Below are 115,343 nucleotides of genomic sequence, written 5' to 3'. Positions count from 1 at the left end.
ACGGTGCATGGCATGGGGTATCGTTTAGTGAGTAGCTAGGGCAAGCGCATTTAAGGTTTATACCTTTGCTCTAGCCGCAAGGGCTTTTCATTTTTGGCAACAGCCCCAAAAACGGAAACAAAAAAGGCCGCGACTGGACCACTCGCTTACCCAAAAACTCAACGCTTCGGGAAAAATTTAAAGATTTGCAGCTTCGAGCCAAATTTTTCTACCCTCCACTTATGAGATTGGGTCCCAAGCTGCGTTGCTGAGGTCGGTTGATTTACAGCTTTGTTTTAAATGTTTGCCGTGTTTGAGTAGCTAGTCGGCAAAAATGATCTACAGCTTGCTTAGTACCTTATACTGATGTCATCTTTATGTACCTATTGCAAAAAAGATGACATCAATTACATTACCCACATCTCGACTCACGGCAATCGGATTTAAGAGATTATTTTTTTCAACTCAAGCCGTTGAGGCTTCCCCTTTTTGCCTTCAGCCCAAAAAGGGGAGAAAAAGGCCGCCGACTAAAGCACTCGTTTACCCATTATGACATCACTACGGGAAAAATTTAATAATTGACAGCTTGGTATCAAATTTTTCTCTCCTACGTTTATGTCAATGGGTCCCAAACTGCGTTGCTTATGTCGGTATAACGCAAGATAAAACAATATTAAAAGTTAAATGCAATTGCCATACACATCCTCTATCACACTCTACACAAACCACTTATCTCAACTCAACTCTTCAATAAATCAACACCTCCTCCTTTTTCGTGACAATTAAATGACAATTAATGACAACAGATGACATGGCTGTGATGAAGCGGTGTTATTGCCCCCCTACATTTGCTTTTGTAATTAAGTTAATAACCACAAACAATTAAGTTATGAAAGCAAGAAATCTTTTTTCAGTAGTAGTCCTTTTAGTAGCATTAAGTACAAGCGGTATGGCACGCACTCCAGAAGAAGTAGCCATTAAAAAATGTTGCAAGCAGTTAAACAAAGAACTTAGAAAAAGTTTAAGAGGTCCTAGTTTTGATTACCTAAAGCCTGATTGCTGCGAGAGTGTAATCGTTAAGTTTATTGTTGGTAAAGACAACAAGTTGAACTTTCACAAAGTAGTGGGCGAAGATGAGCAATTAATGGCGTACGTAAAAGCTGTGTTTGCAGAAAAAGAATTTTACGCTGTCAACTCATCTTTACAAGGTAAAATGGTTCGATTCCCAGTTAATTTCCAACACGAAGAATAGGCTAATAAACTCGCCAAGTATTACATATTATTTGGAATAACACTGATAATAGTTACTTTTAATCGTCAACAAATACAATGATAGCCAAAACACTAAAATACATCGTACTTCTTATTTGCCTGCTTATGGCAAATGGCCCAAAGGTCAACTCCCAAATACTTCAGGAAGAACAATCCCTTGAGGGTATTTGGAGGTTCTCCATAGGTGACGATGAACAATGGAAAGAAGCACATTTTGACGATAGTAATTGGGAAACAATACGCGTACCTGGCGCATGGGAATCCAGAGGCTATAATGATTACAACGGTTTTGCATGGTACCGAAAAACTATTCGCTTAGATGTAGTGCCTCAGCACGATCTGATACTTCGCATAGGTAGTATTGATGATGCTGATGAAGTATTTGTAAATGGTCGCTTTGTAGGCCGTACAGGAGGTCTCCCGCCTCATCCGCAAACGGAATATAACACACAACGAAATTATACCATACCACAGAGTTACTGGAAAAGCGGAAATAACACCATTGCCATTCGTGTGTATGATTTGTACAATCACGGTGGTATAACAGGTGGACCAGTCACTCTCTATTCCAACCTGGCTGATAATTTACTGGCCCTTAACCTTTCGGGCCAATGGAAATTTGCCGTGCACAACCAAAATAATGCCGAGCAGATAAATTATAACGACGAGCATTGGAGCTCCATTGAAGTACCAGCTAAATGGGAAGAAGCAGGCTGGCCCGATTACGATGGTGTAGCCTGGTACCGCAAATCATTTGCTTTACCCGAACATCTATTGCATCAAGAACTCATTCTTTTACTTGGTAAAATTGATGATGAAGACAAAACATGGTTTAATGGCACCCGCATTGGAGGTGTATCTCCAGGTAACCTAAGGTCATCATTGGCTCGTGGCATTGATGGGCACTATCAAGCATACAGCACATTGCGAGCCTATAAAATACCCGCCAGCCTCGTTAAAAAAGATAACACCATAGCGATACGCGTTTTCGACAGCGGCATTGATGGAGGGATATACGAAGGACCTGTTGGCATTATGACCCAGGATCAATTCGAACGATTTAAGAAGATGGCAAAGCAAGAGCCTGATTTTATTGACACTATTTGGGAATGGTTAAATAACTAATAATGAAACAGTCACTACATCATATCATTGCAACGCTGTTTCTGCTATTAACCATTGCAGGTAACAACAAGGCTCAGGAACTGAGCGATTACCAATCGCTTAATGGCCAATGGTACTTCTCCATTGGCGACAATAGCGACTGGGCCCGCTATCATTACAACCATTTCGAATGGGAGCAAATACATGTTCCGTCGGCATGGGAACAGCAGGGCTTTAACGGTTACGATGGTTTTGCCTGGTACCGACGTGAAGTGAAAATTACCAGTGACGCCAAAAATAAACGATTGTGGCTCGACCTGGGATACATCGATGATGCCGATCAAGTGTATTTGAATGGAGAGCTAATCGATGGATCTGGTACTTTTCCACCGCACTTTAACACCGCCTACAACGCACACCGACTTTATGAATTACCAGCTCAGCATATAAAATACGATGACACCAACGTGATAGCCGTGCGAGTGTACGACGCTTATAACGAAGGTGGCATTATATCTGGCAACATTCGTATACGGGCAGAGTTAAATCCTTTGATTACCGACCTGCCTTTAGAAGGCTACTGGAAATTTAAAACAGGGGATAAAAACTATTACAAAGAAGCTGCCTATAACGATGCCAACTGGGATGAGATAAAAGTACCAAGTCCGTGGGAAGAACAAGGCTACGACGATTACGATGGCATGGCCTGGTACCGTTTAACCACAACGTTGCCTAGCGAACTAAAGCAGGATAAACTAGTACTATTGCTGGGTAAAATTGATGATGTGGACGAGGTGTATGTTAATGGGGAACTGATAGGCCAAACGGGTGAAATAAGTAACAGCCACTTTTTTGTGTATGGCGATGCCTGGAAAGCTGAAAGAGGCTATACCATACCTCCCCACCTATATCAAAACACCAAAACCATTACCATTGCTGTGAGGGTGCAGGACCGAACACAAACAGGTGGTATCTACCAAGGACCTGTTGGTATTATTACAATGGATAAGTTTATCAGGCATTGGAATGAGAAGAGGAATAAGTAGTAATCTCATCATTCCCTCTTTCCTTGGGCTATTCGCCCAAACCCAACTTACTTTTTTAGCTTGAACTAAAAAACTAAGGAAAAAAGTTCAAGGCTACTTTTATAATTGCATCCTTATTTACCTCTAGCTTAAGTGCAAGCGCGTGATTTTCGAGCAAGCTCTCAACTTCGCGTTTTTACTAAAGCTATCGTTAAAACGTATACAATTATTAAAAGAGGCCAAGTCGGTATTGATAAAATTAAAACCGTTTTTACGGATTGCACCTCTATTAGCAAAATCCAAGTAAAGATGCGATCCTTACTAGCAAATAACCTCAAGCAGCGGCTTCAAGTAACAATCTGCTCTACCTTACCAGCAACTTCAAGCCCCACATTACGGCCTGTTTCGCGCAATAGCACATCGCCGTTTTTTGTTTTAAGGCAGATATCAACAGTGGAAGTCATGCTTTCGCTTATGCGCCCATCCATAAACCCATTGATGGGTGATGCCAGTTCGGTTGCTTCACTGCGCTGAGCTACAATTTGCAGCTGATACTTTTTGTTACGCAATTCAACTTGCACCACATTTTTATCCACAAGGCATTTTGTTAATACAGTGCTATTGTAAGTGGTAAACTGAATCAACCTATCCTCGTAATACAAACCTACAATAAAGCCCACAAAAGAACTTCGCAACCAGGGTATGTTGGCCATTGACATCTTTAAAGAAATGCCCGCTTGGCCAAAGTGGTTGCATTGCATCCATATATAAGCGCTGGGAAATGAACGCCCCCAGTCTTTTTCCGTGTAACCACGTCCACCAGTAAAATCAATTTCAGTACCATTAATTGTGAGCTGGCCGTATATACTATGGTCCATGCTTAGTATACCGTGATAACATTGCATAAAAGGCACAAACGCGTAGGGCCCCATAATACCAGGCGAACACCAGCTATTGGGCCAGGGCACGGTATTTGAAAATTGCAGCTGCCCTTTCACATTGGGTAGGTTCAAGCTTATTTGATCACCCTCAAAAACATTGTCTTCTATCTCGGTTTTGAAACGGTGGGCTTGCGAAACAAAATCCTCCGCTTTAAAGGTGATGTATTCAGCCTCACATGTTTTACCATTCAGCACCTGAATAAAAGCATGCTTATGCCCCTCATCATCCATGGCAATACCAGGTATAAAGGCCAGGGCATGTTGCTCATCGGCACTAATAATTTTATAATACCATCCTTCGAAATATTGACTTGACATACCCCAACCATGGTAGCGCTCGGGATGAAACAGGGCTTTGAGTTTTTTAAGAAGCATAAATACAAGGTAGTGAATATTTTATAGCTACTCATGCTTCACATTCAACTCATCAGGGGATTCGCTTTTAAGCATTTTAACCACCTCCCCACTTCGTGGTACTCCTCCTTGGCAAGGATGAGAGGGATGAAAAACCGTCCCCTCCTGAATTTTAGGGTGGGTGCCTACAGGCGGGGTGGTGTAATTAGTTTTAATAGCAATCTTCCTGTTCAACTCATAAATATAACAGCCAACTACTTGTAGGTGTAATGTCCAATAATCTTATAATCAAACAGGCAGTCTTGCAATACCTGTCCAGCCCCAATGTTATGAACAATCAGATGCCGACCGTCAGCCATTTTTTGTTTGACAACAATGCCAATGTGGGTAAGTCCGCTACCTAAATTCCAACACACGATATGACCTGGCTGATAGTCTTCTTTGTTTTGTGTAATAGCCAAAGACTTGCCAAAGCGAGTGAAGAATGTCATGAGGTTAGGCACACGACGATGGTCAATGTTGTTATCGGGACGCGATAAACCCCAATTTTTAGGGTAAACATCAAAGTGTGCTTTCATATCCTCGTGCACCAACTGTTGAAGGTCGATGCCTAGCTTGCGATAGGCCCGAATTACCACATCGGTGCATACACCGCGGTTGGCAGGTACATCTCCATTGGGGTAATCTAAACGGTAATAAGTGGGGTCGTAGGTAACCTTTTGTTTTGTTAGTGTTAGGGTTGAATCGGCCAATTGCCCTTGAAAAGAAGCTTGTGCCAACAAGCATTGGCCAATAAAAAAAAAGAATACAGCTATACTGATGCGAGTTAGATTCATGTATTCTGCTTGTTAGTAGTGATTAGGTTATTTTTGCTTATCAATGCCAGGTAAAACATCTCTTTATTGGCACTCGGCAACTAGTTGCTTTATAATATTGTACGAATCAATCATATCCTGGCGTTTGTATGACGTAGGGATTTTAAAACTAATAAAGTCCTTTTTTCCTTTTGTGTAAGTTGGCGAATGTCGTACAAAATGGCAGCTCCTCTTCTTTTTTAAAACGATTTCAATGCCACAGGCATCTTTGGTATTATCATTAATATCATTCAATTCTACCTTCTCAACATTAGAAAAATTCACCTTATATTGAATCGTTACATCTAAATTCGTTTCTTCATTGCTCGCGTATTTAAAATAGATAATCTCTTTATAACTCACTCCCTTGGTTCCAACAAACCCGCTTTGCCTATTTCCTTCATCCACATAGAGGGGGTCTAATTTATCAGATAGCTGCTGCTTTAAAGCTAGTATTCTTTGCTTCTTACTGGAAGTAGAAGCATCTGACATTGGCATTACATGGCTACCAGAACCTTGAGAAGAAGTAGAATATACTTTGCCGATACTATTACCTGACATTGTTAAAATCAATAAAGCAGTGATGAGTATTGTTGATACTTTCATGTGTTTAAATTTTGCTTTTATTGCCACTACTTGTCCCGGTTTATCGGGATGAAACTCTCAAATAAATTTAATCATTGCCCTCTGAGCAACTTAATTAATTGAATTTGCATGGTCGTTTCATATAGATATTTTGGTACACTTAAAGGCTTGTATTTTGAATAGACCTCTACGAATAAACCTATGCTATTGAGCCATTATTGGCACTTGTTTTTATCCATTTTTGGTTATGACTAGTGGAATCCAGAACATTCAAGTTTAAAGCTTCTCCTATTTTCAAAGCTTCACTAATCGCTTCGTCTTTCTCACTTGTCAATACTTTTACAACCCGATTTCGCCTGTCTTTTGTTGCCAAATTGACTCGATACTTAACTTTTGACGAAGGTGCTTGAACGTATATAGCCCCTGATGCCTGGTACTTCTTGCTTGTCATTTTCACTCTTACAATTGTCACATAGTCCAGCTCTGGTATTTCAATCCATTTGCCTGAGACATATCCAAGAATGCTGATATACCTTCTCATTCGGTTTTCTTGGGTTTCAATTTCTAGTCCGCTTTTAGCTAATACGAACCCCATTGTCAAAACAATCAGTAAAACCCCAAGTATGAAGCTTGCATATACCATAATTATTAATTGCAATGCAAAAACTATCAATAAACCCAAGTTAAATCGTGTTGGTATCTCTGAACTTTTATAATGCATATTGGGCGTAGTTATTTAAATAATTCAAGGTCAATTAATTCATTGTAAGAAAATAATTTATTTGATTCAAAATGTTCAATCTTAACTATTCCAACATTATTAGAAATATAGTAACGGTATACATTATCACCTGCATTCGGAGTTTGTTCAAATACTTTACAAGTATAATCCCCTTTTTTTGTAACAATAGTTGTGTCAGTGTTTAGACAATGAACCTGAATGGTTCTTTTTTCAAACGTTCCACCTTCATGGAGAATAACATCATCAAAATCCCAACTTTCACCTTTTTCAGCATAATTTTTAAACTGAATTGAAGAAACCAATAATGTATCATTGTCTGAGATTCCCCCAATTAAAACAAGATTTCCCTCTAAGTCATTTTTTGCAAAAAACTTTGCATTGAATGGTCTTTGCCCATAATCAAAAATATACCCTTCATAATCATTTACTGATAAAGAAGAACCTATTTTCATACGAACAGTATCTATGCTCTCCATTGAATTATTCTTTATGACCATTTTGTATGCCCACATATTACCAGTTTTAATAGGTATCAAGGCATTTGAATTGTCTAATTCAATGCTTTCCCTATCGCATGAAATAAGCATTATAATTATTATTCCAATAAAAGCTAAACTTTGTTTGTGTGAATTCATGATTTAATAATTATCTATTATTATATAATTGGGCAGTGTCGTTTAATTGCGTCAAACGTTTGTCTAATATAGCGTATGGCGATTTAACGAACCAAACCTACCAAAATTCCTCCGAGCCAAATCTTTTATTTGTTTTTATCTTTTCATATCAATGCTCAATTGAAAATCATAAATGCCTTAAAAACAAACAAAATATTCATAAATTAGTGACTTGGCGCCTGTTGCTAAAGCTCAAAACCAAGCTAATCACACAATGCCCTTTATGCTTTAATAACGGTTTGCTGTGGAGCGCTCTTATTTTATTTCAATCTTATTCCCCAGAAATTTTGGTTTTTTCCCAAATACCAAGTCCACAACCATTTTTACTCTAGCAAGTCGTTCCCTTAGTCTGGTTTTGAGTCCGTATTTAATGTTAACGTCTTTTGCATTAAATCCTATGGCATTAATATTCTTTTTGGTCGCTATATAAATTGCACGTTCGTTATGAAATTGTTGAGATACAACTGTAATCTTTTGTTGTCCAAATATTTCTTTGCAACGAACAACAGAATCTAGCGTTCTAAACCCTGCATAGTCTAAATATATTTTTTCAGCTGGTATTCCTTTTGCAATCAAGTCGTCTTTTATTGTTGATGGTTCATCGTAATCTTTTGTTGAATTATCTCCACTAACAAGAACATATTCTATTTTCCTATTCTTATATAATTTAGCAGCAGCGTCAATTCGATACCTGTAATATAAATTGATACGACCATTGGAAAGTATTTTTCCAGTGCCGAGTAATAAGCCTACCTTATTATATGGAACCTCCTTTACTGAATCGTATACTTTTTCCTTTGCTGCTTTTTCGACTAAGCTGTTGGCTACAATTATGCTGAGCAGACTAAGAAGTGTTAAAAAAAATCCAACTTTAAATATTAGTTTTATATATCTCATGTAGGTATTTTGAATGCTCCAACGGTAAATTGCATGGATAGTGGCAGATTGCGAGGTAGTTTCCTGTCAAACCGCTACGCCGTTTGAGCGGGTTACAAACCTCGATATTTTGCACTTTCCCTGCCATTATTTATACAAAATATTGTATGCTGGCTTTTATTGATTCCATTTAATTAAATCGGTTTCCAAAAACATTTTTCCATTTCAAAATAGCAGAATATTGATTATCGTATTCAAGTACAGCAGATGCACTCTCAATCATTTCTTTAAAGTCATTATAGAAATACTCCTTCTGATTATTGGATAATCTGCTTAACGTATCGTCGTATGGAGCAACAGGCATTTTTGCTTCCCACTCGGACTGATATTTATCGTTGAGATATTGAAGTATTTGGTCGCTTGTAAAAGTAAATGCCACGTCATCCCTTTCATCTTCGTAGTAGTGTTCGATTGCCCATAAGGTTAAAACTAATCCACTTGGATATTTTTTGTTGGTTTGATGCTTGCGATAATCTGCCCACGCCTTTAAATATCTTATTACTCGTACTAACTGAGGTTTGTCTTTTGTTTGAGTTTGAAACCATTTGATAAAATCTTTGGGATCTGACTTTTGCCATCCATCTTGCTTACAGCCAAAATAGGTATTGTTCCAATCTTTGTAATAGATAGGTAAGTCGATATGAAAATCTCTAACATAGTTAAGACGTACACACATCTTTTTAATCTCAACTCCCTTAGAAGTATGCCCAGTTAATGCTTCTTTGATGTGATACTGAATAGTACTAATAGCAATGCTCGGTTTTTCATTGAAATAGACACCTAAATCAACATCGCTAAAAGAGTCCATATTTTCGACCATCGTACCCATTTTGTAACTGCCTTGAATAAAGAAATCGATATAAGGAATATGATACCTATCTTCAAAGTAATTAATAAGTTTAGTACGAATGGTGTTGTGTGCACTTTGTAGGTTTTTTCTTTTCTCGTGACTGATAGATATTGTTCGATTAAATCCTAAAAACTGCTCATGACAATCTGATTCGTGAGTAACTTTTACTTCGTCGGACGAAAACAATTTATATAAAACATAACCTGCCCCTGCTATTGCTAATACTGGCCACATAATTAATCCTCCTTCTTGTTATTGTGTTTTACTTCCGGATGTAACCACTTACCACATAGTTTATACAATTCATAAAAAACAAACCACTCGTGAGTCCAAGGTACAATAGTGTCATAAAGATGATGTATAGTAGAGTTCCAAACTATATCGCTTTTGTGATATAAGCAAAGCGAATTATTATCGGGGAACATATGAATATCATCATTATACTCGATATCATGACTTGTGACAGTTGTAACAGGCGAACTGAAAGGCTTATACTTTATTCTATAGGTGTACACGTCAGATTCGGTAGTTGGTTGAAACGAACCATAACAATACAATACACCGCTCTTGATATCGCAGTTAATAAACTTATAATGCCTGTTTAATAAAGATCTTTCAGCTCCAATTATTGCAAGTGGATTTTGATTTTTTGAATTGTGATATGCCATTAGCCTCCGTAATTTTTGTGTGGTTTATGATCGACTCCTTCGTTTGATTGTATATGACCTAAACTGTTTAGTTTCGCATTCCCAGTTACCACACTTGTAGCTGTTGAAAACAGTTTCTTCATCTGTTTATCTACATCCTTATTTTCTCCCTCTGGGAAATATGAACCAAGGTGCTTAATCCATTTTTTGCTTGCATTGAGTTGATTTGCTTCAGCTATTGCTTTTGTGGCATCATCAATGAATTTTTCTGAGGCATCAAGAAATTTATCTTTGTCACCTTTGAAGTTGGCTAATAAATCATCGCCAGGAGTAGTAGGTATAACACAAGTCCAACTACTATTTAGTGTACTCTGGATGTTATCTAAAGTTTCTTTTAGACTAATATCATCCCTATCGTTATATGAGATATTATTAGCAGCAAGTACAGTCATTGTTATACCGCTTGGCATTTTAAATGAACGAGTATCGCCCCATGCTTTTAGGTAACGTACTATTCTCACAAGCTGACCTTTATCGTCCTTAATATCTTTAAACCAACGATTGAATTCTCGAGGATCGCTTTCTGACCAATCTTCCTTTTTAACAGCAAGGTGAGGGTGCTCCTCTTCATTATCTTTACCCGTTTTATAGTAAATTGGAAGATCAATATGGTATTCTGCTACATAGTTTACACGAACACAGCGTTTGCGATGCTCTGGTGTAGTTGACGCAGCTTCCTTTACAGCTTCCTTTACCCATTTTTGTAATGTTGTCCCTGTTTCTGTTGGTTTTGGAAAGAAGTAAACCCCATTATCTAAATCGCAAGTATCATCTTTAGTGCGAATCATTGTACCTAAAGAGTAAGAACCTTGCCCAGCAAAGTAAGGTGTGTATTCTGAATGATTCTCTTTGAAGTATTTGCGGATAAGGTCTCTGAGATTATCACGCGAAGTCATCAGTTTCTTCTTCTTAGACTTACTGATATTTAAGTCTGAGTTGAATGTTTGAAAAAGGTTGTGGCAATTCGACATTGTTAATTGGTTTTATAAGTTTTAGTTGTTTCATAAAATTTCATCACCTTGGCATTGTTGGTATAAGTGTAGCCATCTTGATCGCCCAAAGCTTTAAGAGTTTTAAGTGCCTTTTTATCTGTCCTGTCCATTTCGAGTACAGCCATTTGCTCGCATGATAGTTTGGGGGATTCGAGCCTGGTGTATTTTGAACGAACATCTATCTGTGGTAATGCTTTTGTGAGGAAGAAATGGGTAAAATAAGCTTGACCATCCATTGAGGTCTGTATTAGCTTAGATTTCCACCCCATAAAAGAACGGCGTTTACGAATACCGGAAGCCCAACCACTAGCCTGTGAAATACTTGCTACAGATAGGATTTCGACGTGAGTATAAGCTTTGCCTTCGCCCACAAAATAGTTGATAGCTTCTAGTAATCCACATTGTGTGGGGTTATTAGCCCACACTCCACCGTCAATATAAAGGATATTTTTGTAACTATGTATAGGTAGATAAGTAGGTGCAGCGGATGTGGCTAAAGCTGCATCGACCAATGGTATATCTTTATCCATATAAAAATCGCCCTCTTTGTGAGGATATTTGAACATACGTGGCATGCCTGAAATAAGATTAAAGCTAGGAATGCACACCAAATTACTAAGTTCTCCCAAAGTGGTACTACCAAAAGTATCTTTTAGAATGCGTGTGAGCGGTTTAGCAGAGAACTTTCCAAAGAATAGTACTTGCTTAGCTCCATTCCATATATTCTGAAAGAAACGACAGAAGCGATTATTGGCTGTAGGAAATATCTCATTACCCTTATTGTTGTATAAATCGACCAATTCGCTTGCGCCTTTCCCTGATGCTAATCCCAAAGCAATGAGTCCACCAGTTGAAGTGCCGCATATCATATCGAAACAGTCCCCCGACTTGCGTCCTGATTTTTCTTCTAATCGTTTGAGGATTGAAGCACTATATAAGCCTTTAATGCCTCCACCATCAATAGATAGTATTTTAAATGGTTTAGATTCTTTCATCTTAATAATTATATCTTGAGTTTCATAAGTCTTCATGTTTAAGTAATGCTCTGCCACTGTTTTTTAGCTTCCCGCCAACGGCCTGCCGCATGGAGTGTAAAAGAATTTAACCTACTATACCTTCCAAAAATGCTCTGAGCCAAATCTTTTATTTGTTTTTATCTTTTCACTTCTAAAGCCAAATCAAAGATTTGGCGGTGTACGATTACCCAACCTTTCTTACAATTTCTCACATACGCTAAATGCTTTATACTAGTGTGTTGGGGCTAGTTTATATTTAAGTGTTTTGTCGAGAAAGAATTTGCTTCAAGCCATATAACACATTCATTAATTAGGTCAAAATAATTTTCAAACAGTCTTTTAAGAGTCAGTTTTTCATTGTTCATTTCATCATATAATTTATCTAGATCGTTATTTTGTCCACTACCCCATGTCGCAATTGTAAAACTCTGATACTCTATAATTGTCCGAGAAGCACTGCTAAATTCTAAAAACTTTATTTTATTCGATACCTTTTGAGGAGTAAACAAACTATTTTTCAACTTAACTAGTTCTTTCGTTTGCTCAATGAAATTTTCAATATTCATTAGCACTGGATAGTCTAGGTATTCAGATGCAAAATCATCGGATAAGATAAATTCTAGATGTTTTTTTGTCATAGAATGTTGTGAGAACATCTTAGAATACTTTGAATCTGGATTTAAAAATTTTGTATCCGCCAGTATTCTTTGAGAAAATGTGTTTTCCAATATCTGTATTACATTTTCATGTTGCTTTGCTATATTACTTTTTCTGATTCCAAAAGGATCAAAATAAAATAACGCAAGTATTGATGCCGATAATATTGAAATTGTTTTTGAAATATCTAAGCTCCATTTCAATTTATCATCCAAACATAATAAAAATGGAAGCGCTATTCCCAATGCTACGGTAAAGATATATAGTACTAGTATTCTTTTATGAGCTCTTGTCATTCTATTCGATTTTAACTTTCATAAAATTTAAACGTCAGTTCTTCGGTAATTTATTATTATAAAATTTAAGCAGTCTATATGTCTTTGTGTTACGTTCTTATAGGCAAATATTCCTACGGCATTAGAGGTAATTAGCCCTAACTCTCTTGTACCCCAACCTATACGCCGATACATTTCTCATAAACCATGCTCATGAGTAGATACAACAGATATGATCAGCTATTAATAGGTGATACATCCGTATTTATATTTTCAATTTATACCACTCCAATTATGAAGTTCCCACACCTCTGTGTTGAGTGGCTTTATCCCGATAGTGCGTACTAAAGTAGCTTTTATAATTTAAATAACCTCAATAGGCTAAGGCAAAAACTCGTAGACTTGGCAGGTGGAGCTTAAGTGATTAGAATAGGTAATTGAGCTGAGGAATTGAAGTTGTACGGATGACAAATCCACACCAACTATTGAAGCTCTTAAAAGGTTAAACCTTTCCATCGCTTTCCTTAAACCTTTTAAGCAAAAAGCCTAAGCCTTTTGGGGCAAAAGGTCTAACCTTTTTGATGCAAAGCCTTAGGCTTTAAGGTACTTCCCCTAAGGGTTTATAAATTGTAGGTTAAACAAAAGGCACCCCACCAGTGAAATACCACTGGCAAGATGCCTTTAACCAATAATTTACGACCAAAACTATTCTTTTTCGAACTTTGTTTTAAGCACTTTTTCGCGTAACTCAACAGACGGACGAAAGCCCACGCTAACATTCTTAATGTTATTAACGGTGGCATCTGCTTCCAATACAACGCCTTCACTACTGACTCTTATGGATAGAGTCCCAATTTCGTTAAGAGCGATGTTGTAGCCTTCGGTTAAATAATCGGCGATAAAATCACTTAAGGTGGTTAATACCGAACGTACATCACCTTTACTAAGCGATGTTTCCCTTACTATTGCCTCTTCCATTTTACCTCTACTAATAGTGCCTTTTCGAATGGGTTGCACATAAAACTTCGATTCTTCGCGATTTTGAGGATTGGTTTTAGCAACCACTTTGCATTTAATGCTCATTTGATTCTTGATTAAAGTACTATATTGCAAAGGTCCGTCGGCCACTTCTTCCAATCTCTGCCTGCAAAGTGTGAGCGGTTGAAGACCTGCCGGCGGATTACCCTGCAATACTTATCATAAAACTACTCGCAATCACCCCATCAATAAAATGACATATATCAGCAGCGCCAGTTGCATGCGCTTGAGGGGCTATTTTCTTTGACGAATGATTTATTTTAATTGATGAACATAGCAAGGCATCGTGATTGATAATGGGCAGTTGTCTGGGCATACTACTTGTGGTTTAATTGGAAGTTATACAACTAAACAATTCTCATAATTGAAAGCATAAACCCTTTTTCTTGAGCTCATGCACACTGTTATCACATAAACATCAAAAACCTCAGCTCCCACCGCAATCCGCATTTAAACTTACAAGGTTCCATGTTACGCATCCGACATCAGCAACGTAGCTTGGGACCCACTTTTCTTTGATTTTGAATAGACAGAAAGCTGTATGACCGTAGGGAGTTCTTTCTGTCTCAAAACAAAGAAACTAGTGGGTAAGCGAGTGGTGCAGTCGGCGGGCTTCTTTGTTTACTTTCTTCGGCTGAAGGAAGAAAGTAAAAGCCCTTGCGGCTAGAGCAAAATCAAGTTCTTTTCTCTTTATTAGAGAAGAGTTTCGCGTAAAAGATTTTTAAATGCGATTACCGTGCCTCAGCTCCCAAATTCAATCTTTTCCTTATTTTTAAAGCACTAAAACACCTCATCAATTACAAAACACAACAACACCATGCTTCGACACATCCTCTTTATCGCTATGATCATCAGCCTAATGGCTTGCAACAAATCACCTCAGCTTACTTTCTCCATCGACGAAATTAATACGCCAAGCCAGGCATCCATACGCGGCTTAAGCGTTATCGATGCCAATACGGTGTGGGTATCGGGCTCAGGCGGAACCGTTATGCGAACAAGCGATGGTGGTAAAAACTGGATTGATTGCTCCATTAAAGAGGAACTGGAAAATGATTTCAGAAGCATCCACGCCTTTGACTCGCTGAGGGCATTTGTGTTGGGCATTAATAACCCAGCCCTTATTTATGCCACTACTAACGGTGGTGCCGACTGGCAAGTGATGGATTCATTATCGTCCAAAGGTCTCTTTTTTAATTCCCTGGTTTTTGCAGATGCAAACCGGGCTCTGGCTTTATCTGATCCCATCGATGAACGTTTTTTACTAATCAAAACCAATGATGGCGGGGCATCGTGGAAGCGCTGTGAAGCCATGCCTGTTAAATACAAGAACGAAGCGAATTTTGCCGCCTCCAACACCTGCATCGACTACCTGAGCAACGGTTATGCCTGGTTCGCTACCGGAGGCTCTAAAGCAAGGGTTTATACAACTAAAAACGACGGTGATGATTGGCACATTGTAGATACACCCATCAAGGTTAACAGTGACTACGATGGCATTTATTCCATCAAATTTAAAAATAGCCAACAAGGGATTGTTGTTGGTGGTAATTTTGATCAACCTCACCTGAACGACAGCATTGCTGCCTACACCAAGGATGGTGGTAAAACCTGGTTATTGGCCGAGCAGATGCCACGTGGTTTCCGCTCATGTGTGCAACATTTTAACAACGGAAGCACCAGCCTGTCGCTTGCCATGGGAAAAACAGGTTTTGACTACTCGCAGGATAACGGCCTAACTTGGCACAAAGGAGGTGACGAAGGCTACTACACCATTCGATCAATTGATGGTACGCTAATGGCTTATGCTGCTGGCTCCGATGGCAGGGTAGCGCGTATTTCAATACTGATGAAGTAAAAACTACACAACGGTAATCCTCTGCGCTCTTGGCGTCCTCGGCGGTAAAAAAGTAAAAAAACACTAACCGCAGAGTTAAAGGAGTACGCTGAGAAAGAGTTAAACAATAAAAATATCTTCATTCCTATATGGAAAACAATAAACCGTGAATTGAAAAAGAACGTTAAGACTACACAACGGTAATCCTCTGTGCTCTTTGCGTTCTCTGCGGTAAAAAGCAAAAACTCTAACCGCAGAGTTAAAGGAGTACGCTGAGAAAGAGTTAAACAATAAAAATATCTTCATTCCTATATGGAAAACAATAAACCGTGAATTGAAAAAGAACGTTAAGACTACACAACGGTAATCCTCTGTGCTCTTTGCGTTCTCTGCGGTAAAAAGCAAAAATATTTAACCGCAGAGTTAAAGAAGTACGCAAAGAAAGTGTTAAACAATAAAAATATCTTCACTTTTTTTTGAAATAACAATTAACCGTGATGTAAAAAAGAACATAAAGATTACGATACGGTAATCCTCTGCGCTCTTCGTGTGCTCTGCGGTAAATAGTAAAAATATTTAACCGCGAAGTTAAAGGAGTACGCAGAGAAAGAATTATTCAATGAAGACATCTTCATTCCTATATGGAAAAACAATAAACCGTGAATTGAAAAAGAACGTTAAGACTACACAACGGTAATCCTCTGCGCTCTTCGCGTCCTCTGCGGTAAAGAGTGAAAATATTTAACCGCGGAGTTAAAGGTGTACGCTGAGAAAGAATTATACAATGGAGGCAATACTTTACGCCCTCTGCGGTAAATACATTCGATTCTCATTCGTCGCTATAGCCGCGGGGCTTATACTTCTCTTGTCTTGATACAAGAAAGTATACAAAGAAAATCAAGGCTGCTTGCCAAAAAACTTTCTTATGCGCTTACAACATAAGTTCGGTCGGGTGATTTCCAAAACAAGTTTGGAACTTCCCGATCTCCCTAATGTCATAACAGCAACTAAAGTATTTTTTCAAGAGGCCACAGACGCAATGCATTGGAAAGATTGCTTCAGCGAGATTAAAAACAAAAAGAGCTTGTTGCTATGGCGTTATTTACGCGCTCTGCGCTCTTCGCGTCCTCTGCGGTAAAACAATCATTCATCGTTACAACAATGCGTGTTTGCGAAAGACTGATTTGTTCGTATATTTAGATCTACCTAAATAATATCACTATGAATACATTTTTAAAGAATTTTGGGATTATACTCATCCTTTTAGGAGTAATTGTACTAGCCTTTTACATGGCTAATACACCACCTAGCAATACACCATTAGTAATGGCGGCACTTTTATTTGTCGGCGGTACTGGGGCTCACATCGTTCTCAACCGTATAATTGACTAAAAAAACAAAAGCCACTGACTTAAAAAATCAGTGGCTTAATTTTTTCTATACATCCGCCTATTTATTAACCAACATCTCACCAGTCCATACCGGTATATTCGTGCAGGTATTACTTTTAAAGCAGTAGTCCAAATCTTTCTCGTATCCTTTGCCCTGCAATACCCCGTAGTGATACCCTTTGCTTGCCACCTCTTTTAGTTGAGCTTGACTTGACTCGTACAACAACTGTATCGACAAGGCAAAATCCGACAAGGTAAGACTTGCGGATTTCTTCTGTAACAAATGAATAATACGACCAGCACACAACGCATCTTCCAAGGTGTATAAGCCATTGTTGCCTGAACAAACCAACACCACATCGGTGTGCGATTGAATATGCTCGGCAACAGCCTGGTCGTTGGCAAATGAAGCCACTAACAGCTCACGGGCCGATAATGAATTATTGATAGCCAAAGTACCGTTAGTAGTGGTCATCACCAATACCTTGTTCTGCACCACCTCATTCGAATAGGAAAGGGGCGAATTACCATAATCAAACCCCTCAATTGGTTCAGCATGACGCTCGCCGCCCAATAACACTTCGTCTCCCAGCTTTTCTTTCACAGCAAAGGCTTCCTGGGGTGTTAAAACCGGAATAATACCTTTAGCACCCTTATTAAGCGCCGACACCATTACCGATGTAGCTCGCAAAACATCAATAACAACAACTGTTTTATTTTTTACCTGCTCCTCACTTACCTGCTGAGCAGTTGCTATAAGCTCTATATTCATTTTTCTACTATTATTAGTATCCTAACTATTTTCCATTGGGCTATCCGCCCAAACTGGACTTCATTTTTTGTCATGACACAAAAAACGGAAGCAAAAAAAGTCTAGGCTACACCCTGCTCCCTCAAAAAACTAGGTTTCATGACTGAAATTGTTTTAAACTCACCCTTTCTCGTTCCTCAAAAGGATTCAAACAGAAACCAATTTTTAACCGTCATATCAATCCTGTTTTTTGGCTCACAGGCTGAGGCCCATTCCCTCCTAGTCGTTCCGAATATTAATTAAAACCGTTTAAGACGCTATTTTTCTACTATTATTTTCCGTAGCGCTTTTTATACAAGGATCTGAAGCGCCACAATAAGAAGACACCTGCCGATGATAAGCCAGCCAGGTAACCGATCCATATACCCACAGGCCCGGCATCAAAAGTAAATGCTGTTAAATATCCTATTGGCAATGATATAACCCAGTATGCTATTCCAGCACCAATAACGGGCATTACCACATCCTCCAAGCCTCTTAATATACCCAAGGCCACCACCTGTATACCATCAAAAATTTGAAAGAGGCCTGCCACCAACATTAGCCCTGCAGCTGTTTCTATCACATCCAATTCATCCACAAATAAAGATGGTAAAAAGTAACGCAAGGAAACAAACAGAATGCCCATGATGGTCATGAATAAAACCACCAGGTGAAGTGAAGCAAATGCACTGTCTTTAATAGATGGGTACTCTTTTTTACCCCTGAAAATACTCACCTTAATAGTGGTTGCCGACCCCAAACCAGAGGACATCATATACGTTAAACTGGCCATGCTCAACACAATTTGATGGGCTGCCATACTAACAGCATTAATCCATCCCATCATAATACTACCCAGGCTAAAGGCAAACACTTCAATAACCGATTGCAGACCTATGGGCAAACCCAATTTCCAAATTCGCCTAAAGGCCGACATGGAAAATTTACTCAAATGGATACCTCTGTAATTATTAAACAAACTAATTTGTCGCGACACAATCATAAACGTTACAGCCATTAAAATGCGCGAAACAAGGGTGCCTATTCCGGCACCTACAACGCCCAAGGCCGGTGCCCCAAAATGCCCATATATAAACACATAGTTCAAGGCTATATTTAGCACATTACCGCCAATGGTAATAATCATGGCCACCTTAGTATTACTTAGCCCCTCGGCAAACTGCTTGTAATTATTAAACAGCTGCAAAGGTAAAATCGATAATACCAGGAGAATATAATAGGGAATGGCTTCTTCAACAACTGCCGTTTCCTGCCCCATGTACGGCATAATCAGCACAATAGCACCCGCCAGTAAGGACAATAACACACCTATTATGGCATTGGCATACAAGCCTTGCTGAAACCAGTAAGCACAATCCTCTTTGTTTTTAGCACCAAAGGCTTTACCTACCAAGGGCGTTAAGGCAAACGAGATGCCCATGCCCAACACCATTACATTAATAAAAATACTATTGGCAAGCGACGCGGCCGCCAGGGGTATGGTTCCCACCTGTCCAACCATCACGGTATCGGCCACATTAACAAGCATTTGACCAGCTTGTGCCAAAACAACCGGTGTAGCTAACTTAATATTTGGCCAATAATGGGCCGAGTATTTATTTTGCATGATGAATGACCATTTAGTGGCCACAAAAGTAAGTAAAGAAAGTGGTGCTGTGCACCTTTATGGCGATTAAGAATAGTGATGTTTCATCATTTCGGCGAAACGCCCATTCACATCGCGCTTAAGAGCTTCAATACTGCCCGATTGAATAATTTTCCCTTGCTCAAAGACAAATACCTGGTCGGCAATATCGATGACACTCAGGCGATGCGCCACCAGAATAATGGTTTTGCCCTGATCTTTTAAGCTTACAATCAGATCCTTCACAAGTGACTCGGAACGATCATCGAGAAAAGATGTGGCCTCATCAAAAACTATTACTTGTGGATTAAGGTATAATACCCGGGCAATGGCTAATTTCTGACGTTGTCCTCCCGATAACTGAGTGGCATTCTCACCCAACCAGGTATACAAGCCATCGGACAAATTATTGATGGTTTCCTCTAGCTTTAACTGATGAATAATATCAATAACCCGACGGGTATCTGGCTGAGGGTCACCTATGGCTATGTTATCAATAACATTACCGGCAAAAAGCTCAATGTTTTGCGGTACGATACCCACTACACGGCGTAAGTCACCCAAAACAACATTTTTCACATCGTATTGTCCAATGCATAACTGCCCTTTGTTAATCGGATACAAACCTTGGATTAATGAGCCAATGGTTGATTTACCGGAGCCGCTATCACCCAATAGAACAGATATTTTATTGGCCGGCATCAACATGTTAAGCTTGTTAAACAAACTTTGCTCAAGGGTATAGGAAAAGTCAACATCCTTAAACACAATGTCGCCCACATCTTCGGCCCGCATCTCAATGCTTCTGTGCTCATCTTGTTCGTGCTTCAGTTCTAATAACTCAAATAAACGATCCATGGCTATGAGTGCGCCGTGTACATTTTTATTAAGTGCTGCTAAACGCGATACTGGCCCTGTAAAATAGGCCGAGATGGCGAAGAATGACATTAACTCACCAGCCGTCAGTTGGGTATCCATAACAAAGTAAGCTCCCATCCAAAGTATAGCAAGTGTTAAAAGCCGATTAATCAACTGTAACATCGAAGAGGATATCACATCAAGCTTACCCGAACGATAAACTTTATCCAATACCTTAATTAAGCTTTGGTCTACTGCCTCGGCAAAGTGCTCTTCCGCCCCCATCTGCTTAATGGTTTTAACGGCTCGCAAAGATTCTACCAGCTGAATTTCCAGGCCGGCTGACTCTTCCATCTTCATGCGCTCCAGCTTTTTATTGAACGCATTGACAAGGCCAAAGAGAAGCATGTAAATGGGGATTACACTATACGTTAGCAAGGCTATTTTCCAATTAAAAAGCATCATTACTGCAAAGGCAATGACAATAATTAAAGCATCAACCACCGATTCAACCGCCACCTGATTAATAAAATTACGGATTTTAACAGCATCATTCACCCGTGATATGAGCTCACCAATGCGCATGCTGTCGTAAAACCGTTGTGGTAATTTTATCAAATGCCTGAAATAGCCCGATATGAGGCTTGTATCGATATTTTGGCTCACTCTTAACACAAACCACGATTGCAAAAAGCCAATGACAAACTGAACGGCTATTACAACTAAAAATATGACGCCAAGCAAATGAAGTAGGTTTCGGTTATGACCAACCAATACAAAATCACTTAGCTTTTGAATGTAAAATGCTGTAGATAAACCTAAAACTGAAAAAGCCAAAGCACCAAAAGTCGATTGTACAAAAACACTTCGATGTGGGCGCATAAGCTGCCAAAAGCGTTTATAATTAGAAACTTTACGATTTCCTGTTTGGAAATTAGCAGATGGAATCAGCAATATAAAAACACCCGACCACCGCTTTTCAAATTCCTCCAGACTAAGTTGGTACATCTGCCCTATAGCCGGATCCATCACTTTTACCTTTTTCTTGCCAACTTTATAAACAACCACAAAGTGCTTATTGCCCGACGGTAACTGAACATGAGCAATGGCCGGCAATGGTATCTCCTTTATGTCATCAATACTCACCTCAACACCTTTGGCATCGAAACCAATACTTTCTGCAGCCTTAACCAAGCCCAAAGCACTGGTTCCAACCTGGTTGGTTCCTGCTTGTTGTCGAATATCCCAAATCGGCAAACGCAGTTTGTAGTACCTGGCGACCGACACCAAACAAGCAGCACCACAGTCTGTTGCATCATATTGTTGTACTTTCACATTCATGCCGATGGTAAGTTTAGATCAATATCCGTTTGTATTTTGGGATTCATCCAATCATCTACCTTATCGAACAACAACTGGAATAAGGTGCGTTGGGTGATTATAAAGCGACCTGTTAGGCTCATTCCTTTTTTCATGGATCCTCTAACGCCATTTTTCAACTCTAAATAATCCTTTTTAAAACGGCACCTGACCAGATAACAATACTGACCATTATAGAGAGTCACATCATCGGCCACATCAAACACATGCGATTCCAACAAACCCCACTGGTTATAATCATAAGCATGCACCTGAAATCGCACCGTCATACCCTCTTTGATAAAAGCAATATCAGAAGGAGAGACATAGCAATCCACTACTAATTCTTCTTCGGGCGATAAATAGGCAATGGGTTCATTTTCGTTAACGAAATTTCCGACAGCAACACCATTAAAATTAATAATACTGCCACTTAAAGGTGCGACAATTAAATACTTGTTCTTTTCGTGCTTTAGGTTCTCAACACGGTTCTCCAATTCATTAATCGATAGCACATACTCTTTACGCTCTTCTTCCCAACGGGCTTTTGTAAGGGTCTGATACGACAATAATTCATCTTGTGCTTCATTAAGCAAAAAAGAATCCTCTTGAAATGTACTTAAGGGCAATACACCATCCTTATACAAATCAGATGTCCGCTGAAAGTCTACCCTTAATTTTTGAATTTTCCTATCCAACTTAACCAATGATCCGTCGTATTCGTCTAACTGCTTTTGATATAAGGGTGTAAGTTGATGCGTGTTGTGTTTACCGCTTAACAAGGCGTTTAAATCACCCACATAATTGCTTTGTATTTTCCTTTGCTGCAGGTTATTATCAATTCTCTTATCAAGTGCCTGTTGCTGAAGAACAAGCAAGGTATCGCCCGCTTGTACTTTGGAATTCTCGCTAATAAAAATCTGTTTCACTCGTTCGCTTAGCGGAGCTGAAATAGCCATCTTTTTGTTGAAGGATCGGATAACGCCACTACTCTGCACCGAAACATCGACTGAAATAAACGGCAGTGACAAAAGACTTAAGAATACAAATACAAGCACCACGGTATATAGCAAATATCCACGGTAGTTAACCTTAGTATAATGCTGATACTTACTCTTAAACGGCGTTTGCTTGGGGTTTATAACTGGCATATTTTAAAAGCTACATTTCGAAAATAGCATTTTTTATTGAAGACCAGCCCTAAACACAAGTTGTATGATAGTAATTTGCGTTTTATAAAAAATTATACCCTCTGATATTCAATCCAACGTATACCATCTTTAAAAAAACCTCCCTGTTGATATACGAAACTATTCAATTGCTTGGAAAAAATAATTCTTGCTCCCAAACAATCCATCATATCTAAATAGAAATAAAGCATACGTACAGACATATGCAGGCGCCCGGCTAACTCTATTGGTGAACCGGTTTCTTTCTGTCTGATTTCGTTATCAATCAGTGATATTGTTTTGTGCACTTCTTGCTGCGCCAAATCTCTCCTTGTTTAATACACAATTTGAGGGTGAAGAAGGTGAGTCATACGATATGAAACGGGGTGAGAAAAGGGATAATTCATATAGAAAACCAGCTCACCTTCTTTTCCTTCAAAAAGCCTGCTTTCAGGCACTCAAATCGGGTTAGTTATACATTAATCTACACTTTTACAATCGTAAAAGCTCTCGCACAAATTCGTTTTTTTTAGAGAACTGCTTAAAATGCAAATCTATTTCAAGCAACTCGTTCTCACTATCTATGTTTTCCACCTGCTTTCAGGCTAATTACTATACTTTAATCCTTAGTAGTTAAAGACAGGAGGTGGAAAGAGTAAGGTGGGGTGAAAATAAGAATTGGGAATCTTAAGGGAAACTTCTCCACCTCCTATGGTTCTTTAACAAGCCTACTTTTAGGCTTTCACTAATCGGGATCTTCAAATTCAATGATGCCAGTTAAACTACTAACTGGTATTTTATTCCTTAACTACCTTAGTTCTATTAAGGACTAAGAAAATGGAGTGTATGCATTTGCATAGTATAAGAATCGGGAATCTTAAGGGAAACACCTCCATCTTCTTTGGTCCTTTAATGGCCTGCGTTCAAGCCTTAACTATTGGGATAGTTATAAATTTTTAAAATGTTATACATCTGGCTCGTCCAAAACCCATTGATGATTAACATGAAAATCTTAAATCTTTATTGTGTTGTCTGTACCACTTTTTTCGTCTTTTGAACTGTCATCACCCCCAATTATCTTTTTCAGAAAGGCAGTATCTTTTGCATTAAACTTTTTAAATTGCCCCTGTTTTTTTGCTTTGCCTAAAAAAATCATATCATTATCGTATTAATGGTTTCTATAGGTTAATTGCAGAAATCAGAAAACGTAACACCTTTTTTTGAACTTTTTTTAAAGAAATGAAAATTCTTTTTTTTATAACACTGATTACCTGTCTCTTAGCGAGTCAAAAAAAGTGCTACGCGCAAGAAACGGACACTAACATAATATATTTTAATTCATTGTATTCTGAAGGTAAATACGAGGAAGCTACCCTATTAGGCCAGCAAATTTTAAAATTAGGAAACACTAAATTTTATAATAACGAAGAGTTTCGTCTTTTATACAAAACCATAAGGGCTTCCATTTTCTCTGGTGGGATGCATAAAACTTACCAATTTATAAATGAATTTGACGCTGAAATGTACTCACCACTATTCCGTCAATACATCTCGTTATACATAGGCAGTTTATCCATACCCATCAAAAAACACAATGAAGCAAAAGTTATTCTCACCTCTTTGCTAGAAGAAAATAATTCAGAGTTTCTACACGATTCGGTCAGGTCAAAAATCTACCACAACCTAAGTGTTGTATATGGAAATGAAGGCAATCAGCAAAAACGTTTAATATACGTGATTAAATCCTATGAATTAGAAAAGAATAACCTGTCAACAAATCACAATTACGCAAACTACAACATCTCTGTTAACGTCTACGCCACACAACTTTATAACAAGTTTAAACAAAATGAAAAAGCTTACCACCTATTTCAGGAAGCACTTTCACAACCTTTTAACCAAAGCGTTAACATCAACAACCATGGCCTAATAGGTAATTACGTCGATTTACTTTACCACATGGGCATGAATAACAAGGCAGAAAAATACATTGATGATCTGGAACATTTTTACCTCATTAAGAGCCAACACTTCATCAATGAATACGTAAGTCTACTCAATGGTCTTGCAAAACATGCGAGAAATCAGAAAAACTACACCAAAGCCATTCACCTGTCGACCAGAGTTCTATCCATAACAAAACTGAATCAGAGCTCCACATCTGTCCGAAGCTATGCTATCAACACTTTGGCCAATTGCTATTACGACCTGCAGCAATACGATAAAATGTGGTACTATGCCAAGCGAGATATAGAAGAAAGTAAAAATAATAACAAAAGATCACTTTTAACCGCCTATACTTTTATGGCAAAAATGTCAGCTAAATTACAGCTCGATGAAATGGCATACCTGTACATTGATTCAGCCAAATACACCTTCGACAAATATTCAAGCACCAAAGAAAGCAAACGCGTTTTTGAAAATACAATAGCTCTCTCCTACCTGGAGTTAGAGCAGTATACTCAAGCACTTTACCACCTCGAAAACATTGCAGATATTTTAAATAAGGACAAGAATTACACTCCATACCTAAAAATTGACAATCAATACGAACAAGCTATTTGCTATAGCCAAACCAAGAAATATAACAAAGCCTATCGTTTACTTACTGAGGCCAATTCCAATTTGAGAAACCTATACCCATACTTGTACGATAAAAACTCCAATATCCACGATACCAAAACTGGCATCTTGTATCGGAACATTAATATGAAGCTGGCCCAAAACCAATATCGCTGGTACAAACAAAATGGCGACTTAGAGCTACTTCAAGAATCTGAAAAGATTTTAGATATTGCAAATGCGAGCCTTCAAAGATTTAGAAACAAACAAACTTATGATCGTGACCGCCTAGTAAGTGGTGAGCAATTCTACGATTTTACACTCCTAAGCACCAGAATAAATATGGCGCTATATAATAAGCTGGGAGGCGATAAGTACATCCATAAAATTTATGAAAACATTCAATCGAGCAAAGCACATGCCCTTACACAAGGCGTAGCAGAGAAACAATACAAACTTAATTCCGGGGTTCCCATCGAACTCATTAATGCAATCAATCAATTTAAAGAGCAGTACGACAGATACGAAATTAGGTACAATGAAGCCGTATTTTCAAATAACGCAGATAGTAGTACCGTTAGCTATTTCAGTTCACAGATGAATGAAAATATGGCTAAAATAGATAGTTTGAATAAGCTAATTGAGGGCCAGTACCCGAGTTCGAAATACGACAATTCAATTAATCCATTTCCAACTATTGAGAAAATTCAGCAACGCCTAAAAGAGAACCAGGTTGTGATTGACTACTACCAAACTGAGGAAGAGTTGTTCAGATGTACGATCAATAAGTTTGACTATCAATTTGACATCATCCCAATCGGTGATGAATTTAACAAGGCGATGGAGCTTGTTACAGAAGAAATATCAACACCTTTTATTGGTCAACATGGTTTGGAGCACATGCAAGCATTTGCAAATGCATCTTACAAACTATACACACTTCTTTTTGATAAGACTGAACCTTTGACTGACGATAAAGAACTTATAATTGTGCCACATGGCGTTCTTTCTTATTTACCTTTTGAAGTTCTTTTAACCAAAGATTGCTCAAAACAGAAACCACGCTTTAAAAATTATCCCTGGCTAATAAAAAAGCAAGCTATTAGCTATTTGTACAACACTGCGCTTTTTAATGATGAAGCATCAGAGCCTGCCACCTTTTCAAAGGTAATTGCATTCGCCCCTCAATATTACGGTAAGCTATCAAGCGACTCCATCCAAACAAGCACATCTCTTCACTTAGATTCTTTGTTAATGCCATTATCTGGAGCTAAAAAAGAAATTAAGTCGATAAAGAAATCATTCACTACCAAGGCTTTTATTGGCCCAACAGCCAATAAGCGCAACTTTATAGATAACATGCAGAAAAATGCAATTCTACACCTTGCTATGCATACCCTAAACAACGAAATTCAACCCTTTAACTCTCAACTGGTTTTTGCAAGTGAAGATAGTATTTCAGGTAGTTTTAAAGCAAGAGAATTATACAATTACAGTATTAAATCACCATTAGCCATACTTAGTGCCTGTAGTACCGGTTATGGTAACCAACGAAAAGGTGAAGGTTTATTAAGTATTGCCCGGGCTTTTACATACGCGGGTGTTGAGTCGCAAATAATGACCTTATGGCCAGTTAATGATCAAAGCGGAGCGGATATTACAGAACGACTTTATGCACAACTAGAAACAGGCTTAACTAAGAACAAGGCACTTCAAGCCAGCAAACTTGCCTACATATCCCAAGCTGATGGCATTAAATCGCATCCATACTACTGGGCCAATTATATTTTAGCAGGAAACACAAGCCCTATTCAACAAAAAATGCCAAAAGGTATTTTTGTTTACCTCTTGGCATTTGCTATGTTATCGGTTATACTATTATTCTTATACGATCGAAAGCGAAAGCATTAAAGATCCAGCTTTTCTAGTAATTCTTTAGCTTTGCTTGAATATTGATTACCTGATGTTAGTATTTGAGTCAATAGAAGTTCAGCAGCTTGCTGCTCTTCTTGTTTAACATGACAAAGCGCCAGGTACCAATTAATCTGATCTTCGTAGAAGATTGCTATTTTTTGTGCTGCAGCCAACTGAGTCTTGGCCTTTTCAATTTCACCTAACTCAATATAGCACAAGCCTTTGAAATAGCCTACCAACTCCTCATTTTCATCGGCTAAATCATTAAACGATTCAATAGCTCTGCTCATATCACCAGATTGATATAACTCAAAAGCCTTGTCGAAATTACTTACTTGCTCAGTTCCCCTCACGGTCATATCAGTTCCATAGGGCGCATAATACTCAACAAAAGCCTGGTTACCTGAGTAATTATCATTCTTTAGTAATCCTAAATAACTACCAAGGCCCATTACCACCACAACTGATGCTGCTGCAAGCCAATAGTTAATTGTAAACGAATGCTTGGGTTTTTCTTCCTCTTCTAAAAACTCATTCCCTATTTCCTCAAGCTGTTGTCTAAAATCACTATTATCATCTTGCTGATTAGCTATGGCAAATAAAACCTCTTGCTGCAACTTCATATCCTCCTCCACGTTGGCATCGTTGGCCATCTCCACCTTTAATTCTTGACTTTGAAGAGGGTCAAGTTCATTCGTAAAAAATTGCAATATTTTTTTGTTATAATCCATACTTCAACTTTTTATATTCCGGGTCAGATTTAATCATTTCCAATAATTTCTTGTTACACATCGACTTTCTATTCTTGGTATATGCAACGGAACTAAATGCCAATTCAGTAGCAATGTGCTCATTTGTAAAACCAATAGATACCAAACGTAACACATCTTGGCAAACCTTCTGAATTTTGTGGTAATACTTTAAGTACAATTGTCTTCTCTTTTCAAAAAGCTCCTTCTCGTGAATTTCACTTTCTAATTCAGGTATCTCATCATTCAGTGTTTGATAAGCAGGTGTAACCTGTCGCTTACGTAATTCATAATTCCATAAATTAGTACAAACCGACAAGAAATATGTTGAGAATTTACTCGTTAAAATTGGCTTTTCTTTTTTTGAGTATATAGCAATAAAGGCGTCCTGCATAATTTGCATGGCATCTTCTTTATTACCACTATTATTAACAACAGTTGAGCATACTTGATTCCAGACTAATTTCATAACATACTTAATTAGCTTGCTATCTCTGGCATACACTGCATCCAACAACTCATTATCTGTATACTTCTTTCCTAACATTCTTTATCCTTTCCATGGCTAAAATAGTGATTTTAATTTAATTACCTCACATAGGCACATCACCAAGCCATTGTCCATATTAAGCTCTTGTTAAACAATAGCCCATATCATCATATGTTTTTCTACTGTTTCTACCTTAATTTGTTTCAAATACAATCGATAATTTGAACAATATTCATTTTCTGTCGATTAGCTCACTGAGGCATCAAAGACATAATTCGGGAATTAGTAAATTCCAACAAATAAAAACCAAGTTTTTAAGAATAGTGATAGGCACAGTACTATTAATTATACCAAAGGCCAATCAATTTAAAACCAGATATTGCACTGATAGATTATTAAAACTACGCGGAGTTAGTGAACCACTACATTTTCAGATAGAAATCTTTAGTTAATTCAATGTAACGATCAGAATAACAATGACGGCCTTTATCTTCAATAATCATTTCTTCAATTAACACAGTATCTGTAGCTTGCTTCGAGAGCTCAATCAGGCACCTTACAAAACCTTTTGTTGGTGTTGGTTTAATGCGATTGATTCGACTTACATGAAAACCTATCTCAATTGCTAGTGCGGTAAACTCTTTTTCAGATGAGAACGGTAAAACTAGTGAAAACCGTCCACTTCCATTAAGAAGATTAAAGCTATTTTGAAGTAATTCTCTGTAGGAAAGACTATCGGTATGTCGCGCCATAGAGCGTGCATCATTCGTACTTTTTAATGAATTATTAAAGTAAGGAGGGTTACAAACTATATGGTCAAACTTTGATTCTTCATGAAGTACAAAGTCCTGGAGCGAGGAATGAGAAACGGATAATCGTTGACTCCATTCAGACTCCAAAAAATTTTGTTTAGCCTGATCAACGGCAGCGTCTTCGATATCAATGGATTTTATTTTTGCACCTATATTACGTTGAGCAAGCATTAAAGCAATAAGCCCAGTTCCTGTACCAATATCTAAAATCGTTTGACTATTGGCTACATCTGCCCAGGCCCCCAATAACACACCGTCAGTACCTACTTTCATAGCGGTTTTATCCTGGTGCACGATAAACTTCTTGAATTGAAAAAACGTATTAGACATTTAAAACTGTTCGTTTACACCCAGACTAAATAATGCAAAATCGTATTTTACAGGATCAAGGGGATCAAAAATTCTTAAGGTTTCCATCACCTCCTCCACAGCTTTCATATCGTTCTGCTTTCTAGTAAGAATCCCTAAGTGACGAGATACATTTCCGGTATGAAGATCGAGTGGCAACAACAAATCAGCTGCTGAAATCCCTTTCCAAAGACCAAAATCAACGCCTTTATTATCGTTACGAACCATCCACCTAAGAAACATGTTTATGCGTTTTGCAGAAGATCCCTTTTTTACATTGGCCACATGTTTATGTGTACGCTGAGGAGCATCAAAGCTTAAAAACACATCGCGAAAATGACTTATAGCATACTTCAAACCGCCATTTTGGTAGCCATCCATGAATAAAGATTCAAGGCCGCCATGTTCCAAATAAATACGACGTAAGGCTTTCAGAAAGTAGGTGCCATCAACAGCTGAAAAGGTACGATAGTAGAAGTTTTCAAGTTCCATCCAATCATGCTCATCAGCATTTATCAAAAAATCATATGGCTGATGCTTTAGGATACGCATTAGATTGGAAGCACTCTTCAATATTAAATCTCGCCGCCCCCAAGCTATGGTTGCAACCATAAAAGCAGCAATTTCAATATCTTCTTTTTTAGAAAATAAGTGCGGAATAGAAATTGGATCATCAGCGATAAATGCCGGTTGATTATATTTTTTTACCTTCTCATCAAGAAAGATCTTAATTTCCTCTATTTGCATAGCTACGCTTAGTTAATTAAGCCATCTTTCATCTCTATCATGCGGTCGCACATTTTTGCTAAATGGTAATCGTGCGTAACAATTACAAAGGTCTGATTAAAGGCCTTACGCAAATCAAAAAATAACTTTTGCAGTTCCTCCTGACTATGCGAATCCAAATTTCCAGAAGGTTCGTCGGCAAAAATTACTGCTGGTTTATTTATCAAAGCTCTGGCAACGGCCACTCTTTGTTTTTCGCCTCCGCTCAATTCCGCAGGTTTATGATCATAGCGCTCTTCTAAACTCAAGAAAGTCAACAATTCTTTAGCTCGCTTTTCAGATTCAGCTTTTGACATGCCATTAATTAACGCAGGCATCATCGCATTTTCAAGTGCTGTAAACTCAGGTAGTAGCTGATGAAATTGAAATACAAATCCAATTTTAGTATTTCTAAAATGAGCCAAGTCTTTCCCTTGCAGCGAACTTAAATTAATCCCATCGATAAAAACCTCACCTGCCGATGGCTTATCTAAAGTCCCCAGAATTTGTAGCAGTGTGGTTTTTCCGGCACCACTAGCTCCCACAATAGAAACCACTTCACCGGCCTCTACATGTAAATCAATGCCTTTTAGAACTTCTAAATTTCCGTAGCTTTTTCTTATTTGCTTACACCTAATCATATCTACACAAATAATAAATAAATGTAAAAGATATATATTGATAGAAGAATCATTCCTTTCCAACGTGTTACAACACCTCTTGATAAAGGCAAAATAACTATCAATAACAAGACTGCGATAGCGAACATCCACCAATAGTCAACATTAACCATAGAGGCATTAACGCTTATGGGTTTAATTGAAGAAGTAATACCCAGCACAGCCCAAACATTAAAAATATTTGATCCTATAATATTACCAATTGAAATATCACTTTCTTTTTTAATAGCCGCCATTAACGACGTTGCTAACTCTGGCACACTGGTTCCAATGGCCACAACTGATATACCAATTACTCTTTCACTAACACCTAACTTAGAGGCTACATCCTTAGCGCCAACAACTAACCAATCGGCTCCAAAATAAAGACCTGCAGCCGCTAACACAAATAAGCCAATTGTTTTAAGTAAAGACATACTTGGTAATACTATTGTCTCCTGAGCTTTGTTATTCTTACGACTACTATAAACAGCCCACAGAATATAAATAGCAAGCATAACGAGAAAGACAATACCCTCAAGGGTACTTAATTGATTGTTACGACTCGCTAGCATCAAACCAATAGTTGCCAGCATCATAACCATCCAATCAAACCAAATCGCTTTCTTTTTAACCTTTACAGGATAAACAATTGATACAAGCCCTAAAACCAAGGCAATGTTGGCAATATTAGAGCCCACTACATTTCCCACTGAAATATCGGCTGCACCATCAAAAACAGCTCTTAAACTAACTAAGAGCTCTGGTGCCGATGTTCCAAAAGCAACAACAGTAATTCCAATTACCAAAGTAGATACCTTAAAGTGTCTGGCTAATTGAACGCTCGACTTTACCAGCCAGTCTCCACTAAAAAATAAAAGAACGAATCCGGCTAATAAATATAAAATTGGGGGCATAAAATATGTTTTATGAATCGATTATGTCTTCGCGTGAAATGGGTCCGTCTTTTTTAATCGGAGGCACTTCACCATCTTTCTCAGGAGACTTTTCTTGGTCTTTATTTTCCTCTTCAGATAAGCCATACGGATCATTGACATCAACATCCTCATTAACCGCATCACTTACAGCTTCAATTTCACTGTTTAATTCAGCTCTTGTCTCCTTAACCACATCTGTAATGTCACTGGTATTATTACGAAACTCTTGCTTAATCTCGTCTGAAGCACGCCTAAATTCATTCATTCCTTTACCTAACATACGTGCGACATCAGGAATACTCTTTGCTCCAAATAATAATAAGACAACAAGTACGACAATAATAACCTCACCACCAGAAATAAAAAGAATCGTATCCATAATCAATATTTTCAAGTTCAAAGATAATAAAATAGCGGCATCATTATAAAAGAAAAGCTCCATGATCAAATCATGGAGCTTTTCTTTTATCGTATCAATTAATTATTTCTTCTGCTTCTTTTTATTAAGAAAGTTGAAAGTAACAGGAGTTGCAATAAACAATGATGAGTAAGTACCAACAAGTACACCAACCATCAAGGCAAATACAAATCCGCGAATTACTTCACCTCCAAATAGGAAGATGACTAATAACACAACAAAGGTAGTTAACGAGGTATTTACCGTACGACTAATTGTTGAGTTAAGAGCAGCATCCACCACTTCGTCTTTAGCACGTTTTGGATATAGTTTAAAATACTCACGAATACGGTCAAATACAACCACTGTATCGTTAATCGAATATCCAATAACCGTTAAGATTGCAGCAATAAAAGCCTGGTCAATTTCCATTGAGAAAGGCATAAATGAATAGGTAACAGAGAATACACCTAGTACAATAATAACATCATGCACCAAGGCAGCTAATGCTCCAAAACCATATTCTTTATTGCGGAAACGGATTAAAATATAAAGGAAGATTACCAGTAAACTAAAGCCAATTGCTAATCCTGCATTCTTTTTAATATCACTGGCAATGGTTGGTCCTACTTTCTGAGAACTCATGCGGTAGTTAGCCAAGAATTCATCCTGTGTAACGTTGCCTTTAACAAAAGTCTTTAAGCTATTGTAAAGTTTAGCTTCCACCTGATTATCGATCGCCTCAGAGTTTTCCTCGATCATATAGTTAGTGGCAATACGCACTTGGTTACCATCGTTACCAAATTGCTTAGTCTCAACATGAGCACCGTCAAATTCGGCAGTTAAGGCATCCTGTACATCGGTAGATGACACCTGCTCATCGAAACGTACAACAAATGTACGACCTCCAGTGAAATCAATTCCTTGTTTTAAGCCTCGTGTAGTTAATGAAGCTAATGAACCAACAATAGCAATCGCCGAAATGATAAAGAATAATTTTTTCTTCTCAAGGAAACGAACATGTAAGTTCTTATATAAGTTACGAGTAACTTTCGTATCAAAAACTAAGGTCTTGTTCTTGCTCAACATTTTTTCGAAAATCAATCGTGTAATAAAAATAGCTGAGAAGAATGAAGTAGCAATACCAATCATTAAGGTAGTTGCAAAACCTTTGATAGGACCTGTTCCGAACAAGAATAAAATTAAACCAGTTAAGAAGGTTGTAACGTTGGCATCAATAATGGCAGAGAATGCATTTCTATAACCATCTTTAATTGCTAACTGAATTCCTTTACCAGAACGTAGCTCTTCCTTAATTCGTTCATAAATAAGTACGTTGGCATCAACCGACATACCAATTGTTAGAACAATACCTGCAATACCTGGCAATGTTAACACAGCTCCAAAAGAAGCTAAAACACCCATGATAAAGAACATATTTGCTACCAATGCAAAGTCGGCTACCCAACCAGCACGTATACCGTAGTACAACAACATATAAATCAGAACAACAATAAATGCCCAAATAAATGATGTTAAACCGCTATCAACAGCTTCCTGACCCAATGATGGTCCAACAACAGTATCCTCAACAATACGAGCTGGAGCAGGTAATTTACCTGACTTCAAGATATTTGCTAAATCCTGTGATTCTTCAGGAGTAAAGTTTCCTGTGATTTGACTCTGTCCACCATCGATTTTTTGATTTACAGTTGGGAAACTATAAACAAATCCATCTAACACAACAGCAATGCTTCGGTCAATATTAGCTCCCGTTAAACGAGACCATGATTTAGCACCTTCCGCATTCATACTCATGCTAACCTCAAACTGACCTCTTTGGTTCGTTTGGCTACGAGCAGATGTAATTACATCACCCTCTAATGGAGGACGACCATCGTGCGTACTCACTTTAATAGCCACCAACTGATATGCTGTTTCTTTGTCGTTAACATCATTACCAAAACGACTAACTAAATAATCTTTTTCGATAGGCTTAACGGTCCAGAAGAAACGTGCATTCTTTGGAAATAAACTTTTGATAGAAGGATTAGCTAAATAGCTATTTACTTCAGCAGTATCACGAGATAATGCAACTCCAACAACCGGTCCTCTTTGTTGAGGGTGGTTAGGTTGTAAATATGTAAATAGTGATGTAGCACTTGCAGCTTCTAAAGAATCAGCTGATGTAGCATCGGCTGCTAATTGATCAACTAAAGAAGTATCATCGCCAGTTGTCTCTTCAACAGCTTCCTCTTCAACTTCGCTTACAGGAGCTTTAGCTGCTTCCATTTCACGAACTTTTGTGTCGGCCTGAACCAATGATTCAAACAATTCAGAATTTTCGTAAGTCTCCCAGAACTCTAAACTAGCTGTTCCTTGAAGTAGTTTACGAACACGTTGTGGGTCAGTTACACCAGGTAACTCAACTAATACACGTCCGGCTTTTTCAAGACGTTGAATATTTGGCTGTGTTACACCAAAGCGGTCAATACGTGAGCGAAGAATGTTAAATGCGTTATCAATCGCACTAGTTGATTCTTCTTTAATCACAAGTAAAACCTCTTCGTTGGTTGAGTTGTAACTCACACGATCTTTAAGTTCTACTGTATTGAATATGGTTGCTAACTGAGCGTTCGGATCAATATCTGAAAATGCTTTTCCGAATAATTTGATGAAATCTTCTGATGAGTTCTTCTCAGCTTCCTCGGCAGCTTTTAAAGCTTTAAGGAATGTTTCATCGGTATTATAATTCGAAAGAGCCTTAACAACATCGGCCACTTTAACCTCAAGAATAAGGTTCATACCACCTTTTAAGTCAAGACCGAAATTAATCTCACGCTCTTTACATTCTTGGTAAGTATACTTCCTGGCTACCCATAAAAAGTTATAAACCGTCTCGTTTTTAATTGAATCCAGGTAAGCAAATTCTTTCTCTGCATCGCCTCCTGCCATCTCTTTCGCCACATTTTCCACTCTACGAGTCTGGAACGTAAACATTAATTGATATAAGCTGACTAACACCAACAATATGGCAAAAAGTCTAATAGCTCCTTTGTTCTGCATTTGTTAATAATTTTTATAATTCGTTTTGACAAACTTTGCATCTTAGTCGCGCAAATATATCGAAATTTTTCATATACAAGACTTAAAAGGAAGTGTTAAATTGATATTCTATGGATTCTAACTCATCATTTTTTAATGATGATGGGAAATAATAAAAACTTGCTTTTATTTAGGACGCAGCAAGCCTTAGAGTAGAACCTCTGAATGTTTGAATAAATGTTACCACAAATGCTAACGCGATTAGTACTATTGCCCACAGAATAAAAGCACCAAATCCTATAAAATCGAAATAGGCATAGCTACTTGCCCAGGCTTTTATAGCCCAATAAGCTGGCAAGGATGCAAATAGCACACCTAACAACACATAGAAGCCAAACATAGAAAACACCTGAGACATAATCGATTGCCTTGAGGCACCAATCACATTTTTAATAGCAATAGATTCAGCTTTATACTCGATTATAAAAGCAACCAAAGCAATTACCCCTAACAGGGCAATAAACAAGGATAGCAATGCAAAAACGGACATTATTTTTGCAATACGAACTTCTTCTTCATACAAGCGATTTAACCTTTCTGACATACTCTTATGTACGAAAGGGGCTCCATCGGAATACTTATCCCATATCTTTTTAATTTCTTCAATTTGTTCAGGATTAACACCCTCAGTTTTAACCAAAACATATTCAAACCTCATTTTATTCGACAAAAGAAGCAAACCCAAAGGTTTAATTTCAGAGAAAAAAGATTCGTAATGAAAGTCCTTAATCACGCCCACTGTATTAAGCGACCATTTACTATTTCCAAATACTTCTAGCTTATCTTCCAAAGGTTTGCGAAGCTTAAGTTTTTTAACCGCAGCCACATTTAAACTAAGGCCCATGCTATCTCCAAGTTCAGTACTCAGGAATCGTCCAGCCTTTAATCGGAGGTTCAAAACATTAAAATAATCTTCATCTACATAGTTCAATGGAAGCATTACGACCCGATCATTATCTACATCATTAATTCGAAATGGGCCTTGAATATAATCATCTCCAGGCAGGCTACTACAGGCACTTACATACTTCACACCTTCTACCTGCAACAATTCACGCTTAAACTCTGGTAATTTTTTACGCACCGCATTACCTCTTTCAATCACCATTATATTTTGAGCATCATAACCATGTTCGCTATCACGCACAAAATCTATCTGCCACCACATAGCCGAAGCAACAACAACCAGAAACATAGCAACGGCAAACTGACTGGTCACTAACAAACCTCTGATAACAAAGCCTGCTTTTCCGATGGAATAATTGCCAGATATTAATTTCTCAGGCTTTCTTCCTGAAAAGAAAAATGCTGGAAAGCTACCTGCTATCAAACCAACTAAAAGCAACGCTATTAGTATGCCGAAGAAATCAACCCAACCTCTGAAGAAATTAAACTCTAAGTTAAGCTCGAAAAAGGAATTAAAATAAGGTAATAATAACTCTAAAAGGACCATACCAATAAACATGGCGCCCAAACCATATACCAAAGCCTCTACCAGAAACTGCATAATTAATTGGCCTCGCGTAGCACCAACCAACTGTCTATAACCAACTTCTCTATATTTTACCTTTAACTTAGCTGTTGTCAGGTTCATAAAATTGACACAAGTCGTCAACAGTACAAACATGGCAACAAAAACAAATAACTGAATGTAAATAGGTTTTGAGTTAGCCTTGAGTTCCCCATCGAGATGAGATGCAAAGTGAATACTTTTAATACTCTGAGCAAAAAAGGATAGTTCAATGCTATCAGTCGATTGTTCGAGTTTCATCATCTCCTCAACCTGTGGAGAAATTAGTTTATCCTTTTCGACATTAACTTGCTTAACAAATTCATTTTTGTCTATATTCTTGTTCAGCTTGAAATATGTATAACAATTAAGATACATCCAATCTGACTTCCAATTCTCAACATAAGCAGAGTCTCCCTTTCTCAAAAGTATCTCATCAATTGTATTTAAAGATGCTACAAAACTAAAATCAAAGTGCGATGCAGTTGGCAGCTCTTCACACACCGCCACAACCTCATACTCTACTCCATCACGATTAATGAACTTCCCAACAGCAGCTTCATCTTGAAAATACATACCGGCAACACGTTCTGTTATGACAACTTTACGAGGAGAGCTTAAATCGACTGGTGTATTACCCTCAATAATCTTCAAATCGAACAGTTCAAAAAACTGCTCACTGCCAAACATAAAACCAGATTCATTATAGCGCACATCTCCTTTTACAACAACATTATTTGCACCTGGAATAAAACGGACAATTTTTTCAACTCCATCCATCTTTTCCAAAACATGGGCTAATGGCATTGGTGTTGTAGCACTATTAATAAGGTTATTTGCTAAAACACCCTCCGTACTCATTCGATATATTTGATCGCTATCACTAAAAGATCCATCATAATTCAATTCGTGTCTCACCAATAAAATCACAAAAAGCCCTAGAACAAGGCCAACGGACAAGCCAACAATATTAAGTAGAGCATATACACCCTGCTTTTGAATATTGCGGATAGCCACTTTTATATGGTGATTCAACATCATTCTATAATCGATTTTTAATATTTTCTGTTATCACATGTCCATCGTACAACTGAATTACGCGCTGTCCTTTATCAGCCTCAGTGGCTGAATGTGTAGCCATAACAATTGTTAAGCCCTCCTCGTTTAAAGCGGACAGTACATCCATCACTTTGTTACCATCTGCCGATAGCAAATTACCAGTAGGCTCGTCAGCAATTAAAACATCTGGATTAATTACATAGGCCCTAGCAATCGCAACCATTTGTTTTTGCAAGGCCGATAATTGATTCGGATAATACTGCTTTAGGTGTGTAAGTTGAAATTTTGACAACATCTTTTGTACTTGTTCTTGACGATTTTTCTTTGAGTACTTTAGATATTGTAATGGCAACTCAATGTTCTCAAGTACATTTAGCTCATCTATTAGTCCAAAATTCTGAAAAACGAAACCAATACCACCTCTTCGAAGATTGCTTCGCTGTCTTTCTTTAAGGCGGCTCACCTCATGGCCCATAAAAAACATTTCACCCGAAGAAGGCTTGTCAATTAAACCAATTGTATTAATCAACGATGTTTTACCACTTCCTGAGGGACCAAGAATTACAACATACTCACTTTCTTCAATGTCTAAATTGACATTTTGAAGAACCGTTGTTTCAATGGAACCATTCCTAACTACCTTGGTTAAGTTTCTTGCGTGAATCATGGCTGCAATATTTTATGTTCGAAATCGAAACACAAGTGTACGAATTCGAACATGCTCTATAGATTAAATATTAGTTTAAAATCCCCTTTATTGATATAAATGCTAATGTAAACAACAAAACCAACACCTCTTAACCAACTACAATACTGATCCTTACATTGCATCATTCCCATTCCGAATACTCAAAAATAATACTATTCGTCGAACTAGAGAAAACACTTTCTATGCCACAAGGCTTAATACCTTACAATCAAGACAATTACAAAAACGGCATCCTTTTTGGTTAACATGAAATCGAATTTAACCGTACGCATTCGAACAACATGCCATGAATTGTAAGCATATTTATGGTATATTTAGTTTCGTAAAACTCAAAACAATGACAAAGAAATCAGGACGAATCCTCGCTATAGATGACAATGCAGATATTCTTTTTGCTTTGAAACTATTATTAAAACCTCATGTAGAAAGCATTACCACATCAACAGACCCTAATAAAATACCTGCGCTTATGGCTGAAGAGTCATTTGATGTTGTTCTCTTAGACATGAACTTTACTAAAGATGCAATTAGCGGTCAAGAGGGTTTTCAATGGCTTGAGAAAATCTTAGAAATAGACCCATTAGCAGTCGTTTTGTTTATTACGGCGTATGGCGATGTAGAAAAATCAGTTAAAGCCATTCGTGCTGGCGCAACTGACTTTATTTTAAAACCTTGGCAAAACGAAAAGCTTTTAGCTACGGTCAACTCAGCCATCAAACTACGCCTATCACGGAACGAAGTCAAACAATTAAAAAGCAAACAAAAAGAGTTAAATACTATTCTGGATCAACCTTTTGCTGATTTCATAGGTGTTTCACCTGGCATGCAAAATGTATTCAACACCATTAAAAAAGTAGCAGGAACAGATGCTAACGTTTTAATACTAGGGGAAAATGGAACGGGTAAAGAATTGGTAGCACGCGCTCTACATCGTAACTCTTTGCGCACCAACGAAAGCTTTATTAGTGTGGATTTAGGTGCATTAAGCGAGTCATTGTTTGAAAGCGAATTATTTGGACACGTAAAAGGCGCATTTACCGATGCCAAGTCGGAAAGGCCTGGTCGTTTTGAATTGGCCTCTGGTGGAACTATATTCTTAGATGAAATCGGCAACTTATCATTGCCCCTCCAAGCAAAGCTATTAACGGTTTTAGAACGCAGAGAGGTAACTCGTGTTGGAGCTAACAAATCAAAACCTATCGATATTCGACTAATTTGCGCAACTAACATGAATTTAAAGCAGATGGCTATGGAAGATAGCTATCGTCAAGATTTAATTTACCGAATTAATACGGTTGAGATTGAGCTACCTCCACTAAGAGAAAGACCTGAAGACATACCTGTTTTAGCCGATCATTTCCTAAAGATTTTCTCGAAAAAATATAAGAAAAAAGTCAATCGATTATCGTCGAAGGTCATTAAAAAATTAACGAATTATCCATGGCCAGGAAATGTACGTGAATTCCAACACATCCTTGAACGCACAGTGATTATGAGTGAGTCTCCAAATTTTGAAGAATCTGATTTCCAACTCTCTTCACTACCTAGTAGTTCTGAAGGCTTTGAATTTGACACCTACAACCTTGAAGACATTGAAAAGCAAATAATTGAAAAAGTACTTCGCATGAATAGAGGTAATGTTTCAAAAGCTGCGGCTGATTTAGGTCTCACTCGCACATCGTTATACCGAAGACTTGAGAAGCATGGTTTATAATAATTTTAGAATTAACTTTATTGTAAGGACCTTGCTTTTAGCAGGGTCAATTTTTGCGTTCTTCTATTTATTTTTCAATACGGATTTAACAATGACGCTGGTTTTAGTTGGATTGCTAATAGCTTTCCAAATATTTGCCATGATTCATTATGTTGATCGGACGAACAGAGTATTAAATAACTTTCTCGAATCAATTCGTTACTCCGATTTCACAAGAACTTTTCAAGTAGAGAGTCTTGATTCATCTTTTGACAAACTCAAAAAATCATTTAATGAGGTAATTCAAGATTTTCAAGAAGTAAGGGCAGAAAAAGAAGAGAACTATTATTATTTACAAACGGTTATTCAGCATATTGGAATATCGCTAATTGCTTATGGAAAAGATGGCAAGGTTGAATTGATTAATAACGCAACTAAAAAACTATTTCAGGTACGATCCTTAAATAACATTCAAGCCTTAAGCGACTTTAGTCCTGAACTAGTTCAAAAACTACTTACCATCAGACATGGCGAAAATACATTAATAAGGGTTCAAGAAAAAGACGAACTCTTGCAGTTAGCCATTTATGCAACTGAATTTAAGATTCATAACCGTACAATTCTACTTATATCGATAAAAAACATACAGGATGAATTAGAAGAAAAGGAAATGGAATCGTGGCAAAAGCTAATTCGTGTTCTAACACACGAAATTATGAATTCCATTACTCCAATTTCCTCCTTATCATCAACCATTACCATGATACTAAATGATCTATCATCGAGTTTAAAAGAAAAAAACACGGATGAAGATGATTTAGAAACCATTAAGGAGGTAGAAGGTGCACTTCAAACGATTCATAAACGTACCGATGGCTTATTACACTTTGTAAATACATATCGGGATCTAACAAGAATTCCCACACCCACTTTTGCCATTTTCACTATTAATAAGCTACTAATGAACATTAAAGGCTTATTAAACGAAGAGTTAAAAAGCAAAAACATCAAATGCATTATTAAAATTGAACCTAACTCATTAGAGCTTTCGGCGGACGAAAAACTAATTGAACAGGTTGTTATTAACCTGGTTAAAAATGCCATACAAGCCCTTGATGGAAGGGAGAATGCAGAAATTCAACTCAATGCATTTCTTAACAAACGTGGCAGAATAACCATCCAAGTGATTGATAATGGGCAAGGAATATTACCAAATGTATTGGATAAAATATTTATCCCATTCTTTACAACCAAACCGCAAGGATCGGGCATTGGCTTAAGTTTATCAAAGCAAATACTTCGTTTACACGGAGGAACCATATCGGCCTATTCCGAACCTGAAGTAGCCACAAAATTCACACTTACTTTTTAAGCATAAAAAAAGGTGCAAACCCAATGGGAATGCACCTTTTTCAAATATTTTATTATTATTCAGCTTTCATACGATTAAACATGACTGCTAAATGCGCATATAAGGAAGTGTTTTGTACAACCACACTTTCATCTACCTTAATCCTAACAGGTGTAAAGTTCCACATGGCCTTAATACCAACCTCTACTAATTTATTGGCAACATCCTGAGCCTTATCCACAGGTACTGTTAAAATTCCAATAGAGGCCTTACCCTCATGCATATTGGCTAACTCTTCAAAATGATAGATGGGCACCCCTTCAATGGTTTTACCTACAACCTCAGGATCAACATCAAATGCCGCTACCACTTTAAGTCCAAATTGTTTCAAGCCATGATCGTGTAGTAATGCCTTACCCAAGCTACCTACACCAAACAAATAAGCTTCATCAACAACAGTAAAACCGAGAAAATCTTCCAAAACATCAATCAATGGCTCCACTTCGTAACCCACTCTTGTTTTACCAACAATACTCGTATATGATAAATCCTTTGTTACTTGAGTAGGATCAACCCCCATATCGCGAGCTATTAAAGTAGATGATATATGTTTAAGCCCTTCTTTTTGAGCCAACTTTAAATACGCTAAATAACAAGGCATCCTACGAAGAGCCGGCTCTGGTACTAAGTTGTTTTTTTTGCGATTTGTTAACGACATGTTGTAGTTTTCAAATGATTATAACTTGCTATTTAACTTATAAAACTAATTAATTATTTATGGGTTAAGAAACATTAATTGTTATAAGTCTATTTCTGCAATAGGTTTACAAAATTAACTAAGTTTTTTAATGATGATTCATTTCTTTAATTAAAAATGACAAGATTTATATCATCCAACTAATTAATGATCACTGATAGTCAATTATTTTAAATCATTTAGGCTTTACGATGCCATTTTTTTAAGATCTTTTTCCAACAATCCGTCTCTGTTCTTTTTGCTCACCATGTGATAGTCAAAATAATAAAAAGTTGAACTATCGGCTCCAATAAGCATTTTGTAGCAACGTGCCTTATACTTTGTACCCTCGGGACCAACTTTATGCATAAAAACAGTGTTTTCATCCTTGCGCTCAATCGCATCTTCAACCTCATCCTGTGTCACAATTTTAATATTGTAAGGATAAATACTTTTTAATTTTCCAATCGTATTTACCTCAGGCGACAAATCTTCTTTAACAACTAAGAGGGTTTTGTCCGATAAGCTCGTCACATTTTTATTGTAATATTTAAACGCGTTAGCCTTAATTAACTCTGGACGCTCATTCATCAAGCTTACATGATCCTGAATAAAACGCACAAAAGCCTCAACCTTGTACGCATAGCTCGTATCTTCAACACGCAAGTACGAAAGTGGCAAAGAACATAAATCTGGCAAATTACGAACATCCGTATCTGTTTCGCCCATCAATAGGCTTAAGAAGTTATAGCGTGCTTTGGTTTTATCTGCATCAAAAGTAGCCACTGTCGTAATTAAAAATGAATATGATGGATCATTTCGTTTATCTTCAAACTCAGCATTGCTAATAAATTCAAAATCTGTCAATGTCCAAACCGATTCCATAACTTCCTTAATTTTGAAGTTAAAATCACTCATCGGATTAACATCCATAACCACTAGGGTTTTTGTATTTAAAAAAGCCTGATAGTCTTCTTTAGAAGGTAAATGTTCTTTTCCTGAAACACTTGACACAAATAATAGGGCACTTAAAAACGTTAAAATTGTTCTCATCTATATTACATTTAAGTTATTTTTCTTTTGCGCTTATCATCTACCCAAAGGAACCTGAAAGAATTTAAAAACAACCAAGTTTAATTTCAGTTTAGGTAGAAAAAATCACATCCAAAACTCTGATAATAGAGTTAATTTTCGATGTAATTTCAAAGCCTCTTACGCTAATCTACCCTTGAACGGTTACACCAAATTGAATTTAATTTTATCAAACTGGAAAAAAAAATGTGTAAATGCCAATTAAGTGCCTGAATAAATTATTTTTGTTATAGAATCGTAAACAAGAATAATCGCTCGCGCCAGATGCTTGATCAAAATAACAAACAGCATGGCTAATTGACGATTAATTACAAATGGGTAATTAAGTTCTATAGGATTTAGCATTGAGCAGTTCAACTCAGTGTTATTTCAGGTAATAGTTATTTCTATAAAGACTTGGGGCATGAAAATTATAAATAGATTTCTGACATTTTTTAGAGTTGAAAGCAAGAACAAGGTTGATGATGAGGAACAAGCACCAATGCTTATCAACAATTTAATCAACTTCTTTTTATTTTGCATAGTATTTATTGAAGGAATAATTTGTTTGCGTACCGAAAACATTTTTTTTGCAATTCCTCTTTTATCATTAAGCTTAATTTTTGCATTTCACTTTGTATACCTGAGTCGTAAAACGCAATCGGTAGGCATGCAAAACTCGTTATTCTTTTTCTCAAGTGTTACATTCTTGTATTTTGTAATTTTTGGTAGTAGTACAGGCCTCAACATTATTTGGTCAGCGCTTTTTCCTCCATTTATTATTTCACTAATGGGAATGAAAAGAGGATCTGTGTTTTCATTAATCTTTTCGGCAGTAATAACCATTTTCGTTTTTATTATTAACGACTATGGGCTAATTCCAGATGTTAAACAATATACTTTGGTTGAAAAGATTGTATTTATTAGTTTCTACAATATATTTTTCATTACTACCTATGGTATTCATTACACCTACACTGAAATAATACTTCGTAAGGAAAGGCGTGTTCTGGATTCCCAGAACTTCAATAAAACGCAGGAGGAATTAATTTCAAAGTTATCACACCAAATTAGAACACCTCTGAGTAACATTACTGGTATTATTGATATTCTGGAGAAGACAAACCTAAGCGATGACCAACGTGATTACATCAACACAATACATGCATCGTCGAATAACTTGGTAAACGTGGTTAATAACATGGTGGCTGCTACCAAAACTAACTTTAGCCAAATTCCGGCTGAAGAAGTCAGCTTCAACCTGTACTCAACCATCAACAACACCATTAAACTGTTCCAAGACGATCATAAAAAGAAAAAGTTTAGTTTATCTTTATCGGCAGACATCCCCACCAACTTAATTGGCAACAGCATAAAGGTTAAGCAAGTATTCCTAAACCTGCTCAACAGCTTGCTCAAATATAACAAAGCCGACCTTAAAACCATCACCATTGAAGTGTCTCGTAAAGAGTTATTACCTGATAAGATAGTTTTAAAGTTTCGCATCATTAGCAATACGGTTGTTCCAATTCCAAAGGCTGAATTGGGCGAAGACGCGATACATTCATCAGAAATAATTCACCTCAACCGATCAAAATACATTAATTTATTAGACCTAGGAATTACTCAAAAAATCATTGAAATGGATGGTAACAATATTGATATCATTCCTGACTCGGTAAAAACAGTTATTGAATTTACCGCTTCGTTCAAAGAAAATAACAACAGTCAATCGATTGAAAGCATTAAAGCACCCACAAAACAATCAGAGAACTTTTTTAAACCTGTTGTAGACATTGCGAATGCTAATATTTTATTAGTTGAGGATAACTTTAGTAATCAACAAATCATTATCCTGTACATAAAAGATGAAGTGAAGAAAATTGAGGTGGCATTTAATGGAAAAGAGGCTCTCGATAAATTTGGAAAAGCAAAATACGATTTAATACTAATGGATGTACAAATGCCTATTATGGATGGTTTTAAAGCTACAGAAAAAATAAGGCAGATAGAAAAAAGTACTGGCACCCACACGCCTATTATTGCGGTAACGGCTAATGCTTTTCCTGAAGATAAAGAAAAATGTTTGGCGTCAGGTATGGATGACTACATTAGCAAACCTTTTCAGCCAGAGGATCTGATTCGAAAAATGAAAAAACACCTAAGTTGATCATTAAAAGTATCGATTCATTCAATTTTAAATAGTTTTATCAAATGATCTACTCCAAATCAGGAGTAAATCATATCAGTTTGCTATAATTTAATAGAATACGGTTAAAAAAAGTCAACTCTCTGTTAATTACTGTTAAAGGGTATTGATTTTTAATTTAAGCCTTTTAAGTTTGTAAAGTGAGCCCATTTTACAATTTAAAAAAATACCATAGTGAAAAAAGAAACTGACATAACCCTAAAGTTAAAACGGAAGATACTTATATACTCTATTATTGAAGTGGCCTTAATAATTGCCTTACTAGGTTTTATTATGTTCCTGATTATGGTATTGATGAATTAATTACCGCTGTAGTACTATCTTCTTTTCAGCTATCAGTTGCCCATCAAGGTAGGTCAACAAAAGCCAATCACCCACTTTATCGTCGTAAGGCTCCCACACGGTATCACCCAAAAAGAATTCATAATCATTTGAATTAATAAAGTATTGCCCTTTAAATGAGGGTTCAATATTACCTTTTGGATCTTTAAAAGGAGGGTGCTCAATAATATAATCAACAACTTTCCCCTTTGCCCCTTTAATTTTTAAAACATACCCAAACTCAAGGTCTTCATGTATCTTAATACGGTCGGTTATTTTTATAAGTTTTGGTAACTTTTTAGAGCTTCTTTCCCACCTAGAGTACTCGCCATAACTATACAGTTCCCAAGTTATTTTTTTCTTTGCCATAAACCCATTAGTTTTCCAGCGAATACCTTATTTGATCTAACATTAAAGGGATGTCACCCGAATCGATACCATGCCTTTTTAAGTGTGGGATATCATCGTTAAACGTATCAATAAATTCCTGCAGCGAATGATCTGGTAGCTGAATACTCATTTGGTAGTACGATAGCGCCTCTTTACGTTGTTTTTTACACCAAAGGGTATGCCCAATATTGATGAGGTCGTGCTTGTTCTTTTCAGATACAATAAGCTTGTGATAGTACTTTTCAGCCTGATCAAAATTACCTACTACGAAAGAACACCAGGCAATAGGACGACCTACTTTATTATTTCCTGGATCGAGGTACTCAACTTTAAAGTAATACTTTAATGCTTGTTCAAAATCATTGAGCTCCAACAAGCAATGACCAATAGATACTTGAGTATGTAAATTATCAGGACTCACCTTTTCTGCCTCCTGGTAATAGCCTAATGCCTTCTTTGTCTTCTTCAAATGCCGATAACACAGTGCTATTTTCTTTTTATTCCAAACACTTTGTGCCCCCACCAAATCGGCCTGTAAATAATACTTTAAGGCCTCATCATAATTCTTAAGTTGCTGATGACAGAATGCTATTTTTTGAATGACGTCTGTAGCCTCAGGGCTCTTACTCCTTACAATTTCCATTATCTCCAAGGCATCTTCAAAGTAGTTTTTCTTGAAATAATATTCCCCTATTTCGCGCAATGAATTTGTATCATCAAACAACTGATTGAAGAACCATCGCTTATGAAAATCCATTTTTCGTACAAACACATCATTGAATTGGTGTTTTTGAGGGTGCACCTTCAACAATCGGTATAAATCCTGAATAAATTGATTGCTTGCCACTAATTTTTTATGATTACCCTGCAAGGCCTGCTCATCCTTTTGCATTTCCATCATCTGCTCAATTTCAGCAGAAAACATTTGCCCCATCATCTCCTTTTGCATGCCTGGCATGTGAGGGATACTCAGAATTAAGGAGTATTTATCTGAATTACATAAGAATCGAGAAGCACTCAAACCATCCAATAAAGACTCACTACTAAAAACTTTATCTTCAGAGTGCAAAGCTTCTAACACTTGTGGTTGAGTAGGGTAAAATGGCAGTAACCAGTTGGCTGTTTCATTAAAAAAAGAGAAGTGCTTTAGGTGTTTAAAAGTGGATAGAAATACATCAGCGCCCTCCATTTGCCATTGCGTTAACTCCTCCATCTTATTCATCAGATTAGGCGAATCTTTAAAAACATCTTCCCAGTCTGGATTTTTACCTTCTGCCAGGCTATCGCTTATTAAATTATCAAGATCTAATTTATCAGATAATTTAGGATGTAACTTAACTACTTCAGGCAATATCTCTTCATTCATTTTCTGTGATATCCGCTCGGTCTCACGCGTACGAATCAGCTGAATGGCAATACTTTGCACCAAGGACTGATAAGAACCTTCTTCAATCATCATAAATAATTGAGTATATAACTCGGGATACAAGGGCAAACGTGCATCGTATTTATCTAGGGCTAACAAAAGGGCTGCCATGGCTCTTCCCGCAATCGCATCATCGGGATGTTTGCATAATTCAATTAGGAGCTGCAGATAATCGTATGAAAAAGCACTCATTAACGATAGGTTAATACCGCCGACAAGCACCGCTTTGTAATGAACAGGTATGCCACTCTTAAACATCAAATCGCTAATAAGTTTTTTATCATCGTTATCGATATGCACTTTTCCCCACACATAATTAAACAAATCAACTATTTTACTCTGCAATTCGACACTATTTTCGGCCTGACTATCAACCACTTTTTTCAAATCAATACCACTCCAAATAGAATTGATTTCATCAATCAATTCAGTCATGTTCTTAGCTTGATACTTTTTACGGTGTTCGAATACAACATCACTTGAAAACTTACTCAATAAAACATCAGCAACCTTATCGCCCAAACGATAAACATCACGCACTAAATGGTTATATATTTTTTGCCGCTCTGGGTCTGAAATGCCCTCAACTGTGTATTTTAAAATGTTCTTATAAGTAAACTCAATGTTATAATGGTCGTCAATTAAATCTCCATTTTGAGACTCCACAACCATTGCTCTGATTAAATCAAGACTTTCTTTAATGTTTTTCTTAGCTAAGGCCTGGCAAACATTTGCATGGCTCTTCTTAATCTCCGTAACATTCATCATGATCCGATTATTTATCTGATTCGAATTTCAAAATTACATCAAAACCTGATGTTTTGGAACTACCACTCTGCAATCTGAAGAATAAAACTTTATTTAATTCATATTCCAAAGTAATGGTCTCGGGGGTTATTTCATCATCTTCTGTTTCACCAAAGCCCCGCTGGTAAATAACAAACAAGTCGTTGGTAATGTATTTTCCAACCACAAAAGCTGCACTTTGCCAGTTTTCCGTTGAGTTTACTTCAATCATATCCAACTTAAAGCGCTGGCCAATTGTTGAACTTAAAGACGAGGTAATAACATTGGCCAATACATTAGACCCTACTGAACCAATAATACCATTTTGCCCATCGTAACTTAACTCGTCCATTGTTTTACCAAAAATCATAATTGACACAGCATCCGATTGTGAAATAGGATTATCATCAAGGTAAAACAAAATTCTGGGTTCAGACAAATACTCTGTAACGGATAGCGTTAACTCATGTTTTTCTTTGTCACTACCCCTAAACGTGTAAGAAGCTGATATATCCAGTCTTGGATCGGGCTTCTCTCCCCCCATAAAAGTGATGACCCCTACATCAATATTAAACTTACGACCATATAAAATATAATGACCACGCACAACTTCAACATCGCCAAATAATTCAAAATAATCGGTTGTTTTGGCTATATCAAGATCTCCAGCAATCTCAATATTCATATCGTCACCCTTTAACCATGCACTGCGAGGAATATCAATTCTTAGGCGCCCCTTCAGCTCTTTCATGAACGCTGACTTTTCCTTTTCCTCTATTTCTTCGGCAAGCATATAGCTCGAATCGTTTTGATGAATAGCAACAAGCAGAAGAGGCTCATTTTCATCATATTGAGCTTGCTCATCCGTTTTAATTAAATCCGACAAATTAAACACAGAACGGTTAACCGTAATTCGACCACCAAAAAGAGGATCTTCGCCTTCTTCAGATTTATAATATGGATTACCACTTATATTGATATCAGAATTTTTGTGTTGAATGGCATGAAAATTTTTAATATCGGACTTAATATCGGTTGCGATTAGTTTACCTGAAATCAATGTTGAATCAAATTCAATATAGCCATCAGACGCAAAATAGCCATCTTCAGTCGATATCTTAACGGTGTCTACAAACACTTTATTATCCATAAAACTAACCTGCCCGAACATCTCATTATAGTAAATACCTTGCTTCTGATCGGTAAGCCTACCGTCTTCAATTTTCACCTGTCCAAAAAATTGTGGTTTTGAAAAGGTGCCATTGGCTTCTAGGGTTCCATTAAAAACGCCATTAGCTTCTAAATGACGATATTCTTCAATCTCGGGTAATTCGAAAGCTAAGGAATCAATTTCCACTTCTGCCTTAAAGGTTTCAGGCCCTTTAAAATCGAATTCTCCTTCTTCATTTACATCCAAAAAAAGCGGAACAGCACCATTAAAGTAAAGGCTACTATCTAAATCGGGCAACCAGCCATTTGCCAAGAAAGTGTCATTCTCAAAAAACAACTCTCCGTCAATAGATGGAAGTGCAGCAACTCCATAATGTGGATTCATTATGTTATAACTGCCATTTAAAAAATATGCCCCTGGACTTCCGCTTAAGGCAAAGTCGGCCGATACCTTACCACTGACTGTATCGGCATTGGCAATAAACTTATTGAAGAGGTATAAGTTTAAATGGTTTACATCCAGCGTAAAGTCAGCACTATCTCTCATACTTAGTAAACCATCGAGCTCGAATTTAAAATTATCATCTAAGCTATCATTAAAAGTAAAATGATTAAACTCGATAAAGTTATCATGAATTAATATTTGCTTTGCCGTATCTAGCATGTAAAACCGCGCAAAAGGCAGGTCGATTTGCCCACGATAGACTTTAGCAACTAAAGTATCTCCAAATGCTAATTCAGTATCAATCATTCCATCTAGCGTATCTTCTCGGCTAAACAAAACTTGTGTATTTAGGCGATCCTGACCATAACTATAATTAATTGATACAGTATCAAGCTCTTGTACCGGATTTAGTAAATTATTTAAGCCAATTGTCCCAAAGGAGCTTATAGAATCGGGCTTAAAACGCCCTTCTACTTCGCCATATAGAGTATCGCTATACAATCCAATAGCATTGACATCATAAAGGAATACATTGGCAGAATAATCAAAATCTTTCGCTGTCCCTTTTACTTTCGCATCAATCAATGAATGGTCAAAATCAATATCGGGAATATCCATCCCACTGAGAAAAGGAAAACTTTTGCTTTGCACCACTGCTTCCACCTCAAACCTTTTGGTTTTTAGATGATATTCCCCTGAGCTAACGGCATTATGATCACTCGTTATAATGCCAAGTGTATCTAATTGTAATAATCCATTATTTAAACGCCCTTGCACCAACAAAGAATCAAAACCCACATTATAAATTGTTCCATTGTTTAAGTTGGCTTTGGTTTGAAACTGCCTGTTCCCAGATAAAATGCGAGTGCCTGAAATGCTAATTTGACCATTAACGACTGTGTTTTCCAGGCGGGGCTCTATCGCCTCTAAATCGAGGTTTTGAGTAATAAAATCAGCCGTATAGATGGGAACGTTATACAAGTCGTTAATAACTAACTCTCCATTACTCCTGCTTTGGTTATAAACAAGTAAAACACTCGCATCAACCACATTATTTGCTTGTATCGCATCGAAGTGCAAGGTGTCTGTTACCGTACCATTATAAGACGAATTATTAAATCGTGCCTCTATCCTAAGGTCATCTTTATAGTCCAAAATATCATCTCCAACTATATCCAATGAGCCATTTAAATAGGCACCTGTTCTCTTAATATCAATCCATTCTTCAGGAACAAATTGATTAAATGCAAGAACAGCCTCATACTTAATCTGATTAAGTTCTCCAGCTAGCACTTGAGTTAAATCATATACTATACCTTTCAGACCCAAACTTTTGCTTCCATTAAAAGCATACAAACTGGTATTTAGGGCTGTACCTTCTTTCCCGACACGCACCCTTAAATCGGGTATTGTTTTTATGCCGATACCAGAATACACAGAACTAATATCGTTACTAGCAATTGGCTCAGCCTGTATATTAACATGATAATCTCCTCGATTGGAATAACTACCACTTCCAACTAGCTGGGAGTGGTTCGTTTTAAGCATTAGGCTGTCAAACTCCATATAGCGCCCCATCTTCTTAAATCGAACGCTCACATTCTCTAAATTAACATCAGGAGATTTTGCACTGGTGTGCAAATGGTGCAAATCAACCTCTACATGTTTGTTTTTAAAAAAAGCATCTGCGCTTAATTCGAAATCAGAAAATTGAATGGGTTCAGCTCCATATTTCATTTGATATTTTCCCGCTCCATCAACAATCTCTATGTAACCAAAATCAAGTATTACTGGGAAAAATGGTGTTTTAGTTCGTTCTTTTTTAACCAGTTTATCGAGCACGTACATCAAATGCATCTTGGCGGTATCTTTGTACCACAAATTGAAATGTAGAGAGTGAATATACAAGGTATCAATTCTAATATGCTTGTCTTTTAAATCTATAAGTTGATACTTTACATACAGTGAATCGATATTTGCTACGGTGGAATCTCCCTCTATTAAGGACACATCCGATAAGTGAATCGTTTGGTATAAGTTGCCATTTATTTGTCCAACATCTATATCTCCATTAAACAAGGGGTTGGTTAGTTGTAAAACTTTCACTCGTAATTGCTCGCGAAAAAGACTAGTTTGTGTATAAGCCAACAAACCCACAATCAGTATCAAAATGAAGCTGATGATGAATAATCCATATTTCAATATTTTCTTTATCATACTAAAATGGATTACCAATATTAAAATGTAATTGCCACTTCTTTTCTTCATCAAATATTGGCTTAGCTACATCAATCCCAACAGGGCCAATAGGGGTTTTAAAACGTATACTAACTCCAGCTGCATAGTGTAAATCATCAAGACGATATCCAAATGAATCGTGCCAAACATTACCTGCATCGACAAAAGCAGCAAAAACCAATTTTGGTGCAATCAAATGACGAGACTCAATACTACCTTCTAACAAACTATTACCTCCGGTTGGCACACCCGCATCATCTTTTGGCCCTAATTGAGAACGCGCCCAACCTCTAACAGAATAACTACCCCCGGCATAGAAACGTTCTTCAACAGGAACCAATCCGTCATCATAAACCATTCGGGCATACCCTAATTTGGCTTTAAAGGCAAGTGTTGTGCCTGGCTTTATGCCCCAATATTTCTTATACTCAATTAAACTACGGTAAAATGGTATTGATTCTTCAACAAAAGTGCCATTCCGTTTTATATTAAAGGCAAGGGAAAAACCAGTTACTGGATCAAGACGCGGTTCCCCATTAAAATAGATAAAACCCAGGGCAAAACCAGATTTGCTATAACTATCTGCTCCATCGCTATAATCCGAAATAGTTAGAGTAGGTTCAACAACGGTTGAGTCAGAATTTACCTCCTCAATGTAAAAATTAACCGATGTATTAAATTGTTCTGAAAAATGCTGCAAAAAGGTAAGGTTAACCCCCGTTCGTTCTATTTGATACGACGGCTCATGCTGTTTCATTATAAAGGGATTAACAATAATTGAGTTAAAGGGAAGAATAACAGCTGGCTGGGTAAACTTGTATTGAAAATTATATGGCTCTAAACCTGAATGCTTTGCATATAAACTTGACCGTCCCGTACGCGTTGGAAACCCCAAATATTGTATATCGGCAAATACCCTAAACTTATCTTCGCGACCATATCCAACACCAAAGCGCGAAATCCAACGTGGAGCTTCCTTTAAGACTATAAGGGTAGGGAGAGTATCGGGTTTTTCATCACTTATTAATGTTTTAATAGATGCGACCCTAAACATTCCAATGTTATAAATTTGCTTTTGAGTTTCATCAATCTCATACTTCGACCAAGCATCGCCCTCTTTAAATCGCACTTGCTTCATAACACGCTTAGTTTTAACCCTTTCATTACCTTGCACCATAATAGGCCCAAAATAACAATCTTTACCACTATCAATAAGCCAATTGATATCAGCGGTATTCAAGGAGGTATCAACCGCCATCTTATGCTTTACTTGTGCATAGGCATACCCCATGTTATTAAACTCTTCACCGATAAAGTTTTTGTCTTCATAAAACCACTCATCCCGAAAGCGCTTATTAACTTTCAATTGAGATTGCAATTTGAGTTTTCGTTGTGTTTTTTTAGATAATAATTCTTTCGTTTTAACAACAGAATCAATTGTAAAAAGAATACTGGAAACCTTTATGGGCTCACCCTCATTGATTTTGAAAGTTAATTTAACCTTATTCTTTCGCGTAACTTTAACGATAGGGTCGTTAAAGCTAATGTTTAAAAATCCCTCTTTCTGATAGGCGTAACGTATTCGGTTTAAGTTCTCCTCATATAAAGGTAAGGTATACAGGTCGGCTTCTTTATCAAAAAAGCGTTCATTAAACTTGCTTGAGGCTTCAATATTAATTTCTTCCTTTAACTTAGATCCACTTATAGCACTATTCCCACTAAATGATATTTTCCTAATTTTCAATAACTCCTGAGCATTAGCAGTTATTGAAAGTAGAGAAAGTAATATGAGTAGTAATCTAGTTTTCAAGGATTGGCATTTCGATAAAAATATAATTTACAGTAATAAAATGAAAACCAACCTTCTTATTCAAATAAAAGTTGATAAGGTCGTGAAATTGATGATTCCAATTGTTCAATTGAAAGGTTACGTGCAAAGCGATAGTATTCCTTTCCTTCGAAAAACACCAAAATAGTTGGGGCAGTAAAAACCTGATGATCAGCAGCTACAGATGGCTCTAATTCAATATCTACATACTCAAATTTCACTTTTGGAAATTTCGCTTTCAACAACTCTTCAATTTTGGGCTTTAAAACCTTACAAACAGAACAACGTTGGTGTGAAAAGTATTTCAATTCGGCTAAGTTCATCTTTTTACATTTATTTGGTACGCTCAATAAGAACCGTTGCATAGGCAGCTATGCCAGCTTGTTGCCCAACAAAGCCTAACTTCTCAGTTGTTGTAGCTTTAATGGCTATGTCATCAATTTCAATACCCATTACATTGGCCAATGTAATTTGCATTTCAGGAATCAAGTTCTTCAACTTTGGTCGTTCCAATGCAATGGTACTATCTACATTACCTATCTCATAACCTGCACCTTGCACTATCTCAACTGTTTTTTTCAATAACACTTTGCTATCGATTCCTTTCAACTCAGCATCCGTATCGGGGAAATGGAAACCAATATCGCGCTTATTGGCAGCTCCTAGTAAGGCATCACAAATCGCGTGAATCAATACATCTCCATCAGAGTGTCCTATACTTCCTTTTGTGTGTTCAACTTTAATCCCGCCAATCCACAACTCTTCTCCCTCGCCTAATTGATGAACATCATACCCAAAACCTACTCTTATCTTCATATGATTATAATTTACTTTCATTTGCTTTACGGAACTCGCCAGTTTTGTCATTCTACTGTATGACAAATTACTCTTATGAATCGTCTCATGAAATTCAATATCCTTTCAAATTTTAAATAAACTTGATAGGTGACTATCAGGACAAATTCAATTGACACTAACAAAAAAAAAGACCTTAAGGAAATTCCTTAAGGTCTTTTCAAATATAATGAATATTGTTGTTATCGCATATCACTTAAATCAAATGACAAAGAAAAACGCATTGTATTACCCAATGGGTTATTCTGCACCAATGGAATAATATATGAAGCATCTAAGGTAAACATGTTAAATTTCAGACCAGCACCTGCTGATGCAAACTTTCGGTTACCTTGATTCTCATGCTCATGAAAGTATCCTGCACGTAAAGCAAACTGCTTATTATACCAATACTCTAAACCTGCCGAAATAGTAATCTCTTGGAGTTCTTGCTGAAAACCACCTGGCGCATCACTAAACGAGCCAAAAACTGCAGCAGGCACCGACTTATCTTTATTAGGATCTACCCAATCTTCATCAGCATCATCAGGTCTAATTTGGTTCGATGGCACTAGTAGTTTATTAAAATCTAGATTAAATGCAATTGCATTGTAACGATCCAACTCCATTTGATAACCTGCTCCTATTTTTAAATTAGTTGGAATATATTCCTTATTAATTCCATCGTAGCTAATTTTTGAACCAATGTTAGAGATGTTAATACCAGCACTAATCTCAGCATCCTTACGATCAACTCGTAATGGCTGCTTAAAGTAAAAACCAATATCGGCAGCAAAGGCATTACCTGCTTCCAAATCACCACCTCCGTTTGAATAGCCATTGGTCAAATCTGATCTAATATAACGAAAGACTACTGCACCAGAAAACTTATCAGATAAAACACGTGAATAGGCTGCATCAAGCGCAAACTCATTAGGTTTACCACTGTACATGATGTTTCCACTTTCATCGGTAAAATCAATATTACCAAGTGAAAAATAACGTAATGAGGCACTTACTGTTTGCATCTTATCTAAACGATAATAAAACGATGCATAATACATGTTTATATCGTTAACCAACTTACGCAACCATGGTGTAAAAGATATCGCCACACCCATTTCGCCATCGATAAATGCATATTTTGCAGGATTTAGATGCTGCGAATTCATATCTGGTGAGGAGGCAACTCCAGCATCGGCCATACCACCCGAACGTGAATCTGGATTAATATTTAAAAAAGGTGCTGCTGTGGTAATAGCATTGTTGCCATCACTTTGGGCACTTATTACATTCCAACACATTACAAAAGCCAAAACAAGGCTTATCTTCATAAATGTTTGCTTCATTTTCTGATCCATTATATAATACTTTCTTCGTCAAAAACTATCGTTAAGATTTAGGCAAGTAATTAAAGAACTGCAAAAGTCTACTTTTATTATCTAACTACAAGTATTTTTTTTGAGAATCTTCCAATTTGGTTTTCCGGAGATTTAATTTCACACTGCAGAATATATAAACCTTTTTGCAAGTTACCCGGAGTCCATTCAATTGGATTAATGGCGTTTCCTATGGCTGGCTGCTGTATTTCATATTGTTCTATTAAACGACCACTCAGACTATAGACGGCATATGTTACATCAAGCAACATATTGGGTGCATCGTGCTCAAAGTATATTTTGGTGCTTATACCTGGTTCAACAGGATTCGGGTATACTGAAGCATTTTCTATTTTTAATGCGCCATCTAAATGCACCTCAAAACTAAGTGAAGCAACTGATGAATTATTAAGGTTATCCCACGCTTTAAGTTCCAAGGTGTGTTTACCTTCGGCCAACTGTGGCAATTGATATACAAGTCGTCCGCTTTTAAAGCTATTCTTATCACTTTGATAATAACTATTAAGCATTTTAGGAAGAGAGCGTTGATCGTCGATGACAAGCGTAATATCGTGGCCAATTCCAACGCCACTAATATTAACCCCGCTTTCATCGTGAAATTCGGCATGCAATACCGGCTGCGAACCTGTTATATCACCATCAACAAAACTTGGATCATTTAACCACATAGTAATTGTTGGCCCTTCCGTATCGTGGGGTGGGTTATCTGATACATCTCCTATCAAAACCTCATTATCGGCACCAAAATATTCTCTTCCACTTTCATCAAACGCATAATAGCTTACACGCCCCTCGCCAACATTATAACGAATATCCTTCGGCACAATAAATGATGCTAAAAAATGCTGCCCATCCGTATCAAGCACTCCGTTATATATTTGATTTTGATAGACCTGATAACTAAAAGGTACCGCCCCTTTATTACCTAAAGTCTTCACAGTAATTGGCTTATCATACACTACCATGGACACCTCAGAATTTGTAGAAGTAGAACCAAGAATCTCCCCTTCTACATCGGCAATTGACAAAGCTTTAATCGGCTCTCTTTGTTCTGGATCTTCAACACCATTAATACTTTTGGTATTAATTTCACCTGTTGGGTAAATTAATTGCAAAGCAGGGTCACCTAACAATGTAAAATTCAACTTATTTACACTATTACCAATCGCATTTTTGGTTTCCATTATCACCTCGCCCAAACGCACTTTTTCACCACTCTCGGTTTTTTGAAAAATATTTTTGTAGAAACTTTTATTAATCTGATAATTCTCATAAGACCATGCAATACGAGTAGTAGTTAACAACGACACACCTCCACCAAGTGACGAAAGAACAACCCACTCTCCTGCTGATGTTTCATGAAAATTATCAAATCGACTAAACTCGCAAGTAGCGGTTACAAATACAGGCAGTCGATCCATATTTGTGAATGATTTAATGGCTGTAATATCCAATACATTTTCATGAGCCAACTGCCTTTCACTTCCGTGCCCGGTGTAGTTAAAAAGCAAGGTCCCATCAGTGATACATTTTTTAATTTCAGCATTTACATCCGGATACTTATCACCCGATGATGTTGTTGTGATCGGGTATGCATCAAAGTATATTTTATCGTGGTTGAATGATGGATGATCATTATACACCTGTGTTGACAAGCCATCAGCCTGTGACATATGAAGATTAGAGTCTCCATCATCAGCCAGGAAAGTTATTTTTGTTTTCCATGGCCCTACTGCACTTGAGTTAAGATACGTATCCACTTTATCAACCATCACTTTGGCTTGCTCGGTATCACTCACAGGAAATCGACCTATACCAATGTCGAGCTTATCATACAAGATGTTATTCCCTTCATTATCATCTAAACATCCAAAAAAATCATCTGTGACGTAGGAATTTTTAATATTTATTGAATTATCTGACTGATAAGTCAATATGTAGTTCGTATTTTCTTCACTGTTTGTACGATTATCAAAAGAACCATCACCAAACAAAAGCATATATTTAAACTTCGCATCCTTTTTATAAAGGTAGCGGGCATAATCACGTATAGCACTGATATCTGGAGACCCTGATGAGAACTCATTATAAATTTGATAAGGAAAAACTATTTCAGAATGTAGCCCTGAGTGTTCCTGATGGATCGTTGCTAAGCGACGTGCTTCATCTTCGAATAGTGGATGAGCTACAATAAGCATATCAGGAACTGGCAACGCTCGTATGTTCTGATTTTCCAATGTTTCTTCAAATTGAGGTTGTGGCAAACTAGCTGATTTATCAAAAACAACAAATTCACAAAGCTCATCGGTTAAATAGGTAAATCCATCTACTCCAGCATAATCTTCAATGGTAATTTCGCGGGGCTCAACACAGTCACTAACATCCCAAAGCAACACATTACTATTAACTCCATCGATATAAAAACGCGTTGATAAACCGGCTCCATATAAATCTGCATTACGAAAACTTAATTGATCACTTACCTTAATAGTTTCTTTGACATTTAAACAAATAGAGCTAAGCCACCCACTTGCTCCATTAGAACTTGAATTATATTTTAGATTGACATCAAAAGCATTATTGATAGGTGAAAAAGTACCAAAGGCAATTCCTTCATTAGCAAATGCACCCACTTGATTACCATAATCTACTTTGGTAATATTTATATTCTGAATCACCGCTCCGTCTACGATCGTTTCGTAATATGAGTTAACATTACTACGTGCAATAACATGCGTTAGAATCTTCACATCACTATCGAATGTTTTATTCTCGAAATTAAACGAGTATGTCCTTGTTTTACCTGGATCGGACCTTAAACCGTACCACTCAATTCCTGATTTTAAGAGGTTTTGATTTTCCAACTCATAAAAATGATAGGAATCAAATTCATTGGTTTCTGCATTAAAGGTATCTCTCATTTTATCACTAAGAGCAACTCTTTTTCCAATTCCATTCTCTTCAGATAAAAAATAGTAGGCCTCATCGGTGTAATCGTGTAAACGGTGTTCAAACATTTTACGCTGGCTGTTATATTGCCAGGCGGTAGAACCTTGGGCATAAAAGTATATGGCATTACCAGAATGAAGCACGGCATTTTCAACCACATCCTCATGTCGAAAAGCTGTATTTGATCGTGGCAACATATTTCCACCATTACCAAACACATTAACAGCTTCAGGCTTTGAAAACCCCCAACTTGTTAATTGTGAATATGGTATTTTATGCACCCCTGTTTCACCCACTTTAATTTTAACCCATTTACCCTGCGCCAGCACAGAGCTTTCCAATGATGCTTTATTGCTTTTGAGTATAGAAACCGCTTGCTTTTTTGCCATCGTAACGGCATATTCTACATTCGTAATTTTACGATAACGCTGTTCCAATTCATCAAACACAATCGGCAACCATTCCAATTGCAAATAGTTTTCTCCACGTATACATGAAATTGTTTGCGTTACAACAGTTAAGTCAAGCGGATTAAAATTTGCCAAAGCTGCCAATTGCATATCCGAATCGATCGCAATACTTTCAAAGGAATAAGCTACTTTAATAGAGTCAATATTTACATCAGCTCCCAATGGTATAATCGTTAACCTCATTGGTAGTTGTGTCACATCGTGCACGCCTTCATATTCCTCAAGAACAAAAGGGCGCATCCCCTCATTATTAACATCCACCCATTTAAAAACGAGATCGCCTTTTATACCTTCAGCAGATAAACCTAAGTGACAACAAAATATGAGAATTATATATAGTAATCTTTTCATTCCTTATTTTCCCTTATAACAAACGCTATAAAAGCGCTCACAACAACTATTACACTATCAATTATACTACGAATACGCCTAAAAGTTCATCAAAAAACATAAAAATAGGCTCTTCTGTACAAGAAATTTATATTTTTAACGTTTTGAATCTTGAAAAATTGCCTAATCGTATTGGGCAAGCATTAAAAAAAAGACTGAAATAGAAGCTTAGGTATAACCTTTTTATATTTTTGCAGTATAAAGTAGACAGTTGCCCAATAACGATGAGCAACTCTGGAGTTCGTAAATAATTGATAAATAGAATACAATATCAAAGTGCTATGAGATTAAATACCGCAGTTATTTTAGCTGTTTTAGCTTTTAGCTTACTAGGCTTATCGTCATGTAGTAAGGGCGGAGGAAACAAAACTGTTTCTTCGGCAACAGGTTGGGAGTATAACAACCCTGACAATGGTGGATTTGAGTATAAGTCGGGCTATGAGCAAGAAACAGGACCTGGATTAATTTTTATTGAGGGTGGTACATTTATTATGGGTCGTGTGGAACAAGATGTTTTATACGAATGGAATAATGCCCCACGCAGAGTAACCGTTCCTTCATTTTACATGGATGAGTCGGAAGTTAGAAACATTGACTATTTGGAATACCTTTTTTGGGTCCAGCGTGTTTATGTTGATTATCCAGAGGTGTACCGAAAAGCACTACCTGACACATTGGTTTGGCGTCGTCCGATGGCCTACAATGAGCCAATGATAGAAAACTACTTACGTCACCCAGCATATGCTGATTACCCGGTAGTTGGTGTTAGTCATGTTCAAGCGCAAGATTATTGCAAATGGCGTACTGACCGTGTTAATGAAATGATTTTAGTGGATGAAGGCATTATGGAATTTGATGTAAATCAGATTGGAGAAAATAACTTCAACACCGAAGCATATTTATATGGGCAATACGAAGGTATTCAAGGAAAAAACCCAGTTGAAGACTTGAATCCAAACAACGATACACGTAGAGTACGTTGGGATGATGGTATATTATTACCTCGCTACCGCCTACCAACAGAAGCCGAATGGGAATACGCTGCACTTGGTTTAATTGGCAACTCATACGATGAGCGCATGACCAATCGTCGTATTTACCCTTGGGATGGACACATCACACGTAATGCTGATAAAAATGAACGTGGCAAAATGATGGCTAACTTCGTTAGAGGTGCTGGTGATATGATGGGTATGGCTGGTAACCTTAATGATGGTGGAGACATCACTGTTCAGGTAAAATCATATTATCCGAACGATTACGGTTTATATTGTATGGCTGGTAATGTTAACGAGTGGGTTGCTGATGTTTATCGTCCTTTATCTTTTGAAGATGTTGAGGAGTTTAGCCCATATCGAGGTAACGTATTCCAACAAAAAGTTTTGGATGAAGAAGGATATATCGTAGAAAAAGATAGCCTTGGACGCATTCGTTACCGCAACGAGGAAGACAAAGACATCCTTAATCGTAAAAACTATAGAACAGCCGATAACCGTAACTTCGCAGATGGTGACGCCACCTCTAATGCAGCTAACGGTACTGACTGGAATGATGGTGACTACAACACAGGTAACATGTATGCCGGATCGCCAAACAGCAGCTTGGGTAGCTTGGTATCTGACCGCTCAAGAGTATACAAAGGTGGTGGTTGGAGAGACCGTGCTTATTGGTTAGCTCCTGGTGCTCGTCGTTACTTAGACGAGAGAGAGAGTCGTGACGACTTAGGTTTCCGATGTGCAATGACTCGTGTAGGAAGTCCTGTAAGCAATGCAAAAAAATAATTCTTATAGCAGAATATTATCAAGAGGCTAGCTTTTTAAGTTAGCCTCTTTTTTTATTTTTGTTTTCGAGAACAGATCGTATCAAACAACAAAGACACAACAATGAGTCAAATTGCAGCCATTCATCAAGCCTTTTTATCTTGCTCTAAAGTATCAACCGATAGCAGAGGAGATAACACCAATGCACTTTTTATCGCCTTAAAAGGAGACAATTTTGACGGCAATAAATATGCTCTTGATGTATTGAACAAGGGTGCTGCCTTTGCCATTGTTAGCGACCCTGCTTTGGCTGCTAATAAAAATACATTCATTGTTGATGACACTTTACAAACGCTTCAGGAGTTGGCCAACTTTCATCGACGATACCTCGAAATACCCATCGTTGCAATTACCGGAACTAACGGAAAAACAACAACAAAAGAGCTTGTGGCGGCAGTGCTAGCAAAGAAATTTAACATCAAAGCTACATCTGGTAATTTCAACAATCATATTGGGGTGCCTCTTACCCTATTGAGCATGGATAAATCGTTAGACATAGGCATTGTTGAGATGGGAGCTAATCACGTTGGTGAAATTGAATTACTTTGTAAAATTGCTGAACCAAACTATGGACTCATAACAAATGTTGGGAAAGCACACCTGGAGGGATTTGGCTCATTCGAAGGTGTTAAAACGGCTAAGGGAGAACTTTACCAATACCTTAAAAATAACAACGGTTTTTTGTTTATCAACAAAGATAATGAGTACCTACAAGAAATGGCCAATACAATATCCAACAGGACAGAGTATGGTATAGAGAGCGGCTCCATCAAGGGACATATAACCAACAATAATCCATTTATTGAGTTGGAGTGGCAAACAGTAGATAACACAAAAAAACAAGCTAGCACACAACTAATTGGCGACTACAACCTTGAAAATATACTATCAGCTATTTGCATTGGACACCATTTAGGTGTTTCTACAAACGACATTAACAAGGCCATTCAAGACTATACGCCAACAAACAATCGCTCACAATTTATTCAGTCGGATAGCAACCAAATTATCATGGATGCCTACAATGCTAATCCATCGAGCATGCAGGTAGCCATACAGAACTTCGCCAACATTGAAGCCAACAACAAAGTTCTTATTTTAGGAGGTATGAAAGAATTGGGCGATGACTGCATAAGCGAGCACAAAAAACTGATTTCTCAAATTAGCAACTTACAATTTGATAAAGCAATGTTGATAGGGCAAGAGTTCGATAAGCTATCCATCGACACATCAAACATTGAGCATTTCACTGATAATGAAAGCTTAATTTCAAGAATTAAAAAAAGTCCATTCCAAAATTCATACATCTTAATTAAAGGATCGAGGAGTAATAAATTAGAGGAGATACTGGAATATATTTAGAAGTGCCTTAACTGACTAAAGCGACGAATACCCTTTATGTAATAGTCCCAAATTATACTGCGCGGATAGATTTCTTTGTGCTTTCCTTTAGGCCTCCATTCAGCCGTTAATTTACGCTGACTAATTACTTTAGGTAATCGAGCATAAAAACTAAAATGCGCCTTTAAAACAGCCGTAAAGAACTTTAACTCGCCTTTCAGAATAAAGTGTAGACCAGCCACACCATCTAAAACCATGCGCATAAAAACAATGGGTAGAACGATATTTCCTGGCAGGTTTTTCACTAACATCAATAGGTTGTTGCGGAAATTCAAATACGTTTTATGCGAACTTTGCTGACTCAGCGTTGCTCCACCAACATGCAACACTTCCGACGATGGTATAACCTGAATATCATATCCCATGTTGCGGATTCTCCAACATAAATCAATCTCTTCCATGTGAGCAAAAAAACTGGCATCCAAACCTCCAGATTTTTTATACAGTTGGGCATTTATCATTAAAGCAGCACCACTAGCCCAAAAGACAGACATAGGCTCGTTGTATTGCTCATTATCCTCCTCTATGCTATCAAGTATGCGCCCACGGCAAAAAGGATAACCAAAGATGTCAATAAAACCTCCTGATGCGCCCGCATACTCAAAGCTCTGCGGCACATGATAAGCTCTAATTTTAGGCATGCATGCCCCAAGCTTATCATTTTCTTCCATTGCCTTTATCAAAGGAGCTAACCAATTGGTTTCTGGTGCCACATCACTATTAAGCAATACATAATAGTCAGCGTCAAGCTCTTGTAATGCCTTATTATACCCTCCGGCAAATCCATAGTTCTTATCCAACTCAATTATCCGAATCATTGGATAGTGCTCATTCAAAAAGTTCACACTCTCATCTGTCGATGCATTATCAGCCACAATAACATCAACATCAGGAATATTCGAATGCTTGACCACAATTGGTAAAAACTTCTCTAGCAAAGCTCTACCATTCCAATTAAGGATAACAACAGCCGTTTTTGACATCTTATGCGTTGGGTTTAGTATTTAATTCTCTCACTTCAGAGTATTTCCATCGTTTATGTGACCATAACCAATCTTCTGGTCGCTCCTTAATAATACCTTCTAAGCATTTCAAGTGAATTTCAGTCACTTCATAATCTTCTGTTAACTCAGGCTTTTCGACTAAAGGAATAACTTCAATTTCGTAGTAACTGCGCTTTAAACGCGTCATTTTTAAAAATACAACTGGCGACTTTAATGCTTTAGCCATTTTTTCTGGCCCTAACAAAACGGCCGTGTTCTGATTTAAAAATTCGGTCCAATATTGGATTTTATTTTTATCGGGCGATTGATCAGCAATTAATCCAATTAAAAAACGTTGATCTTTTCGTTTTAGCTTTACAATCTCACGCATGGTATCGCGCATGGTAAAATTAAGGTTACCCCATTTCTCACGAAGCTTTAACATGTACTTATCAAACTCAACATTAACCAAGGGACGATAAGTAGCACACGCCAAATGTTTGGTATGTAAGTTTAAAGATGGTACCCACTCCCAACAGGAATAATGCCCCATAACACCAATCGCATCTTTCCCCTCATCAGCCAATTTATTCAGATACTCCACATTTTTCACCCTCACATGCTTGCGCATCTGCTTCTCACTAATGGTCTGTAGCTTTATAGTTTCAATCATACTATCACAAAATCCTTTATAGAATTTCAGTCTAATATTTCTAATCTCATCCTTCGATTTATCAGGGAAAGCATAGCGTAGATTTTCATTGATCACAGCTCTTCTATAACCGATCAAACGAATTACATGATAGAGTATATCGGAAAAGATATAGAGCATAAAAAACGGCTGTAGACTAAACAACCATAAGAACCCAAGCGCAATATAATTACCAATTTTCTGCATGATTTAATCCATTATTTTTTTGATAACATTCGTAAATTCTTCAAAACTTGCCTTGTTCGTCGCGATAATCTCCTGGCCAAACAGATAGTTATTACCGCCATCGAAATCACATACACAACCACCAGCCTGCTGCACTAAAAAAGCGCCTGCAGCCACATCCCAAGGCTTTAAATTATATTCGTAAAACGAATCAAAACGACCGCAAGCCACATAGGCCAAATCTGTAGCTGCTGAACCCAATCGTCGTAATCCCCTGGAGTGTTCCATAAAGTAACGGACTGAATTCATAAATCCATCCAACCGTTTATAATTGGAATACGGGAATCCCGTTGCAATCAGACTATCCTTAACGGTATCCGTATTAGATACATTCACTTTTTTGCCGTTTAAAAAAACAGGTGAACCCTTGAATGCTGAAAAACACTCTTTAAGTCCAACTTCGTAGATAACCCCAAGTACCAAATCATCATTTTCCTGCAAGGCAATACTGATGGCGTATGGTGCAAGTCCGTGAATAAAATTGGTTGTTCCATCAATCGGGTCAATAATCCAGTTATAAACCTTTCCTTTCTTATTTGAAGTGCCTTCTTCAGCTATAAAACCACTTTCAGGCAACAGCTCACTCAATGCATCAACTATCCTTTTTTCAGCACCTTTATCAACCTGAGTTACAAAATCGTTGCTTCCTTTCACTTCTACATCAACCCGATTATTAGCACGTTCTTCACTAATAAACTGCCCTGTTTGGATAGCCACTTCACACACTTGTCTACAGATCGCTTCGTAATTCATCTCTCTAAAATTACCTGTTTATATTAATTCGCCAACCATATTTAAGGTATCAAACGACAAATGTTTCAGCCGAACTGGCAAAATCGTATTGCTAAGTGATGAGTTAAATGGCACTTCAACCTTAATGTAGTTAGAAGTAAACCCATGAATCAAACCATTGTGTTCAGCTCCTTCAAACAACACTGGCATCTCTTCTCCAATATATTGCTTATAAAAATGCCTTGTTTTCTTTTCAGAGAGCTGATGTAGCACCTTGCTTCGCTCTTTACGCTGCGGAATTGGCACTACCTCATCTATTTTTAAAGCCTGCGTATTAGGTCGCTCAGAATAAGTAAACACATGCAACTGTGATATATCGAGACTCTCTAAAAAATGAAGAGTGGTTTCAAAATCAGCTTGACTCTCTCCTCGCACGCCCACAATCACATCAACACCAATAAATGCATGCGGAATTAGATTTTTGACACGTTCAATTTTTGATCGAAATAGGGCCGTGTCGTATTTCCTTTTCATTAAACCAAGAACTTTATCAGAACCAGACTGCAAGGGAATATGAAAATGAGGCATAAACTTTTTAGAAGCAGCTACAAATTGAATTATTTCATCGGTTAGTAGATTAGGCTCGATGGATGAAATTCGAAAACGTTCAATCTCGGATACTTTTTCCAAGGCTTGTATCAGCTCAAAAAATGTCTCTCCGTTAGCATTTCCAAATTCGCCAATATTAACACCTGTTAGAATTATTTCTTTGGCACCTCCAACAGCAGCCTCTTTTGCTTGTGCCACGGTATTAGCCACGGTATCGCTACGACTTCGCCCGCGAGCAAAAGGAATGGTACAATAGCTGCAAAAGTAATCACATCCGTCTTGCACCTTTAAAAAGCAACGCGTACGATCGCCAAATGAATAAGATGGCTTAAACTCTTTATTTGAACCTATTTTACCAGCATGTATTTCGGTTTTATCACCTTTTTTAAAATCCTCTATATACTGAAGAATATCAAATTTTTCATTGGAGCCCAGAACCAAATCCACGCCTTCTATTTGCGAAACAGCATCGGGCTTTAACTGAGCAAAACAACCTGTTACAACAATAAATGCATTCGGATTTTGCTTTATCGCCTTACGTATAACCTGCTTACACTTTTTATCGGCCAGCTCGGTTACTGAACACGTATTAAACAAATACACATCGGCAGACTCAGAGATATCTACTTTTGCAAACCCCGCCTCAATCATCGTACGAGCCACTGTTGATGTTTCACTAAAATTTAGCTTACACCCAAAAGTATGGAACGCTACTTTTTTATTTTCAAAAACCGAAGTATCAATCATCTTCTTAAAATATGGAAAATGCAAAGGTAGGAAAAAAGCTTATAGCTGATGTGACTTGCATGTAAACGAATATTGAGGCCATGACTGCCTCAGCAGAAAAATAAAAAGGCTCCGATAAACTGGAGCCTTTAGAGTATTTTAAAGCAGATCAGAAGCGAGCTCTGCCAAATCACTTCGTTCGCCTTTAACCAAGTTAACGTGTGCAAATATATCTTGCCCTTTCATCTTATCGGTCAAATATGCCAATCCATTGGATTGTAAATCGAGGTAAGGAGAATCAATCTGCTGCACATCGCCAGTAAATATCATTTTTGTTCCCTCACCTGCACGGGTAATAATCGTTTTTACTTCATGAGGTGTTAAGTTCTGTGCCTCATCAACAATAAAAAAAGCATCGGATAAACTACGTCCTCTTATGTATGCAAGTGGTGTAATAATGAGTTGTTCGTTCTTCAACATCTCATCCAAATTATTGACCTCACGGCTAGTGGCCTTAAAACGGCTTTTGATTACGCCAAGGTTATCAAATAATGGCTGCATGTATGGTCCAATCTTTTCGTTAACATCACCTGGCAGAAAGCCTAAGTCGCGATTTGCAAGCGGTACAATTGGCCGAGCTAGCAATATTTGATTATACAGTTTATGCTGCTGTAAGGCTGCTGCCAAGGCCAAAAGGGTTTTACCTGTACCCGCCTTACCAGTTAGCGACACCAATTTAATATCGGGATTCAACAAGGCATTTAATGAAAAAGTTTGCTCGGCATTACGCGGCTCAATTCCATACGCACCATGCTTTTCTACACGCTTAATTAATCCAGAAAAAGAATCATTGTGCGCTAAGACTGATTGATTTCCATTTCGAAGAACAAAATACTGGTTGGCTGGCAAATCTTCTTTCATCGGAAACTCGCCTATTGGAACCCCTTGGTGCTGATAGAGCGCTTCAATCAATTCCCGATCAAATCCTTCATGAATTTCAACACCTTTATGAAGCACATCAATGTCTTTCACTTTGTCGTTTTCGTAATCTTCAGATGCTAAACCAAGTGACTTCGCCTTCAGTCGAAGATTAATATCCTTAGTGATTAAAACTGTTTGACGACGCGGAAACTGTGATTTAACATGTAAGGCAACTGCTAAAATACGATGATCGGAGGTATTTTCATTAAATGACTCTTTCATTACCTCGGGCGTTGGCTTACCTGTAGCAACAAATAATTTCCCTTTTTTTACACCCAAAGGAATACCCTCTTTAAAGGCTTTTTCTCCCGCCATCTTATCCATTTCACGGGCAAACTCACGAGCTTGAAAATTAATAAGATCATTTCCCTTTTTAAATCGATCGAGTTCTTCAAGTACAACTATCGGAATAATTACATCGTTTTCCTCAAAGTTGTATATACATTTGTGGTCATGTAGAAGAACATTTGTGTCTAGAATAAAAATCTTTTTAGCCATAAGGTACGGTTTTGTTTCTCTTAAAGATATAGAAAAAAACACCTACAGAATGACAATAAGCAATATTTTTGCGATATGAATTACAAAGAAACGCTCGACTTTTTATTCGCTCAACTCCCCATGTATCAAAGGGTGGGTAAAGCAGCCTATAAGGCAGATCTTGAAACAACGCTCGCTCTCGATAAATATTTTCAGCATCCGCATAAAGCTTATAAAACAATTCACATTGGTGGAACAAACGGCAAAGGATCTGTATCTCATTGCATTGCATCCATATTGCAAGAAGCTGGATACAAAGTAGGCCTCTATACCTCGCCCCACCTTAAAGATTTTCGCGAGCGAATTCGAATCAATGGCGAGATGATAAGTGAGCAGGCAGTGGTGGATTTTGTAGGGCAACATCAACAAATAATCCAATCCCTACAACCATCATTTTTTGAGATGTCGGTTGCCATGGCATTTGACTATTTCAAAAAGGAAGAGATTGACATCGCCATTATGGAAGTAGGCATGGGAGGTCGTCTTGATTCTACCAATATAATTTCACCATTAATATCAGCCATTACCAACATTGGTCTTGACCATACTGCTTTCCTAGGTAATTCGTTGGATAAAATTGCCTATGAAAAAGCGGGCATTATTAAAAAAGACGTCCCTTTAATTATTGGACAAAGCCATACACAAACAGCCCCAGTCTTTAAAGCTGTTGCAAAAGAGAAAGAAACAAACATTGTTTTTGCCGATCAAAATTTCGAAATATCAACTGCGACATTTTCTATTGATGAGAAGCAGATTTTCCAGATATATAAAGATGAACAATTAGTTTATAAAGATTTAAAACTGGATTTATTAGGTAGCTATCAGCAAAAAAACATCATTACCGTTTTAGCGTGCGTTGAACAATTGCAAAAACAAGGGGTATCTATCACTACTAAGCACCTTTACGATGGTTTAGAAAATGTGGTAAATAACACGGGATTGTTAGGCAGATGGCAACACCTGGGCTATAACCCAAGAATAGTTTGTGATACGGGGCACAACCTTGATGGAATGATAATGCTTGTGGAGCAAATACAAAATACGCCTCACGATCAATTACATTTTGTACTTGGCATGGTTAACGACAAAGACCATGAAGCTGTTTTAGATATACTTCCGAAAAAAGCTAGCTATTATTTTACCAAGGCATCCATACCACGTAGTTTAAACGAAAATACACTGCAAGAGATGGCCCAAAAGCACGGACTAAATGGCAAAACATACCATTCGGTTGACAAAGCACTTGAGGCTGCTAAAAAAAATGCATCTGACAACGATCTGATTTTCATTGGAGGAAGCACATTTATCGTTGCGGATATTTTAGAAAACATCAATTAAATTTGGAGGAGAGAAAAAAGAGACATACATTTGCATCGCTTTTCTAAGGAGATCAGCACAAAGGGGCGATTAGCTCAGTTGGTTTAGAGCACTTGGTTTACACCCAAGGGGTCGGGGGTTCGACTCCCTCATCGCCCACCAACTATTAATGATTAAACGAAATCATTACAAATGTAATTATTGAAATTACCTGAAAATATTCAGGGCGATTAGCTCAGTTGGTTTAGAGCACTTGGTTTACACCCAAGGGGTCGGGGGTTCGACTCCCTCATCGCCCACCATATTAACACGACATATATTTTTAGGGCGATTAGCTCAGTTGGTTTAGAGCACTTGGTTTACACCCAAGGGGTCGGGGGTTCGACTCCCTCATCGCCCACTAAAAGGAGAGACATTAATTTGTTTCTCCTTTTTTTGTACACTAAATTCTAATCCAATGTGCTTCTTTTACATCCTGCATTCGCCATCGAAAGACAAGTACTACATCGGAGCGACCTGCGACACGCTCGAATCAAGACTTTCTAAGCACAATATGAAGCACATTGGTTACACTGGACAAGCTAGTGACTGGGAAGTAGCACACTTCGAAATATACAAAACCAAAAAAGAAGCTTTTGACAGAGAGAAACAAGTCAAAAAATGGAAGAGTAAACAAAGAACTATCAAACTTATCAATGGCGATTAGCTCAGTTGGTTTAGAACATTCCGTTGCAATGCACGGAAGGGTCGGGGGCTCGACTCCCTCATCGCCCACTAAAAGGAGAGACATTAATTTATTTCTCCTTTTTTTGTACACTAAATTCTAATCCAATGTACTTCTTTTACATCCTGCATTCGCCATCGAAAGATAAGTACTACATCGGAGCGACCTGCGACACGCTCGAATCAAGACTTTCTAAGCACAATATGAAGCACATTGGTTACACTGGACAAGCTAGTGACTGGGAAGTAGCACACTTCGAAATATACAAAACCAAAAAAGAAGCTTTTGACAGAGAGAAACAAGTCAAAAAATGGAAGAGTAAACAAAGAACTATCAAACTTATCAATGGCGATTAGCTCAGTTGGTTTAGAACATTCCGTTGCAATGCACGGAAGGGTCGGGGGTTCGACTCCCTCATCGCCCACTAAAAGGAGAGACATTAATTTGTTTCTCCTTTTTTTTGTTTTATACCATCCGATTATTGAATTCCTATGGGGAGTAACAAACCCCTGTTCCAGAAGATTTGCTATTTAGAAGTTTAGAAATTGTGACACATAGCTAACAAGTAAGGCAATTATCGCATTTCGTCTCAGCTCATGAATCCACAGCTAATCGCTTTCAACAGTTAACTATTCAAATGCTGTTTGGTCAAATGGGTTTTCATCAAATGTATTTACAGCATCAGTTTTTTGCGTACCAGGAGGCGTTGGTAGTTCGCCAAACCCATCGGATGACAATACCAAACAAATATCTCTATCCAGATCATACGATTGGATAACAGGCCGTGAATACTTCTTTTTCCCCAACTTCCCCTTACTTTGAGTGCTACAAAGAAACAGAAACCACTACAGGTAATCAATGACTTAACTCACTTTCTAAATAGACACCCAAAATACCGCTTGAGTACTATACAACTGCCTGATGAAGTGTCAATTTTTTAGACAATTAGACCTCACCCTATTTCTCTCTCCAGCATATCACATTTTCGTGAATTCGCTCATCATCACAAATCAAATGGATATCCATGAAAGCGAATCATTAAGTAAAAATTCATCGCTTATTTACTTCAATTATGGTACGATTGCCCTATTCTATGAATCAACAACTATAGTATTAATAATCTATTCATTACTTTTGCAAAAAACAACTACAATATGTCTGACGATAAGAAGATAATCTTTAGCATGGTTGGGGTAAGTAAAACTTTCCCACCGCAAAAAAAAGTACTGAATAATATTTACCTCTCATTTTTTTATGGTGCCAAAATTGGTATTATAGGACTCAACGGATCGGGTAAATCTACTCTGTTAAAAATCATTGCCGGCCTTGAGAAAAACTATCAGGGAGATGTCGTTTTTTCACCGGGTTATTCTGTCGGTTATTTAGAACAAGAACCACAACTTGACGAAAACAAAACTGTTCGCCAGGTAGTAGAAGAGGGTGTTCAAGAAGTGGTGGACACTTTAAAAGCGTACGAGGCCTGCAACGAAAAATTTGCAGACCCTGCAGTATTGGAAGATCCTGATAAGATGCAGGCCGTAATGGATGAACAGGCGAGACTGCAGGAATTAATTGATCAGCACGACGCCTGGAACCTTGACACTAAGCTTAATCGCGCCATGGACGCCCTGCGTTGCCCTCCAGAAGATCAAGAAATTCGCGTGCTGTCGGGTGGAGAGAGAAGACGTGTTGCTTTGTGCCGTTTATTACTACAAGAGCCAGATATTCTATTGCTTGATGAACCTACCAACCACCTTGATGCGGAATCGGTACAGTGGTTAGAACAACACCTGCAGCAATACAAAGGAACCGTAATTGGTATTACTCACGACCGCTATTTCTTGGATAATGTGGCTGGTTGGATTCTTGAACTGGATCGTGGAGAAGGTATTCCTTGGGAAGGCAACTACTCATCGTGGTTAGACCAGAAAACCAAGCGCATGGCCAATGAAGAAAAGCAAGCTTCAAAACGACGTAAAACACTAGAACGTGAGTTAGAGTGGGTACGAATGGCTCCTAAGGCACGTCATGCTAAAAACAAAGCTCGCTTGAATGCATACGACAACCTGATGAAGGAAGGCGTTAAAGAAAAAGAAGAAAAACTTGAAATCTTTATTCCTAACGGCCCCCGTTTAGGCGAGAAGGTTATTGAGGCACACGATGTGGCTAAAGGTTTTGACGACAAACTACTTTTTGAAGGCCTTGAATTTACACTTCCTAAAAATGGTATTGTTGGGGTAATTGGCCCAAATGGCGCGGGTAAAACAACCCTTTTCCGATTAATTATGGGATTAGAAGAGGCCAATGCAGGAACTTTTGAGGTTGGAGAAACCGTTAAGGTATCCTATGTTGATCAATCGCACGACGATATCACACCAGGAAAAACGGTTTATGAAGTCATCTCGCAGGGCGATGAATTAATACGAATGGGCAACAAAGAAATTAATGCACGCGCCTATTTATCACGCTTTAATTTTGCAGGCAACGACCAGCAAAAGAAATGTGAAATTTTATCGGGTGGAGAACGCAATCGACTACACCTTGCCATGGCACTTAAAGAAGAAGGCAACGTACTTTTACTGGATGAGCCAACCAATGACATTGATGTTAATACCTTACGTGCGCTTGAAGAAGGATTGGAAGACTTTGCAGGCTGCGCCGTGGTGATCTCTCACGACCGCTGGTTCCTTGATCGTGTGGCAACTCACATATTAGCATTCGAAGGAGAATCGAAAGTTTACTATTTCGAAGGCTCATACACCGAGTACGAAGAGAATAAAAAACGTAGACTAGGTGACACAACACCACATCGCATACGTTATAAGAAGCTAATTAAGTAGATAAAGATATACCTTATTGCATAGAGGGGGCAGGCATTAGTACTACCTCCTCTTTTTCTATTGTTTTTATAGGATGATGGATGTAGTACATTGGCATCACACCTTTGCCTTTTACTTTACGAGGAACACGAGTAATTAACTTGTAGGCTTCAGACAGGGGTTTACTCAAACTCTCCGACACATTAATTTGCATGGGTTCACACATGGTTTGAAAGCGCGAAGCCATGTTAACCGTTTCTCCGAATATATCAAAACTAAGGTTACTCGGACTTACTGAACTACCGATAATATCACCATTGTATAGGCCTATTTTCACTTCCCATTTAATCTGACTCTCTGTATTTCGTTTAATAATGTATTCACGAATCTTCACAGCGGCTGAGGCAGCTTCTATTTCAATTTTATCAGGCGTATAAAACATGCCACAAACGGCAATGTAAGCATCCCCCACTGTTTTTATGCGAGTACAAAAGTGCTCATCAATTACAGCATCAAAACCATTAAATAGTTCGTGTAATTCGCGCAACAATACCGATGGCGACATCTTGCCGGTTTTAGTAGTAAAATCTACCATGTCAACAAAAATAGCCACGCAATCTTTATAACGCTTTGGCGGAATTGATCCGTACTCTTTGATTTGCATTAATATGGGTAGAGGCAAAATAGAGCGAAGTATCCGTTCATTTTTATGATTGGCTAATGTGAGCTTATTGGATTGATCCTTTAGTGATTTGAAATGAGCATAATTGCGTAAAACTGAATTCACGCGTGCGTGCAACTCCTCAGGATTAACCGGCTTTTGAATAAAATCGGCAGCTCCCTCACTAAATGCTTCTTTAATTTTATCGGTAAACTCAACACCTGAAATAAGAATAACGGGTAAATTCTTTGTCAGGTCATTTTTCTTTAAAACTTTTAAAGTATCAATACCATTCATACCAGGCATCTCCCAATCGATAATAATCAAATCAGGTTGATGCCGAACAGCCATTCGGCAAGCTTCCTCTCCATTGTTCGCAGTAACAATGTTCCGGAACGGTTCATCTTTTGTAATGATACCAGTAAGAATTTCTAACTCTAACCGAGAATCATCAACCAATAAAATTGTATTACCCATTTCTTTTCAACTAACGGTATGTACATTTTTGTACGAACAAACTTTAAAAAGTTAATAGACTAGTGACAAACGGAAGGGTTTACTTGACCAACTGTTGTATTTTTATAGATAAAATTCATTCAATTTTACATGCCATGATTATTGATAATAGCCTTTTGAAACAACTATCCGATAAAGCAGTAAAATCAGTACGCAAACGGACTAATTACAACTTTCATAAAAATGATGACGATTTACTACAGCGCATGTTAAATGGAATAGAACCCAATAGTTACGTGCAGCCACACAAACATGAGAACCCCGACAAACGTGAAGCATTCATCATTTTAAAAGGACAATTATTAGTTATTCTTTTTAATGATGATGGCTCTATTAAACAATCAAGCATACTTAACAGGGAGAAAGGCATCTTCGGAATTGAAATACCTCCCGGCCGTTATCACACAATAATCGCTCTCGAGCCCAACACCTGTGTTTATGAAGTTAAAGATGGACCTTACAACCCACACAACGACAAACACTTTGCCCCATGGGCGCCGTCTGAAGATGAGCACTGCACTGCACTGACATACATGAAGAAATTAATAAAACAATGTTCCTTCTAATAAAAAGGAAATTGCCTTCTCAGGGGAATTTGAGAAGGCAACTGTAAATGTATGAATCGGGAAATAATAAATTAATTGATATTCTTACATACAAAACTATCAGGATTTAACGATACAGTATAAAAATCCATTGGTACATTTATGGTACATATGTGTTTTTTAATTTAGCTTTGTAAAACTTGATAATTAACCACATGGAATACCTGAATACACCCATACTAAATGTTTTACCTAATGAAGCAATTGTTATTGCCCAACTGAATGGTCAAATTGTATCAGGCAACCAGAAAGCATTGGATTTATACCACTACCATTCCATGTCAGACTTTAAAAAGCACGATTTAAAAGACTTAATGCCTGATGACTTTGCTCCTTTCTACCCAGATGAAATGACCATCGAACACATTAATTTCGATGGTTACCACACACATGTATGCAAAAGAAAGGATGGAGAATTATTCGCATGCAAACTACACACACATTATCAGAATATTAACAATAAAAAATACTTAATTGGCCATGTAAAAGAAATACATGATGATAGTGTTGACATTGAGAAGTTATGCCTAAAACAAAACATTATTGTATTACAGCGGGAACTCACTGCTGAACGTAGCAAAAATAAAAACAATACATTCCAGCATACCAGCCAACAAATTGGCAAATGCTTTCCTATATTAAGTAATAACGATTTAAAAATATGCAGTTTAATAGCTCAACATTTCAATAGCAAACAAATATCGCAAGAGCTCAATATTACTACCGATGGCGTTTATGCTGCACGCAAGCGTATTAGAAAAAAATTACAACTTAATGCCAATGAAAATTTAGAAACAACATTGAGCAATTGTTGTAGAAAAAACTAACATCTCAAAAATGCTTATACCGATTACGAATCACAGATTGATAAAAAATCAAGCTGTGATTCTGTTCCGGCATAAACCCATGATATAAGCAAAATGCTTTATCAATCATTTTGTTATTCATTAGGCATTACTTAGCAGGCTCCCAAAAACAGCGCTTGGGTGAAACAATTTTTGCTTCAACCTTAAGTTGTTTCATTGCTTTTTCCACTTCTTTCCGTTCCAAGCCGCTTAAATCAACTATATCACCAGTACGAACCGGCTTACCTGCTTGTCTCATGGCGTCTAATACTGTTGTTGCGTTTGACATATCATTGTGTTTTAAATTTTTTATCAATTCGTCTTTTTTAACTACAAATAGTGAAGCGAAAATGTTTAAGAATACAACAGCCGATATTAAAGTACCGGCATACTAACATCTCAACATTATAAGTAGCAGTGGCACATAACTCACTAATCATCTACAAAATATCAACTGACATTTCCTATAAATATCGGCTGATATTCATATTACATACCAATTGATATTTTACTCATATATCTACTGATATATGGCACATTGACTTATAAATCAAGATTAACCTACCTTATATGTACATCTCATATAATCACTGTGATGCTGAGGTCTAGTAAGAATCTCAATATGGTTGAAATCAGTAACGATGGCTGGCAGAACAACGATTAATTCATTCCTTTGCGCAGAAAGAATTGTGAGACGTACCGAAGTAGAAGTATTATTTAAATATACCCCTGCCTTGTCATCATTCATTGGAAACAAAAAATTATTCCCTCGAACTCGTAGCACACCATATGGGCTAAGTTGCGTAACAGGCATTTGACTTTTCACATCAATAATAGCCTTAATCTCAGGAGATTTTGACCTAGGAATTGAACGGTCGGGTTTTACCTTACCCGACAAATCTTTCAATAGCTTACCCCTCGATATATTGAAAACCACTTGGTGTTTGGATGCATTATATTTATCATCAAACCCATCGAATGTACCTCTTAGGCTTGGTTTAATTTTAAACAAGGGCGTATTTACACCGCATCCATTTTTTAAGTTGTCTTCAATAACGGCAAAAAACTCAGTTATACAGGCTAAAGCCTCGGATTCTCTGATACCACTTCCTCGTTCGCTCATTTGCTGAATCAACTTCCTGGTATCAACAATCTCGTCCAATTGGATTTTCCCAATGCAGCTTCCTTTCTTGGCTGTTTTTAAGGTGTTAGGGTATAAGGCAAATTTCATGTTTGTTGTGTTTGGTTAATGGATTAAAGATAATAGTATAAGGGGAATTTTACATATCCTGAATATTCTTGCGCTGTTTTAAAATTCTTCTTCCCGCCTTTCATTTCCTCCTCTCCGCTCTTTTTTAGTATCTTTGGCACGTTTTAAAATAAGAATAGCAAAACAGACAATAGATATGGCTCAAAAACCTAGCATTCCAAAGGGAACCAGAGACTTTTCGCCAGCCGAAATGGTGAAACGTAATTACATATTCGACACGGTTAGAAGCGTATTTCAGAAGTACGGTTATTTACCCATTGAAACACCAGCAATGGAGAACCTGAGCACGCTGCTTGGCAAGTATGGCGAAGAAGGTGATAAACTATTGTTTAAGATTTTGAATTCGGGCGATTACCTTAAAAAAGCTGATTCAGCCTTGTTAAGCGAAAAAGCATCCAACAAAGTGATGTCTCAAATAAGCGAAAAAGGATTACGTTACGATTTAACGGTACCATTCGCTCGCTTTGTGGTGCAACACCAAAATGAAATCAGCTTTCCGTTTAAGCGCTACCAGATTCAGCCAGTATGGCGTGCCGATCGTCCACAAAAGGGTCGTTACCGCGAGTTTTTTCAGTGCGATGTGGATGTAGTGGGGAGTAATTCCTTATTAAACGAAGTGGAACTGATTCAGATTGTGGATGAAGTGTATCGCTTATTGAACATCAACGTGGCATTGCTACTCAACAACCGCAAAGTACTTTCGGGTATTGCTGAAATTATTAATGCCTCCGATAAAATAGTGGACATTACCGTAGCCATCGATAAACTAGATAAAATTGGCCTGGATAAGGTGAATGAAGAGTTGGTTTCAAAAGGTTTATCACAAGAAGCTATCGACACCATCCAGCCTATCATCATGTTGAGTGGCTCTAACCGCGACAAGGTTGCCAAACTACGCGAGGTATTGGCATCGTCAGAAGTTGGCTTAAAGGGAGTTGATGAGTTAGAAGTAGTACTCAACTATCTGGATACTCTAAACCTGGATTTAGAGGTTGAACTAGACCTGACCTTAGCACGTGGCCTCAACTACTACACTGGCGCTATCTTTGAAGTTAAAGCCAAAGATGTAGCAATAGGAAGTATTACCGGTGGTGGCCGATACGATGACCTAACAGGTATTTTTGGTCTTAAGGACGTTTCGGGTGTAGGCATTTCATTTGGTGCCGATCGCATTTACGATGTCATGAACCAACTGGAGCTATTCCCCAAAGCCGATGGCGCAAAAACGCGCGCTATGTTTGTTAATTTTGGTGGTGAAGACGAATTATATGCTTTAAACATACTCACACAAGTAAGAAAAGCCGGAATTAATGCCGAACTTTTTCCCGATGCTGTTAAGATGAAAAAGCAAATGAATTATGCCAATAAAAAAGAAATCCCATTTGTATTATTGGCGGGTGAAGATGAGCGCAATAACCAAGTTGTAACAGTCAAAAACATGGAAAGTGGCGAGCAAAGTAAATTAAGCATTGATGAATTGATTAAAGTCATCAACTTGTAAGATATAAATTATCTAAGTTTGCGGGGTAGGCATCAAATTGCTTACCCCGCTTTTTTATGGGTCGAATACTAAAAAATAGAGATCAGGTTTTCATCTCCTTTGGAGGTGATATCCGTTGCCCCTGAGCATCGCAGATGCTTTTGTTATGATGCAATAACGAAGGATGCTAGCGCAGATTTGTAATCTGTGCCATACCTGAATACCGACACGGATTACATATCCGCTCCAGCGTATTAAAAATCATAACAACCACCCAATCTATCAATATTATTGTAATTTATATGCTTAGAACGTCACGTTCAGAGTACTATTTTAATCCTGCACTGTGCGCAAGCCAACGTGCACCAATTTAATGATCATGCAAAAAACTTTTCAAATATCACCAGCACCTCTTTCATTTGAAATTATTGAAACCATCCTTAGAGAAGGTTACCACCTTGAAATTTCAGAAGAATCAGTTCAACGCATTGAACATTGTAAGCAGTACCTCGATAATAAGATTGCTAACCACGATGGTCCTGTTTATGGCATCAACACCGGGTTTGGTTCGCTATGTAACATCTCTATTTCAAACGATGACCTTAGTAAATTACAAGAAAACCTGGTAATGAGCCATGCTTGTGGTATTGGTCGTGAGGTGCCACGCGATGTGGTTAAGTTAATGTTAATGCTAAAGATTCATGCCTTAAGCATTGGTAACTCAGGGGTGCAGTTAAAAACGGTAGAACGTCTGTGCGATTTCTTTAATAACGACATCTACCCAATTGTATTTGAACAAGGTTCATTGGGTGCTTCGGGCGACCTTGCTCCTTTGGCTCACTTATTTTTACCATTAATTGGTCATGGCGAAGTACATTACAAAGGTGAATTACGCCAGGCAGCTGATGTGTTAGCCGAGAACAACTGGGAACCAATTAAACTAGGCGCAAAAGAAGGCCTTGCTTTACTAAACGGAACACAATTCATGAGCTCACATGGGGTGTATACTTTATTAAAGGCTTTCCGCTTATCTAAATATGCCGATATTATTGCAGCCACATCATTGGATGCTTTCGACGGACGTATTGAACCTTTCTTCCCACAATTACATGCTGTGCGCCCTCATCCAGGACAAATTGAAACAGCTCGTAATATTAAAGCCATTTTAGAGGGTAGTGAAATTATTACTCGCGAGAAAAAGCACGTACAGGATCCTTATTCATTCCGTTGCGTACCTCAGGTACATGGTGCTATTAAAGATGCCATTAACTACGTTGCCAATGTTGTATTAACCGAAATTAACTCGGTAACAGATAACCCAATGGTATTCCCTGAGGATGACTTAATTGTTTCAGGCGGTAACTTCCACGGTGAACCATTGGCCTTAGCAATGGATTTCTTATCAATAGCCATGGCTGAAATAGGAAGCATTTCTGAGCGTCGTACATACCGTTTGATTTCTGGCGAACGCGGTTTACCAGAATTTTTGGTTGCTAATCCTGGTTTGAACAGTGGCTTTATGATTCCACAATATTCAGCAGCTTCTATCGTCAGCTTAAATAAGCAAATGGCAACACCATCATCTGTTGATAGTATTCCATCATCAAACGAACAGGAAGATCATGTAAGCATGGGTGGTAATGCCGCTACAAAAGCATTAAAAATTGCTCAGAATGTTGAGCGAGTATTGGCCATGGAATTATTTAATGCTGCTCAGGCAATGGAATTCCGTCGTCCTGCAAAAACATCTCCTTTCCTTGAGGATTTCTTAAAGCAATACCGCGAGTGTGTTGACTTTGTTAAGGAAGACAAAATCATGTATAAAGAGATTGAGAAAAGTATTGACTTTCTTCAGAAAGGAGAATTTGGTGAGTTTGGCGAATAAATATAATTCAGCCTCGAGCTAATAAAATAGTATAGGATGACATCTTTTTAAAACTTCAGTATTAAAGATGTCATCCGTTTTTAATAGCTATTCGAAGAAAATATGGATCGCATCATTATTCCAATCATGGTTATAAAGATGCGATCCTTGTTTTATCTTGATACTTTTAAGTAAAAAACCACTACTTTTGCAGCGCAAAACAATCAAGTAACAAATTAAGACATAATACAATGGCATTACAGTGCGGAATCGTTGGCTTACCCAACGTAGGAAAATCAACCCTTTTTAATTGCTTATCAAACGCCAAAGCTCAGTCGGCTAACTTCCCTTTTTGTACCATTGAGCCAAATGTGGGTGTAATAACTGTGCCCGACGAGCGATTAGTTAAATTGGAAGAGTTAGTGAACCCGCAACGCGTGGTTCCAACAACTGTTGAAATTGTTGATATTGCAGGTTTGGTAAAAGGTGCCAGCAAGGGTGAAGGCTTGGGTAATAAGTTCTTAGCTAACATACGTGAAACAGATGCCATCATTCATGTTCTACGTTGTTTTGATGATGATAATGTGACCCATGTGGATGGATCAGTTGATCCAGTTAGAGATAAGGAGATTATCGATCTGGAGCTTCAATTCAAAGATTTAGAAACGGTTGATGCACGCCTTCAGAAAACTGAAAAAGTGGCCAAATCAGGTAAGGATTTGGATGCCAAAAAATTGGTTGAAGTACTACATCGCTATAAAGCAGCATTTGAAGATGGCAAATCGGCTCGTACAATTGAATTAACCGAGCAGGAAGAAAAAGTTACTAAAGACTTATATTTACTTACCAACAAACCAGTAATGTACGTTTGTAATGTAGATGAAGACTCGGTGCTGGAAGGTAACAAACATGTTGAGGCCTTACGCGAAGCTGTTAAAGAAGAAAATGCTGAGATTTTGATGATTGCTGCCAAGACAGAATCGGAGATTGCAGAGTTAGAAACATTCGAAGAGCGTCAGGAGTTTTTGGAAGACATGGGTTTAAAAGAATCTGGTGTAGCCAAGTTAATTCGTTCGGCCTACAAACTACTCGATCTTCAAACTTACTTTACTGCTGGAGAAAAAGAGGTACGTGCCTGGACTTTTCATCGTGGTTTCTTTGCTCCTCAGGCTGCTGGTGTTATCCACACCGACTTTGAAAAAGGCTTTATCCGTGCTGAGGTTATTAAGTACGATACCTTTGTTGAGTTAGGCTCTGAATTAGCCTGTAAAGAGGCCGGTAAAATGAGTGTAGAAGGAAAAGAATATGTAGTGCAGGATGGTGACATTATGCACTTCCGCTTTAACGTTTAAAAAAGACTGTAGACGCCTAGATCGCGAATAAAATTCGCTGTTAGAAGATAGACAATAAAACTACAACAGCCCGACAAATGTCGGGCTGTTGTAGTTTTATACCGATTAGTTAATGACCTTAGTGTTAAACTTGCTTTGCATTTAACACTGTCATTAATCGATCGGAATTAATAATCAAAATGATATTATTAGTAGGACTTGAATCTGGTCGTTCTAATTATGAGTTTGTTCTTTCAATTCGACAGTTTACCAATTCGACAACTCAAGATTAATCAATTTACAATCGAAATCCCATCAATAGAATATCATCTACCTGCTCATATTCGGTACCCATCCACTCTTCCATCTTCTGATGTAGAATCGCTTTCTGATCATCAATTGGCAGCTTGTGAATATTAAGTAAGAGGTGGCGAAAACGACGGTATTTAAACTTCTTACCCTCTGGCCCACCAAACTGATCGGCAAAACCATCGGAGAATAAATAGATGGCATCATTAGGATATACTTCTATCTCGTGATTAGAGTATGAAAGCTGCTTGGTATCGTCAGAGTAACCAATAGGGAAACGGTCGCCCTTTATGGTCATCAACTCATTATCCCGTATAATATACAGTGGATTCATGGCACCAGCAAAATGCAGAACCCTGCGCTCTTCATCGAGTTTAATAAGCGCCACATCCATACCATCGTCAACACTTTGCTTATTCAAACTTCCATCCTGACCATTCTTTTGAAAGGTTAGAGCCACCTCACGGCTTAACTGATCCAATATTCGGCCGGGACTATGCTCTTCCTGTATCTCAACAATTTTCTTTAACAAATCATATCCAATAATGGACATAAAAGCCCCAGGAACACCATGGCCAGTACAATCAACGGCAGCAAAAAACACCTGATGATCTTTACGATAAACCCAATAAAAATCACCACTCACAATATCTTTTGGACGATAATAGATGAACGACTCTGGCACAATCTTCTTCACCATTTCTTCAGATGGTATCATGGCCTCTTGAATACGCTTGGCATAACTAATACTATCCGTAAGGCTCTGGTGCACTCTTGACAAGGACTCTTTTTGAACTTCAATTCTTTTCTTATCCAAGGCCTTTTCATTAAGCGCCTTATATGCCTTTCGATAATTCCTTATTCGGTAATTAATTAGTGTTTGAATCAGCAGTATGCCAAAAATTAAATAAAAGGCATAAGCATAACCCGACATCCACAAAGGAGGAACAACATCAATCTCTAATTTCGCTTCGTTGTTACTTAAAACACCATCGTTATTGGCACCCTTTACACGCAAGGTATATTCTCCTGGTGATAGGTTAGAAAAATTAACAAAATTAGTATAAGTTACATCTCGCCATTCTTCATCGTGACCCTCTAACTTTATTCGATAGGTATTGGCCGAAGGATAAGTGTATTCCAAAGCTGCAAAAGACACTCTGATCATGGTATTTCGTCTATACAACACCTCAATCTTTTCCAATTCCCCTTCATACGAATCCTGTATACGACCCTTTCTGAAAACCTTTACATCGTTAACCACTACCTTTGGCTTGTTAATATTAGTGGGCACATCCTGAGAATCAATAATTGTTAAACCTTTGTCACCACCAAAAAACAATTGATTATCCATGTATTTGCACGATGCTCCTACATTAAAATTATAATCAGGTACACCATCGCTATTATTGTAGTGGAAGGGTGGGGTTCCAGGTATTATTGAAGATATACCAATACCAGTACTAACCCAAATTCGGTTGTAATCATCTATCTCAACAGCATATACCTTTCCACTCAATAAATCATCATCCATCCAAAAGGATGTGGTCTTTGCATTTTTATCAAAGTATGATAGTCCAGAGTGCGTACCTATAACAATCTTATCATGATCTTCTGCAAATGCGGAAATTATGTTGTGACTTAACACCTTATCTTTTCCATCCTGATTACGAATGCTTTCAAAAGTACGACTGACCACATTATAAATGTTAATACCATTATTGGTTCCAATCCAAATTTGCCCTTCTTCATCCTCAAACAGCACATTCACTTCATCATCACATAAGCTATAATCAGCATCACTATCTGACCAATAACTCACAATTTTATTTCCATCAAATCGATACAAACCAAACTGACTGGCAAACCACATATGCCCCAATCTATCTTCTATAATATCGTTAATCACATTGGTTTTTAACAGATATCTAAAGTCGCTACTCAAAGTATAATCATACTCATGTATACGCTGACTGCCTGCAAGCATTTTAAAGATACCTTCGTCGGTTCCAAACCACATGTTACCTTTTGAATCTTTGTAAATACAGTTTACATCAGGGTCATTTTTATCGACATACGCAGGATAAATAGTATAATGCTTAAACTGTTTTGTATCACGATTTATTCGATAAATACCTTTTTGTGCCGTACCTAACCATAGATTGTTTTCATCATCTACAAACACCGAATTAAAATCGTAACAATCTATGGGGTATTCCATATCATCGTTCACAGAGATAGATGAAAACTTCGACGGCTTTTGATCAATCTTGAATAAACCATCCTGTTCGGTACCGAGCCATAATAACCCACTAGCATCAACAAGTATAGCTGTTATCTTACGCAATGGATCAATAAACTGCTGACTGACTTCATAATGAAGATAATCATCGTAAGGCGCATGCGAGTACATTAAGCCATTAGCTGTTGCTAACCAAATCTTACCATCATCACAAGCATACATGGTATTAATGCCCTCGACATTACGTTGATTTGTTTTCTTATAAACCTGGTTGATTACACCGTTATTAATATCATACTTCCACAGCCCTTCTTCTGATCCAGCTAACAAAATTGTATCCGACACAACAACTAGACTACTAACTTCTACTTGCTTATCCAGCTTACCTGCCTCTATACGATGCAGCACATCGTCTTCCTTATTAATACATTGAATACCATCTTTTGAGCCAAACCACACTTTACCAATTGTGGAAGCAACGGAATAAGATGAACTGTTTCCTTTCTTTAGAACAGATGAATAATGATCGTACTTTGTAAACTCCTTGGTCTGATGATTAATCTTCGCTATGGCATTACGCGTTTTAGTCCACACATAATCGCCGATAGACTGCATGCCATAAACACCATTTTCACGTAAACCTTTAAATAAATCCGACTCTTTACCAATATTTAAAAAGGTACCAGTTTCACGTTGCCAGACGGCAATCCCACTATTTCGTGTACCAATCCAAATATTACCATCCGGTGTTTCAATAATTGATTGAATATAATTACCAACAATAGTACTATCGATCAAAGGATGATGGCGATAAATAGCAAAACCATAACCGTCATAACGATTGAGTCCATCAGATGTACCAACCCAAATATAACCTCTACTATCTTGGAACAAAGTAGTGATATGACTATTAGATAAGCCCTCTTTAATTGTAAACCTATCAACAGATAATCGATTACTTTGCGCACTGGATAAAGTAGCACATACAACTAGCAGAATAATAACTGCTTTGTACCTACAACCGCCATTACATCGAAAAGAATGACCAAATAACCTTTGAATCAACACACTCATTGTTGATAAAAGTAATAAAAAACAACTGATCTTTTACGGTTAGATGATTAATAAAGACATTAGCAATGAAAAAAAACTTTGGAGCGAAACATCCCCTCAATTCTAAGGCAAAAAAAAGAGGCCTAAGCCTCTTTAAAATATTTATTTTTGATAATTAACTTTATCAACGAACCACTTGAGGTTCTGCGACTTTGGTCGTTCAATTGGCAATCCATATAATCGATCCCAAATTAATTGAGTTAATACACCTAAAGATCTTGACACTCCAAATAAAACTGTATAAATAGGATATTCAGTTATACCGAAAGATGACAACAAGGATCCACTAATTGCATCAACATTTGGCCAAGGATTCTTAACTTTTCCTGTTTTCGATAACAAATCCGGCACCACATTGTAAATTTTATCCACCATTTGAATTAACGGAGCATTAGGGGCATACTTCTTAGCAAACTCAAGTTGCACCGTAAAGCGTGGATCCGTTTTCCTAAGCACGGCATGGCCATATCCAGGTATAACCTGTCCATTTTTAAGTGTCATTTCAGCGTATTCCTTTATTTGCGACTCGGTTGGGTTTTCACTACCAATTTCACGCATCATTTTATGAATCCAGTGCATTACATTTTGGTTAGCCATACCATGAAGAGGACCTGCTAAACCATTCATCCCTGCTGAAAAACTATAGTAAGGATTTGACAATGCTGAACCTACCAAGTGCGTAGCATGCGCCGATACATTACCTCCCTCATGATCGGCATGGATAACAGTATAAAGGCGCATTAATCGATGCACTTCATCGCTGTCATGCCCCATCATATGCGCTAAGTTAGCTGCCCAATCATGACTAGGATCAATCTCGATATACTGTTCATCGTGAAATACACGACGGTAAATATAGGCAGCAATAACGGGTAATCTAGCTATTAAATCCATAACACCTTCGTATGTAGGACTCCAATAGTCTTTCTTATCCATTCCTGTTAGGTAGGCCTTTCTAAATTGAGATTCTGTTGACATTGCTAAAATGGCAGTGTTAAACTGAATCATCGGGTGTGCGTCCTTAGGTAAGGCATTAATAACGTTAAACACATGCGACGGAATTCCTTGTGCCCGTTGTGCCCATTGCTCACTGATATGATTTACATCCTCTTTGGTTGGTAATTCACCCGTTAGCATCAGATAAAACAAACCTTCTGGCAATGGTTCACCACCTTCGTTTACTTTAGGCAGTAACTCTTGTAATTGAGGAATTGTATAGCCTCTGAATCGAATACCTTCATCAGCATCTAACTTTGATGTACAAGTTAGTAATGAAACCATACCTTTCATACCTGTTAACACTTGTCCAAGTGTCACATCTTGTATAACATCATCACCATGCTTTTTGAGTAAATCTTTAACCATTTCGGCCTTTGGTCGGCCAATCTCGAGAATTTTTTCCTTAATATAATCCATATTTAGTGAGCTGATAGAATTAATAATATGCTTCTGCGTGAGGTTAAGCTATTTTATAACGTCCAAGCTCCTAAATTGTTTAATGGCATTGAAGACAAAAAAAAGGCTGACCAAAAAATGGCCAGCCTATCTTATATCATATGGAAATATTACTATTTCTTCTGAACTTTAGCATATCCGTAAACAGCTCTTTCACCTAATTCTTCTTCAATGCGAAGTAATTGGTTGTATTTAGCCATACGGTCAGAACGACTTAAAGAACCAGTCTTGATTTGACCAGAGTTAGTAGCTACAGCAATATCGGCAATAGTTGAATCTTCAGTTTCACCTGAACGGTGAGAAGTTACTGAAGTATAACCTGCACGGTGAGCCATTTCAATAGCGTTCAATGTTTCAGTTAAAGTACCAATTTGGTTAACTTTGATAAGAATTGAGTTTGCAGCTCCTAATTCAATACCTTTCTTCAAGTAATCAACATTAGTTACGAATAAGTCATCACCAACTAACTGACACTTGTCTCCGATAGCATTGTATAAAGCTACCCATCCGTCCCAGTCATTCTCGTCCATTCCGTCTTCGATAGAATCGATTGGGAACTTCTCAACTAATTCAGCCATGTAAGCAGCTTGCTCCTGAGAGTTACGTTTGATACCGTTTGGCTCAAAAATGCTATAATCGTATACTCCATCTTTGAAAAATTCAGAAGAAGCACAGTCCATAGCGATTGAGATATCACCACAATCTTCTTTACGACCTGCTTTGTAACCAGCGTTTTTGATAGCAGTTAAGATACAGTCAATAGCTTCTTCAGTACCACCTAACATTGGTGCGAAACCACCTTCGTCACCTACTGCAGTAGATAAACCTTTACCTTTTAATACTTTTGCAAGAGCGTGGAATACTTCAGCACCCATGCGTAAACCTTCGCGGAAAGATGAAGCTCCAACTGGACGAATCATAAACTCCTGGAAAGCAATAGTAGCATCAGAGTGAGAACCACCGTTGATGATGTTCATCATTGGAACTGGTAAAGTAACAGCGTTTGTACCACCAATATATCGATACAAAGGCATACCTAAATACTCAGCAGCAGCACGTGCAGATGCTAAAGAAACACCTAAAATAGCGTTAGCGCCTAATTTGCTTTTTGTTTTAGTTCCGTCAAGCTCTAACATTTTATTATCGATAGCAACTTGCTCAAGAACGCTCATTCCAACTAATTCAGGAGCGATAACATCGTTTACGTTTTTAACAGCTGCTAAAACACCTTTACCTAAGTAACGACCTTTATCACCATCACGTAACTCTAAAGCTTCGTGCTCACCTGTTGAAGCACCAGAAGGTACTGCAGCACGTCCAACAAAACCACTTTCAAGTGTTACTTCAACTTCAATTGTAGGATTTCCTCGTGAATCAAGGATTTCGCGTGCATGAATGTTTGCAATTTGTCCCATAATAATATTTGTTTATGTATTGATTGATAATCTTCTAAAAAAAAGGGATAATGCTATTTCGCCATTATCCCCTTTTAAGCATTTTATGAAAAAAAGGAAAAACCATAGTCTTTCCTTTTTAATCAATGATTTATTCTTTTGATTCAGCTTCTGTAGAATCAGAGGCCTGCTCATTTGAAGTTTCATTCTGAGCAGGAGCTTCCGAAGCAACCGTAGCTTTTCTACGTCCGCGTCTTGTTCTCTTACCTGCTGTAGAGGTTTTCTTCTCGCTTAACATGTTTTCGTTATAGTCAACCAATTCGATCAAACACATTTCTGCGTTATCACCTAAACGGTTACCTAACTTTAAAATACGAGTATAACCTCCTGGTCTGTCAGCTACTTTTTCAGCAACCTCACCAAATAACTCCTTAACTGCAAACTTATCTTTTAAAGATGCAAATACAGTTCTTTGAGCGTGTGTACGTTCTTCAACAGTACTAAGCTCTTTTGTTTTAGTGATAAGAGGCTCCACATACATACGTAATGCTTTAGCCTTAGCAACGGTTGTTTTAATTCTTTTGTGAAGAATTAAAGACGAAGCCATGTTAGCTAACATCGCTTTACGATGTGCGCTCTTACGACCTAAATGATTAAATTTCTTTCTATGTCTCATCGCTATTATTCCTTGTCTAATTTATACTTTGCGGTATCCATTCCGAAAGTTAGTCCCATGTTGAGTAACAAATCGTCTAACTCAGTAAGTGACTTCTTACCGAAGTTACGGAACTTAAGTAAGTCGTTACGGTTAAATGTTACAAGTTCGCCAAGTGTTTCCACATCGGCCGCTTTTAAACAATTAAGCGCACGTACTGATAAGTCCATATCTACCAGCTTAGTTTTAAGAAGCTGACGCATGTGTAATACTTCTTCATCAAACTCTTCGTTGCCAAACTTCTCATCTGAGTCAAGAGTAATCTTTTCATCAGAGAATAACATGAAGTGATAAATCAATATTTTTGCGGCCTCTTTTAAGGCATCCTTAGGATGTATTGAACCATCTGACTCAATTTCCAAAACTAACTTTTCATAGTCAGTTTTTTGCTCTACACGATAGTTTTCAATCGCATACTTAACGTTGCGAATTGGAGTAAAGATTGAATCGATAGCAATTAAACCAAATTCTGCCTCAGCTGGTTTGTTTTCCTCAGAAGGAACATAACCTCTTCCCTTTTCAATGGTCAATACCATCTGCAGATTTACCTCTGGGTTCATCTTAGCAATTACTAACTCTGGGTTTAATACTTCAAACCCTGTCATGAATTGATTTAAATCACCAGCTGTAAACTCTTCTTTCCCTGAAATACTTACAGTCACAGTTTCCTGCTCTGTATCTTCTACCAAGTTTTTGAAGCGAACCTGCTTAAGATTAAGAACGATCTGGGTAACATCATTAATAACACCAGGGATGCTAGTGAATTCGTGATCTACGCCTTCGATCTTAACAGTTGTAATTGCGTATCCCTCTAAAGAGGACAACAATATTCTTCTTAAGGCATTTCCAACGGTAATACCATACCCTGGTTCAAGCGGACGAAATTCAAATTTGCCGAATTTTTCGTCGGCTTCCAGCATAATTACTTTATCTGGTTTTTGGAATGCTAATATTGCCATAAGAATTAATTATTTAGAATACAATTCAACAATCAACTGTTCTTTAATATTTTCAGGAATATCACTTCTTTCAGGTACATTCAAGAATTTACCTGCAAATGAATCTTGATCCCATTCTAACCAGGAATATTTATGCACACCTGTATTTGCCAAAGAGTTTGAAATAACTTCAAGCGATTTTGACTTTTCGCGAATACCCACAATCTGATCGGCTTTTACCTGATAAGAAGCGATATTGACGATTCCACCATCCACAACAATGTGACGGTGTGATACAAGCTGTCTTGCAGCTGCTCTTGTAGGAGCTATTCCCATACGATAAACAACGTTATCTAAACGAGATTCTAAAAAGCCTAGTAATACCTCACCTGTAATACCTTTGCTTCGAGAAGCTTTTTTAAACAGGTTACGGAATTGCTTTTCTAATACACCATAAGTGTATTTAGCTTTTTGCTTTTCTTTTAACTGTAATCCGTATTCGCTTGTTTTGCGTCTACGATTATTACCGTGTTGCCCAGGAGGAAAATTTCTTCTTTCGAAATTTTTATCCGGACCATAAATCGCTTCACCGAATTTACGGGCGATTTTTGTTTTTGGACCAATATATCTAGCCATTCTTCTAAATTTTTGATTTTAAATTTTTGATTTTAAATATTGAATATGGCAGCCGCTAGATTATAGAGAGGAGAAATAATCATATAACCAATTCTCGTATTCAAAATTTGCCATCAAAAACCTATGGTTAACAACTAGTCGAGTTATTAAACTCTTCTTCTTTTTGGAGGACGACATCCATTATGCGGTAGTGGTGTAACATCAACAATTTCTGTTACTTCAATACCTGCTGCGTGGATAGAACGAATCGCAGACTCGCGACCGTTTCCTGGCCCCTTAACATAAACTTTTACCTTTCTTAGTCCTAAATCGAATGCTACTTTTGAACAATCAGTAGCAGCCATTTGCGCAGCATAAGGTGTGTTCTTTTTAGAACCACGGAAACCCATTTTTCCTGCACTAGACCAAGAAATCACTTGACCATTTTGATTGGCCAATGTAATGATTATGTTATTGAAAGAGGAATGGATGTTAGCTTGACCAACAGCCTCCACTTTAACAACTCTCTTCTTTTGAGATCCTGACTTCTTTGCCATATCTTACTTATTATTTAGTGGCTTTCTTTTTATTTGCAACAGTTTTCTTCTTACCCTTACGAGTACGAGCATTGTTTTTAGTACACTGCCCACGCAATGGTAATCCGATACGGTGACGAATACCACGGTAACATCCAATATCCATCAATCGCTTGATGTTTAATTGAACCTCAGAACGTAATTCACCTTCAATTTTATAATTGTCGGAAATACTTTCACGAACAGCTTTAATTTGTTCGTCAGTCCAGTCTGAAACTTTCATATTAGCGTCAACGCCAACATTCTGAAGAATCTCTTGGGCACGGCTTCTACCTATTCCGAAGATATAAGTCAAAGCTATCTCACCTCTTTTGTTTGACGGTATGTCAACTCCAGCAATCCTTGCCATAATCTTATAATTTATCCTTGACGTTGTTTAAACTTGGGATTCTTTTTATTAATCACATACAAGCGCCCTTTGCGTTTTACGATTTTGCAATCGGCACTTCTTTTCTTTACAGATGCTCTAACCTTCATGATCAGTCACTTTATTATTTGTATCTATAGGAAATTCTTCCTTTTGTCAAATCATACGGAGACATCTCTACCTTTACTTTATCACCTGGTAAGATCTTAATATAATGCATACGCATTTTACCAGAGATATGTGCAGTAATGATGTGTCCGTTTTCCAATTCCACTCTAAACATGGCATTGGATAAGGCTTCAATGATTGTTCCGTCTTGTTCTATAGAGGCTTGTTTCGCCATAATTTCTATAACTTTTTATTTTTCAGACTGCAAAGATAATATTTCTTCTACAAATTTAAAACTAGAAAGTATATCAGCCTTACCTTTTCTTATTGCTACAGTATGTTCATAATGAGCAGACACTTTATTATCGATCGTTCTAATGGTCCATCCATCATCTTCCTGAACAATTTGGCGCTTGCCTAAATTGATCATTGGCTCGATAGCAATAACCATACCGGTCTTTAATTTAGTACCGTTTCCCTTTTTACCATAATTAGCCACTTCAGGCGCTTCATGTAAGTTTTTTCCTATTCCATGCCCTACCATTTCGCGAACAACGGTATAACCGAGATCCTCTGTGTAAGTTTGGATAGCATTACCTATATCACCTAAGCGGTTGTTTTCAATTGCTTGTTCAATGCCTTTATATAACGATTCTTTGGTAGCATCTAATAATGCTTTTACTTCAGGTGCAACTTGTCCAATTGGAAAAGTATAGGCTGAATCACCGTAAAAATCATTTAATAAAACCCCACAATCAACCGAAACAATATCCCCTTCTTGCAAAGGTTTATCACTTGGTATACCATGTACTACATGTTCATTAACGGAAGTACATAGTGTGTTAGGGAAACCCTGATAATTTAAAAAGGCAGGAGTACCTCCATTATCTCTAATGAAGGTCTCTGCTATTTTATCTAGCTCTAACGTAGAAACACCTGGCTTAATAGCCTTTGCAACTTCACCTAGCGTTTTAGCCACCAATTGGTTGCTAATGCGCATTAATTCAATTTCTTCGTCAGTCTTTAAATAAATCATGTCAATGATCGTATAACAACATTATAATGCAGCAGCTCCGCCACCGGATCTGCCCATAATTCTACCCGACTTCGTTAATCCGTCATAGTGTCTCATCAACAAATGACTTTCGATTTGCTGCAAAGTATCTAATACTACACCTACTAAAATTAGTAATGATGTACCACCAAAAAACTGTGCAAAACCTTGATCAACTCCAGCCATCATCGCAAAAGCAGGTAAGATTGCAACTAATGCAAGGAATACAGAACCCGGAAGCGTGATCTTAGACATTACTGAATCTAAGAATTCAACCGTTTTCTTACCTGGCTTAACACCTGGTATAAATCCTCCATTACGTTTCATATCTTCCGCCATTTGCGTTGGATTGATTGTAATAGCCGTATAGAAATAAGTAAATGCAATAATCATTAGGGCAAAGATCACATTATATCCTACCCCAGTAAAGTTGGCAAAAATAGACGCAAATCCACTTGCTACTTCACTATCTGCATAATTTGCAAACGTTACAGGTATAAACATAATTGCCTGAGCAAAAATGATTGGCATAACACCAGCTGCATTCACTTTTAATGGAATGTATTGACGAACGCCTCCGTACTGCTTATTACCAACAATTCGCTTTGCATACTGTACAGGAATACGACGAGTACCCTGAACTAAAGCGATTGTTCCAGCAAATACAAAGAACAACACAACAAACTCGATTAGCAACATAACCAAACCACCGCTTCCACTAGCAGCTTCCATTCTTGATATGAACTCGGCAAACATCGACTGAGGTAAGCGAGCAATAATACCAATCATGATGATTAGGGAAATACCGTTACCAATACCTTTATCGGTAATACGCTCACCTAACCACATCACGAACATTGTTCCGGCAGTTAAAATGATTGTACTAGTAACTGTAAACGCCCAACCTGTAGCTACAAAAGCCGCGTCTGGCAACTGATTGAAAAGGTTAGTTAAGTAACCTGGTGCTTGTACTACTAAAATCAAAACAGTCAAATAACGAGTTATCTGATTGATCTTTCTACGTCCACTTTCACCTTCCCTTTGAAGACGTTGAAAGTAAGGTACTGCTATTCCCATCAATTGAATGACGATAGAAGCAGAGATATATGGCATGATACCCAATGCAAAGATAGAAGCGTTAGAAAACGCACCTCCTGAGAACATATCGAGTAGGCCTAATACACCGTCCCTTGTTTGACTTTTTAGCGCACTTAGTTGCGTCGGATCAATACCAGGAAGCACAACAAAAGAACCTAACCTATAAATTAATAGTAGTCCAAATGTAGTTGTGATTCTGGATCTTAGATCCTCAATTTTCCAGATGTTGCGGATGGTTTCGAATAGTTTCATTCAATTACAGTTTTACTACGGTTCCTTCTGCAGCTTCAATCGCTTTGGTTGCTGACTCAGAAAATGCATGAGCTTTCACTTCTAATTTAGCTTTTAACTCACCATTACCAAGAATTTTAACCAAGTCGTTTTTGCTAACTAAACCGGCTTGCATTAAAGCTTCCGGATCTATAACACTTAACTCACGTTTTTCAGCTAAAACTTGTAACATTTCAATGTTAACAGCTTTATACTCTACACGGTTAATGTTTTTAAATCCGAATTTAGGAACACGTCGCTGCAAAGGCATTTGACCGCCCTCAAAACCAAACTTACGTGAGTAACCAGAACGTGACTTAGCTCCTTTATGTCCACGAGTAGATGTGCCACCGCGACCAGAACCTTGTCCACGACCGATACGCTTTGAGGTCTTTACCGAACCCTTTGCAGGTCTTAAGTTATTTAAATTCATATTAATTTCCTCTAATTCGTTCTACCAAATTATCTTTCTACTGACACTAGGTGCAGTACTTTTTGAACCATTCCTTCAATCTGAGGTGTGGCTTCATGTTCAACGGTTTGCTGAAGCTTCTTCAAACCAAGGGCAACCAGTGTGTTTTTCTGTCTGGTCGTGGCCCCGATCTTACTCTTAACCTGAGTTACTTTTATCTTAGCCATTTGTCCTTAATTTATCCGTTAAATACTTTTTCCATTGAAACACCTCGTTGCTCAGCAATAGTTGCAGCATCACGCAATTCTGTTAGTGCTTCAATAGTTGCTTTCACCAAGTTGTGAGGATTTGAAGATCCTTTTGACTTCGCTAATACATCAGTTACACCAACGCTCTCTAATACGGCACGCATCGCACCACCAGCTTTTACTCCGGTACCATGAGATGCAGGCTTCATAAATACACTTGCACCACCGTAACGAGCTAATTGCTCATGAGGAACAGTACCATTGATAATAGGTACTTTAACTAGATTCTTTTTGGCAGCTTCAACGCCTTTAGCAATTGCTGTTGTTACTTCACCAGCTTTACCAAGACCCCAGCCAACAACGCCGTTCTCGTTTCCAACCACTACAATGGCAGAAAAACTAAAGGTTCTACCACCTTTGGTCACTTTAGTCACCCTGTTGATAGCAACCAAACGATCTTTTAATTCTAGATCGTTATTGTTTCTGATTCTTTTGTTATTTCCAGCCATCGTTTGTTAGAATTTAAGCCCTGCTTCACGAGCAGCGTCGGCTAATTGTTTAACTCTACCATGATAAAGGTATCCATTTCTATCGAACACAACTGCAGTAATACCTGCCTTTGCAGCTACTTCGGCAATACTTTTACCTACTAATGCGGCTACTTCAGACTTAGTACCATTCTGGTCAGCAATTTCTTTTAATAAAGACGATGATGCTCCTAATGTTTTACCATTAACATCATCAATTAACTGAACAGAAATCTGCTTATTGCTTCTAAATACTGACATTCTTGGACGCTCTGCGGTTCCGCTAATGTTTTTGCGAACGCGCAATTTAATTTTTCGTCTTCTCTCTATTTTCGAAAAAGCCATAATTCCTAATTTAAATTAAATTAAACTTTTGCAGATTTACCGGCCTTACGACGAATTTCTTCGCCTTTAAAACGAACTCCTTTACCTTTATAAGGTTCAGGCTTACGCATTGACCGAATCTTGGCACATACTTGACCAATTAATTGCTTATCTGCTGATTCAAGCTTAATAATCGGATTGCTTTTTCTGTCAGTAACAGCTTCAACTTTAATTTCAGCAGGTAGAAGTAATTGAATAGGGTGAGAGAAACCTAATGCTAACTCAAGTAATTGACCTTGGTTAGTAGCACGGTAACCTACACCTACTAATTCTAATTCCTTTACGTAACCTTCTGAAACTCCAATCACCATATTGTTAATCAGTGAGCGGTAAAGTCCGTGCTGTGCACGAGTTTCTTTTTCTTCGTTAGGACGAACAACTGTTATTGTTCCTTCCTCAACTTTTATTTCCATTTCAGGGTGAAAATCCTGTGTCAGTTCGCCTTTAGGGCCTTTAACTGTCACTGTATTGTCTTTAACTGTTACGTTCACTCCTGAAGGTATGCTAATCGGCGCTTTTCCTATCCTAGACATAATTCTTCTTTTTTAATAAACGTAACACAATACTTCACCTCCGATTTTCTGTACTCGGGCTTCTTTATCCGTCATTACACCTCGCGAAGTCGACACGATAGCAATACCTAGTCCGTTAAGAACTCGGGGGATGCTACGATACCCAGCATACGAACGTAAACCAGGTGTACTCACTCTTTTCAGAGCTTTGATAGCAGGAACTTTTGTGCTTGGATCGTACTTAAGTGCGATCTTCACAATTCCTTGCTTGTCATCTTCGATGAATTTGTAATTTAAGATGTACCCTTTCTCGAAAAGGATTTTGGTCATCTCTCTTTTAAGATTGGAAGCCGGAACTTCAACAACCCTATGACCCGCCATGATGGCGTTCCTGATTCGTGTCAGGAAATCTGCTATTGGATCTGTCATTTTATAAAGATTAAATTGATCCCGGCAATATTACCGGGACAATATTTAACACTCTTACCAACTTGCTTTTTTAACCCCAGGGATTAAACCAGCTGAAGCCATTTCACGGAACTGAATCCTTGAAAGGCCAAACTGTCGCATATAACCTTTCGGACGTCCGGTTATTTTGCAACGGTTGTGCATACGTACTGGAGAAGCATTTTTAGGAAGCTTTTGCAAGCCTGCATAATCACCCTCTTCCAATAGTCTAGCACGCTTTTCAGCATATTTGGCAACAAGTTTAGCCCTTTTTACTTCGCGGGCTTTCATTGATTCCTTTGCCATATAACTAGTTCTTTTTTGCGTTTTTAAATGGTAAACCAAACTCTTTCAATAGAGCGTAAGCTTCCTCATCTGTTTTTCCAGAAGTGACAAAGGTAATATTCATACCCAATATCTTTGACACATTGTCAATATTTATTTCAGGAAAAATGATTTGCTCTTCGATACCTAAGGTGTAATTTCCTTTTCCATCGAGTTTACTATTCACTCCTTTGAAGTCACGAATACGTGGCAAAGCCACACGAATCAATCGTTCTAGGAATTCATACATGTTCTCGCGGCGTAAGGTTACTCTTACACCAATTGGCATCTTTTTACGAAGCTTAAAGTTCGAAATATCTTTCTTTGAAAGCGTAGCCACGGCCTTTTGGCCAGTGATAGTCGTAAGTTCTTTAAGAGCGTTCTCAATCATTTTCTTGTCAGCAGTAGCTGAACCAAGACCTTGATTAATAACGATCTTTTCTAACTTAGGAACCTGCATGATTGATTTGAAACCAAACTCTTTCATTAAGTTTGGTACAATCTGCTCCGAATACTGTTTTCTTAAACTAGGTGTATAACTCATTACTTGATTTCCTCCCCTGATTTTTTTGAAACACGAACCAGTTTTCCTTCTTCATTCAACTTACGACCAATACGAGTTGGTTTTCCTGTTGAAGGATCTTTCACATTCAAATTTGAAATATGAATAGGAGCCTCTTTCTTGACTATACCTCCTTGCGGACTTTCAGCATTAGGCTTAGTGTGCTTACTCACTAAGTTAACACCCTCAACAATAGCGCGGGATTTGTTAGGAAATACCTCAAGTACTTTCCCTTCCTGGCCTTTGTTGACACCGGCGTTAACAATAACGATGTCGCCTTTTTTAATATGCAATTTACCCATTGTTCTAATCTCTTTGATGATTAAAGTACTTCAGGCGCCAGTGATACGATTTTCATATATCCCTCTCTTACCTCACGGGCAACAGGTCCGAAAATACGAGTTCCTCTCATTTCTCCGGCAGCATTCAGTAAAACGCAAGCGTTTTCATCAAAGCGGATGTAGGAACCATCTTGACGTCTAACTTCTTTTTTTGTGCGCACTACTACGGCCTTGGTAACGGTTCCTTTTTTCAATTCCCCGCCAGGCGTGGCGCTTTTTACAGTTACCACGATACGATCGCCCACTCCGGCATAACGTTTCCGTGTTCCACCAAGAACACGGATACATAATACTTCTTTGGCTCCACTGTTATCAGCAACTGCAAGTCTAGATTCTTGTTGTATCATGATTACTTAGCTCTTTCTAGAATTTCAACTAATCTCCAACGTTTCGTCTTGCTCAAAGGACGTGTTTCCATGATTTTCACGGTGTCCCCAGTATTGCAGGTGTTGTCTTCATCGTGCGCGTGAAATTTCTTTGTCTTTTTCACAAACTTACCGTAGATGGGGTGCTTTTCGCGGATCTCTACAGATACGACGATAGACTTATCCATCTTGTTACTAGCTACAATACCTGTACGCTCTTTTCTAAGATTTCTATCCATCTGTTAATTATTTTTCAGTTAGTTGCTTTTGACTTAAAATAGTCTTCAAGCGCGCAATATTTCTACGAGAATGTCTAATCTGCATTGGGTTTTCCAATGGCGATGTTGTGTGATTTAACTCCAACTGTTGCAATGCAGCAGTTTCAGTTTCAATACGCTCAACAATTTCGCTTACACTTAATTCTTTGATTTCTTCTACTTTCATGTCATTAAGCATTTGTCGATTCAACATAATCTCTTCTCACAACGAATTTTGTAGTTACAGGAAGCTTTTGTGCTGCTAGGCGCAATGCTTCTTTAGCTACTTCGTAAGGTACTCCTTCACATTCTAAAATGATGCGTCCTGGAGTAACAGGGGCCACAAATCCCTCTGGACTACCTTTACCTTTACCCATACGTACTTCCGCAGGCTTTTTGGTAATTGGTTTGTCGGGGAATATTCTAATCCAGATCTGTCCTTGACGCTGCATGTAGCGTGTTACCGCAACCCTGGCAGCCTCAATCTGACGACCTGTAATCCATTTGCTCTGTAAGGCTTTTATACCGAAAGATCCGAAAGCTAGTTCCTGCCCACGTTGAGCGTCACCTTTCATCCGGCCTTTCTGCCTTCTTCTAAATTTTACTTTCTTTGGTTGTAACATCGTTCCTAATCAATTATTGTGAAAGGAGAATTACTTCTTATTATTTCTTCTTCTCGGACCTCTACCGCCTCCACGGTTTCCACCACCTTTTTCCTTGGTGTTGAAGGCTGGAGATAAATCTGGCTTACCATAAATTTCTCCCTTACAGATCCAAACTTTGATACCGGTGATACCCATCTTAGTTAGGGCTTCCACCTGTGCATAATCAATGTTCGCACGTAATGTATGTAAAGGTGTACGACCTTCTTTGTACATTTCGCTACGAGCCATTTCAGCACCGTTCAAACGTCCAGAAATCTGAATTTTGATTCCTTCAGCTCCCATTCGCATAGTAGAAGCGATAGCCATTTTAATAGCACGACGATAAGCAATACGTCCTTCCACTTGACGAGCGATGTTGTTTGCTACGATAATAGCATCCAACTCTGGTCTCTTTACTTCAAAGATGTTAATTTGAACCTCTTTGTCAGTAATTTTCTTAAGCTCCTCTTTTAGTTTATCTACTTCAGAACCTCCCTTACCAATAATGATACCAGGACGTGCAGTGAAAACGGTAATTGTTACCAATTTCAAAGTACGTTCGATAATGATACGTGAGATACTTGCTTTAGCTAAACGTGCATTGAGGTACTTTCTGATTTTGGAGTCTTCTAATAGCTTATCGCCATAGTTTTTTCCTCCATACCAGTTAGAATCCCATCCTTTGATGATCCCTAACCTGTTACTAATTGGATTAACTTTTTGTCCCATCTAGCTATTAGTTTTCTTGTGTTTCACTTGATACTACTTTGCTTGCAACGCGTAACGTTACGTGGTTAGAACGCTTTCTGATACGGTGAGCACGACCTTGAGGGGCCGGACGCAAACGTTTCAAAATACGGCCTGAATCAACCGCGATCTCACTCACATAAAGGTTAGCGTCTTCGATGCGAACACCTTCGTTCTTTTCTTTCCAATTAGCTATAGCAGAAAGCAACAGTTTCTCAACCCTTCTGGAAGCTTCTTTTGATGAAAATTTCAGCATATCCAGAGCTAGGTTTACCTCTTTACCTCGGATCATGTCGGCAACAAGACGCATTTTCCTAGGTGAAGTCGGTACATTGCAAAGCCTTGCGAAGTAATCGGTCTTCTTGGCTTCCTTTATTTTTTCAGCTCTTATTCTTTTTCTTGCACCCATTTTTTACTGTTTAAAGAATTTAAATATTGGCAGGCCAATTACTTTTTCTTATTACCACCATGACCGCGATATGTACGGGTTGGGGCAAATTCGCCTAATTTGTGTCCTACCATATTCTCAGTAACATAAACCGGGATAAACTTATTACCGTTGTGCACAGCAATTGTGTGACCTACAAATTCCGGAGAAATCATAGAAGCACGCGCCCAAGTTTTTATAACTGTTTTCTTACCTGACTCGTTCTGTGTAAGAACTTTCTTTTCCAGTTTAAAGTCGATAAATGGGCCTTTTTTTAATGATCTGCTCATAATTCGTTTAAATTAACCGGTTATTTTTTTCTTCTTTCAATGATGTATTGATTAGAAGCCTTCTTAGGATGACGGGTTTTGAAACCTTTCGCCAATACCCCTGTACGAGATCTTGGGTGTCCTCCTGATGAACGGCCTTCACCACCACCCATTGGGTGATCGACTGGGTTCATTGCTACACCACGTACGCGTGGACGGCGACCCAACCAACGGCTACGACCAGCTTTACCTGAACGTTCTAGCGCATGATCAGAGTTACCAACCGCACCTAAAGTAGCACGACAAGTTACCAATACCATTCTGGTTTCACCCGAAGGCAATTTAACAACCGCGTATTTTCCCTCACGAGCAGCCAATTGTGCAAAAGTACCAGCACTACGTGCCATTGTACCTCCTTGACCCGGACGCAATTCGATGTTGTGAATAATGGAACCTAAAGGAATCTCGCTTAAAGGCAAGCTGTTACCGATCTCAGGAGCAACCCCTGATCCTGAAGCAATTGCTTGACCTACCTGCAACCCATTAGGTGCAAGAATGTACCTTTTTTCTCCATCAGCGTAAGCAAGTAAAGCAATACGAGCACTCCTGTTAGGGTCGTACTGAATTGACTCAACTGTTGCATTAACACCGTCTTTATTACGCTTAAAGTCGATTACCCTGTATCTCCTCTTGTGACCACCACCGATATTTCTAACGGTCATTTTACCAGTGTTATTTCTACCACCAGACTTTTTTAATGGCCTCAATAAGGACTTTTCTGGTGTCGCTGATGTAATCGTATCAAACGCACCAATAATTTTGTGTCTCTGCCCCGGTGTTGTGGGCTTTAGTTTTCTTACTGCCATTTTTATTAGATATTGCTATAAAAATCAATAGTATCTCCTTCGGCTAGTGTTACCACTGCTTTTTTGAAGGAATTTGTTCTACCAACAATAACTCCACTCTTAGTATAACGCGATTTTGATTTACCGGCGTATACCATTGTATTGACAGACTCTACACTTACGTTGTATAACTCTTCTACAGCGTCTTTGATTTGAAGCTTATTAGCTCCTTTATCAACTACGAATGCAAAGCGATTCAACTTTTCGCTTAGTTCTGTCATTTTTTCAGTTACAATCGGTTTAATAATAACTTTCATGACGAGCCTCCTTATGCGTTAAACAGTTTACCGAATTCTTCTACTGAACTTTCTACTAACACCAAGTTTTTAGCTTTCATGATGTCAAATGTATTTAGTTCATCTAGTGTCACTACCTCTGCACGCTGAATATTGCGAGCTGAACGGTAGATATTGTCGTTAGCTTCTTTTAACACGAGCAATGAACGCTGACCGTTTAGCTTTAGGTTTGTAACCATAGCTGCAAAGTCTTTTGTTTTAGGAGCTTCTAAGTTGAAGTCTTCTAATACAGTGATCATTTGTGTTTGTGCTTTATAAGCTAACGCAGATTTACGAGCTAACTGTTTAAGTTTTTTATTCAACTTAAAACGGTAGTTACGCGGACGAGGACCGAATGCACGACCTCCACCTACGAAAACAGGAGACTTAATGCTACCAGCACGTGCTGTACCAGTACCTTTTTGTTTCTTGATCTTACGAGTACTACCTACTATCTCTGCACGTTCCTTAGACTTATGAGTCCCTTGACGATTATTAGCCAAGTATTGTTTTACATCCAAGTAAATGGCATGGTCGCTGGGCTCAATTCCGAACACCGTCTCAGGTAATGTTACCTTTCTTCCGGTTTCTTTTCCTTCAATTGTTAATACGTTCAGTTCCATTACTTTTCAATAATTAGATATGAGCCTTTTGCTCCTGGTACAGATCCTTTAATTAAAATAAGGTTGTTCTCAGGAATTACTTTAATCACTTTAAGGTTTTCGACCTTAACATTTTCGCCACCCATTCGACCTGCCATGCGCATTCCTTTAAAAACCCTTGCTGGGTAGGATGCAGCACCAATAGATCCAGGAGCGCGTAAGCGGTTGTGCTGACCGTGGGTTGCATCACCCACACCTCTAAAGTTGTAACGTTTTACGACACCTTGAAAACCTTTACCTTTTGAGATGCCTGTAACATCAACAAACGAGTTTTCTTCAAAAAGCTTAACGTCAACCTCTTCACCTAGCTTCAATTCGTTCTCGAATTCGTGGAATTCGACAACTTTACGCTTTGGTGTTGAACCAGCCTTTTTAAAGTGACCGGCTTCTGGTTGTGTCGTGCTTTTCTCTCTTTTGTCATCAAACGCCAACTGTACAGCCTCGTAACCGTCAGTTTCCACAGTTTTAACCTGGGTAACTACGCAAGGGCCTGCTTCGATAACAGTGCATGGAACATTTTTCCCATCGGCACTGAAAACGGAAGTCATTCCGATTTTTTTTCCAATTAGTCCTGGCATTGTTTAAACATTTAAGATTATCACACTTTAATTTCTACTTCTACACCACTTGGCAATTCAAGCTTCATCAAAGCATCGATCGTTTTAGCTGTTGAGCTATAGATATCGATCAAACGCTTGTAAGATGATAATTGAAACTGCTCACGTGATTTCTTGTTCACAAATGTGGAGCGCAACACAGTGAAGATACGCTTGTGAGTAGGAAGCGGAATAGGACCGCTTACTACTGCACCAGTGCTCTTAACTGTCTTTACAATCTTCTCAGCTGATTTGTCAACCAAGTTGTGATCGTAAGATTTAAGTTTTATTCTAATTTTCTGACTCATAGTGGAGAACACTAATTGTTATAATAATTCTACTTTTCCTTTTGCTTCTTTTACTACTTCAATAGCAATCTGACGAGGTACGCTAGCGTACTCTAAGAATTCCATTGATGATGTAGCACGTCCTGATGAAATAGTACGTAAAGAGGTTACATAACCAAACATCTCAGCCAATGGCACCTTAGCTTTTACTACACGAGCACCAGCTTTTGATTCCATACCTTCTACTTGACCACGACGCTTGTTGAAGTCACCAATAATATCACCCATGTACTCTTCAGGAGTAACAACTTCAACACGCATGATAGGCTCCAATAATTGAGGCTTAGCTTGAGCTGATGCTGATTTAAATCCTTGACGGGCACAAATTTCAAATGATAACTGGTCTGAATCGACTGCGTGGAAAGAACCATCAAAAACAGTTACTTTCAAGCTTTCAACTTCGGCACCGGCCAGTACACCATTGATCATGGCTTCTTTAAATCCTTTTTCAATTGAAGGGATAAATTCTTTAGGAATGTTACCACCTTTAATGATGCTTTCGAATTGAAGACCTGTTTTACCTTCATCAGCAGGACCCATACGGAACTGGATATCGGCAAATTTACCACGACCACCAGACTGCTTCTTGAATACTTCGCGAAGTTCTACTTCTTTAGTAATCGTTTCTTTGTAAGTTACCTGTGGTTGACCTTGGTTACATTCTACTTTAAACTCACGCTTTAAACGGTCGATCAATACTTCAAGGTGAAGCTCTCCCATCCCTGAGATTACTGTTTGACCTGTATCTTCGTTAGTTTGTACGCGGAATGTTGGATCTTCTTCAGATAATTTACCAAGTGCAGTACCTAGTTTATCCATATCTTTTTGAGACAATGGCTCAACCGCAACACCAATTACTGGCTCTGGGAAATCCATTGATTCAAGAACGATAGGGTGTTTCTCGTCACAAAGAGTATCTCCAGTACGAATATCTTTAAAACCAACACCGGCACAAATATCCCCAGCACCAATTACCTCACGAGGCAACTGCTTGTTCGATTTCATCTGATATAGACGTGAAATACGTTCTTTTTTATCAGTACGAGTATTTAGTACGTATGAACCAGCTTCGATTTTACCAGAGTAAACACGCATAAATGCTAAACGACCAACAAATGGGTCAGTTGCAATTTTAAATGCTAATGCTGACAATGGCTCATCTTCGTCCATCTTGTAACTTACAGGCTCATCAGTTTTTGGGTTAGTACCCTCAATTTCGCCAATATCACTAGGTGATGGCAAGTACTGAATAACAGCATCTAACAAGCGCTGAACACCTTTATTTTTAAAGGCTGATCCACACATCATTGGAGTAATTGTCTGAGCAATAGTAGCCTTACGAATCACCTCTAACATCTGATCACGAGTGATTGAATCAGGATCTTCAAAATACTTCTCCATCAATTCATCATCGTGCTCAGCTACAGCTTCTACTAATTTACCTCTCCACTCTTCAGCTTCAGCTTTCAAGTTTTCTGGTATCTCTTGTAGTTCGTAACGTGAACCCATTTGCTCATCATCGTACCAAACAACGGCTTTATTTTCGATCAAGTCGATAACACCTTCGAATGTTTCTTCAGCTCCAATTGGAATTTGAAGAGGTACTGGATTAGCTCCTAACATTTCACGAACCTGACGTACTACTTCGAAAAAGTTAGCACCTGAACGGTCCATTTTGTTAACGAAACCAATACGTGGTACGTTATATTTATTAGCCTGACGCCAAACTGTTTCAGACTGAGGCTCAACACCACCTACCGCACAAAATAATGCAACTGCACCATCTAAGATACGTAAAGAGCGCTCTACCTCAACTGTAAAGTCAACGTGACCCGGAGTATCAATAATGTTTACTTTATTTTCAACACCTTCGTAAATCCAGTTGGTTGTAACAGCAGCAGAAGTAATGGTAATACCACGCTCTTGCTCTTGCTCCATCCAGTCCATTGTAGCCGCACCATCGTGCACCTCACCAATTTTGTGAGTGATACCAGTGTAAAACAAGATACGCTCGGTAGTCGTTGTTTTACCAGCATCGATATGGGCCATAATGCCAATATTTCTGGTCTTTTTAAGATCTGCCTTTCCCATGACAATAATTTCTTAACTAATTATATTAAAATCTGAAGTGAGCAAATGCACGGTTGGCTTCAGCCATCTTATGCATATCTTCTTTCTTTTTAAAGGCAGCGCCTTCTAAATTGTATGCAGCAACAATTTCAGCAGATAATTTCTCTGCCATTGATTTTCCGCTACGCTTGCGCGAGAACAAAATCAAGTGTTTCATGCCGATAGATACTTTTCGGGATGGACGAATTTCAGTTGGAACCTGAAAAGTAGCGCCACCAACACGACGGCTTTTAACCTCCACCGATGGAGTAATGTTTTCAAGTGCTTTTTTGAAAATTTCCAATACAGGCTTTCCTTCTTTTTCTGCTTTATCAGCAATACGATCCATAGCATCGTAAAAGATTTTGAAAGCGATTGATTTCTTACCGTCCAACATCATGTTATTCACAAATTGTGTAACAGTTGTATCGTTGAACTTTGGATCCGGAAGGAGGATCCTCTTTTTTGGTTTACTTTTTCTCATCTTCTCTTTTTGTTTACTTTGTTATTCTCTCTTGGCTGTTTTAACTAGTCTTCAATGTGTTTACATTTACTCATCCAGTGTATTAACCAAGTAAACAACGCACTTCACAATGTCTTAAATTACTTTTTAGCAGCCTTTGGTCGCTTAGTACCATATTTTGAACGGCGCTGCGTACGACCGTCTACTCCTGATGCATCTAATGCTCCACGCACTAGGTGATAACGAACACCTGGTAGATCTTTTACACGACCACCACGTACTAATACGATTGAGTGCTCTTGTAAGTTGTGACCTTCTCCTGGAATGTAAGCATTAACCTCTTTACCATTGGTTAAACGCACCCTTGCTACCTTTCTCATGGCTGAGTTAGGCTTCTTTGGTGTAGTTGTGTACACCCTTACACACACTCCTCGTCTCTGAGGACATGCATCTAAAGCACGTGACTTACTTTTTTCCACCTGCTTTGTTCGTCCTTTTCTAACTAACTGATGAATTGTTGGCATAAAATTTAAATATATTGTATTAAACAATTTCGTTTTTAAACGGAGCGCAAAGGTACACTAATACCTTGTAAAACCCCACTGATTTTCAGCCTTTTTGACAATTTTAGACAAAAAAGCGCTGCAAAAGTACTAATTTACAATGGAAAACGTGCATTCTAAATGCTATTTTTTTTGAAAAAATTCTATTTTTCTCTCTAGTAGACAAATTGTTAGTCCACCCATATGTTCCATTGTAATGACGAAAGACTGAACAGCAAAACCGTCATTGTATAACTAAATTCGTGCCACAAGTAAGTACGACCCTACATTGTTTTTAAATATTTTATTTCATCTGTATATATTTATTTTTGGTCCCAGATGGAACTACAAAATAAATTCAACAATTACTCTGTGTACAGCTTTATTAATTGAATTTACACGTTCATTTTAAGGGTTTAATTTTTAAAAAAATTACTAAACGAGACTCGGCAGCTTCTCATTCTCCAGCATGAGAAGCCATTCTTATGGTTCGTTTTAATCAGACTCAAAACATTTAATGACTATTGTAAACACATTAAGACATGTTGACTGTTATAAAACTGACACGAAACAAATACACTGCAAGGAAATCATAGGAAAATAAGATTGGTAAAACCCCTATATCACTATAAAACTGATAGTTTAGAACATCAAGTATGAAAAGTCGATTTTGCAATTGTTGTTCTAATTATTAGGTCCTATCCTTTTTTATGCTTTATCTTTGCGCCGATAAATAAAAGATTAATGGCTCTCGTCAACCGTGAGCCTTTGTTGTTTTCAACTAAAGGCAGCTAATACCGGGATGATGAGTTATTAAAAATTTAAATTATTAAGCAGGTCACACAATTAATTAATGTTCTTAACAACGCATGTGACCTGCAATAATAAAACAAATAGAATTATGAAAGCATTTGTATTTCCGGGTCAGGGTGCCCAGTACGTTGGAATGGGTAAAGACTTGTATGAGAACTCACCTATGGCAAAGGAACTATTTGAAAAAGCGAATGACATATTAGGATTTCGCATTACAGACTTAATGTTTGACGGTACTGATGAAGACCTAAAGCAAACAAAAGTTACACAACCAGCTATCTTTTTACATTCGGTAATATTAGCAAAAACATTGGGCGACACATTTCAGCCAGAAATGACAGCAGGACACTCATTGGGCGAATTCTCTGCTTTAGTGTCTGCGGGTGCTATGAATTTTGAAGATGGTTTAAAACTAGTTTCTCAGCGCGCCTTAGCAATGCAAAAAGCCTGCGAGGTTGAGCCATCAACAATGGCTGCTATCGTTGGACTTGAAGACGCTATTGTAGAAGAAGTTTGCGAAAGCATTGAAGAAGTTGTAGTTGCTGCGAACTATAATTGCCCTGGCCAATTGGTTATTTCTGGTTCAATTGCTGGAGTAGACAAGGCATGTGAGGTATTAACAGAAAAAGGTGCTAAACGCGCTATCAAACTTCCTGTTGGAGGAGCCTTCCACTCACCATTAATGGAGCCTGCACGTACTGAACTAGCAGCTGCAATAGAAGCAACTGAGTTTAACGCGCCTATCTGCCCTGTTTACCAAAACGTGAACGCACAAGCGGTTACCGATCCTGCAACTATTAAAGGAAACCTAGTTGCACAATTAACTGCTCCTGTTCGTTGGACACAAACACTACAGAATATGATTAACGATGGTGTATCATCTTTTACTGAAGTTGGGCCGGGTAAAGTATTACAAGGCTTGGTAAAGAAAGTTGATCGTAAAATGGAAACTGCAGGTTATAGCACTTTCCAAGGCTAGAAAAAGACTATTAGATATTAATCTAATAGATTAAAGATAAAAAATAAAGGGCAAGCAGTAAGCTTGCCCTTTATTTTTATTAATCATCTAAAGTACTCAAATCTCCTTCATCTTCGCCCAACGCTCGTGCTTTTAATACACGACGCATAATTTTCCCACTACGTGTTTTAGGTAAAGCATCGGCAAATATCACTTCTTCAGGACGGGCTATTGGCCCCATCACCTTGGATACATGATCAAGCAAGAGCTTTGCCAACTCTTTACTACCCTCTTTGCCAGATTTTAAAATAACATAAACATGTATGCCGCTTCCTTTTAGTTCGTGCGGTAAAGCAATAGCTGCCGCCTCTGCAACATCGGGATGACTCACAGCTGCACTTTCAATTTCGGCTGTTCCCAAACGATAGCCACTTACCTTTATCACATCATCACTACGACCTATAATCCAATAATATCCATCTTCATCCTTTCGTGCAGAATCACCCGCATGATAATATTTTTGATCCTCAAACTTCGACCAATAGGTTTCATGATAACGTTCATCATCATCCATGATGGTACGCGCCATGCCTGGCCAGGGATTTTTAATAACCAAGGCTCCCACTTCATTAACGCCAACATCTTTTCCGGATTCATCAACCACTCCCACTTCATGACCGAAAAAAGGCTTAGTAGCAGAGCCAGGCTTTAAAGGTGTAACTGGCAAAGGAGTAATAACAAAGCCGCCAGTTTCAGTTTGCCACCAGGTATCCATAATTGGGCATTTTTTATCGCCCACAACCTCGTGATACCAACGCCATGCCTCTGGATTGATAGGCTCGCCCACAGAACCAAGCAACCTGAGCGAACTTAAATCGTGCCGGTTAACCCATGATTCGCCATAACGCATTAAACCACGAATGGCTGTTGGTGAGGTATATAGCACTGTAATTCCATATTTATCAACCATACGCCACCAGCGATCAGGGTAAGGATGATTAGGAGCCCCCTCGTACATAAAGATTGTGGATCCATTAATTAAAGGACCGTAGACCATATAACTATGTCCCGTAATCCAGCCTGGATCGGCCGCACACCACCAACGATCCTCAGGCTTAATGTCAAATACCATGCGATGAGTAGCAGAGGTGTAAACACTATAGCCGCCGTGTGTGTGCACCAAACCCTTTGGCTTACCAGTGGATCCTGAAGTATATAAAAGGAATAGCATATCTTCTGCATCCATCTGTTCGGTGTCGCACTTATGACTGGCTATGGGTAATGCTTTCAAATCGTGATACCAATAATCACGGTCATTCTCCATATACACTTCTTCGCCAGTGCGTTTTACCGTGATGCACACTTCCATGGTTGGCGATAATTCCATTGCTTTGTTCACAATATCCTTTAGCTTAGTCGCTTTCCCCCGGCGATAACCTCCATCGGCAGTGATCACCACCCGACTATTGGCTGCATTAATCCGCTCGGCTAATGCCTCGTGACTAAAACCGCCATACACGACACTATGGGCAGCACCAATTTTAGCACAGGCTAACATAGCAAATATTTGCTCCGGAATTTGAGGCATGTATATGGTCACAATATCCCCCTTATGCACTCCCATTGCTTTAAGGATATTGGCAAATTCGGCCACTTCGCGATTTAATGCATGGTAGGAGTAGGTCTTTAAATCTCCAGGCTCGCCCTCCCAAATAAGTGCTAACTTATTTCTGGTAGCCGTTTTAAGATGTCGATCAATGGCATTGTGAATGATATTGGTTTTAGCACCCACAAACCATTTATAGAATGGGTGCTGACTATCATCCAAAACCTTATTCCAGGGCTTATACCACTCCAACAGTGCAGCTTCTTTAGCCCAGAACTCTTCTCTGTTTTCAATTGAATCTTGGTACAATTCGTCGTATGATTGAATGGTTGCATACGCCTTTACTTCGTGCGAGGGATGCACAAAACCTTTTGAATCCATCATAAAATTATCAGTTTATCTCTTGGTTAACAATGTGATTGTCATCAAGGTATAAATAGATAATTTCATAATCAACATTTAAGACTGATTTGTCTTTAATAATAAAAAAAGGCCGTAACAAATACGGCCTCATTCAATATAGTTGGTCTTTCCAATTTAATCATTAACGACAATGGCTGCTTTTTGCTGTTTGCCATCCATCAGTATAGTCAATGGCTCATTAAATTCTACGTGGCGGAAATACACTGTTTCACGCACTAGCGTTTGTTCTTTCAGCATATCCAGATTAACAAACTGCTCCTCGCCATTATTATGCACACTAAAATACCCCACATTCATGGAAGTGACATTATGGAAGAAGTGAGAACCCAAGGATGCATCCAAAGGAAAATCTGGCAAGCCCATCTCCACAATAACACGTGCATGGGATATTTGCGACCAGAACACTGGAATGCCCGTAAAGCGATCGCGGGTACCCCAACGACCAGGGCCAACCAGCACATATTCCTTACCCTGCTCCTCAAAGTACTTATTGATTTCAGCCATTTCGGCTCCCATCTCAGCTGTTTTAGTACGATCAAACACATCAATGTTCATGTACACCACGTCTTTGATGTGATTTAAGCGCCCATTACCCATGCCTTTAATAGACTGCAGAATCATTTTACTCTTATCCACCTCATCAAAATCGATGTTGACATTGTTCTCAACCCTGATTAATGGTTTTATCTGAAGAAGATGTAAAGTTGGCAGATTACGGCGTCCCGGTTCTAAGTCTACAGCAAACTCAATCTCCACTGGTGCACCCATGGCTTCTTTAAAAAAGCGAAGCAACATATCAAGCGTTCGCGACAGTGGAATGTAATCGTATTTTAAAATATTGGAATAGTTGATCACACGAGGGCCACGTTTTGAAAAATCATTGACCATGCGATCATAACTATAATCATACACCGTGGCACAATGCTTAAGGTTACCATCTTCCTCGGCCTCTTTAATATTTAGCTTGACGATGGCGGCATCTTCGCCTCCTGTTTCCAAACAATAGTCCTCTTTCTCCAGATCCAAGGCATAAAAGTGCGTTTGCGAATCTTTAATCTGATCCTGAATAGAATTCAGTTCCAGCTTTGGGTGCTTGGGACAAAAGCGGTAGGCCTTTTCGCCACCAACCACATACTTACCTAAACCAACACCCAATACTGCAAAACCATCTTCGGGTTTCATGTAAGAAAAAGGATAATAATTGTATGATTGAGCCACACCACTGATGTGAGGATAGAAACGATCGCCCACTTTACCACCCACTACTTCCTGGATGATGACGGCCATTTTCTCCTCTTCAATTTTGTAATTAACAGCATCGAAATAGGCCTTGGCAGGATCACTAAACATGGATGCATAAACCAACTTGACCGCCGTACACAATTGCTTAAATCGTTCATTTATATCTGGATGATTATTCGGCACCATGTAGGTGGCATAAACACCAGCAAAAGGTTGCAAGAGGCTATCTTCAAACAAACCAGACGATCGAATGGCCAAGGGCTGATCCATCACCTCAACATATTGCATGAGCTTCTCATTCACCTCATCGCTTAAATCCGATTTCAGGAATAACTCTTTAATCTCGTCGTACTTCTTCTCAACAAAAGCGAGGGTATATAAATTATTCTTCTCAATGAAATGCGTGAACTCACCAGCGCCAATGATGGTTGTGGCAGGAATGCGAATATTAATATCATCAACAATGCGATCGAAACTAATATTCTCGATAAAATTACTCAAGAAAGCCACACCTCGCCCTTTACCACCAAATGAACCTTCGCCAATGCGAACAATGTAACGGCTACTTTTTACTTTTTCTTTATCGAACATGACCACCTTACCACGTAAACGTTTCAAGCGAACATCTTCAAACACATCGAGTATGGCCTGGCGTAGCTTTGTAAAGCTATCAAAATCCTCAATACGATATGGGCGCAATTGCTTAGCGATGGTTATTTCGCCACGAGCCATTAACCAGGTTGAAATACCATTTCGTCGGGCATGATACAAAAGCGACTCGGGCGATACATCTTGAATGCACTCCAAAAACTCTTTCATATTACGGGCTACTGCCACCTTGGCACCACGGCTATTTTTAAATACAAAATTACCAAAGCCCAGTTTCTGATGGATGAAATTATAAATATCGAGACTTAGGCTATCGGAGTTTTTATCGATAAAATCGGAATTAACAGCCTCTGCCCTTAAGGCATTAGCAGGATCCGATGACTGCAGTAATGTGGGGATGATGGTTTTTGACTTCACATATTTAATCAACTCAACCCCCGCATCCACATCGTCAACCCCATTGCGAGCATATTGCACATCGGATATAACACAAATTAAATTATCCAGGTACTCGTCGACAATTTCAACGGCATCTTCATAGTTACTTACCAGCAAAATTTTCGGACGCACACGCATCTTCATTATTTTGTGTAACTGATCGCTCGACTCTTCCTCCAGTATCGCCTGGGTTTGTCGCATGATAATTGAATACAACAAGGGCAAGTAGCGGGTATAGTATTTTTGCGAATCCTCAACCAGGAGAATAACGCGTACATCGCCCACCTTTACATCGTTGGCCACATTCATTTTATCCTCAACATATTTAATCATGGCCAAAAACACGCGTGAGTCGCCATTCCACACAAACACCCGATCGATATGCTCAATGTTACCACTGGCTTCGTCGAAAAATTTCAGATCGGCATTGTTATTAACCATCAAAAGAATTGGCACATTGGGCTGCACCTCTTTTAAACGGGCACTCATTTGTAGGGGCAATTGCTTATCGAGCCCAGCCATAAGGATGATCATATCGAAATCACGCTCAGCCATTAACTCTTCGGCTTCGGCACAGGTAGCAACACTGGTAATACGCGGCGCGGTAAAAAGATTTAGCTGCAGATATTCGCCAAAAATCTTATCAAAAAAGCGTCCCTCACGCACAATACTGTAAGCATCGTAGTGGTTGGCAATAAGCAATACTTCTTTCACCTTAAAAGCCATCAGCTCCTGAAAGATATCACGATCGGAACGTTTGCGGTTATATAAATTGGAGAGTGCTAACTCGTCGATATTATTATTCATTGGGCAGATAATAGACAATTAGAAATTAGACTAACAGACTTGTTAAACAAAGAAGAGCAAAATAAGTTAAAAATGTTGGGATGAGAAGAAAAGAGGGATGATTTTGGTCAGCTAACAATACATTGTAAGATCAGGCTAAAAGGATGGCTACACAATCCACCTCAACACAATCGTCACACGTATTTTTCAGGCTGATTGTTATTTCGTACTTTTACACTAGAATGAGTAAGAGAAAATTATATAAAATCCTATTTAAATTATCCCTTGGGATAGTCATGTTTGTGGGATTATTTTCGACTTCTGGCTTTGCATACCGCAATTTATCATATTTGACTAATTCAACACAAACAGAACTTGTTGCTGGCACTGATAAGATACAAGGTTTTATTTCGTATCGAAAAACTGCACAAGAACGAAATAATTTACAGTTCCTCAGTACATTTCAAGAGTTCATTTGTCAAGTCAAAATATTTAGTCAAGATTTGACAACATTGCTTAATAGTAGAGACAAACTACAAGTCCAACCAATTGAACAGATCATCACACAGTATATTACCTACTTTTCGTTGCCTTTAGAGTATTACATGACCACAACATTAGGATAAGGTTCATTCTATTTCCTACAATAAGTTCACGTATTTGTTACGATGAACTATTTCGCATGTAATATCAAACAAAATACAATGACATTTCTTAAAAAGGCATTAAAGATTGTCGCTTTAGCAATTCTTATATTCTGACTAACGTAAAATTTAAGTCCTGTAAATCAGCTTGATGCAAAGTTGAGTTCATCAGGGTTAAATCCATATTTGTCAATCTGTTTTTGTATTCTTTTGGCAATGCCAAGCTTTCTTTTCTGATCTAAATATAAGT

Annotated in this window: 109 protein-coding genes, 3 tRNA genes and 2 pseudogenes (1 of these 114 running past the window's edge); 27 read left to right on the top strand and 87 right to left on the bottom strand. The window is 38.1% G+C overall.

Annotated elements, in window-relative coordinates; genetic code table 11:
- The 4 genes from FNN09_RS17105 to FNN09_RS17090 all read left to right on the top strand — a co-directional run.
- Positions 1-39, top strand: the 3' end of a protein-coding gene (locus tag FNN09_RS17105; RefSeq protein WP_143303699.1) for a response regulator transcription factor. The gene continues 651 nt to the left of window position 1, outside the view; 39 of the gene's 690 nt are visible here — the last part of the coding sequence; its start codon lies beyond the left edge, outside the window; its stop codon occupies positions 37-39.
- A gap of 829 nt (positions 40-868) precedes the next feature.
- Positions 869-1,231, top strand: coding sequence for a hypothetical protein (locus FNN09_RS17100; protein WP_143303698.1), 363 nt, complete (start codon positions 869-871; stop codon positions 1,229-1,231).
- Positions 1,232-1,356: 125 nt separating this feature from the next.
- Positions 1,357-2,376, top strand: coding sequence for a beta galactosidase jelly roll domain-containing protein (locus FNN09_RS17095; RefSeq protein WP_185969050.1), 1,020 nt, complete (start codon positions 1,357-1,359; stop codon positions 2,374-2,376).
- 2 nt (positions 2,377-2,378) lie between these two features.
- Positions 2,379-3,401 (top strand): glycoside hydrolase, encoded by a 1,023-nt coding sequence (locus FNN09_RS17090; protein WP_143303696.1) that lies wholly within the window; start codon positions 2,379-2,381, stop codon positions 3,399-3,401.
- Between the two features lie 326 nt (positions 3,402-3,727).
- Here the strand turns inward: FNN09_RS17090 and FNN09_RS17085 are convergent, their stop codons facing one another.
- The 14 genes from FNN09_RS17085 to FNN09_RS21205 form a co-directional block, all read right to left on the bottom strand.
- Positions 3,728-4,696, bottom strand: coding sequence for a tocopherol cyclase family protein (locus FNN09_RS17085; protein ID WP_143303695.1), 969 nt, complete (start codon positions 4,694-4,696; stop codon positions 3,728-3,730).
- A gap of 27 nt (positions 4,697-4,723) precedes the next feature.
- Complete coding sequence (locus FNN09_RS17080) at positions 4,724-4,909, bottom strand: hypothetical protein (protein ID WP_143303694.1); 186 nt, start codon at positions 4,907-4,909, stop codon at positions 4,724-4,726.
- 20 nt (positions 4,910-4,929) lie between these two features.
- On the bottom strand, positions 4,930-5,511 hold the full coding sequence (locus FNN09_RS17075) for a DUF1287 domain-containing protein (protein ID WP_143303693.1): 582 nt from the start codon (positions 5,509-5,511) through the stop codon (positions 4,930-4,932).
- Positions 5,512-5,574: 63 nt separating this feature from the next.
- Positions 5,575-6,135: a hypothetical protein gene (locus tag FNN09_RS17070; RefSeq protein ID WP_143303692.1), complete on the bottom strand. Its 561-nt coding sequence runs from the start codon at positions 6,133-6,135 to the stop codon at positions 5,575-5,577.
- 178 nt (positions 6,136-6,313) lie between these two features.
- Entirely contained in the window at positions 6,314-6,835 is a 522-nt protein-coding gene (locus tag FNN09_RS17065) for a hypothetical protein (RefSeq protein WP_221932525.1), read from the bottom strand.
- Positions 6,836-6,846: 11 nt separating this feature from the next.
- Positions 6,847-7,491 carry a hypothetical protein gene (locus FNN09_RS17060; protein WP_143303690.1) on the bottom strand — a complete coding sequence of 215 codons (645 nt, stop codon included), beginning with the start codon at positions 7,489-7,491 and terminating at the stop codon, positions 6,847-6,849.
- A 294-nt stretch (positions 7,492-7,785) separates the two neighbouring features.
- Positions 7,786-8,427, bottom strand: a complete 642-nt coding sequence (locus FNN09_RS17055; protein ID WP_143303689.1) for a vancomycin high temperature exclusion protein — start codon at positions 8,425-8,427, stop codon at positions 7,786-7,788.
- Positions 8,428-8,596: 169 nt separating this feature from the next.
- Entirely contained in the window at positions 8,597-9,550 is a 954-nt protein-coding gene (locus FNN09_RS17050) for a nucleotidyltransferase (protein WP_143303688.1), read from the bottom strand.
- A gap of 2 nt (positions 9,551-9,552) precedes the next feature.
- Positions 9,553-9,984: a hypothetical protein gene (locus tag FNN09_RS17045; RefSeq protein ID WP_143303687.1), complete on the bottom strand. Its 432-nt coding sequence runs from the start codon at positions 9,982-9,984 to the stop codon at positions 9,553-9,555.
- On the bottom strand, positions 9,984-10,994 hold the full coding sequence (locus FNN09_RS17040) for a cyclic GMP-AMP synthase DncV-like nucleotidyltransferase (protein ID WP_143303686.1): 1,011 nt from the start codon (positions 10,992-10,994) through the stop codon (positions 9,984-9,986). The genes FNN09_RS17045 and FNN09_RS17040 overlap by 1 nt, the downstream gene beginning before the upstream one ends.
- Before the next feature lie 2 nt (positions 10,995-10,996).
- The gene (locus FNN09_RS17035) at positions 10,997-12,010 is read right to left on the bottom strand and encodes a CBASS cGAMP-activated phospholipase (protein WP_143303685.1); all 1,014 of its coding nucleotides are present in this window, start codon (positions 12,008-12,010) and stop codon (positions 10,997-10,999) included.
- A gap of 266 nt (positions 12,011-12,276) precedes the next feature.
- Positions 12,277-12,984 (bottom strand): hypothetical protein, encoded by a 708-nt coding sequence (locus FNN09_RS17030; RefSeq protein ID WP_143303684.1) that lies wholly within the window; start codon positions 12,982-12,984, stop codon positions 12,277-12,279.
- Positions 12,985-13,668: 684 nt separating this feature from the next.
- A complete protein-coding gene (locus tag FNN09_RS17025) occupies positions 13,669-14,046 on the bottom strand; it encodes an HU family DNA-binding protein (protein ID WP_143303683.1) in 378 nt (125 codons plus the stop codon).
- A gap of 97 nt (positions 14,047-14,143) precedes the next feature.
- Complete coding sequence (locus FNN09_RS21205; protein ID WP_185969048.1) at positions 14,144-14,317, bottom strand: hypothetical protein; 174 nt, start codon at positions 14,315-14,317, stop codon at positions 14,144-14,146.
- 501 nt (positions 14,318-14,818) lie between these two features.
- Here FNN09_RS21205 and FNN09_RS17020 point away from each other — a divergent pair.
- Together FNN09_RS17020 and FNN09_RS21200 are read left to right on the top strand one after the other, a co-directional pair.
- The gene (locus tag FNN09_RS17020) at positions 14,819-15,859 is read left to right on the top strand and encodes a hypothetical protein (protein ID WP_143303682.1); all 1,041 of its coding nucleotides are present in this window, start codon (positions 14,819-14,821) and stop codon (positions 15,857-15,859) included.
- 1,200 nt (positions 15,860-17,059) lie between these two features.
- A complete protein-coding gene (locus FNN09_RS21200) occupies positions 17,060-17,230 on the top strand; it encodes a hypothetical protein (protein WP_185969047.1) in 171 nt (56 codons plus the stop codon).
- 57 nt (positions 17,231-17,287) lie between these two features.
- On the opposite strand, the gene FNN09_RS17015 is transcribed toward FNN09_RS21200, so the two are convergent.
- The 6 genes from FNN09_RS17015 to FNN09_RS21195 all read right to left on the bottom strand — a co-directional run bounded on the left by FNN09_RS17015 (position 17,288) and on the right by FNN09_RS21195 (position 24,209).
- A complete protein-coding gene (locus FNN09_RS17015) occupies positions 17,288-18,001 on the bottom strand; it encodes a 2-phosphosulfolactate phosphatase (protein ID WP_143303681.1) in 714 nt (237 codons plus the stop codon).
- A 310-nt stretch (positions 18,002-18,311) separates the two neighbouring features.
- Positions 18,312-19,649, bottom strand: coding sequence for an MATE family efflux transporter (locus FNN09_RS17010; RefSeq protein ID WP_143303680.1), 1,338 nt, complete (start codon positions 19,647-19,649; stop codon positions 18,312-18,314).
- 66 nt (positions 19,650-19,715) lie between these two features.
- Complete coding sequence (locus FNN09_RS17005) at positions 19,716-21,866, bottom strand: peptidase domain-containing ABC transporter (protein ID WP_143303679.1); 2,151 nt, start codon at positions 21,864-21,866, stop codon at positions 19,716-19,718.
- Complete coding sequence (locus tag FNN09_RS17000; RefSeq protein ID WP_143303678.1) at positions 21,863-23,035, bottom strand: HlyD family secretion protein; 1,173 nt, start codon at positions 23,033-23,035, stop codon at positions 21,863-21,865. The genes FNN09_RS17005 and FNN09_RS17000 overlap by 4 nt, the downstream gene beginning before the upstream one ends.
- A gap of 92 nt (positions 23,036-23,127) precedes the next feature.
- Positions 23,128-23,376: a hypothetical protein gene (locus FNN09_RS16995; protein ID WP_143303677.1), complete on the bottom strand. Its 249-nt coding sequence runs from the start codon at positions 23,374-23,376 to the stop codon at positions 23,128-23,130.
- A 689-nt stretch (positions 23,377-24,065) separates the two neighbouring features.
- Complete coding sequence (locus tag FNN09_RS21195) at positions 24,066-24,209, bottom strand: hypothetical protein (RefSeq protein WP_185969046.1); 144 nt, start codon at positions 24,207-24,209, stop codon at positions 24,066-24,068.
- 83 nt (positions 24,210-24,292) lie between these two features.
- Between FNN09_RS21195 and FNN09_RS16990 the strand changes: the two genes are divergently transcribed.
- Positions 24,293-27,526, top strand: a complete 3,234-nt coding sequence (locus FNN09_RS16990) for a CHAT domain-containing protein (RefSeq protein ID WP_143303676.1) — start codon at positions 24,293-24,295, stop codon at positions 27,524-27,526.
- On the opposite strand, the gene FNN09_RS16985 is transcribed toward FNN09_RS16990, so the two are convergent.
- The 10 genes from FNN09_RS16985 to FNN09_RS16940 form a co-directional block, all read right to left on the bottom strand.
- Positions 27,523-28,260: a tol-pal system YbgF family protein gene (locus FNN09_RS16985; protein WP_143303675.1), complete on the bottom strand. Its 738-nt coding sequence runs from the start codon at positions 28,258-28,260 to the stop codon at positions 27,523-27,525. The genes FNN09_RS16990 and FNN09_RS16985 overlap by 4 nt on opposite strands.
- Positions 28,250-28,825 carry an RNA polymerase sigma factor gene (locus FNN09_RS16980; RefSeq protein WP_143303674.1) on the bottom strand — a complete coding sequence of 192 codons (576 nt, stop codon included), beginning with the start codon at positions 28,823-28,825 and terminating at the stop codon, positions 28,250-28,252. The genes FNN09_RS16985 and FNN09_RS16980 overlap by 11 nt, the downstream gene beginning before the upstream one ends.
- Positions 28,826-29,190: 365 nt before the next feature.
- Complete coding sequence (locus FNN09_RS16975) at positions 29,191-29,910, bottom strand: tRNA1(Val) (adenine(37)-N6)-methyltransferase (RefSeq protein WP_143303673.1); 720 nt, start codon at positions 29,908-29,910, stop codon at positions 29,191-29,193.
- Positions 29,911-30,675, bottom strand: coding sequence for a TIGR02757 family protein (locus FNN09_RS16970; RefSeq protein WP_143303672.1), 765 nt, complete (start codon positions 30,673-30,675; stop codon positions 29,911-29,913).
- An 8-nt stretch (positions 30,676-30,683) separates the two neighbouring features.
- A complete protein-coding gene (locus FNN09_RS16965; RefSeq protein WP_143303671.1) occupies positions 30,684-31,334 on the bottom strand; it encodes an ABC transporter ATP-binding protein in 651 nt (216 codons plus the stop codon).
- Positions 31,335-31,336: 2 nt separating this feature from the next.
- Positions 31,337-32,269: a calcium/sodium antiporter gene (locus FNN09_RS16960; protein ID WP_143303670.1), complete on the bottom strand. Its 933-nt coding sequence runs from the start codon at positions 32,267-32,269 to the stop codon at positions 31,337-31,339.
- Between the two features lie 10 nt (positions 32,270-32,279).
- The gene (locus tag FNN09_RS16955; protein ID WP_143303669.1) at positions 32,280-32,669 is read right to left on the bottom strand and encodes a twin-arginine translocase TatA/TatE family subunit; all 390 of its coding nucleotides are present in this window, start codon (positions 32,667-32,669) and stop codon (positions 32,280-32,282) included.
- A gap of 102 nt (positions 32,670-32,771) precedes the next feature.
- Positions 32,772-35,753: a protein translocase subunit SecDF gene (gene secDF, locus FNN09_RS16950; protein ID WP_143303668.1), complete on the bottom strand. Its 2,982-nt coding sequence runs from the start codon at positions 35,751-35,753 to the stop codon at positions 32,772-32,774.
- A 169-nt stretch (positions 35,754-35,922) separates the two neighbouring features.
- Positions 35,923-38,343 (bottom strand): ABC transporter permease, encoded by a 2,421-nt coding sequence (locus FNN09_RS16945; protein WP_143303667.1) that lies wholly within the window; start codon positions 38,341-38,343, stop codon positions 35,923-35,925.
- 1 nt (position 38,344) lies between these two features.
- On the bottom strand, positions 38,345-39,028 hold the full coding sequence (locus FNN09_RS16940; protein ID WP_143303666.1) for an ABC transporter ATP-binding protein: 684 nt from the start codon (positions 39,026-39,028) through the stop codon (positions 38,345-38,347).
- A gap of 379 nt (positions 39,029-39,407) precedes the next feature.
- On the opposite strand from FNN09_RS16940, the gene FNN09_RS16935 reads away from it, so the two are divergent.
- Positions 39,408-40,784 carry a sigma-54 dependent transcriptional regulator gene (locus FNN09_RS16935; RefSeq protein WP_143303665.1) on the top strand — a complete coding sequence of 459 codons (1,377 nt, stop codon included), beginning with the start codon at positions 39,408-39,410 and terminating at the stop codon, positions 40,782-40,784.
- A gap of 139 nt (positions 40,785-40,923) precedes the next feature.
- Positions 40,924-42,135 carry a PAS domain-containing sensor histidine kinase gene (locus FNN09_RS16930; protein WP_255434153.1) on the top strand — a complete coding sequence of 404 codons (1,212 nt, stop codon included), beginning with the start codon at positions 40,924-40,926 and terminating at the stop codon, positions 42,133-42,135.
- A gap of 55 nt (positions 42,136-42,190) precedes the next feature.
- Here FNN09_RS16930 and FNN09_RS16925 read toward each other — a convergent pair whose 3' ends face one another.
- Positions 42,191-42,832, bottom strand: coding sequence for a redox-sensing transcriptional repressor Rex (locus FNN09_RS16925; RefSeq protein WP_143303663.1), 642 nt, complete (start codon positions 42,830-42,832; stop codon positions 42,191-42,193).
- 225 nt (positions 42,833-43,057) lie between these two features.
- A complete protein-coding gene (locus FNN09_RS16920) occupies positions 43,058-43,903 on the bottom strand; it encodes a hypothetical protein (RefSeq protein WP_143303662.1) in 846 nt (281 codons plus the stop codon).
- Between the two features lie 442 nt (positions 43,904-44,345).
- Between FNN09_RS16920 and FNN09_RS16915 the strand changes: the two genes are divergently transcribed.
- Positions 44,346-46,091 carry a response regulator gene (locus FNN09_RS16915; RefSeq protein WP_143303661.1) on the top strand — a complete coding sequence of 582 codons (1,746 nt, stop codon included), beginning with the start codon at positions 44,346-44,348 and terminating at the stop codon, positions 46,089-46,091.
- A gap of 342 nt (positions 46,092-46,433) precedes the next feature.
- On the opposite strand, the gene FNN09_RS16910 is transcribed toward FNN09_RS16915, so the two are convergent.
- The 8 genes from FNN09_RS16910 to porU all read right to left on the bottom strand — a co-directional run bounded on the left by FNN09_RS16910 (position 46,434) and on the right by porU (position 60,738).
- The gene (locus FNN09_RS16910) at positions 46,434-46,820 is read right to left on the bottom strand and encodes a DUF3859 domain-containing protein (RefSeq protein WP_143303660.1); all 387 of its coding nucleotides are present in this window, start codon (positions 46,818-46,820) and stop codon (positions 46,434-46,436) included.
- 7 nt (positions 46,821-46,827) lie between these two features.
- The gene (locus tag FNN09_RS16905; protein WP_143303659.1) at positions 46,828-49,035 is read right to left on the bottom strand and encodes a lipopolysaccharide assembly protein LapB; all 2,208 of its coding nucleotides are present in this window, start codon (positions 49,033-49,035) and stop codon (positions 46,828-46,830) included.
- Positions 49,036-49,042: 7 nt separating this feature from the next.
- A complete protein-coding gene (locus FNN09_RS16900; RefSeq protein ID WP_221932524.1) occupies positions 49,043-52,885 on the bottom strand; it encodes a translocation/assembly module TamB domain-containing protein in 3,843 nt (1,280 codons plus the stop codon).
- A gap of 1 nt (position 52,886) precedes the next feature.
- Positions 52,887-54,716, bottom strand: a complete 1,830-nt coding sequence (locus tag FNN09_RS16895; protein ID WP_143303657.1) for an outer membrane protein assembly factor — start codon at positions 54,714-54,716, stop codon at positions 52,887-52,889.
- Positions 54,717-54,772: 56 nt separating this feature from the next.
- Positions 54,773-55,057 (bottom strand): co-chaperone YbbN, encoded by a 285-nt coding sequence (locus tag FNN09_RS16890; RefSeq protein ID WP_255434152.1) that lies wholly within the window; start codon positions 55,055-55,057, stop codon positions 54,773-54,775.
- Positions 55,058-55,067: 10 nt separating this feature from the next.
- Entirely contained in the window at positions 55,068-55,550 is a 483-nt protein-coding gene (gene ispF / locus FNN09_RS16885) for a 2-C-methyl-D-erythritol 2,4-cyclodiphosphate synthase (RefSeq protein ID WP_143303655.1), read from the bottom strand.
- Positions 55,551-55,771: 221 nt separating this feature from the next.
- Positions 55,772-56,917 carry a type IX secretion system outer membrane channel protein PorV gene (gene porV / locus FNN09_RS16880; RefSeq protein WP_143303654.1) on the bottom strand — a complete coding sequence of 382 codons (1,146 nt, stop codon included), beginning with the start codon at positions 56,915-56,917 and terminating at the stop codon, positions 55,772-55,774.
- An 89-nt stretch (positions 56,918-57,006) separates the two neighbouring features.
- Complete coding sequence (gene porU / locus FNN09_RS16875; protein ID WP_143303653.1) at positions 57,007-60,738, bottom strand: type IX secretion system sortase PorU; 3,732 nt, start codon at positions 60,736-60,738, stop codon at positions 57,007-57,009.
- Between the two features lie 320 nt (positions 60,739-61,058).
- Between porU and gldJ the strand changes: the two genes are divergently transcribed.
- Both gldJ and murF read left to right on the top strand, forming a co-directional pair.
- A complete protein-coding gene (gene gldJ, locus FNN09_RS16870; protein WP_143303652.1) occupies positions 61,059-62,558 on the top strand; it encodes a gliding motility lipoprotein GldJ in 1,500 nt (499 codons plus the stop codon).
- A gap of 102 nt (positions 62,559-62,660) precedes the next feature.
- On the top strand, positions 62,661-63,959 hold the full coding sequence (gene murF, locus FNN09_RS16865; RefSeq protein ID WP_143303651.1) for a UDP-N-acetylmuramoyl-tripeptide--D-alanyl-D-alanine ligase: 1,299 nt from the start codon (positions 62,661-62,663) through the stop codon (positions 63,957-63,959).
- Here murF and FNN09_RS16860 read toward each other — a convergent pair.
- The 5 genes from FNN09_RS16860 to FNN09_RS16840 form a co-directional block, all read right to left on the bottom strand.
- Positions 63,956-64,981 (bottom strand): glycosyltransferase family 2 protein, encoded by a 1,026-nt coding sequence (locus FNN09_RS16860; protein ID WP_143303650.1) that lies wholly within the window; start codon positions 64,979-64,981, stop codon positions 63,956-63,958. The two genes, murF and FNN09_RS16860, sit on opposite strands and share 4 nt — an antisense overlap.
- 1 nt (position 64,982) lies before the next feature.
- Positions 64,983-65,879 (bottom strand): lysophospholipid acyltransferase family protein, encoded by an 897-nt coding sequence (locus FNN09_RS16855; RefSeq protein ID WP_143303649.1) that lies wholly within the window; start codon positions 65,877-65,879, stop codon positions 64,983-64,985.
- A gap of 3 nt (positions 65,880-65,882) precedes the next feature.
- Positions 65,883-66,671, bottom strand: coding sequence for an inositol monophosphatase family protein (locus FNN09_RS16850; RefSeq protein WP_143303648.1), 789 nt, complete (start codon positions 66,669-66,671; stop codon positions 65,883-65,885).
- Between the two features lie 18 nt (positions 66,672-66,689).
- On the bottom strand, positions 66,690-68,006 hold the full coding sequence (gene mtaB, locus FNN09_RS16845) for a tRNA (N(6)-L-threonylcarbamoyladenosine(37)-C(2))-methylthiotransferase MtaB (RefSeq protein ID WP_143303647.1): 1,317 nt from the start codon (positions 68,004-68,006) through the stop codon (positions 66,690-66,692).
- 138 nt (positions 68,007-68,144) lie between these two features.
- On the bottom strand, positions 68,145-69,464 hold the full coding sequence (locus FNN09_RS16840) for a PhoH family protein (protein WP_143303646.1): 1,320 nt from the start codon (positions 69,462-69,464) through the stop codon (positions 68,145-68,147).
- A 75-nt stretch (positions 69,465-69,539) separates the two neighbouring features.
- On the opposite strand from FNN09_RS16840, the gene FNN09_RS16835 reads away from it, so the two are divergent.
- From FNN09_RS16835 to FNN09_RS16800, 8 genes and pseudogenes are all read left to right on the top strand, one after another.
- Complete coding sequence (locus FNN09_RS16835; protein ID WP_143303645.1) at positions 69,540-70,841, top strand: folylpolyglutamate synthase/dihydrofolate synthase family protein; 1,302 nt, start codon at positions 69,540-69,542, stop codon at positions 70,839-70,841.
- Positions 70,842-70,904: 63 nt separating this feature from the next.
- Positions 70,905-70,982, top strand: a tRNA-Val gene (locus tag FNN09_RS16830).
- Between the two features lie 62 nt (positions 70,983-71,044).
- Positions 71,045-71,122 (top strand) — tRNA-Val (locus FNN09_RS16825).
- A 23-nt stretch (positions 71,123-71,145) separates the two neighbouring features.
- Positions 71,146-71,220: transfer RNA gene (locus tag FNN09_RS16820), tRNA-Val, on the top strand.
- Between the two features lie 57 nt (positions 71,221-71,277).
- Complete coding sequence (locus tag FNN09_RS16815; RefSeq protein WP_143303644.1) at positions 71,278-71,526, top strand: GIY-YIG nuclease family protein; 249 nt, start codon at positions 71,278-71,280, stop codon at positions 71,524-71,526.
- Positions 71,518-71,594 (top strand): annotated as a pseudogene (locus FNN09_RS16810). The gene FNN09_RS16815 and the pseudogene FNN09_RS16810 overlap by 9 nt, the downstream one beginning before the upstream one ends.
- Before the next feature lie 57 nt (positions 71,595-71,651).
- Positions 71,652-71,900 (top strand): GIY-YIG nuclease family protein, encoded by a 249-nt coding sequence (locus FNN09_RS16805; RefSeq protein WP_143303643.1) that lies wholly within the window; start codon positions 71,652-71,654, stop codon positions 71,898-71,900.
- Positions 71,892-71,968 (top strand): annotated as a pseudogene (locus FNN09_RS16800). Before FNN09_RS16805 ends, FNN09_RS16800 begins: the two are co-directional and overlap by 9 nt.
- Before the next feature lie 205 nt (positions 71,969-72,173).
- Here the strand turns inward: FNN09_RS16800 and FNN09_RS21190 are convergent.
- Positions 72,174-72,350 carry a hypothetical protein gene (locus FNN09_RS21190; RefSeq protein ID WP_185969045.1) on the bottom strand — a complete coding sequence of 59 codons (177 nt, stop codon included), beginning with the start codon at positions 72,348-72,350 and terminating at the stop codon, positions 72,174-72,176.
- Between the two features lie 348 nt (positions 72,351-72,698).
- Between FNN09_RS21190 and ettA the strand changes: the two genes are divergently transcribed.
- Positions 72,699-74,384, top strand: coding sequence for an energy-dependent translational throttle protein EttA (gene ettA / locus FNN09_RS16795; RefSeq protein ID WP_143303642.1), 1,686 nt, complete (start codon positions 72,699-72,701; stop codon positions 74,382-74,384).
- A 13-nt stretch (positions 74,385-74,397) separates the two neighbouring features.
- Here ettA and FNN09_RS16790 read toward each other — a convergent pair whose 3' ends face one another.
- Entirely contained in the window at positions 74,398-75,501 is a 1,104-nt protein-coding gene (locus FNN09_RS16790) for an adenylate/guanylate cyclase domain-containing protein (RefSeq protein WP_143303641.1), read from the bottom strand.
- A gap of 134 nt (positions 75,502-75,635) precedes the next feature.
- Between FNN09_RS16790 and FNN09_RS16785 the strand changes: the two genes are divergently transcribed.
- Together FNN09_RS16785 and FNN09_RS16780 are read left to right on the top strand one after the other, a co-directional pair.
- Entirely contained in the window at positions 75,636-76,106 is a 471-nt protein-coding gene (locus FNN09_RS16785; protein ID WP_143303640.1) for a WbuC family cupin fold metalloprotein, read from the top strand.
- A gap of 194 nt (positions 76,107-76,300) precedes the next feature.
- Positions 76,301-76,972: a PAS domain S-box protein gene (locus tag FNN09_RS16780; protein ID WP_143303639.1), complete on the top strand. Its 672-nt coding sequence runs from the start codon at positions 76,301-76,303 to the stop codon at positions 76,970-76,972.
- A 127-nt stretch (positions 76,973-77,099) separates the two neighbouring features.
- Here FNN09_RS16780 and FNN09_RS16775 read toward each other — a convergent pair whose 3' ends face one another.
- Positions 77,100-77,279, bottom strand: coding sequence for a MarR family transcriptional regulator (locus FNN09_RS16775; protein ID WP_143303638.1), 180 nt, complete (start codon positions 77,277-77,279; stop codon positions 77,100-77,102).
- Between the two features lie 267 nt (positions 77,280-77,546).
- A complete protein-coding gene (locus FNN09_RS16770) occupies positions 77,547-78,221 on the bottom strand; it encodes a DNA-binding domain-containing protein (RefSeq protein ID WP_143303637.1) in 675 nt (224 codons plus the stop codon).
- 175 nt (positions 78,222-78,396) lie between these two features.
- Here FNN09_RS16770 and hisS point away from each other — a divergent pair, with 175 nt between their 5' ends.
- The 3 genes from hisS (at position 78,397) to ychF (ending at position 82,956) form a co-directional block, all read left to right on the top strand.
- Positions 78,397-79,761, top strand: coding sequence for a histidine--tRNA ligase (gene hisS / locus FNN09_RS16765; protein ID WP_143303636.1), 1,365 nt, complete (start codon positions 78,397-78,399; stop codon positions 79,759-79,761).
- 358 nt (positions 79,762-80,119) lie between these two features.
- On the top strand, positions 80,120-81,625 hold the full coding sequence (hutH, locus tag FNN09_RS16760; protein WP_143303635.1) for a histidine ammonia-lyase: 1,506 nt from the start codon (positions 80,120-80,122) through the stop codon (positions 81,623-81,625).
- A 230-nt stretch (positions 81,626-81,855) separates the two neighbouring features.
- Positions 81,856-82,956 (top strand): redox-regulated ATPase YchF, encoded by a 1,101-nt coding sequence (gene ychF, locus FNN09_RS16755; RefSeq protein WP_143303634.1) that lies wholly within the window; start codon positions 81,856-81,858, stop codon positions 82,954-82,956.
- A gap of 277 nt (positions 82,957-83,233) precedes the next feature.
- Here the strand turns inward: ychF and FNN09_RS16750 are convergent, their stop codons facing one another.
- The 36 genes from FNN09_RS16750 to rpsL form a co-directional block, all read right to left on the bottom strand.
- Positions 83,234-86,560, bottom strand: a complete 3,327-nt coding sequence (locus FNN09_RS16750; protein ID WP_143303633.1) for a two-component regulator propeller domain-containing protein — start codon at positions 86,558-86,560, stop codon at positions 83,234-83,236.
- A gap of 141 nt (positions 86,561-86,701) precedes the next feature.
- Entirely contained in the window at positions 86,702-88,015 is a 1,314-nt protein-coding gene (locus FNN09_RS16745; RefSeq protein ID WP_143303632.1) for a citrate (Si)-synthase, read from the bottom strand.
- 152 nt (positions 88,016-88,167) lie between these two features.
- Positions 88,168-89,469: a phosphopyruvate hydratase gene (eno, locus tag FNN09_RS16740; RefSeq protein WP_143303631.1), complete on the bottom strand. Its 1,302-nt coding sequence runs from the start codon at positions 89,467-89,469 to the stop codon at positions 88,168-88,170.
- A 130-nt stretch (positions 89,470-89,599) separates the two neighbouring features.
- A complete protein-coding gene (rplQ, locus tag FNN09_RS16735; RefSeq protein ID WP_143303630.1) occupies positions 89,600-90,124 on the bottom strand; it encodes a 50S ribosomal protein L17 in 525 nt (174 codons plus the stop codon).
- Between the two features lie 5 nt (positions 90,125-90,129).
- Positions 90,130-91,122 carry a DNA-directed RNA polymerase subunit alpha gene (locus FNN09_RS16730; RefSeq protein ID WP_143303629.1) on the bottom strand — a complete coding sequence of 331 codons (993 nt, stop codon included), beginning with the start codon at positions 91,120-91,122 and terminating at the stop codon, positions 90,130-90,132.
- A gap of 9 nt (positions 91,123-91,131) precedes the next feature.
- Positions 91,132-91,737 carry a 30S ribosomal protein S4 gene (rpsD, locus tag FNN09_RS16725; RefSeq protein ID WP_143303628.1) on the bottom strand — a complete coding sequence of 202 codons (606 nt, stop codon included), beginning with the start codon at positions 91,735-91,737 and terminating at the stop codon, positions 91,132-91,134.
- Positions 91,738-91,883: 146 nt separating this feature from the next.
- Positions 91,884-92,273 carry a 30S ribosomal protein S11 gene (gene rpsK, locus FNN09_RS16720; RefSeq protein WP_143303627.1) on the bottom strand — a complete coding sequence of 130 codons (390 nt, stop codon included), beginning with the start codon at positions 92,271-92,273 and terminating at the stop codon, positions 91,884-91,886.
- Between the two features lie 10 nt (positions 92,274-92,283).
- The gene (gene rpsM / locus FNN09_RS16715; protein WP_143303626.1) at positions 92,284-92,661 is read right to left on the bottom strand and encodes a 30S ribosomal protein S13; all 378 of its coding nucleotides are present in this window, start codon (positions 92,659-92,661) and stop codon (positions 92,284-92,286) included.
- A gap of 11 nt (positions 92,662-92,672) precedes the next feature.
- Entirely contained in the window at positions 92,673-92,789 is a 117-nt protein-coding gene (ykgO, locus tag FNN09_RS16710; protein WP_071792536.1) for a type B 50S ribosomal protein L36, read from the bottom strand.
- Between the two features lie 14 nt (positions 92,790-92,803).
- On the bottom strand, positions 92,804-93,022 hold the full coding sequence (infA, locus tag FNN09_RS16705) for a translation initiation factor IF-1 (protein ID WP_143303625.1): 219 nt from the start codon (positions 93,020-93,022) through the stop codon (positions 92,804-92,806).
- 15 nt (positions 93,023-93,037) lie between these two features.
- Positions 93,038-93,823 (bottom strand): type I methionyl aminopeptidase, encoded by a 786-nt coding sequence (gene map, locus FNN09_RS16700; RefSeq protein WP_143303624.1) that lies wholly within the window; start codon positions 93,821-93,823, stop codon positions 93,038-93,040.
- Between the two features lie 21 nt (positions 93,824-93,844).
- Positions 93,845-95,191, bottom strand: coding sequence for a preprotein translocase subunit SecY (gene secY, locus FNN09_RS16695; RefSeq protein ID WP_143303623.1), 1,347 nt, complete (start codon positions 95,189-95,191; stop codon positions 93,845-93,847).
- Between the two features lie 4 nt (positions 95,192-95,195).
- Positions 95,196-95,642, bottom strand: a complete 447-nt coding sequence (gene rplO / locus FNN09_RS16690) for a 50S ribosomal protein L15 (RefSeq protein ID WP_143303622.1) — start codon at positions 95,640-95,642, stop codon at positions 95,196-95,198.
- A gap of 29 nt (positions 95,643-95,671) precedes the next feature.
- Positions 95,672-95,848 (bottom strand): 50S ribosomal protein L30, encoded by a 177-nt coding sequence (rpmD, locus tag FNN09_RS16685; protein WP_143303621.1) that lies wholly within the window; start codon positions 95,846-95,848, stop codon positions 95,672-95,674.
- An 11-nt stretch (positions 95,849-95,859) separates the two neighbouring features.
- Positions 95,860-96,378: a 30S ribosomal protein S5 gene (rpsE, locus tag FNN09_RS16680; protein WP_143303620.1), complete on the bottom strand. Its 519-nt coding sequence runs from the start codon at positions 96,376-96,378 to the stop codon at positions 95,860-95,862.
- Between the two features lie 6 nt (positions 96,379-96,384).
- A complete protein-coding gene (gene rplR, locus FNN09_RS16675) occupies positions 96,385-96,741 on the bottom strand; it encodes a 50S ribosomal protein L18 (protein ID WP_143303619.1) in 357 nt (118 codons plus the stop codon).
- Positions 96,742-96,761: 20 nt separating this feature from the next.
- A complete protein-coding gene (rplF, locus tag FNN09_RS16670) occupies positions 96,762-97,313 on the bottom strand; it encodes a 50S ribosomal protein L6 (RefSeq protein ID WP_143303618.1) in 552 nt (183 codons plus the stop codon).
- Positions 97,314-97,325: 12 nt separating this feature from the next.
- On the bottom strand, positions 97,326-97,721 hold the full coding sequence (rpsH, locus tag FNN09_RS16665) for a 30S ribosomal protein S8 (RefSeq protein ID WP_143303617.1): 396 nt from the start codon (positions 97,719-97,721) through the stop codon (positions 97,326-97,328).
- 54 nt (positions 97,722-97,775) lie between these two features.
- On the bottom strand, positions 97,776-98,045 hold the full coding sequence (gene rpsN / locus FNN09_RS16660; RefSeq protein ID WP_143303616.1) for a 30S ribosomal protein S14: 270 nt from the start codon (positions 98,043-98,045) through the stop codon (positions 97,776-97,778).
- A gap of 4 nt (positions 98,046-98,049) precedes the next feature.
- A complete protein-coding gene (rplE, locus tag FNN09_RS16655) occupies positions 98,050-98,607 on the bottom strand; it encodes a 50S ribosomal protein L5 (RefSeq protein WP_143303615.1) in 558 nt (185 codons plus the stop codon).
- Positions 98,607-98,918, bottom strand: coding sequence for a 50S ribosomal protein L24 (rplX, locus tag FNN09_RS16650; protein ID WP_185969051.1), 312 nt, complete (start codon positions 98,916-98,918; stop codon positions 98,607-98,609). Before rplX ends, rplE begins: the two co-directional genes overlap by 1 nt.
- Before the next feature lie 29 nt (positions 98,919-98,947).
- The gene (rplN, locus tag FNN09_RS16645) at positions 98,948-99,313 is read right to left on the bottom strand and encodes a 50S ribosomal protein L14 (RefSeq protein WP_143303613.1); all 366 of its coding nucleotides are present in this window, start codon (positions 99,311-99,313) and stop codon (positions 98,948-98,950) included.
- Between the two features lie 2 nt (positions 99,314-99,315).
- Positions 99,316-99,570, bottom strand: a complete 255-nt coding sequence (rpsQ, locus tag FNN09_RS16640; protein WP_143303612.1) for a 30S ribosomal protein S17 — start codon at positions 99,568-99,570, stop codon at positions 99,316-99,318.
- A gap of 7 nt (positions 99,571-99,577) precedes the next feature.
- Positions 99,578-99,775: a 50S ribosomal protein L29 gene (gene rpmC / locus FNN09_RS16635; RefSeq protein ID WP_143303611.1), complete on the bottom strand. Its 198-nt coding sequence runs from the start codon at positions 99,773-99,775 to the stop codon at positions 99,578-99,580.
- Positions 99,776-99,779: 4 nt separating this feature from the next.
- On the bottom strand, positions 99,780-100,211 hold the full coding sequence (gene rplP / locus FNN09_RS16630) for a 50S ribosomal protein L16 (RefSeq protein ID WP_143303610.1): 432 nt from the start codon (positions 100,209-100,211) through the stop codon (positions 99,780-99,782).
- Between the two features lie 30 nt (positions 100,212-100,241).
- The gene (rpsC, locus tag FNN09_RS16625) at positions 100,242-100,961 is read right to left on the bottom strand and encodes a 30S ribosomal protein S3 (RefSeq protein ID WP_143303609.1); all 720 of its coding nucleotides are present in this window, start codon (positions 100,959-100,961) and stop codon (positions 100,242-100,244) included.
- A 7-nt stretch (positions 100,962-100,968) separates the two neighbouring features.
- Positions 100,969-101,388 carry a 50S ribosomal protein L22 gene (gene rplV / locus FNN09_RS16620; RefSeq protein ID WP_143303608.1) on the bottom strand — a complete coding sequence of 140 codons (420 nt, stop codon included), beginning with the start codon at positions 101,386-101,388 and terminating at the stop codon, positions 100,969-100,971.
- Between the two features lie 38 nt (positions 101,389-101,426).
- A complete protein-coding gene (gene rpsS, locus FNN09_RS16615) occupies positions 101,427-101,696 on the bottom strand; it encodes a 30S ribosomal protein S19 (RefSeq protein ID WP_143303607.1) in 270 nt (89 codons plus the stop codon).
- Between the two features lie 20 nt (positions 101,697-101,716).
- Complete coding sequence (gene rplB / locus FNN09_RS16610) at positions 101,717-102,541, bottom strand: 50S ribosomal protein L2 (protein ID WP_143303606.1); 825 nt, start codon at positions 102,539-102,541, stop codon at positions 101,717-101,719.
- A gap of 5 nt (positions 102,542-102,546) precedes the next feature.
- A complete protein-coding gene (rplW, locus tag FNN09_RS16605; RefSeq protein ID WP_143303605.1) occupies positions 102,547-102,837 on the bottom strand; it encodes a 50S ribosomal protein L23 in 291 nt (96 codons plus the stop codon).
- 11 nt (positions 102,838-102,848) lie between these two features.
- Positions 102,849-103,478 carry a 50S ribosomal protein L4 gene (gene rplD, locus FNN09_RS16600; protein WP_143303604.1) on the bottom strand — a complete coding sequence of 210 codons (630 nt, stop codon included), beginning with the start codon at positions 103,476-103,478 and terminating at the stop codon, positions 102,849-102,851.
- The gene (gene rplC / locus FNN09_RS16595; RefSeq protein WP_143303603.1) at positions 103,478-104,095 is read right to left on the bottom strand and encodes a 50S ribosomal protein L3; all 618 of its coding nucleotides are present in this window, start codon (positions 104,093-104,095) and stop codon (positions 103,478-103,480) included. The genes rplD and rplC overlap by 1 nt, the downstream gene beginning before the upstream one ends.
- A gap of 20 nt (positions 104,096-104,115) precedes the next feature.
- A complete protein-coding gene (rpsJ, locus tag FNN09_RS16590; RefSeq protein ID WP_130642659.1) occupies positions 104,116-104,421 on the bottom strand; it encodes a 30S ribosomal protein S10 in 306 nt (101 codons plus the stop codon).
- A gap of 18 nt (positions 104,422-104,439) precedes the next feature.
- On the bottom strand, positions 104,440-106,551 hold the full coding sequence (fusA, locus tag FNN09_RS16585) for an elongation factor G (RefSeq protein WP_143303602.1): 2,112 nt from the start codon (positions 106,549-106,551) through the stop codon (positions 104,440-104,442).
- Positions 106,552-106,576: 25 nt separating this feature from the next.
- The gene (gene rpsG, locus FNN09_RS16580; RefSeq protein ID WP_143303601.1) at positions 106,577-107,053 is read right to left on the bottom strand and encodes a 30S ribosomal protein S7; all 477 of its coding nucleotides are present in this window, start codon (positions 107,051-107,053) and stop codon (positions 106,577-106,579) included.
- 119 nt (positions 107,054-107,172) lie between these two features.
- Positions 107,173-107,556, bottom strand: coding sequence for a 30S ribosomal protein S12 (rpsL, locus tag FNN09_RS16575; RefSeq protein WP_143303600.1), 384 nt, complete (start codon positions 107,554-107,556; stop codon positions 107,173-107,175).
- Between the two features lie 919 nt (positions 107,557-108,475).
- Here rpsL and fabD point away from each other — a divergent pair.
- A complete protein-coding gene (fabD, locus tag FNN09_RS16570; protein WP_143303598.1) occupies positions 108,476-109,366 on the top strand; it encodes an ACP S-malonyltransferase in 891 nt (296 codons plus the stop codon).
- A gap of 79 nt (positions 109,367-109,445) precedes the next feature.
- On the opposite strand, the gene acs is transcribed toward fabD, so the two are convergent.
- Both acs and FNN09_RS16560 read right to left on the bottom strand, forming a co-directional pair.
- Positions 109,446-111,335 (bottom strand): acetate--CoA ligase, encoded by a 1,890-nt coding sequence (gene acs, locus FNN09_RS16565; protein ID WP_143303596.1) that lies wholly within the window; start codon positions 111,333-111,335, stop codon positions 109,446-109,448.
- Between the two features lie 153 nt (positions 111,336-111,488).
- Positions 111,489-114,470 carry a PEP/pyruvate-binding domain-containing protein gene (locus FNN09_RS16560; protein ID WP_143303594.1) on the bottom strand — a complete coding sequence of 994 codons (2,982 nt, stop codon included), beginning with the start codon at positions 114,468-114,470 and terminating at the stop codon, positions 111,489-111,491.
- Positions 114,471-115,343 lie beyond the last annotated feature (873 nt).

Source organism: Carboxylicivirga sp. M1479, from assembly GCF_007097485.1.
Classification (GTDB): Bacteria; Bacteroidota; Bacteroidia; order Bacteroidales; family Marinilabiliaceae; genus Carboxylicivirga.
This window is presented reverse-complemented; position numbering and strand designations above follow the sequence as displayed.

Bases quoted from the DNA above. Each gene is read 5' to 3' on its own strand.
- FNN09_RS16945 (WP_143303667.1), bottom strand. From the start codon at position 38,343: ATGATGTTGAATCACCATATAAAAGTGGCTATCCGCAATATTCAAAAG.
- rplW (WP_143303605.1), bottom strand. From the start codon at position 102,837: ATGAAAGTTATTATTAAACCGATTGTAACTGAAAAAATGACAGAACTA.
- rpsQ (WP_143303612.1), bottom strand. From the start codon at position 99,570: ATGGATAGAAATCTTAGAAAAGAGCGTACAGGTATTGTAGCTAGTAAC.
- FNN09_RS16840 (WP_143303646.1), bottom strand. From the start codon at position 69,464: ATGGCTAAAAAGATTTTTATTCTAGACACAAATGTTCTTCTACATGAC.
- rpsN (WP_143303616.1), bottom strand. From the start codon at position 98,045: ATGGCAAAGGAATCAATGAAAGCCCGCGAAGTAAAAAGGGCTAAACTT.
- rpsM (WP_143303626.1), bottom strand. From the start codon at position 92,661: ATGGCAAGGATTGCTGGAGTTGACATACCGTCAAACAAAAGAGGTGAG.
- FNN09_RS16745 (WP_143303632.1), bottom strand. From the start codon at position 88,015: ATGGATTATATTAAGGAAAAAATTCTCGAGATTGGCCGACCAAAGGCC.
- map (WP_143303624.1), bottom strand. From the start codon at position 93,823: ATGATTTATTTAAAGACTGACGAAGAAATTGAATTAATGCGCATTAGC.
- FNN09_RS17070 (WP_143303692.1), bottom strand. From the start codon at position 6,135: ATGAAAGTATCAACAATACTCATCACTGCTTTATTGATTTTAACAATG.
- acs (WP_143303596.1), bottom strand. From the start codon at position 111,335: ATGATGGATTCAAAAGGTTTTGTGCATCCCTCGCACGAAGTAAAGGCG.
- ykgO (WP_071792536.1), bottom strand. From the start codon at position 92,789: ATGAAGGTTAGAGCATCTGTAAAGAAAAGAAGTGCCGATTGCAAAATC.
- porV (WP_143303654.1), bottom strand. From the start codon at position 56,917: ATGAAGCAAACATTTATGAAGATAAGCCTTGTTTTGGCTTTTGTAATG.
- FNN09_RS16955 (WP_143303669.1), bottom strand. From the start codon at position 32,669: ATGGATACGATTCTTTTTATTTCTGGTGGTGAGGTTATTATTGTCGTA.
- porU (WP_143303653.1), bottom strand. From the start codon at position 60,738: ATGAAAAGATTACTATATATAATTCTCATATTTTGTTGTCACTTAGGT.
- FNN09_RS16960 (WP_143303670.1), bottom strand. From the start codon at position 32,269: ATGCCCCCAATTTTATATTTATTAGCCGGATTCGTTCTTTTATTTTTT.
- FNN09_RS17085 (WP_143303695.1), bottom strand. From the start codon at position 4,696: ATGCTTCTTAAAAAACTCAAAGCCCTGTTTCATCCCGAGCGCTACCAT.
- FNN09_RS17075 (WP_143303693.1), bottom strand. From the start codon at position 5,511: ATGAATCTAACTCGCATCAGTATAGCTGTATTCTTTTTTTTTATTGGC.
- rpsD (WP_143303628.1), bottom strand. From the start codon at position 91,737: ATGGCTAGATATATTGGTCCAAAAACAAAAATCGCCCGTAAATTCGGT.
- FNN09_RS16990 (WP_143303676.1), top strand. From the start codon at position 24,293: ATGAAAATTCTTTTTTTTATAACACTGATTACCTGTCTCTTAGCGAGT.
- ispF (WP_143303655.1), bottom strand. From the start codon at position 55,550: ATGAAGATAAGAGTAGGTTTTGGGTATGATGTTCATCAATTAGGCGAG.
- rplO (WP_143303622.1), bottom strand. From the start codon at position 95,642: ATGAATTTAAATAACTTAAGACCTGCAAAGGGTTCGGTAAAGACCTCA.
- FNN09_RS16985 (WP_143303675.1), bottom strand. From the start codon at position 28,260: ATGGATTATAACAAAAAAATATTGCAATTTTTTACGAATGAACTTGAC.
- rplP (WP_143303610.1), bottom strand. From the start codon at position 100,211: ATGTTACAACCAAAGAAAGTAAAATTTAGAAGAAGGCAGAAAGGCCGG.
- hutH (WP_143303635.1), top strand. From the start codon at position 80,120: ATGCAAAAAACTTTTCAAATATCACCAGCACCTCTTTCATTTGAAATT.
- infA (WP_143303625.1), bottom strand. From the start codon at position 93,022: ATGGCGAAACAAGCCTCTATAGAACAAGACGGAACAATCATTGAAGCC.
- ettA (WP_143303642.1), top strand. From the start codon at position 72,699: ATGTCTGACGATAAGAAGATAATCTTTAGCATGGTTGGGGTAAGTAAA.
- FNN09_RS17045 (WP_143303687.1), bottom strand. From the start codon at position 9,984: ATGGCATATCACAATTCAAAAAATCAAAATCCACTTGCAATAATTGGA.
- rplF (WP_143303618.1), bottom strand. From the start codon at position 97,313: ATGTCTAGGATAGGAAAAGCGCCGATTAGCATACCTTCAGGAGTGAAC.
- rpsK (WP_143303627.1), bottom strand. From the start codon at position 92,273: ATGGCAAAGAAGTCAGGATCTCAAAAGAAGAGAGTTGTTAAAGTGGAG.
- gldJ (WP_143303652.1), top strand. From the start codon at position 61,059: ATGAGATTAAATACCGCAGTTATTTTAGCTGTTTTAGCTTTTAGCTTA.
- FNN09_RS17065 (WP_221932525.1), bottom strand. From the start codon at position 6,835: ATGCATTATAAAAGTTCAGAGATACCAACACGATTTAACTTGGGTTTA.
- rplV (WP_143303608.1), bottom strand. From the start codon at position 101,388: ATGGGTGCAAGAAAAAGAATAAGAGCTGAAAAAATAAAGGAAGCCAAG.
- rpsE (WP_143303620.1), bottom strand. From the start codon at position 96,378: ATGGCTGGAAATAACAAAAGAATCAGAAACAATAACGATCTAGAATTA.
- FNN09_RS17025 (WP_143303683.1), bottom strand. From the start codon at position 14,046: ATGAGCATTAAATGCAAAGTGGTTGCTAAAACCAATCCTCAAAATCGC.
- FNN09_RS16975 (WP_143303673.1), bottom strand. From the start codon at position 29,910: ATGTCTAATACGTTTTTTCAATTCAAGAAGTTTATCGTGCACCAGGAT.
- FNN09_RS16900 (WP_221932524.1), bottom strand. From the start codon at position 52,885: ATGATAAAGAAAATATTGAAATATGGATTATTCATCATCAGCTTCATT.
- FNN09_RS16970 (WP_143303672.1), bottom strand. From the start codon at position 30,675: ATGCAAATAGAGGAAATTAAGATCTTTCTTGATGAGAAGGTAAAAAAA.
- secDF (WP_143303668.1), bottom strand. From the start codon at position 35,753: ATGCAGAACAAAGGAGCTATTAGACTTTTTGCCATATTGTTGGTGTTA.
- rplN (WP_143303613.1), bottom strand. From the start codon at position 99,313: ATGATACAACAAGAATCTAGACTTGCAGTTGCTGATAACAGTGGAGCC.
- FNN09_RS17050 (WP_143303688.1), bottom strand. From the start codon at position 9,550: ATGTGGCCAGTATTAGCAATAGCAGGGGCAGGTTATGTTTTATATAAA.
- FNN09_RS17030 (WP_143303684.1), bottom strand. From the start codon at position 12,984: ATGACAAGAGCTCATAAAAGAATACTAGTACTATATATCTTTACCGTA.
- rplB (WP_143303606.1), bottom strand. From the start codon at position 102,541: ATGGCAGTAAGAAAACTAAAGCCCACAACACCGGGGCAGAGACACAAA.
- FNN09_RS17090 (WP_143303696.1), top strand. From the start codon at position 2,379: ATGAAACAGTCACTACATCATATCATTGCAACGCTGTTTCTGCTATTA.
- FNN09_RS21205 (WP_185969048.1), bottom strand. From the start codon at position 14,317: ATGCCCAGACAACTGCCCATTATCAATCACGATGCCTTGCTATGTTCA.
- rpsL (WP_143303600.1), bottom strand. From the start codon at position 107,556: ATGCCAACAATTCATCAGTTAGTTAGAAAAGGACGAACAAAGCAGGTG.
- FNN09_RS16815 (WP_143303644.1), top strand. From the start codon at position 71,278: ATGTGCTTCTTTTACATCCTGCATTCGCCATCGAAAGACAAGTACTAC.
- rpsC (WP_143303609.1), bottom strand. From the start codon at position 100,961: ATGGGACAAAAAGTTAATCCAATTAGTAACAGGTTAGGGATCATCAAA.
- rpsS (WP_143303607.1), bottom strand. From the start codon at position 101,696: ATGAGCAGATCATTAAAAAAAGGCCCATTTATCGACTTTAAACTGGAA.
- FNN09_RS17095 (WP_185969050.1), top strand. From the start codon at position 1,357: ATGGCAAATGGCCCAAAGGTCAACTCCCAAATACTTCAGGAAGAACAA.
- FNN09_RS17010 (WP_143303680.1), bottom strand. From the start codon at position 19,649: ATGCAAAATAAATACTCGGCCCATTATTGGCCAAATATTAAGTTAGCT.
- FNN09_RS16890 (WP_255434152.1), bottom strand. From the start codon at position 55,057: ATGAACTTAGCCGAATTGAAATACTTTTCACACCAACGTTGTTCTGTT.
- FNN09_RS16835 (WP_143303645.1), top strand. From the start codon at position 69,540: ATGAATTACAAAGAAACGCTCGACTTTTTATTCGCTCAACTCCCCATG.
- FNN09_RS16925 (WP_143303663.1), bottom strand. From the start codon at position 42,832: ATGTCGTTAACAAATCGCAAAAAAAACAACTTAGTACCAGAGCCGGCT.
- FNN09_RS16560 (WP_143303594.1), bottom strand. From the start codon at position 114,470: ATGAATAATAATATCGACGAGTTAGCACTCTCCAATTTATATAACCGC.
- FNN09_RS16910 (WP_143303660.1), bottom strand. From the start codon at position 46,820: ATGGCAAAGAAAAAAATAACTTGGGAACTGTATAGTTATGGCGAGTAC.
- rpmD (WP_143303621.1), bottom strand. From the start codon at position 95,848: ATGGCTAAGATAAAAGTAACTCAGGTTAAGAGTAAGATCGGGGCCACG.
- FNN09_RS17000 (WP_143303678.1), bottom strand. From the start codon at position 23,035: ATGCCAGTTATAAACCCCAAGCAAACGCCGTTTAAGAGTAAGTATCAG.
- FNN09_RS17005 (WP_143303679.1), bottom strand. From the start codon at position 21,866: ATGAATGTGAAAGTACAACAATATGATGCAACAGACTGTGGTGCTGCT.
- FNN09_RS17015 (WP_143303681.1), bottom strand. From the start codon at position 18,001: ATGAATATAGAGCTTATAGCAACTGCTCAGCAGGTAAGTGAGGAGCAG.
- FNN09_RS17020 (WP_143303682.1), top strand. From the start codon at position 14,819: ATGCTTCGACACATCCTCTTTATCGCTATGATCATCAGCCTAATGGCT.
- FNN09_RS17035 (WP_143303685.1), bottom strand. From the start codon at position 12,010: ATGAAAGAATCTAAACCATTTAAAATACTATCTATTGATGGTGGAGGC.
- ychF (WP_143303634.1), top strand. From the start codon at position 81,856: ATGGCATTACAGTGCGGAATCGTTGGCTTACCCAACGTAGGAAAATCA.
- fabD (WP_143303598.1), top strand. From the start codon at position 108,476: ATGAAAGCATTTGTATTTCCGGGTCAGGGTGCCCAGTACGTTGGAATG.
- rpsG (WP_143303601.1), bottom strand. From the start codon at position 107,053: ATGAGAAAAAGTAAACCAAAAAAGAGGATCCTCCTTCCGGATCCAAAG.
- FNN09_RS16935 (WP_143303665.1), top strand. From the start codon at position 39,408: ATGACAAAGAAATCAGGACGAATCCTCGCTATAGATGACAATGCAGAT.
- rplR (WP_143303619.1), bottom strand. From the start codon at position 96,741: ATGGCTTTTTCGAAAATAGAGAGAAGACGAAAAATTAAATTGCGCGTT.
- hisS (WP_143303636.1), top strand. From the start codon at position 78,397: ATGGCTCAAAAACCTAGCATTCCAAAGGGAACCAGAGACTTTTCGCCA.
- FNN09_RS16850 (WP_143303648.1), bottom strand. From the start codon at position 66,671: ATGAATTACGAAGCGATCTGTAGACAAGTGTGTGAAGTGGCTATCCAA.
- FNN09_RS16780 (WP_143303639.1), top strand. From the start codon at position 76,301: ATGGAATACCTGAATACACCCATACTAAATGTTTTACCTAATGAAGCA.
- FNN09_RS16775 (WP_143303638.1), bottom strand. From the start codon at position 77,279: ATGTCAAACGCAACAACAGTATTAGACGCCATGAGACAAGCAGGTAAG.
- FNN09_RS16905 (WP_143303659.1), bottom strand. From the start codon at position 49,035: ATGATGAATGTTACGGAGATTAAGAAGAGCCATGCAAATGTTTGCCAG.
- FNN09_RS16805 (WP_143303643.1), top strand. From the start codon at position 71,652: ATGTACTTCTTTTACATCCTGCATTCGCCATCGAAAGATAAGTACTAC.
- FNN09_RS16980 (WP_143303674.1), bottom strand. From the start codon at position 28,825: ATGTTAGGAAAGAAGTATACAGATAATGAGTTGTTGGATGCAGTGTAT.
- FNN09_RS21200 (WP_185969047.1), top strand. From the start codon at position 17,060: ATGAATACATTTTTAAAGAATTTTGGGATTATACTCATCCTTTTAGGA.
- rplD (WP_143303604.1), bottom strand. From the start codon at position 103,478: ATGGAACTGAACGTATTAACAATTGAAGGAAAAGAAACCGGAAGAAAG.
- rpsJ (WP_130642659.1), bottom strand. From the start codon at position 104,421: ATGAGTCAGAAAATTAGAATAAAACTTAAATCTTACGATCACAACTTG.
- FNN09_RS16770 (WP_143303637.1), bottom strand. From the start codon at position 78,221: ATGAAATTTGCCTTATACCCTAACACCTTAAAAACAGCCAAGAAAGGA.
- FNN09_RS21195 (WP_185969046.1), bottom strand. From the start codon at position 24,209: ATGATTTTTTTAGGCAAAGCAAAAAAACAGGGGCAATTTAAAAAGTTT.
- FNN09_RS16930 (WP_255434153.1), top strand. From the start codon at position 40,924: ATGATTCATTATGTTGATCGGACGAACAGAGTATTAAATAACTTTCTC.
- FNN09_RS16785 (WP_143303640.1), top strand. From the start codon at position 75,636: ATGATTATTGATAATAGCCTTTTGAAACAACTATCCGATAAAGCAGTA.
- eno (WP_143303631.1), bottom strand. From the start codon at position 89,469: ATGGGACAAATTGCAAACATTCATGCACGCGAAATCCTTGATTCACGA.
- FNN09_RS16790 (WP_143303641.1), bottom strand. From the start codon at position 75,501: ATGGGTAATACAATTTTATTGGTTGATGATTCTCGGTTAGAGTTAGAA.
- FNN09_RS17060 (WP_143303690.1), bottom strand. From the start codon at position 7,491: ATGAATTCACACAAACAAAGTTTAGCTTTTATTGGAATAATAATTATA.
- FNN09_RS16750 (WP_143303633.1), bottom strand. From the start codon at position 86,560: ATGAGTGTGTTGATTCAAAGGTTATTTGGTCATTCTTTTCGATGTAAT.
- FNN09_RS17040 (WP_143303686.1), bottom strand. From the start codon at position 10,994: ATGTCGAATTGCCACAACCTTTTTCAAACATTCAACTCAGACTTAAAT.
- FNN09_RS17055 (WP_143303689.1), bottom strand. From the start codon at position 8,427: ATGAGATATATAAAACTAATATTTAAAGTTGGATTTTTTTTAACACTT.
- mtaB (WP_143303647.1), bottom strand. From the start codon at position 68,006: ATGATTGATACTTCGGTTTTTGAAAATAAAAAAGTAGCGTTCCATACT.
- rplQ (WP_143303630.1), bottom strand. From the start codon at position 90,124: ATGAGACATAGAAAGAAATTTAATCATTTAGGTCGTAAGAGCGCACAT.
- FNN09_RS16855 (WP_143303649.1), bottom strand. From the start codon at position 65,879: ATGCAGAAAATTGGTAATTATATTGCGCTTGGGTTCTTATGGTTGTTT.
- FNN09_RS16860 (WP_143303650.1), bottom strand. From the start codon at position 64,981: ATGTCAAAAACGGCTGTTGTTATCCTTAATTGGAATGGTAGAGCTTTG.
- FNN09_RS16940 (WP_143303666.1), bottom strand. From the start codon at position 39,028: ATGATTCACGCAAGAAACTTAACCAAGGTAGTTAGGAATGGTTCCATT.
- FNN09_RS16920 (WP_143303662.1), bottom strand. From the start codon at position 43,903: ATGAGAACAATTTTAACGTTTTTAAGTGCCCTATTATTTGTGTCAAGT.
- FNN09_RS17100 (WP_143303698.1), top strand. From the start codon at position 869: ATGAAAGCAAGAAATCTTTTTTCAGTAGTAGTCCTTTTAGTAGCATTA.
- rpmC (WP_143303611.1), bottom strand. From the start codon at position 99,775: ATGAAAGTAGAAGAAATCAAAGAATTAAGTGTAAGCGAAATTGTTGAG.
- FNN09_RS16730 (WP_143303629.1), bottom strand. From the start codon at position 91,122: ATGGCAATATTAGCATTCCAAAAACCAGATAAAGTAATTATGCTGGAA.
- FNN09_RS16915 (WP_143303661.1), top strand. From the start codon at position 44,346: ATGAAAATTATAAATAGATTTCTGACATTTTTTAGAGTTGAAAGCAAG.
- rpsH (WP_143303617.1), bottom strand. From the start codon at position 97,721: ATGACAGATCCAATAGCAGATTTCCTGACACGAATCAGGAACGCCATC.
- secY (WP_143303623.1), bottom strand. From the start codon at position 95,191: ATGAAACTATTCGAAACCATCCGCAACATCTGGAAAATTGAGGATCTA.
- fusA (WP_143303602.1), bottom strand. From the start codon at position 106,551: ATGGGAAAGGCAGATCTTAAAAAGACCAGAAATATTGGCATTATGGCC.
- murF (WP_143303651.1), top strand. From the start codon at position 62,661: ATGAGTCAAATTGCAGCCATTCATCAAGCCTTTTTATCTTGCTCTAAA.
- rplE (WP_143303615.1), bottom strand. From the start codon at position 98,607: ATGAGTTATACACCTAGTTTAAGAAAACAGTATTCGGAGCAGATTGTA.
- rplC (WP_143303603.1), bottom strand. From the start codon at position 104,095: ATGCCAGGACTAATTGGAAAAAAAATCGGAATGACTTCCGTTTTCAGT.
- FNN09_RS16965 (WP_143303671.1), bottom strand. From the start codon at position 31,334: ATGATTAGGTGTAAGCAAATAAGAAAAAGCTACGGAAATTTAGAAGTT.